This is a genomic window from Nostoc sp. DedQUE12b (assembly GCF_034530835.1).
Classification (GTDB): domain Bacteria; phylum Cyanobacteriota; class Cyanobacteriia; order Cyanobacteriales; family Nostocaceae; genus Nostoc.
Map to the genome: position 1 here is coordinate 1 of NZ_JAVRCI010000015.1, position 112,758 is coordinate 112,758.

Below are 112,758 nucleotides of genomic sequence, written 5' to 3' on the forward strand. Positions count from 1 at the left end.
CATCCAGAAAGCTTAAACGTTCGTCCAGAAAGCTTAAACGTTCGTCCAGAAAGCTTAAACGTTCATCCAGAAAGCTTAAACGTTCGTCCAGAAAGCTTAAACGTTCGTCCAGAAAGCTTAAACGTTCATCCAGAAAGCTTAAACGTTCGTCCAGAAAGCTTAAACGTTCGTCCAGAAAGCTCAAACGTTCGTCCAGAAAGCTTAAACGTTCATCGACAAAGCTCAGAGGTTTATCCTAGAGCATAATTTACTAAATGCAAAAAAAAGTCCTATACCCGATTGGGCATAGACACAGTCAACAACAAATATCTCTGTGTCTAATCCCCGATGCCCCATGCCCAGTCCCTTGTATTTGCGATCGCAAACTAACTTAACCTAAATATATGCCTTTAGCAGAGGTAAATTCAAAGGCTATGTTCGATATTTAATTAAATAGTAAGTATCAAGAACAACGGAACTCAGTTTTAACCCTACTTGCAATGTACTAGATAAAGTATCAAAAGTTTTCTGTCTTCACTTGTATAAGCTCCTTTGCCTCATTTCAACCCTTAGAAATGAGGCAATTTTCTATGTTGCTATACACCCATGCGTAATTTTGTCATCGGGGATATAGGCAAAGTGTTAGTGCTGCAATGTATTTTCCTTAACCTAGTATATTGACTTATGCTTCATCTTTCTTTTGCTAGCGATCGCTTTTAAGAAAAAGCTTTAATCTAGTAATCAATTCGATTAGTTAAAAATACTGAGGTCGATTAAGTAGCAAGTTTGATTCAATTAATCAAACAAACGGTTTTGTTATTGTTCCCGTTTGTTTATTAAGTTATGCTACTTACAGACTGGAACCAGATTTTAGACAACATTTTGCCTGATGAGAGTAATGAGGCGCTGATTAGTGAGATATTTGTAAGACCTCTAATAAACGCACTTGGATTTAATGATAAAGAACGTTTTCCACAATTTCCTACAGGACATGGGACAGTAGATTTTGCCGTTCGCAAAAATACTGATGGTGATATTTTTTTATTCTCTAAGAGCAATCCCTATTTACTTGTTGAAGTCAAAGCACGAGCAACAGTAACAGGAGCTAAATTTAATTTATTAGAAGGCACTCCTCAATACATAAACACTAGAGAGCAAATAAAACAATATCTACTTGATTCTAAGTGCAACACATCTCAATGGGGTCTTATTACTGATTCAGTTTATATCCAGTTATTCCGGCGACATGGAAAAATTATATTTCCTGCAACTCCAAATAGTTTAATTAAAAAAGAGAATATTAATACTATCGTTTCCGATGTCAAACATTTAATTGACAATCCGCCCAAAGCCTTAACTGTTTGTGTTTACAACAACAAAGGAGGTGTGGGGAAAACTACAACAACTGTTAATTTAGCAGCGACTCTTGTACAGCAAGGAAAGCAAGTTTTAGTAATTGACTTTGATCCACAGCAAGGAGATTTAACTAAATCTCTTGGCCTAGAAGTAAAAAAAATTAGTTTATATGATTGCCTATCCGATAGAAACTTAAACGTTCACGATACAGTTCAACCATTTAAAGTCAAATTTAAATCTGGTCAAGTGTTCCAATTCGATGTTATTTCCGCAGATCCCAAACTGCTAGATTTTACAGAGCAAGACTTAGCAACAAGAATTGAAAAAGGGGCTGCTAGGTTAAAAGATACTCTAAAACCTTTGGTGTATGAATATGATTATATATTCATAGATTGTCCGACAAACTGGATGTTCTTTAGTCAAAGTAGTCTATACGCTTGTGATGTCGTTTTGATCCCTACCAAGCACAATAATTTAGCATCCCTAAATAATGCAGCTAAAGTAATTAAAGAGTTAGTACCAAAAATTAAGGCAGCTAGACAAGATGGTGGTCCAATCGCCTTACCTATATTTTTCAATGGTGAAAATATCACTCCTCCTCAGCTTAGAATAGCAAATCAGGAAATTGAAGCTATTATTACCAGAGAAAGTAAAGCATCTAATTTCAATTTACGTCCTTATTTTTATCCTAATAACCATACAAAAATATTCAGTCTGCCAAGTTATGCAATTGTAGCAGGTGCAGCCTTTGCTCGAATTCCAGCAGCTTTTACGCATTGTATTGCTACAAATTATTATCTCGATCTAGCTAAGGAGTATTTTATTTTATGAGCGATTTTGATAATATTGGCAAATTAATGCATCTAAAGTTAATTGCGATTAAAGTTGGAGAAAATTTTTCCGAATCGGAATTTATCATCAAAGCAGCAGCAGAGTCTATCTTGCAAGCTGATGGGCGAAATTGGATTCCTGTTATTGTTAAAGAAATTGGTGACTATCAATATCAAGTTGTTAGTAATCATTTTGTATATGCAGTTGCTCAACAAGCTAAGTTAGAGCGAGTCTGGTGTATAGTCATCTCATCAGAACCTCAAAGTATTGAGCAGGCAAAAATTTTAGCTAGAGAAGTTTTACCTAAAGTAAATTTGAATACAGCATCACGAGATACTATTCTAGTTGCACTTAAATATTTAATCTCAGAACCAAGTAGTGCCTTAAAGGGTGTAGATCCTATTGTTGCCACAAACCGAATTGCAGAGTCTAATCGCAAAACTTGGTCTAATTTCAACCCTATTCTTACCTTGAAATGTGGAATTACTAAAGGCAAAAAATTGGATGCTCTTGCAAAAGTATTCTTTCTTCTACCATTACCAGATCCATCGACGTTACCAACACCAGAAATTGTGGGCATCAAATTTGCATCAAGAGATGAAGTGTTTACTCGTTTGATTTATTTGTCAAAATCTAAAATAGATGGTTTTGAAGATATTGATATAGAAAAATCATCTGATATTATATTCAGTGCTAGTAAAGGCAAATGGAAAAGCTTAAATCCTATCTCTAAACTTGAATGTGGCATTGATTCTACAAAAATAAAGACTCTTAAAAAAGTGTTTAGTCTCTAATCTTATCCACTAATTATAGGAATCACAGACACTACTTTCTCAACTTCATCTACCGTAATTTGCGCCAGCCCAAACTGTTCAATAACTGCTGCATTTGTCGTCAAATGCCTACTCACCTCAGCCACTCGATACTGACTTTCTTGTGAAGCTAAAGCAGCTGGCAATAATAACTGATCTGCTAAATGTTCATCCACTGGTGCGCCTGTGTAATGAAACTCAAGCAGTTGCTGACAAGCAATCTCTGCAACTGTTTCCGCCGACAACCGCAAACGCCCAAATCCACCAAAGCCAGTTAAGCTGTTTTTATACTCAGCGGTTAAGAAAATACCTGCCCCAGGTGCCACACCTCTTTCTCTTAAGGTCTGTATAGTAACCTTTAAATGGGCTTCCCGTAATAAATTCTCCGCACGATTCGCCATCCGTTGCGGAATATGGGAAGGCAATTCCGTCACCACTGCTAGTCCCCGCACCTGTTGTAAATCGCCCCGTTCCAATAAGTCGATCCCACCGAGTTTACCACCGCCATCCACCTGTAACTCTACCTCCCCCCCACCTTGGGGATACCACCCCCAAGCGCCTAACTTGACTTGGGCTTCTACACCCATGCGTTGCAGTATGGGTAGATAAACTTGCTCAATGTACGTCGCTGTCGGGCTAAAGTTCACATGAGTTCCACCCTTTAGTGTCACCAGAGAATTGCCAGATGCTAGTGCCAAAGGTAAAAGAATTGTCTGTAAAACTAGAGCGATCGCACCCGCAGAACCCCCTTGTTGTGCTTTACTAACATCAAAGGTATAAATTCCCGCTTGCACAGCACTACCTGGGATAAATTCCAGCAGCATTGAACCTAAAGCATCACCCCGTAGTTGGGCATTACAAATTCTCGCCGCCGCCCGAACTGCTGTTAAGTGTTGTGCTGCTAATCCTGGCTTTTTGCGTCCAGCGCGAATGCCTGTAATTCGTATGGGTTCGCCGGTAATGGCGGCTAGGCTTAAGGAAGTGCGAAGAACTTGTCCGCCTCCCTCTCCGTAGGAACCGTCAATTTCAATCATGGGCGATTATTGGAATGTTGGATTTTGGGTTATCCCCACGGCTGTTAAAATCAAACCACAAATTATAAACGCCCAGCAACTAGCTTTTTAGAGGTAGGTTACACAAATATACAGAGAAATTTCTGATACGTGTTTCTGTAGTTTGCTAATTTTGAGTTTGAAATTGAAGAACCTTGCTTCTAGAGAATTAATTAGAGCATCTAATTTTGTCGTCATATATATCCTTTTTTAACGCAGAGGAACGCAAAGAATTCACTCCTCTGCGAACCTTTGCGCTTCCCTCAGCCCCCTCTGCGTTTTAAAATCTTAACTCTCATCTTTCACAGAACTTTCATGCCACTTACTCAAAAAGTCAGATAGCGCACTCAAGCAGACAAAAATCAATATTTGGTTTCCTGTGTCTGTGCGTCAATAATTACACTCCAGTCATCGTTTTTCACAGCAGCTTCAAGTTGACGTTGACGTTCGGCTTCACTCGCATCTATTGTTTCTGACTCTTTAGAAAGGGTTGTATCAGCCATTGCTTTCCGCAGTTTTAGTTTTTTCTCCTCGTAGGCTTGAAGTTGGGCTTCTGACATTATCGCCTTAGTCGCTTCACCTACCGTACTAGCCCACATTCCGCTTTCAGTTGCATTACCAGGTGGCGTACTTTCGAGTTCTGCTATCCACGCATCTCGCAAATCTTCCATTTCTTGACGCTTGGGAAACTTGAATGCTTGCACGCGTACAAAAGCACACTTTTGCTCGCCATTTTGGCGAAGATGGCTGTTTAAGGAAAGCAACACATTCCGAGAATAGCCAATGTACTGCGTGCGGCGTTCTGCATCTAATACTGCGTAAACTCCGGCAATTTTAGCGTTCTGAGCAGCTACACTCCAAGCCTCAAAGCCAATGATTTCAGTACCATTGTTTGCCAGTTCAGGAGTTATACTCACCTCAATAGCGGCGTGTTCGTTGTCAGAACTATACAAAAAATCATGCAGTCCACGGTGGTTTATGGGGACATTTTGATGTTCAATTGGCGGATTGTGCTGAGTTTCCATTGCAATTGATCTCCAAGTTATTAATTAGCGATGTCTACGACGAACTTCTCTACGAGAGGCTACGCCAATGCTTACACAAGCAAATAATGCCCTTAAAATATTGAAGCTTAAATCTACTCACATCTCCAAATTCTTGTTTTAACAAAGCAAAAACAACTATTAAACTTCTTATGAATCAATTGATACCTAAAAATTGGATGTTCATCAAACAGCGGCTTACCCCTTATTTATTTTTATTACCCGCCTTAGTTCTTTTAGGCTTAACTGTCTTTTGGCCTGCGCTGCAAGCTTTTTACCTCAGCTTTACCAGCTATGAAGACATTGCCCAGCCGCCACTATGGATAGGTTTCGCCAACTTTCTCAAGCTTTGGAAGGATGCAGTTTTTTGGAAAACCTTGGAGAACACTTTTTTATATCTTGTAGGTGTAGTACCAATTTTAGTAATCGCTCCCTTAGTACTGGCAATTTTGGTAAATCAGAAATTGCGGGGAATGAATTGGTTTAGAGCAGCGTACTACACTCCAGTGGTAATTTCAATGGTGGTTGCGGGAATAGCTTGGAAATGGCTGTATGCAGAAAACGGATTACTGAATCAGTTATTTAAAGCTTTAGGTCTTTTTCCAGAAGGTATTCCTTGGCTAACTAGCCCAGCAAAAATTTTTGGCATTGTACCAATTTCTCTTGCCAGCGTCATGGCTGTCACCGTGTGGAAAGGATTAGGCTACTACATGGTGATTTATTTAGCGGGGTTGCAATCAATTCCTGCTGATGTTTACGAAGCCGCAGCTATTGATGGCTCTGATGGTATCAGCAAACATTGGGATATTACCATACCTTTAATGAAGCCATATTTAGCCCTAGTGGCAGTAATTTCGGCTATTTCTGCGACCAAAGTCTTTGAAGAAGTCTACATTATGACTCAAGGAGGCCCACTCAGTAGCTCAAAAACGATTGTTTATTATTTATATGAGCAAGCCTTCAATAACTTGGAAATTAGCTATGCTTGCACGATCGGTCTAGTGCTATTTTTAATAATTTTAGGATTGTCAATTTTGCGATTAGCTATTAATCAGCAAGGTGACGATATCACAATTTAATAAATTTAGAACAAATTATCTTCCCTCAGCCTCGATAATCTAAAAATATTTAAATATCGAGAGTGCATGAAAACAGACACGATTTTTTACACCTTATTCCAAACTCTTCCAGGTGTATTATTTGAACTTTTGGAACAATCGCAAGCTTTAGCATTACACTATCAATTTACCTCAGTAGAAATCAAAGAACTAGCACGTCGTATCGATGGCTTATTCTTACCCAAACCTGAATTTCCAGAAGATACAATCTATTTTGTTGAGGTACAGTTTCAGCGCGATGATGATATTTACTGGCCAATAATCACAGAAGCTTTCCTCTATATCAATCAGTATAAACCTCAACGTCGCTGGCAAGCAGTATTACTTTTTGCTCAACGTAGTCTCGACCCAGGTATACCATTCATTTATCAAACATCATTAGCTCCACAGCAAATCCGTATAATTTATTTAGACGAATTAGATAATGTACCATCATCTTCGATTGGGCTAGGCATAATTAAGTTAGTAGTTGCAGCAGAAGATCAAGCCGTACAGCAAGCGAAAAACTTGATAAAACAAGTACAACAAACGGATGAAGCTAACCGTAACAATCTTTTAGAATTAGTAGAGAGAATGCTTATTTACAAATTTGTAAACAAAAGTCAACAGGAGTTAGAAGCAATGTTTGGATTAACCGATTGGAGACAAACTAAATTTTACCAAGAAGTAAAGGAAGAAACAAAGCAGGAAGTAAAAGAAGAGGTTCGCAAAGAAACAAAGCTCGATACTATACCCCGTCTACTTAAGTTGGGTTTAACTATAGAGCAAATTGCTGAAGCATTAGAGTTAGATGTTAAACAGGTACGACAAGCTATTGAAAAGCAAGGAGAAGAGGGAACAGGAAGTAATTTGTAATTGAAAAGATTTCTTTAAAACCGCTTTTGATATTCCACTACAGCACGACTGTCATCGGTTAAGTTAGTGGAGGCACGTACACGAAATTCATTATTTATCCGGTAATTAATACCCCATTGAAAGGGATCGTTTGTTGTCAAAATTTTAATACTGGAAACGGATATTTTGGAAGAAATGTCAACCCCAGCCTCTGCTGCTAATTCTAAAGTGGAATTGCTTCTTCCAGCTTCGGGATTCTCAGAAATAACGGTAGGAAATATCCGCAGTTCGCTTAAGCCAAAGGTACTCCCAATTTGGTTAAAAGCTGATTGAAAATTGTTAAACACAGCCGAACCTGCGATGTTAATCAGACCTAAAGTACTGTCTGCACGTCCTTGGGTATCTACAAACCCACCTCCTAAAAGAGCAACAATTTCGGTTTGACTACGTGACGGACTACTTGTTAATTCTAGATTTTCATTCAGTTTGCTAGCTAAACCGTTGATAGTGGCTTCGACTCGAACACTCTCTAACGCTGATAAACCTGTAGAATTTACCCGGCTGAAGTCATTACTTTGAGTTACATCTAGTACTTTGGCAAATAGCCGAATATCTAAGTTGGGGTCGCGGGGTTGAGAAGGACTAAAAGTTGCAGTGTGTTTATAGCCACGAGCAAGGTTAAATTGGGTAGTAAATAAATTTACTCCTCCTTTTTCTAACTGAATAGTACCATCGGGTATAGGCTGATTGATTAAGCCGTTAACTATGAGATTACCAGTGGCGCGGAAGTTGAGAATAGGGTCACGGGTAATTTGGACGTTTTTACCTAGTTCCAAATCTAAATTATTAAATCTGGCGTTAGTATTTCCTACCCCATTCCCAATTTCAGATTTGCTCTGCTTATTATCTTTTGTGGGCGATACGCCAATACTACCATTTTCAGATGTCGTGGCGGCGGTAGATTCTGCCAGCAATACTTTACCATCAAATAAATTTACTCTACCGCCAATTATGGGATTAAGGGCAGAACCAGTAATCTGCAAATTGCCACTAGCGCCTCCTTGGTAAAGTCCCTTGAGATTCAACGCTAGCTGATCGAGATTAACAGTCAGGGGATTTTTGATAGTTACGTTCTCATTGTTGAAGATGGGAATTTCACCAGCAGCTTGTACCGTCCCACGGCTAAATCTACCTTGAAGATTTTCTACTAAGATACTGTCAAAATTAAACAGCACTCTACCTGTGACACCTCTCAGCTTACGTGGCAAAGCCTGGGCTGAAAAAGTAGCATTATTAACAGTAGCAATTCCATTTACTTCGGGTTTTTTCAGTGTTCCTCGTACCTTGAGGTCTACTTCTCCTTCACCTTTCTCAAATACCACTTGATTAGTCAATGCGTTTAACAGCCCCAATCCCTCGTTTTCCAATTTCATATCCAAACTGATTTGATCGCTGTCTGGTGCGACGGAAGCAAAAGGTAATTTATAAGGGATGCTGCCAGTAATATCAACAGGTTTTGGCCCAGCAACTGCTACAGTACTACCAAAGTTTAAACGTCCATTGGCATAGCTGAAACTTGCTGTTGCTGACTCTATTTTGCTCTGATTTAGTACTCCTTCTGCGATTTGCAATTCCCCTCTAGCTTGAGGATTAGCAATGCTGCCTGCTAAAGCTGCCGTACCGTTAAGATTACCTGTGATTCCAACTGGTAATTTGACAACATTATTCAATAGTTGTACTGGAAAATTATTCACCCGCAACTGACCAGATTGTTCATCACCACCAACGTTACCCGTAAATGCAATCAGTCTGTTTTGAGATTCGATTCGTAATGGTCGCAAACTTAAAACACCGTTCTCAAAGTTGCCTTCAGCAATCACTTTTTCTGCAGTATAAAAACGATTTCGTTCTTCCTTTTTACCCCACGCAAAGTCTTGTCCATTCAAATTAAAATCCACTGATAATCCATTGGCTGTAGCTGTATTTACAGCCACTTCCCCATTGAAAGTCCCCTTTAAGTCTGCCAAATCTGGTATTGGAGTTGAATTGAGTCGCTGTTCTTCCTGTTCTGCCACCAAAGCTTCAATTTCAGAAAACCGTTGGATTTGAGTTAATAAGGGTTCATCTGGCGTTCCTTGGGGTTTGGTAGTCAGATCCGCTGCTGTGCCGTAGATTTCTGCTGAACCACCTGGCAAATTTTGTAAATCAAATACTCGTGCTACAGCCAGAACATCTTGGATCTCACCCTGCTTGACGTTCAGTTTGCCTTGTAATTGAGGCCCTTTAGGGCTTTGAGCCACAGTACCGACAACGGCGTAGCTACTTTTTCCTTTGACAAATTCGCTACTAGTGAGTGTGGCTTTACCGTTACCGTAGCGGAATTGAGCAGCTAAACGATCGCCTTTAACCCGGCCAATTTGGGGATTTGCGATCGCTAAATTCCCCGTTGTTGCCAATGTCTGCTGATTAAACAGCAAATCTCCAGTTAACAATCCAGCTATCTTACCAGCACCCAAGCGAGTAATCGGTGGCGGCGTCAAATTCAATATTTGTAAGGGGAAATTTGCCAGTTTCAGTGCCCAATCATTTCCTTGAACGTTACCTGTAGCTGATGCTTGCTGCCATTTGACTAAGAAAGATTTCGGGCGATTATTGGCATCTAAATTGAAAGATAGGCGATCGCTATTACCTGCCAAGTTTAAACTCAAACCGCGTCCCTGTACTGAATCGATGTTTCCAGTTAACAATGGCTCAAAAGCAATATCTTGCACAATCAAGTCTCGTAAGTTGATTTGCCCTACGACATTTGGCAAGGGCAGTTTCCCAGTAATTTGACCATTAAAATCTACTCTCCCCGCCACAGCAACCTGATTGGGAAGATTGATTGGTAACTGTTTCAAGTTGTAATTCTGGGCTTGGACGTTGAGATTTAGGGCAGTAATTTCCGGTATCCCTACCTGTTTTGCATTGGCTAATATGTTACCAGTCACACTTAAACCGGGAGCAGTTGCTCGCTCAATAGTCAGCCTTTCACCACTCCAAGCGATCGCAGCTGTCAAGGGTTGCTCTAAACCAGGGATACCTTGAGATAATTGCACCTGTCCAGCTGCACGCACATCAGCTAATTTGGACGATCCGAGCGTACCGGCTAATTGCAATTGACCGCCAAACTGACCTCGTAATTGCTGATTTAACCGATTTAATTCCACATCGGCAGCATCGACGACAGCTTGATAGCGACCATTAGCTACTTGGATATTAGAGGCTGTAATATTTCCACCTGCAACATCCAGCCGTCCCTGACCGTTAGCTTGGATCGTTTGCGGTTGGAAAGAATCAACAGAACCCGCCACGTTTGCTTGACCAGTTAACGTCCCTCGAAACTGTGGTGGTACTGCTGCTAACTGTTGTAACGGTACATTAGTTGCCTCAACTTGCGCCTGGTATACACCATTACCCACTTGGATATTAGAGGCTGTAATGGTTCCACCTGCAACATTTACCCGCGCTTGACCGTTGGCTTGGATAGTTTGCGGTTGGAAAGAATCAACAGAACCCGCTACGTTTACTTGACCAGTTAACGTCCCTCGAAACTGCGGTGGTACTGCTGCCAACTGCTGCACCGGTACATTATTTGCTTGAACTTGTGCCTGATATACACCATTAGCAAGTTGGATATTAGAGGCTGCGATCGTCCCACGCCCAACATTTATCCGCGCTTGACCACTGGCTTGAATAGTTTGTGGTTTAAAAGAATCAACAGAACCCGCTACATCGAACTTACCAGTTAACGCCCCTTGAAATTGCTTTGGTACTTTTGCCAACTTCTGCACAGGCACATTCTTAGCCTGAACTTGTGCCTGATAGACACCATTCGCCACTTGGATATTAGAGGCTGTAACCGTACCCTTGCCAATAGCAAGGCGACCCTCACCACTGCCACGGAAGGTTTTCAGGCTGAAATCATCTCTGCTACCTGCGATTTGAAACGTTCCCGCCAAAGGATTATCTAAAGCTGAGGGAGACTGTTTCAATATTTGTCCCAACCACACACCATTAGCTACAAGTTGAGCCGAGAAACTTTGGTCTTGCAGTTGGATATTAGAAATTGCAACTGTGCCGCCACCAATTTGAACTCCTGCACCATCACTGCGAATTGTGGCAATTTCAAATGGTGCTGTGCTGCCTGAGAGGATGAGACGACCATTGAATTGTGCCCCAGCCAAGGAGACATTTTGCAGTTGACTCTTGTCTACAAAGGGTTCTAATTTTACCCCAGAGGCAACAGCCAGAGCTTGCCAACGCTCATTGGCATAACTACCAGTTGCCCGAACTGTACCACCACTTATATTCAGAGCGACATTACGGAAAGAGACGGTGCGATTTGGAGCGATCGCAACTTCACCAGTTCCGGGGTAAGTTCCATTAGGAGCTTGAAACTGTACCACGGTTTGGACATTGGTAGGAGCGCCAGTTAGTTGAGCGGTACCTGAGACATTGCCGATTTGAAAGGTAGGTGTTGTTTCGTAGACATTTGCGATCGCATCTCCTGGAACATTCTTGGCAGCGAAATTTAAATCCAGTCGCGGACTCTTACCAAGTTGAATTGTACCAGCGCCAGTAATCTCACCACCAACTTTAGCTTTACCTTGAATATCTTTTAGGGTAATTAAAGAAGAACTAGTAACAAGCTCAAACTTACTACTGATGCTATTAAAATCAACTTTGTCAATCCGGGCAGTTTGAATCGTCGTAACCGAGCCGGAGAGAATTGGCTCTTTGGTTGCTCCAGTAATTTGTAAAGAAGCTTGTACTTGTCCAGCGATCGCTACAGGTAATTTTACCTTGAGAGTCTCTTGGGCATTCGCCAAACTTACCGCATTTACACGCGCTGCCAACTTCAAGCCTGCTTTCGTGTCGACGATTCCCGTAGCCACTAAAGGAATTTTGCCGTAGTTGCTAGTCACATTATTTAACTGCAACTCTGTTCCTTGGAAGTGGAGGTTTCCTTGACTATTGCTCAACAGTTGCGGGACTTTGGGTATTTGCAGCGTTACCCCTTGCACAGTAGCGTTGCCAAACAATAGAGTTGGCTGTCCTGGTGTCAACCGAACTAACAAATCGCCATTGGCTCGACCCGCCTGTAAGTTCACTGGTAACTTAATCAACCGAGTAATATTCTCAGCCAAAAAATCTTGTGCTTGCACCTGGAAAGTCCCTGCTAGCACCTTAGAACGTGTCTCTCCCTGAATGGAAATATTGCCACCACTGTCTGCTTGACCCCCGACTTCAAACCGTATCAACTGATTATTTGCTAAAAGTTGAGCAGAACCATTGAGTTGAGAAAATAGCACCGGCAATTGCTGAGTGTTGTTAGCGGTAGCAGGGCGTTTATCCAGTACTGAATTAGAATTTGGGTATTCTCCCTTGCCCCCCTGCCCCCCTGCTCCCCGGTCACTGAGTGTAGCCGAAGTGCTGCCCCCCTGCTCCTCTACCCCCTCATCTCCCTCTACTCTCTCATCCGGCATCAAGGCCAGCTTGGCATTCCGAAACCGCAGGTAGTCCAAATCGGTTTTAATTGCACTGCTTCCACCTGACGACGTGATGGTAGTGGAAACCCAACGCCCTTGGTCATCCTGATCAATGTAAATATCTGGGTTGACTAAGGTTACATCTAGCTTTAGATGGCGATTAAAAATTAGTTGTAACAGATCAAAACCCACCTCTACAGATTCGACTGTGGCCCGATCTGCATCTGTGGGTGTGGCTGGGATAGCTGAAGCCCCAAACTGTACTCCTGTCAACGAAAATTGTGTGACTCTTCCCAGTTTTACCGGACGGTTGAGTGTAGTAGTTAGACTTTGTTGTGCTAACGGCGTTAACTCCGTTTGGACAAAAGTCCACAACCGCCAAATACCAACGATAACTCCTAACAGCAAAAGTCCACTCAAGGCAATGCTACCCCGGCTCAACACCAGCAACCACAAACGTTTGCGGATAAGGGAGGGGGAATGAATATCTTGATTGGTAGATTTAGTCATTTGCTTTCACTGTATTAATTGCCGGATGTCGCTGGCACACACAAGCATTAACTGGCACATTGGTTCAGTATGCCATTTCCAGGATACGCCAACTAAACCCAAGACCCCATTGGTTGAGTTACGGTATTTTATCGATCCAATACTTATGCTTAATAATATTGGCGTTTTCAGGAAAATCTGAATAGAGTGAAAATTATTCCTGTGACTTTCCTTGAGGCACAATCTCGAACTTTAATATGAATAAACCTTAAAAAGGACAGATGATTACACCAATGCGTGTTTTTGTGTTAATTTTTAATGCTCGAACGGAAAATGAGGGGATTCACACAATTCGGGAAGGCGATCGCAATAAAATTCTGATGTTCGAGTCAGAAGACGATGCGACACGCTTTGCCCTGATGTTAGAAGCTCAAGATTTCCCCGCGCCCACACCGGAGCCGATCGATGCTGAAGAAATCAAGGAATTTTGCGAAAGTGCTGGATATGAATGGGAAATCATCCCAGAAAACAGCAATTTAGTTGTAACTCCCCCAGAACTTAACGTCGAAAAAACTGACTGGCAAGAAGATGCCCAGAAGGAGGATACTGTTGAAGACACTTTCCCTCTCAATCAACAGCCGCTAGAAGAACCAGAATTGTCTGATTCTGAATTAGAGAAAATTCGTCGCAAATTGGAAGGGCTGTTGTAAGTAGTCATTAGTCATTAGTCATTAGTCATTAGTCATTGGTCATTAGTCACTGGTCGCTAACTGACAAATGACAAATGACAACGGACAAATGACAACGGACAAATGACAAAGGACAAATGACAAATGACAAATTTGCAAGAACGCGGGCATCTTTTAACTGAGCTGGTCAATCCTAATAGTCTGAACTTAGACCAGCTTAGTTCCCTGGAATTGGTGGAGTTATTTAATGACGAAGACCAAAAGGCTGTTGCAGCAGTTGCAGCGGCTAAAATTCAGTTGGCAGAGGCAATTGAGCGCACCGCAGAGCGTTTGCGCCACGGAGGACGCCTATTTTATATCGGTGCGGGTACAAGTGGCAGGTTAGGGGTGTTAGATGCTGCGGAGTGTCCACCTACTTTTTGTACACCCCCAGAGTTGGTACAGGGGATTATTGCTGGTGGTGCTGGCGCACTAGTACGCAGTTCTGAAGATTTAGAAGACAGTATTGAAGATGGTGAGGCTGCGATCGCTGGGCGGCACGTTACCCAATTAGATGTCGTAGTTGGCATTACCGCTGGTGGGACAACGCCTTATGTCCACGGTGCGCTTCATGCTGCTCGTCAGCGAGGAGCTACAACTATTTTTATCGCCTGTGTTCCTGCTGAACAAGTTAGCTTTGATGCTGATATTGACATTCGTCTATTAACAGGGCCAGAAATAATTGCCGGTTCAACTCGCCTGAAAGCTGGTACAGCCACTAAATTAGCTTTAAATATCCTTTCTAGCGGCGTGATGGTCAAGCTAGGCAAAGTTTATGGCAATCGCATGGTGGATGTAGCAGTAACAAATCAAAAATTACGCGATCGCGCTTTGCGAATTTTGCAAGACCTCACAGGTTTAAGTCGGGAAACTGCGGGTTTTTTACTAGAACGTAGTGGTAAATGGGTCAAGCTGGCGCTATTGATGCACTGGACTGGTTTGGAAAAAGATGAAGGCGATCGGCTACTTTCAGAACACCAAAGTAATCTCAGGGCAGCTGTTGTCAGCTATGAAAACCACAAACAACCTTGAATACATTTTCTAAATAAATACTTTCTAATCTGGCTGCTACTTGTTTTAGTAGCACGCCTTTTTTTTAAGAAAAATATTTCTTAGAAAAGCTAACATTAATTAGCATAATTAAGAATAGTAAACTTAAATAAATATTTTTAACATATATTCTCAATGTGAATAACTAAAGTAGAACTCTTTGGAGAATACTAATGTTTTTTAAACAAAAATTCAGAACTTATACGGATATGATTCAGTATGAAAATTCTTAAAATAATATATCAGTACACTATGATGTTGACTATGGCAACCTACTTTAGTTATAAATATTAGCAGAAAAGTAAACTCTGCCAATAAAGACTTTATGCTAGATAAATTATTTACTAGCAATAGTTTTGCCATTTTAACATCTGCGTTGCTTTTAATAATCTTGATTTAGACTGCTATATATCAAATGCATTTGCACTTATTCATATATCTGCCATCGCTATATAGCTAGAACACTGCCATCAAAGTGTTGCCTATCTTTAACAAGTGACCTAATAAATTTATCTGGTTAATTGAGATGGTAGGTAGATTTACGGCGCGTTCTACTAGTATCGGTTTTTAATGGCTAGATTTTTAATAAAAGGAACAAACTATGCCTCATCAAGAACTTATTTCAAATAACCTAGTAAATGAATTCAAAACTTGTACTCAGTTGCAATACAATGGCAAATTAAATATTAAAAGTTCAAAAGGCAGCCAATGGACTTTTTACTATCGACTAGGACGGATAGTTTGGGCAACAGGAGGAACTCATCCCTTCCGACGTTGGCGTAGACATATAGCTCAAAATTGTCCCCAGATTGATGTTGATAAGTTGCAGTTACGTGGGCAAGACCTATCAATTGATTACTGGGACTATAAACTTATAGAAGTATTTTATAAAAAACAGAAAATTCAGAGGGAACAGATTCAATCTATTGCAGAAAATACAATAGCAGAACTATTATTTGACCTAGCTTTGCAAGGAAACTTTGCTTCTCTAAGTTGCAATCGCAACCAAGAAGTTATCTTAGAAACTCCAATGAGTTTCACGAGTGCAGAAATGTCTGTAAAGCACATGCAAGACTCATGGAGAATTTGGTCAGAAGCAGGTTTAGCAAATTTCTCTCCTGACTTAGCACCAATTCTACGGCGACCAGAACAACTTGAGCAGATGGTAAGTCCATCTGTCTACAAAAACTTTGTAAATTTAATCAATGGCAAATTCACTCTGCGAGATTTAGCTATGAAAATGAAGCAGAGTGTATTACCACTGACTCGTTCATTGCTTCCTTATATCCTTAAAGGAATCATCGAATTAGTAGAAGTACCTGACTTGCCTTTAGGAATTACTGAAGTTAACAATAACTCTACCACCACACAAGCCAAGAAGCGGATTGCTCCACTAGTGGCTTGCGTCGATGATAGCCCTCAAGTATGTAAAATGGTAGAGCATATTGTCACTTCCAATGGATTTAGGTTTGTCAAAATTCAAGATGCTGTACAAGCCCTACCAACTCTGATTCAGGATAAACCAGACCTGATTTTTTTGGATTTGATTATGCCAGTCGCCAGTGGTTACGAAATTTGTACTCAGTTACGAAGAATATCTACATTTTCCAACACACCAATAATTATATTAACAGGCAGTGATGGTCTTTTAGATAGAGTTCGTGCCAAAGTAGTTGGTTCTACAGATTTTCTCACTAAACCTGTAGTGGCTGATAAGGTAATGAGTATAATACGTAAGTATTTACCTACACAGAGCATATCCAACGTATCCCACGATAAAAGAAAATCTAATTTAGAGGTTTGTAATTAGGAAGAATTAAAAGCAATTTTTGATTCTGAATTATTCCTCAAAATTTCTAGATTTTTTCACCTCAGTAAAATTAATTTATTGAGGTTAAACAATTTTAGATTTACTCTATTTATCAAATCAAAGGCTTGTCAATTGATTTAGAATTTTAGATTTATTCTTGCCTTAAAATTATCTTGCTCTCAGTCTATGTGAAATTTTCAATATTCAATACAAAATTTAAAATTATATTTTAAAGATATTTTATATCCTATTAATTTATATTTATTACGTACTTTTTCTGAGGTTGATACATAAAGATTGTATCAAAATTAGACAAATACAAATTCTTGTATTTATAGCAGTCCTATTTAATTTATTAAATATTGTTTAGGGCAGAGGGGTTAGGGCTAGTCTCTAGTCCCTTCCATGTCTTTTTAAGGAATCATTTAGGATTTGTCTATTTTGTTTATATTTTGAGAGAAAGTTAACGAGTAATTGCCATGAATACTGTTTTAGTTGTTGAAGATGGCTTAACAGATATGGAAATAATCAGCCGTTACTTGCAACAGGCAGGTTATTCTGTGATTAGCGCCACTAGTAGTGAAGAGGCTCAAGACAAAATAGATAAAAATAAGCCAGACTTAATATTTCTCGACGTAATTTTACCGGGTAAAAGTGGTTTTGAAATTTGCAGAGAACTCAAAAATAATCCGGACACTAGCAAGATACCCGTAGTTTTTTGCTCTACAAAAAATAGTGATGTAGATAAAATTTGGGGTAATATGTTAGGGGCTGATGGTTATCTATCAAAACCGATTGACCGAGACGAACTAGTGGTAATTTTAAAGCGACTAATTAACTAGTAACCTATCATAAATCAACAAATACTAAAAACCACAATTGTTTAAATTAATCTTTCCAAGAATAAACAATAACTGCAAATATTGGCTAAAGATAAATAATCAAGAACAAAGGATCGATAGCTTTGGAAACCCAGGAAAAGTTTTTAAGTTTTAATTTGGGAGTAACTGATACAGCCGTAATTTCTTTACGACACATCGCAGAAGTTTTGCAAGTATCATTACCAGAAATATGCGGCGTTCCTCAAATGCCAAGTAGTGTCTTGGGTATTTATAATTGGCGCGGTGAGATGCTTTGGTTAGTCGATTTAGAGGCAATGTTAGGTTATCCTCCAATTTCACCAGGGTCAAATTTAGTTTCAAAAATGATGGCAATTATTCTAGAAAATAAAGGTAAGTATTTGGGACTATTGGTGCGGCAAATTATAGATATTGAATGGCTGGATGCTAAAGAAATGAAGGCTACAAATACTGAATTGTTTTATCCAAAAATATCACCTTTTTTAGAGGGATACTTTATTAATGATTCGGAGGAGATAATTTTTAATTTGGATGCGACAACTATTATTCAATCTTCAGCATGGGGGATTCATAATTGAATATTTAGTGAGGTGTGATTAGGTATATTGTTTTGAAAACTCCTAATCCTTAATGAGCAAATATCAGATAAATATCGCTTTCCACATATCCAGTTATTACCAATCACAATTTTGAGGTTAATCAAATGACATTTTTGTATAACAATAGCCATGATAACGAACATCTAATCTCTGAATTAGAGAATCAGAATGGTAACGCTCATATAGCAAATATTGCTAGTAATGAAATATCTTTATTAAGTGCGATCGCTCAAGAATTTAAAACTTGGCGGCGACAGATGAAAGATATCGCAACTCACATGCGCCAAGCCCCAAACATTGATACATTACTTAAAATTACTGTAGCACAAATTAGAGAAAAAATTGGCTGCGATCGCGCCTTAATTTATCAGTTTACTTCGCGAGAATCCGGTAATGTTTTAGCAGAATCGAGAACATTAGGTTGGACTCCAACTTTAGGCGAAAATATTCCCGGAATTATTTTTGGTTTATATACCAATCAAGACTATGTAGAAGCTGTAGTTATTGATGATATTAATCAGATTCAATTTACCCCTTATCAAAAGCAACTGCTAGATAAATTTCAAATTAAAGCTAGTTTGAGTTTACCGATTGTAGTAGAAGGTAAAGCCTGGGGTTTACTAGCAGTCAATAATTGCTACTCAACGCGACAGTGGCAAGAAGTAGAAATTAGCCTACTATCTCAACTGACAACAGAACTAATTTACAAATTACAAAGTTTTGAATTCCAAAAAGAACAGCAACAGCGGCTACTAGCAAAAAAATCGGTAGCTAAAGTCATCGACAAAATTCTGCGGGTGTCAAATGTCGATAAGCTTTTTCAAACAACCACTCAAGAAGTACGCCAATTACTAAAATGCGATCGCGTCGGTGTCTATCGCTTCAAACCTGACTGGAGTGGTGAGTTTGTCGCTGAGTCAGTGGGTAACGGTTGGATAAAAATGGTTGGCCCTGATTTTTATATGGTCTGGGAAGATACCCACTTACAAGAAACTCAAGGAGGACGTTATGCCAAAGGTGAAAGCTTTGTAGTTAATGACATTTACCAAATGGGCCATGCTCAATGTCACATTGACATTTTAGAGCAGTATGAAATGAAGGCTTACATCATTGCACCCATATTTGCCGGAGAAAAATTATGGGGTTTGTTGGCAGCTTATCAAAATTCTGGGCCTCGTGATTGGCAACCTTGGGAAGAAACCTTTGTAACTCAAATTGGGTTGCAATTTGGTGTAGCTATCTCACAAGGGGAATATCTCGAACAAGTGCAGACAAAATCTGACCAACTAGCTAAAATAGTTGAACAAGAGAAAGTTTTCACTAAAATAGTCAACCGCATCAGACAATCTTTAGATGTAGAAAGCGTCTTCAAAACAACCACTCAAGAAGTGCGTCAATCACTACAATGCGATCGCGTTGCTGTCTATCGTTTTAACCCTGACTGGGGTGGTGAATTTGTGGCTGAGTCTGTGAGTACTGGTTGGACAAAACTGGTAGGCCCTGATATTAAAACTGTTTTGGACGATACCTACTTACAAGAAACTAAGGGAGGTCGGTACGTCAGAGGTGAAAACTTTATCGTTAATAATATCTATGAAGTAGGGCTGGCTCCCTGTCATATTGAGATTTTAGAGCAGTTTGAAGCCAAAGCTTACATAATTGTTCCGATATTTTTCGGGGATAAATTGTGGGGATTGCTGGCAGCTTATCAAAATTCTAGCTCCCGTGAATGGCAAAGCTGGGAAGTGAACTTTTTGGTTCAAACTAGCTTGCAATTTAGCCTAGCTAAATCACAGATAGACTATTTGGAATTAGTGCGGGTGAAATCTGAAAAACTAGCTCAAATAGCGGAACAAGAGAAAGCTGTCACCAAAATAAGTAACCGCATCCGCCAATCTTTAGATGTAGAAGAAATCTTCAAAACAACTACTCAAGAAGTCAGGCAATTACTGCGATGCGATCGCGTTGCCGTGTATCGTTTCAATCCGAACTGGAGTGGGGAATTTATCGCAGAGTCAGCAGGTCATCTGTGGGTAAAATTGGTAGGCCCCGATATCAAAACCGTCTGGGAAGATACCCACTTACAAGAAACTCAGGGAGGTCGATATGCCCAAGGAGAAAACTTTGTTGTAAATGATATCTATCAGGTAGGTCATTCTCCTTGTCACATTGAAGTTTTAGAGCAATTTGAAGCCAAAGCTTATGTAATTGTTCCTGTATTTGCAGGGGAACAATTGTGGGGATTGCTAGCAGCTTATCAAAATTCGGTCACTCGTGATTGGGAAGAATCGGAAGTTACTTTGTTGGCACGTATTGGCAGCCAGTTAGGACTGGCATTACAACACACCGAATACTTGCAACAAGTACAAGCGCAGTCAGCAAAATTAGCAGAAGCAGCAACACGGGAAAAGGCAGCCAAGGAGTTACTCCAACAACGATCAATTCAACTCCTAACAGCCCTTAGACCCGCTCTCAACGGCGACTTAACAGTACGCGCACCGATTACAGAAGACGAGCTAGGCACGATCGCAGATGCTTACAATAATACTCTGCAAGCACTGCGGCAAATTGTTGTTCAAGTACAAGGTGCTGCTCAACAAGTTGCCCAAACTTCTAGCAATAGCGAGTCTTCATTAGCGGGACTAACCAATCTAGCACAACAACAGTCTGAGGACATTACCACAGCTTTAGGTGACATTCAACAAATGGTGGACTCTACTCAAGCTGTAGTAGCGAATGCTGAGTTAGTACAACTAGCAGTGCAAAAAGCCAATCAAACTGTAGAGTCTGGCGATACTGCCATGAACCTAACTGTAAAAGCAATCCAAGGAATTCGTGAAACCGTTGCTCAAACCAGCAAAAAGATTAAACGCCTCAGCGAATCTTCGCAAAAAATCTCCAAAGTGGTGAATTTGATTGGTAATTTTGCCACACAGACAAACGTACTCGCTTTGAATGCAGCCATTGAAGCTACTCGTGCTGGTGAATATGGCAAAGGCTTTGCAGTTGTGGCTGATGAAGTCCGTTCTTTATCTCGCCAATCAGCAGCAGCAACCATCGAAATTGAAAAATTAGTTCAGGAGATTCAAGCAGAAACCGGAGAAGTTGCAGTAGCGATGGAAACTGGTATTCAGCAGGTAGTAGAAGGTACAAATCTTGTTAGTGACACTCGCCAAAACTTAAATGCGATCGTTTCTGCAACTGCTGAAATTAGTCAGCTAATCGAGCGAATTACCGCAGCGACTCAAAAACAAATGGCGCAGTCTGTAACAGTAACTAAATCAATGCAAGATGTTGCAGAGATTGCCGATAAAACTTTTGCGGAATCTCAAGAGATTGCGACTGTGTTCCAAGATTTATCAGGCATGGCGCAAGAGCTATTAACAACTGCTAGTAAGTTTAAAGTGAAATGAAACATAGTTAGGAGTTAGGAGTTAGAAGTTAAGAGTTAGAAGTTATTAGGTCAAAGCATTAATTATATAAAACACTATTTCATTGGCAAATATAAAATGCTTTGACCTTAATTACTTTTAATTTTTTAGTTAAACAGAGGAGAAGAGTAATTGGCAGAGAGTATTATTCAACAGAAAAGTTTTAAATTTGCTTTAGAAATTATTCACCTATATATTAAATTGCAAGAGCAACGGGAATATGTGCTTTCTAAGCAATTACTACGAAGTGGGACAAGTATTGGCGCGAATGTTGAAGAGGCTAGCGGTGGTCAGAGTAGAAAGGATTTCTTGGCAAAAATGTATATTGCATACAAAGAAGCTAGGGAAACCAAATACTGGCTACGTCTACTACAACAGTCCAAACTAGTAAAGATTGATTTAACTAATGAACTAATCTATGCAGACGAAATCATTCGGATTTTGAGTTCAATAGTCAAGACAACTGAAAAATCACTTGGTCGATCAACTCTTGACTCCTAACTCCTAACTTTTAACTTCCCACACCCCACTCTATAATTATGATTCCAGATAAGGAAATTCGCCAACAAGGTTACATCTACTTTCTAGCTGAAGCCCCAGAATTAGTCACAATTATTGAACAAGAACTATTTAACTTGTCAGAAGATTATAGTATTGCTAAAATTCACAATCTAATGCGAGCTACTCATACACTGAAAGGTGGTGCAGCTAACGTTGGGCTAGAATTAATTAAGACGATCACCCATTTTTTAGAAGATGTATTTAAGGCTTTATACAACCCAAAAGTGGTAGTTGATGCAGAATTACAAACACTTTTATTACAAGCTTATGAGTGTTTGAGTATAGCATTAAATACTGAGCTAATAGGGAGTACTGTTAATGATGAAGAACTGCTTCATCGAGCAACTTCAGTGTTCGCGCAGTTGCAAGAAAAGCTGGGTGATGCATTTGGTGCTGAATCTCATATCCCTACTTCTGAAGAATTGGGATTTGATATTGTACAATCTGTTTTTGAAGTAGGAGTAGAACAACGTCTAAACAGTATTGCTGGCTTTGTTAACAATCCACCAAATAATGACGAATTTATCGAGTTTTTACACTCTCAAGCTGAAGTATTTCTGGGCTTAGCAGAATCTCTAAATTTACCTGGATTGGGAGAAATTTCTCAAACAATTCTCTCAGCGCTGCAAGCAAATCCTACTCAGGTACAGCAAATTGCAGAAATTGCCCTTGCAGATTTACAACAAGCAAAAAAATTAGTATTAGCAGGCGATCGCACATCTGGTGGAGAACCTTCATCAGGTTTACAAAAACTCACAATAATGGCAAATGATGAGTTATCTGAAAAATTACAAAATGATTCATCTGCTAGTAAAGTTTTTATCCATGAAGAAGAATTTTATCAGTTTCTCACTACATCTGATAACAATAAAAACGAATCGGTAAAGCCAACAACTGCCAAGTTTTATTTAAAAGTAATTCGCTACATTTATGGCTGGTTTAATCACCAGATGCAAATACCAGAAGCAGAACTCAGTTTGACTTTACTAGTTCCCAAGTTAGAAAGAAAAAATCTGCTTAATTATATCGAAAACTGGCTAAAAGACTTTCTTGATTTTGTTCAGGATGAAGAAGATAGTCAAAGTCTTTGTATTTATCGACGTGGTATCATCTTAATTATCCTATTTGCAGTTGCAAAGTTTCAATATTCTCTGAAAGCATCTGATAGCCACCTTTCAGGAATTAAATTATTACAAAACCAAATTCACAAATTAGCAAAAGAATATAAAAATTACCCCCCTGTTACTAGCGAAGAGAAAAATTGGCTTGATAGCCCCAATTTACAAAAACTGTTAGTGATTAAAGAGATTGTATCTTCTCAATCAACTGATAACTTGCTAGAAGAAATATGGGGAGCAGAAGCTAGGCAAGACCTTGCTGTTGAAGTTGTGACAACCCAGACTGATGACTCTTCAGGAAAGCTTGATTCATTAAGTGTCAGCAAACAGGTAGTTGTAAATGTTTCGGAAGCAGCTATTGAAGTCATGCCTGAGATAGCTATACAAATCAACAAAGAAATAGAAGACAAATCACAGTATGTTAAAACTAAAAACTTTCGCCAACCTTCATTTATTCGGGTAGATACAGAGAGACTGCAACACCTCAATTATCTAGCAGGAGAATTGCTGATTTACCAAAAACGCCATAGTTTGCAAGATGAACAAGTCAAAGAAATAATTGAGCAGCTAGTACAGCAATTAACTAGACACCAAACAACTTTAAATGAGTTACGCGATCTACCTTTACAAATACAAAATATTGCATCAGAACAAACGCAAAGTTTTGCAGTGGATTTTGACTCTCTAGAAATGGATGTATATACAGAATTTCACATGACATTGCATGAAGCAATAGAAGAGACACTGCAACTACAAGAAACCACAGAGTCACTTGATTTACTTTTGACACAAGCCACTCAAATTAGTGATAAACAAGAGAATTTAACTCTTAATATTATAGATAGCCTAGTCGAAGCACGAATGTCGCCTTTGGGCAATATTCTGAATCGTTTCCCCCACATGGTAAATAAGTTGGGGAATGTGCATGCCAAACTTGTAGAATTGAAACTTACTGGTAGTGAAGTACTAGTAGATAAAGCGATCGCAGAAAAGCTCTACGATCCTTTGTTACACTTAGTGCGTAATGCTTTTGACCACGGTATTGAAGCTCCGCAAGTTCGCCGAGAGCTTGGTAAACCAGAAGAAGGTTTAATCGAAATCTGCGCTTATCATCAGGGTAGCCAAACTATTATCGAAGTTCGAGATGATGGTCAGGGATTGAATTTAGACAGAATTCGCAGAAAAGCTGCTGAACTTTATCCCATACAAACTGAAGAAAAAACTAGAAACTATGCTTCTAGTCTGGCTGAACCTGAACTTTTAGATTTGATATTTTCGCCTGGATTTTCTACTGCAAATAAAGTAAGTGAAATTTCTGGGCGCGGTATGGGTTTAGATATTGTGCGTACTCAGATGCACGCGCTCAACGGCTCAATTTCAGTTCAATCCTTACCCAACCAAGGAACAATATTCATCCTCAAAATCCCTTTTTCTATGACTACAGAAAAGTTAATGCTAGTTCAAGCCAAAGGTGTTGTTTATGGTCTGATGTTGGACAGTATCGAAAAAATATTGATTCCCTCTGAACAACAGATTAAAGAAATTGAAGGGAAAAAAGTCTTACATTTGAATATAGACAATGATGAAACTACTATGGTCAGCCTTCGCCAACTTTCAAAGTTGATTAATTATAATGGTTCATTCATTAATAATGAGACTCCATACAATACTTCAAATACTAATAACCAAAGTGTAGCAAAGAATCCGGTGCTTTTACTACAGCGAAATCAGGGAAAGGTTGCTTTAGAAGTCGACCAAATAATCGGCGAACAAGAATTGGTAATCAGACCTTTAGGAAACGCGATCGCACCGCCAAAATACATTTATGGTTGTAGTAGTTTAGCTAATGGTAATCTCATCTTAGTAATTGATGCTTTGTTGCTGGTAAAATCTAGCGAAATCCAACAAACAACACTTGATATCAGGGCGCTACCAGTAGCTTATTCATCAAATAAAAAAGCCTTGCCGATCTCAGGGCATACTTTTTCATCTACACCATTACTTGCGGCATCGACTTCCACAACAACTATCGAAACCCAACCCAGTTATTCTCAAGAGCCAGATTATAAATCACCAAAAGTTGTTTTAGTAGTAGATGATGCAATTAGTCTCCGCCAAACTCTCTCTCTGACTCTCCAAAAATCTGGCTATCAAGTAATACAAGCTCAAAATGGTGTAGAAGCTCTAGAAAAATTGCAGTTACATCCTGAAATTAAAGTTGTCGTCTCTGATTTAGAGATGCCACGGATGAATGGTTTTGAGTTGTTGAGCAATTTCCGCCAATACACAAATTTAGCAAAAATTCCTGTTGTGATTCTTACTTCTCGCAGCGCTGAAAAACATCGCCAGCTTGCTAAAGAGTTGGGGGCAAAAGCTTACTTAACCAAACCTTTTTTAGAGCATGAGTTTATCTCTAAAATTAAAGAATTAATGAACAATAATACAGATAATTTAGATCATTTAATCATAATTAAAAATAATTAACAATTTGTAATTACGAATTACGAATTACGAATTATCAGGTAGGTTATTTGGATCTACTCCTAAAGAGCGTAAATACTCGGCTAATTGTTCAGCCCGTGATCGCTCTTGTTGTGCCTGTTCTGCATCTGTCAAATAGCGCTTTCCTTGCTCGTCATACCAACATAAAAACTCCTGTTGTATCCCGCCAATTACAGCTTGGTGTCGTCCTATACCTAAACCCACCTCTGGCATCAAATAAGGTTCACCTATTTGTAGTTGGTAGTTTCCATCGAGCAACTTATACACTTCAAAGGGTTGATGTTGGTCGCGTCGCCAAAACTCAGGGTTATAAATTACGTAGTACAATACACCGAGTTTTCTATATATATCTAGCTTTTCGTCGTATTCACCTCCTGGAGCATGGGATACCATTTCTAATATGAATATTGGAACTATCCCATTTTCTTCCCAAACCGCGTAACTTTTGCGTGATTTACCACCCTTTTTCCGTTCTACTTTCAGACTTAAAAAAGCATCTGGGACTACAGGTACTCTGGGATTTACTCCTGTGGTGTGATACACTCCCATATCTACTCCAAAGTACCAATCCATGCGATTTGCCCAAATGGAGTTAAGTAAGAAAAGTAAAATATTGGGCAAAAAATTTTGATCTTCGTTATCCACCGGCGTATCGTCTGAACAGGGAAGTTCATCGGTAGTTGGTAACGCATTTTTGAGATCGGGTGAGAGCATAACCGTTGTCTCGCTGGCGTTTGATGCCTTTATTATAAATGAGCGACCAAAATTTTAACGTTTGGGTGTAGCTTCCCCAAACTTAATTAAAAATGCGATCGCAATACTAACTAGCAAAATTAACGTCATACTCAAGGCTGAACCAAATCCCCAATTTTGCGTTGCTCCAAGAAACTGATTGTAAACTAACCGCGCCGCCGTCATACTAGAAGCACCACCGAGTAATTCTGGATCGACAAAATCCCCCAAGCCTGTGATGAATACAAGCATGGAAGCAGCCGCAATTCCCGGAAAAATTTGCGGTACAGTTACTTGAAAAAAAGTTTCTACTGGATTTGCACCTAAATCAGCTGCGGCTTCTAGCAATCGTTTATCTAGCTTTTCAAGAGAAGCATATAAAATCAAAACCATGTAGGGTAATAAGCTGTAACTCATGCCAATTAATACAGCTTGACTATTATTAAGTAATTCCCAAGTAGGCAAGCCTAAATTACTGAGTAAACTGTTCAATAAACCAGTAGGCCGAAGAATTGTAATCCAAGCGTAAGAACGGAGTAATGAAGAAGTCCATAAAGGTAGAACAAAGGCTAATAGCAGCAAATTTCGCCAACGCTGCGGCGCTATTTGAGCAATCCAATAGGCGACGGGAAAGCCCAAAATTAAACAAATTATCGTAGTGCCAAAGGCAAAAAATAGCGATCGGCCAATTACTTGCACATAAAGGGAGTCAAATATTCGGATGTAGTTTTTGAATCCGTTGGGATTGACCAAATCTCCTGGTCGGATGTCTGCAACTAAACTTAACTCGAAAATTATCAAAGTTGGCAGCACCAACAAAAGTAATAACCAAATCCCAGATGGTGCAAGCAATACTAAGGGTTGCAGCCAATTTCTGACGGGGTGCTGCAATTCTTCTATTTTAGAAATCTCATTTTTTTCCAAATTAATCACTCCTAACTCCTAACTCTTTTAGCTGCTAGTTAATTGAGTCCAATAACGATCGTAAACCTCTTCAAATTCTCCTACAGGTGTAACACGTTCACAATTTTTTAACAGTGACTCTGGCGGAAACAAATTAGTGTTGTTTTGGATTGTTTTTGGTAATTGCTCAAATCCAGCGCTATTCGGCGTAGAAATATTCAAGCGTTGAGTGATTTGGGCTGCTATTTCTGGTTGCAAAATCATGTTAATCCAAGCATAAGCTCCAGCTTGGTTGGGGGCTGTTTTGGGAATTACAATAGTATCTGTCCATAATGAAGAACCACTGCGAGGAATTACATATTTGAGTTTAGGATTCTCTTGGGAGATTTTCACTGCATCTGCTGAATAACACATTGCTAGCAGTAAATCTCCTGCCAGAATTTGATTTTGCCAAGCGTCGGTGTCAAAACGCGCGATCGCAGGTTTTAGCATCTTCAATTTTTCATAAGCTTGTTTGATTTCTTGTTCATTTTTTGAGTTATAAGAATAACCGAGCATTCGTAAGGTTGCACCCATGACTTCTCGAACATCATTGAGCAAGGTCATTCGCTGATTAAGTTGCTCTTGATTTTGCCAAAGGTAATCCCAGTCTTGTGGTGCATCTTTGATTTTTTCGGAATTGTAAAGGAAACCTGTTGTCCCCCAGTTAAAAGGGATACTGTAGCGGTTATTGGAGTCATAACTAGGATTTTGAAACCGGGTAAATAAATTCTCTAGACCGATTAAGCGATCGTGATTTATTTCTGTTAATAAACCTTTATCTACCATCTTCTGCACCATATAATCAGATGGGTTGATAATGCTGTAAGTGCCCCCGCCTCCAGCTTGCAATTTAGCCAGCATGACATCATTGGAATCATAGACATCTGCCAACACTTTTATGCCAGTTTGAGCGCTAAAAGTTTTCAATAATTGGTTGTCAGTATATTGCGTCCAGGTAAAGATATAAAGTTGGTCACGCTGACCATTCGTATTAGAATTAGCACGTACTTCAGCCAGCCTCCAGCCACAACCAGCTAAAGATAAGCTAGAAAGTGCTGCCACCCCTTTTAAAAATTGGCGTCTGTTAGTCATTAAGTTAATAGTCAATCATCTTTTGTGTTGTTGCCGATTGATTTGAGATATGCCTTTAATTGGAGTGCCCATAGCTAGTTTAAAGATTAACTTAAGTGTATCTACCTGTGCAACTGTTAATAAGTTACTGCTGTCAGCTAGTGTTAGTCACGGTTTTTAATCAAGCTTGAGTTATAAAAATTAACAAAGCGAACGAGCGATCGTCAAATTATCAAGGAAACCCAGCGTGGCAGGCTGAACTGCACTTCTGTAGTAGTAAAAATCCCAGGGTTTGTCCTTACCTTATCAGTTAAAACTGTTACAGGAGTTTTAGATTCATAACTGTAAGGAGGAATCATCCAAATGTCTAATTGGCAAAACTTTCGCTTTCAATGGCAGCGAGTTCGATATTGTCTAATTTTTCTGGCCGCCCTCTGGTTGAGCTTAGGGGTTCCGGGTTGCAGTTTCGCTCCACCCAACTCTCAAATCTCTGTAGCACCCTAGCCCACCCAGAGCAAGCAAACTGCACAACGCTTTGATGGTGTAACAATTAACCTTATCACTCAGGATGAAACCGTTCGTACAGGTACTAAGAGACGGATTGCTGGGTTTGAAGCCTTGACTGGAGCGAAGGTCAACTACCATTAGTAGAATGCTTTGCTGGGCAGCTGAATCAGATTTTTATGAACATTCTGGCAAATGCTATTGATGCTTTGGAAGAGTCAAACATTGGACGTAGTTTTGAAGAGATTAAAGCTAATCCCAATTGCATTACAATTGTTACTCAAGTTAGCGATAATAAGCAACAAATAATTATTAATATTAAAAATAATGGCAAGGGGATAAATGAAGAAATAAAACAAAAGATATTTGACCATTTATTTACTACTAAAGCCGTTGGAAAAGGGACGGGGTTAGGGTTGGCGATCGCTCGTCAAATAGTTGAGGATACTCACGGCGGAAAATTGATTGTTAACTCAGTTCTAGGTGAAGGTACAGAGTTTTTTATTGAAATTCCGGCGTAAATTTTTGCTCTTTTTTATAAATAACTTTATATATTTTGGGAACACTAAATCTGGAAGTCTTAAAGATTTAGCAGTATGGTTAGCACTCTTGTCAATATTCCCGGATATAAAGTAAGCGAAGAACTCTACAATGGTTCCAGAACCATAGTTTATCGAGGGTATCGAGAGACTGACTCATTACCCGTAGTGATTAAACTGCTGAAAAATCCTTATCCGAGTTTCAGCGAACTCTTATCGTTTCGCAACCAGTACACCATAGCTAAGAATCTCAACTCACCTCTGATCGTCCAAACCTATAGCCTGGAACCCTACCAAAATGGCTATGCGTTGGTAATGGAAGACTTTGGCGGGATTTCTCTGAAGGAATGGGGAGTGAGAGGAAACCTGGAATCTTTGATGGAGTTTTTACAGATAGCGATCGCACTGTGCAACACCTTAGATATATTGTATCGCGACCGGATTATTCATAAAGATATCAAACCTGCCAATGTTTTAATTAATCCAGAAACCAAACAAGTTAAATTAATTGACTTTAGTATTGCATCCCTACTACCACGGGAAACTCAAACACTGATGAATCCTAATGTTTTGGAAGGGACACTTGGTTATATTTCTCCAGAACAAACAGGAAGAATGAACCGGGGGATTGACTACCGGACTGATTTATATTCTTTAGGTGTCACTTTTTATGAACTACTTACGGGTGAGTTACCGTTCCATTCAAACGATCCGATGGAGTTGGTACATTGTCATCTAGCAAAACTTCCACCATCCCTTTGGGAAATTAAAAGTGGAGAGATTCCGCAAGTGTTGTCAGATATTGTCATGAAATTGATGGCAAAAAATGCTGAAGACCGATATCAGAGTGCATTGGGGTTGAAATTTGATTTAGAAACTTGTTCATCTAAACTCCAAGAAACTGGTGAAATTAAGCATTTCCCAATTGCTCAACGGGATCTGTGCGATCGCTTTATTATCCCTGATAAACTTTATGGACGAGAAACAGAAGTAGAAACTCTACTGCAAGCATTTGAGCGTGTTAGTACAGGTGCTACAGAAATGATGTTGGTAGCTGGTTTTTCGGGTATTGGTAAAACCGTTGTAGTTAACGAAGTTCATAAACCAATCGTCAAAAAGCGCGGTTATTTTATCAAAGGGAAATATGACCAATTTCAACGAAATATTCCCTTTTCTGCTTTTGTCCAAGCTTTCCGCAATTTAATGGGGCAATTATTAACAGAAAGCGATACTCAAATCCAGCAATTTAAAACCAAGATTTTAGCGGCTGTAGGTGATAATGGACAGGTAATTATTGAAGTCATTCCCGAATTAGAAAGAATTATTGGTCAACAACCACCTGCTACAGAATTATCAGGAACTGCCGCCCAAAATCGGTTTAATTTATTATTTCAGAAATTTACCCAAGTTTTTACCAGTGAAAAACATCCATTAGTGATGTTTTTAGATGATTTACAATGGGCAGATTCAGCATCGTTGATGTTAATACGGTTATTAATGGCTGATACAAAACATCTTTTCTTAATTGGTGCTTATCGTGATAACGAAGTCAATTCAGGACATCCATTAATATTGACTTTGAATGATATCCAAAAAACAGCAGCTACAATTAATACGATTACTTTAGTGCCTCTAAGTCAATCGCAAGTGAATCAATTAGTTGCTGATACACTTAAATGTACAAAAGATTTGGCATTACCTGTTTCTCAATTGGTATTTCAGAAAACTCAGGGTAATCCGTTTTTTGCCATACAGTTTTTCAAGGCATTACACCAAGATGGATTAATTGAATTCACCCCCCCAACCCCCTCTTATCAAGGAGGGGCTACGGGTGGGTGGCAATGTGATATCACCCAAATAAATCAGCAAGCGGTTACAGATGATGTTGTTAAGTTCATGGTATTTCAATTACGAAGATTGCCTCAATCAACTCAAAATGTATTACAGTTAGCCGCTTGCATTGGCAATCAATTTGATTTAGCAACTTTGGCGATTGTTTGGGAGTCATCAGAAATTGAAACAGCTGCTAGTTTATGGAAAGCTTTACAAGAAGGGTTAATTTTACCAATTAGTGATGTTTATAAATTTTATCAAGATTCGTCATTGGTCACTTGTACTGAGCGACTTGTGCCGAGCGAAGTCGAGGTAAGTCGAAGTATTGGTCATTTGTCATTAGAAAAGAGCGAACGAATGACAAAGGACAGAGGACAAAGGACAGCTTATTATAGATTTTTACATGACAGAGTACAACAAGCTGCCTATTCTCTAATTCCTGATAACCAGAAACAAGCAACTCATCTCAAAATTGGTCAATTACTTCTACAAAATTCTTCTCAAATAGAACAAGAAGAAAAACTGTTTGATATTGTTGGACATTTGAATTTAGGGCAAGAGTTGATCGCCCAAACAAACGAGCGAGAAGCCTTGGCTCGACTTAACTTGGCAGCAGGAGCTAAAGCCAAAAATTCCACCGCATACACTGCGGCCAGAGTCTATTTACAGACAGGGATTGAGCTACTCACAGTGAATTGCTGGCAAGATCAATATGAATTGGCCCTGAGTCTCTATGTTGCCGCCGCCGAAGCCGCCTACTTAAATGCTGACTTTGATGGCATGGAACAGATAGCAGTACAGGTGTTGCAATCAGCGCAGACGATTTTAGACAAAGTTAAAATTTACGAAATTCAAATTGCTGCCCAGACAGCCCAAAGCAGACTATTAGAAGCGATCGCAGTTGGCACAGATGCTTTAAAACAATTGGAGGTTGAACTACCCATTGAGCCAAACAATGCTGAGATTGGTAAAGCCATACAAGCCCTTGCTAGTCAACTCGCAGGCAAACGAATTGAGGAACTAGCTGACTTACCAGCAATGACCGATCCCCAAGCACAGGCAGCCATGCAACTGTTAGGAATGTTGTTTGCACCTGTTTTCCAAGGAATGCCGGGTTTATTGCCTCTTATTAGCTGCACAATGGTGACTCTATCGCTTCAGTTTGGGAATACGCCCGCCTCCACTGTAGGGTATGCGCTGCACGGAATGGTGCTGTGTGCCTTTTTCGGAGAGGTTCAAGGGGGCTACGGCTTTGGGCAATTGGCATTGAATTTGCTGGATCGGTTCAATGTGCGGGAATTTCAATCCACGATTTCTATGTTGTTTGGTGGCTTTATTCAACATCACCAAGAAGCTCTCTCGGCAACGATACCGTTGCTGAAAGCTGGTTTTACCTCTGGTATGGAAACTGGCGATTTTTTACATGCTGGCTATAACGTATGTTGTTACAGCTATGCGGTCTTTTGGAGTGGCTCTGAACTTAGCAATTTAGAATTAGATATAGCAAGTTACAACGCCGCTTTAACTCAAGCGAAGCAACATTCTGCCCAGACTTATGTAAGTATTATGCGGCAGGCGGCACAGAACTTTAGGGAAACCCAAATTCAGCCCGATTGTTTGAGCGGCAGTATCTACAATGAAACGGTGATGATTGCCAAACATCGCCAGGCTAACGAACTCACGGTGATGGCTGAGTTGTATATCTACAAATTGTTGCTTGCCTATTGTTTTGGTGATTACAAAGCTGCGATCGCTTACATTGACGAAGGGGAAAAGTATTTACTCGCAGTATCAGGATTGATTTTTGTTCCAATTTTCCATTTCTACGCAGCCTTGACATACTTAGCCCTATTTTCCACCCAGCCAGAAATTGAACTTTCTGTAATTCTTGCCCAGGTAGAAATCCATCAAACCACTCTGCACCGTTGTGCGGAAAATGCTCCTACAAATCATCTGCATAAATGGCATTTAGTTGAGGCTGAAAAACAACGAGTGTTGGGCACTAAAGCAGAAGCACTGGAAAATTACGATCGCGCCATAACTCTAGCTAAAGCCAACGGTTACATCCAAGAAGAAGCACTTAGCAATGAACTACTAGCCAAATTTTATTTCGATTGGGGAAAAGAAAGAGTTGCTCAAGCATATATGCAAGAAGCATACTACTGTTACGCTCGTTGGGGTGCAAGAGCCAAAATAGAAGACCTAGAAAAGCGCTATCCCCAACTAATCCAATCAATTCTGCAACAGCAACGAATCAACTTCAATACCTTAGAAACTATTAGCTTTCGTGGCACTTCCTCATCTACTCGCACTTCTACCACTGGCAGCACTAGTATTTCCCAGACATTAGATTTTACCTCTGTCCTCAAAGCCGCTCAAGCTATCTCCAGTTCTCTGGAATTAGATCAACTCATTGCCAGCTTGACCCACATTATCCTAGAAAACTCTGGCGCCAAGAAAGCTGTACTCATTCTTCCCCAAGATGAGGATACTACCGTCCGGGGGGAACCCTTGTTGAAGAAAGTGTCTGATGATAATTGGGAAGTTAGGGCAATTACCTTTATCAATCATGACCAAATACAAACCATTCTTGAGCCACAATCACTCGCTAATTGTCAAGATATTCCTGCAAAAATTATCAATTACGTCAAAAATACTCAACAAACAGTTGTTATAGACAATTGCAAAACAGACATTATTGGGTTGATTGGGGAATATATGCGCCGAACACAACCCCAAAGTGTATTATGTACCCCGATTATTAATCAAGGGCGTTTAGTAGGGATTCTTTACCTAGAAAATCTACTGACTCAAGGGGTATTTACTAGCGATCGCCTTTCTGTTATAAATTTCCTCTGCACTCAAGCCGCAATTTCTTTGGAAAATGCCCAGTTATATAATCATCTCCAAGAGCGAGAAAAGTTCCTCAGTAGTATTTACGAAGGTGTTGGCTGTTTGATCTGTGTGATTGATGTTCGGGATAATGGTAAGTTTGAGTACACAGGATGGAGTAAATCGTGCGAATTAACAGTTGGTATACCTGCTTCCCAAGTTCTGGGTAAAACTCCGCAAGATTTACATGGTGATGAAGGTGCAGTGGTATCTCAAAATTATCTGCGTTGTTTCCAAAGCGGAATACCCATCACCTATGAAGAATGTCTAACATTTAAAGAGCAGAAAACTTGGTGGTTAACCACGCTTAGTCCATTAAAAGATCAAGCGGGCAAAGTTTATCGCATAGTTGCAACAACTATTAATATTAGCGAGCGCAAACAAGCTGAATCAGCAGTTACAGAAAAATCTCAAGCACTCGAAACAGCCTTAGAAGATTTACAGCAAGCTCAATTACAAATTGTTCAAAGTGAGAAAATGTCAGCACTGGGTAATTTAGTTGCTGGCGTAGCCCATGAAATGAATAATCCTTTGGGCTTTATTTCTGCAAGTCTCAAACAAGTTAAACCCACTATTGCTGATGTTGTGCAACACTTAAAACTTTATCAAGAAAGTTTACCTAATCCAGGTGCTGAAATTATTGACCATGCAGAAGAAATTGACTTAGATTATAGTTTAGAAGATTTACCCAAGGCAATAGATTCAATGGTGATGGCGTGCGATCGCCTCCAAAATATCAGCACTAGTTTGAGAACTTTCTCCCGCGCTGATAAAGATTACAAAGTGCCATTTAAAATTCATGAAGGGATTGAAAGTACAATTTTAATTCTCAAACATCGCCTCAAAGCTAATGAGCAACGTCCAGCAATCGAAGTAATAACCGATTATGGAAATTTGCCTCAAGTTGAATGTTTTCCTGGACAATTAAACCAGGTATTTATGAATATCCTAGCTAATGCCATTGATGCTTTGGATGAGTCTAATACTGGGCGGATTTTTGCAGATATCCAAGATAATCCTAACAAGATTAAAATCCAAACCTCCTTGCAAGGTGAGCGGGTTAAAATAACGATTGCTGATAATGCTAATGGCATGAATGAAGCAGTCAAGCAAAAGATATTTGACCATTTGTTTACGACGAAATCTGTAGGAAAAGGAACGGGTTTAGGATTAGCGATCGCCCGTCAAATTGTTGTGGAAAAACACGGGGGTTCAATACAATGTAACTCTTACCCAGGAAAAGGTACAGAGTTTGTAATTGCAATTCCAGCGAGGCAATAAACAGTGCTGAGTAGACCAACTTTAGCTAAGAAGATTCTGTCACCCCAGTTGCTCATGGGCACGTAGAGTTCACGCAATAAAGGCATCTTGGCGGTTTGATAAATTCAGCTTTTGAGCAATTTTTGCATAAGTCCTGAGTCAGGCAGGACTGGCTCAACCCTAGCAAACAGCACTAAATAAAGTAAATCGGAGTTGAACATGTCTACTAACAACAACAATGAAGAGATATCGCTTTTACGTCAGCAAAATACCCAATTGCTGCAACAGCTAGAAGCACTGCAAGACCTTTATTCAACTACGCTGTTAGTCGAACAACATCAAATTTGGGAATTAGTTACTGATGAAGTCCCACAGGATTTACAACCGATAGAATTACAGTTGAAATTGGCAAATAATTCTGCCTTTGTAGAATCAGCAAAGAAAATTCGCAAACAGCATCACCAAGCGGCGGCAACTGCTTTGGCTGAGAGTGAAGCTAAGTATCGCCAACTCGTGGAAAATATCAGCGACCTGATTTTTTCCATGTCAGTACAAGGTCTTTTTACTTATGTCTCACCACAATATAAAAATGTTTTAGGATGGGAACCTTCAGACCTACTTGGTCAAACCTTTGCCCCCCTGCTTCATCCTGATGATTTCCCCCTAGCCCAGAGAAAAATCCAAGAAATGGTGGAAACCAAGGGGCAGCGGATCGCAATAGAATTTCGCCACCTAAAAAAGGATGGAGATTGGTGCTGGATGAGGTCAGTGGCTTCGCCAATTTTCGACTCAGACGGTGAAATTATTGGTCTTCATGGCGCTATTAGCGATATCAGCAGTCGCAAACAAGCCGAAGAATTAATCAAAGCCTCGCAAGCAGAATTACTTGCGTTGTTCAACGCTATGCAGGATGTAATTCTTGTCTTAGATGCCGAAGGAAGATACCTCAAAATCGCTCCTAGTGGTGCGCCCTTACTCTACCAACCTCCTGCGGAACTGCTGGGCAGAAAAATACATGAGGTTTTATCCTCTGCTTGTGCCGACTATTTTCTCAACTCTATTCAACAAGCACTCTTAACTCAAAAAACTGTGAAGGTAGAATATAGCTTGCCTATAGGCGAGCAAGAGGTTTGGTTTGAGGCGAATATTGCCAGCATGGACGAAAACACCGTTGTTTGTGTCGCCAGGGATATTAGTGAACGTAAACAGATGGAAGACCAATTGCGACAACAAACAGAAAATTTAGCACAAACTCTTCAAGAACTCAGACAAACTCAAGCACAAATGATTCAAGCAGAAAAAATGTCTAGTTTGGGTCAACTTGTGGCTGGAGTTGCCCACGAAATCAACAACCCCGTTAATTTTATTCACGGTAATCTCAGCTATCTTGAGGAATATACTCAAGACCTGTTACGAATAATTCACCATCAGCAGCAATCTGGTAATAAGTTGGAATTTCAGGCTTTGTGTGAAGAAATTGACCTAGAGTACATCCAAAAAGATGTACCAAGAATATTGAGTTCGATGAAAGTTGGTACTCAGCGCATCCGTCAGATTGTGCTGTCGCTACGAACCTTCTCACGCATAGATGAAGCCGAGTTTAAAGCAGTGGATATTCACGAAAGCATCGACAGTACCCTAATGGTATTGCAACATCGCTTCCAAGAAACAACAAAACTTCCAGCCATTCAAGTCATCAAAGACTACGGCATATTACCTTTAGTGGAATGCTATGGCGGAGAACTCAATCAGGTGTTTATGAATATATTGGCAAATGCCATTGATGCTTTAGAAGAATGGACAATTGAGAATGCGCAATTAAGAATAGACAATTTAACATCTGGGTTGTTAACTCCCACGATTGTCATTCGTACCTCAGTCATAGATTCCGGTTGGGTAAAAATTACGCTCGCTGATAATGGAATAGGTATGTCAGAACAGATTCAAAAACAAGTTTTTAATCCATTTTTCACCAACAAGCCTGTAGGGAAGGGAACAGGTATGGGAATGTTTATCAGTTATCAAATTATCACAGAAACACATCGTGGCAAACTGGAATGTCATTCATCACCAGCAGTAGGAACAGAGTTTATAATTACAATTCCAATTCAGCATTGACCAACAAGGCAAAAGAAAGAAAATAAAGAATGGTTCTTAACCTTTAAATTTATTTATCGGGATTATCTTTTTACTTTTTAACCATGAATTTGTACTGGTTTATCACTGTTTTCTATGACCATTGACTTTTGACTTTTGACTTAACCAAAGGGGTTGACTATTGATTAATAGCTAAACAATCAGTTTCTGCCCACCAGGCGTAAATAAGTGTGTCGCGGTCTGGTAAAGTGCCCAAAGTATTAGGTTGCAACACATTAATGCTAATGCCATTTGTTAATTCCATAACATAATTAACGTGTGTGCCCAAATACATAACGTTGACAAGCCGTCCTTCAAAGCAGTTAACTGGCAAATTAGGTGGATACAGCGAAAGCTGTATTTTTTCTGGACGCACACTTACTACTACAGCTTGTGATAATTGAGTTGGTGTATCTTCAGCGCGGCTAATAACAATTGATAGTCCCATTTTTGTGGAAATTTTAATATTAGAGGAGTCTACCGCGACGATTTCACCACTGAATAAATTAGTATCACCAATAAAATCAGCAACAAAGGATGTACAGGGACATTCGTAAATTTGGCTGGGAGTGCCAACTTGTTCAATTTTGCCTTGATTCATCACAGCAATGCGATCGCTCAAAGACAATGCTTCTTCTTGGTCGTGTGTCACCATCACAAAGGTTAGCCCTAAGTCTTTGTGTAAATTTGATAACTCAACCTGCATTTCTTTACGTAGTTTTAAATCTAACGCCCCTAAAGGTTCATCCAGTAGTACCACGGTGGGACGGTTGACTAAAGCCCTTGCTAAAGCTACTCGCTGCTGTTGACCACCAGAAAGTTGATTGGGAAAGCGCGATCGCAAACTTTCCATTTTCACTAGTTTTAAAGCTTCTTGGACTCTAGCTTCAATTTTAGATTTGGGTATTTTTTTTAACCGCAGCCCAAAGGCGATGTTATTCCAGACATTCAGGTGGTTAAATAGAGCGTAACTTTGAAATACAGTATTGACGGGTCGGCGGTAAGGGGGCACATTAGTCATGGACTGACCCTGAATTAACACCTTACCAGCGTCAGCAATTTCAAACCCAGCAATTAAGCGCAGTGTCGTTGTTTTACCACAACCGGAGGGGCCTAAAATACTAAAAAATTCTCCTTGTCTGACATCCAAATCAATTCCATTTACTGCTGGTTCTTGGTTAAAAAACTTGAAGACGTTACGCAGTTCAACATCAAGTGGCTGAAAACTTGTTATCCCCCTCTGATTGTGCATGACAGTTTGAGCCATAATCCTCAGTAGAATGCCGTGATATTACGTTATTTTGTCAATTGCTTTAGTCTTTTGGGCAGACTATATTTGACACTTTGGTTTATTGTATCCGCCAAAAACAATTGTTCAAGAATATACTCGCCCGATTCTTTCATGCTCAGTAATGACAATGATATTATGGTACTTTTATATACTACTTTCTGATTAAATATTCTGTAATGAAGTTAAAATACCTTAAAATTGCATATTAGCAATTGCTAAAAGGCTGTCCGGAATTGCGTTTAGTCATGCAGCCGAAAAAGCTTTGGGAAATCACCGAGGTGCGATCGCAGCACTCGATCCGAATAATGGTACAGAATTAATTGTTTAAAAATAATCTTAATCTTGAAATCCTCTTTGGCTTATGAGTTTATTGAATCCATCTCCACTTGGCGGACAAAAAAATACACGTACAGTTGGAAGGAGTTTCCAGCCGATATTTTTAATTATATTTACTCTACTGATGATGACTGGTATCAGTGTTCGTTTGGCATATTTACAAATTACTGAAGGAGCAAGCCACCGAAAACGAGCCGAGTCAAATCGAATTCGGATGATCCCCAAACAACCAGAACGAGGCAATATCTTTGACCGCAATGGCAAACTTTTAGCCAGTACTCGCTATCCTCGCTCTGTGTATTTATGGCCGATGGCACATACCAAGCCAGCATGGCCAGTTGTAGGGGCACGTCTATCTCAAATTCTCGAAGTTACCCAAGAAGAGATGGAAAAGAAATTAGAAGAGGCAGGTGCTAACTCTTCTTCACTGATTCGGGTCGCTCGTGACTTGAACGAGGCGCAAATCACAGCATTGAAGGAGTATCAAGCCGAACTTCAAGACGTGGAAATCTCTACAGAGGCGGTTCGCTATTATCCTCACGGCAAGGAACTAGCTCATGTATTAGGTTATACGCGAGAACTGACCGCCGAACAGTTAAAAGAAAAGAAGCAAGAAGGTTACAGATTGGGTGATGTGATTGGTCAAATGGGAGTTGAAAAAGCTTATGAGAAAAGTCTGCGGGGTGAATGGGGTGGTCAGCAAGTAGAAGTTGATGGTGCAGGTCGCCCGCTCCGGGTTTTGGGTGAGAAACAGGCACAAGCGGGTAACGATTTGCACTTGACCATAGATTTAAATATGCAAAAGACAGCAGAAAAAGCTTTAGGCGATCGCGATGGTGCGATCGTGGCTCTTGACCCCAAGAACGGTGCTGTTTTAGCAATGGTATCTCATCCCACCTTTGACCCAAATATTTTCTCTAAACAAAAACTTACCCAAAAAGATTGGGAATTTGTCCAAGGTGCAGATCATCCCTTGGTAAATCGCGCTCTCAGTGCCTTTCCACCCGCTAGCACCTTCAAAATTGTTACCACCACAGCCGGTCTAGAATCAGGTAAATTTTCTCCTAGCACAGTCCTGCAAACTTATGGTTCCTTAAATTTTGGCGGCACCCGATTTGGTGAATGGAATCACGCCGGATTCGGGCCATTGGGTTTTGTCGGAGCATTACAGTGGAGTAGTGATACCTTCTTCTATCAAATTGGTCGCGGAGTCGGCGGCCCAACTTTAATTGAGTGGACTCGCAAGTATGGATTTGGTAAAAGAACTGGCTTTGAGTTTGGCAACGAAGAGGCAAAAGGTTTAGTACCAGATGAGGCATGGAAGCAGAAAACTTGGAAGATACCTTGGACTGTAGGTGACAGCATTAATATGTCAATTGGTCAAGGTGCTTTACAAACTACACCTTTGCAAGTCGCCATTATGTTTGCCGTGCCTGCTAATGGTGGCTATCGAGTCCAGCCACATTTGCTTAAAGATAATGAAGAAGCAAAAAGCTGGCGAGAATCTTTAAATATGAAGCCGACAACCATAAGTGTTCTCCGTCAGGGACTACGGAAAGTAGTAGCTGAAGGTACGGGTAAAGCTTTGAAGCAGCCAACAGTTCCCACAGTGGCTGGTAAGAGTGGCACTGCTGAAGCGTGGAAAGGGCGTGTTAAGCAAAATCACGCTTGGTTTGGAGCCTATGCACCTGCTGAACAGCCAGAAGTTGTGATTGTGGCATTTGCTGAACATTCTGGTGGCGGTGGTGGTAGCATTGCTGCGCCCATGATCTTACAAATTATGGAAGAATATTTTCAGCACAAGTATCCAGGTAAGTATCAGAAACCAGTGCCTAAGAGTCCAGAAAACAGCAGATGAAGCTAGACGTGGGGCAGGAGGTAGGGGGCATTGTACACTTGTAGTGAGTGTTAACGATTATGATTGACGACTATATTCGAGCCATAATGACTCAAAACCAGATTCCAGGAATTTCTATTGCAGTGATGCAGGAAGGTGAACCTGTTCTAGTTAAGGGCTATGGACTGGCGAATCTTGAACACTCTGTTCCAGCTACTGAACATACAGTTTATGAAATTGCGTCTGTCGGTAAAACTTTCACAGCTACGGCCGTAATGATGCTGGTGGAACAAGGGGTAATTTCGTTAGATAATGCGATCACAGACTATCTCGATGAGCTACCCATAGCTTGGCAAAATGTCACAATCGGGCATATTCTGTCTCATCAGTCTGGAATTCCTAGCTATACCGATGCCCCAAACTACTGGGAAATTACCCATCTTAATTTATCGAAATCTGAAATTTTGGCTTTAGTTACTCACTTACCGCTCAAATTTCAACCGGGTGAGTTTAGCGCCTATGACAACACAGGTTACTATCTACTAGGTTTGCTTTTAGAAAAGGTAACTGGACAATCTTATGGAGATTTGTTGCAAGAGGGCATTTTTGCTCCTTTGGGAATGAATGCAACCTTGATGAATGATCCCAAAGAAATAGTGCCACACCGGGCTGCTGGCTATCGATTGCCAAACAGCAAACTCGTTAACAAACCTTACTACAGTCCTTCTGTTACCTATTCTGCCGGAGGTCAACTTTCCAGTGTAGAAGATATGGTGAAGTGGGAACAGGCGCTTTGTGGTGCAACTCTACTAAAGCAATCAACCCTTGATTTGATGTGGACTCCTCATTTTCCCAATCAGGGCGATGATTGGGAAAAATTAAGATATGTTGCAGGTTTAGGTTGGTGGGTATTTAATTATGGCGATCGCCGAATCGTTGGTCATAATGGTTCGATACTAGGATTCGCAAGTAACATTACCCGCTTTATTGATGACAAAATTACCGTGATTTTACTTTGCAATCTAGATAAAATTTCCCGACCAGATGCGATCGCTAAGAAAATTGCTGAATACTACTTTCCAGCCCTTACAGAACTAGTGCTTCAGCCTCCATTAGCAAAGAGAGAGCAAGAGGGATAAAATCAATTGCTCCTGACTCCTGTTTGCTGTCTTTTATGGTGATATCTTAGCGGGTTTTAAATTTCTAGCTTTGTAAAACATTTCCAAGCTATCGCGATCGCCTACAAAACGCCAGTGCCACGGCTCATAACTCACACCTTGAGCATTATCTTTAGGAAATGACATTTCAAAGCCAAAACGCGCTGCATTAGCTTGCAGCCACCGATAAGCTTTGGTATTGTCAAAGTTTGTTTGGAGATTAGTTGCTGGTACTGCTCCGTCTCCAACATCCACAGCATAACCTGTGTGATGTTCGCTATGACCAGGAGGAGCGCTGAGGGCAGCTCGTTCTGCTGGCGTTTGATTTCGCTGGGCACCGACAGCAAAAAACAACGGCTCCTGGTCTTTGACTGAGCGAAAGGCAGAAATTGGTACTAAAATTACACCTGAACTCCGGGCTGCTGCTACCATCTCCTCAAACTTTTGGGCAGCAGCTTTTCGCATTCTAATGCCCCTATTTGCGGAGATGGTTACTAGTTCTGACTCAAGGGCTTCTGGGTATGGAAAATGCCCTAATACAGTATCGCTGGAATTATTAGATGCTGTTGGAGTTGCAGGAGCAGAAGTAGCTGGTAAAGGTTGAGAATCGGCGGTTTTTTTGGGTGCTGTGACGAAAAACAAAAAACTGCTAATTAAAGCTAGCAAGATAAATCCCGCTACTCCCCCAATCAGCACAATTCGGGGTTGCAACCAAAACTTAGGTGTTGCATCAGGGGTATCGCGTACAGCCACTGGGATATCATCACCAAGGTCATTCGATGAGTTTTGCGGTTTTCCAGAAAACCCTGCCTTATTCAACGGTAAACTCCTGTTTTTGTGGAATGGCCATAACAGATTTTGCACTGGACAAAAGTAAACGTAACAGGTAGCATTTTACATCTGTGGTTCTTGGGCACAATCTTGACAAACCTTTTAGAACTATACGTCAAGCTGGGAGGATTAGTCCTGGTAGGTTTTATCCTGGGACGCAAACTACCTGTAACAGTTCCTACACGTTTGGGACTGTTTCTCTTTTGGGTGGGAGTACCCATAAGCATAGTATCGTTTTTGCGTCAATCTAGTTTATCAGGGCAAATTTGGATTGCACCTGCGATTGCTTACCTAGCCATTTTACTAGGAGCATTTTTAGCTTGGTTAGCCATTAAAGGACAAGCCTACTTTAGAAAGACTATTCCCCAACCACCAACTCAGGCTAGCTTGATATTAGCCGCAATGTTGGGTAATACTGGTTATCTTGGTTTTCCCATTACCTTAGCAATGGTAGGCAAGGAGTACTTTGCTTGGGCGCTATTTTACGATTTGTTAGGTTCATTCCCAGGAACTTACGGATTGGGTGTGTTGCTAGCAGCGCATTTTGGTGTTGGTGTCCAAAATCATTGGCAGACTGCTAGGGCCATCTTAATTAATCCTGCCTTATGGAGTTTCGGATTTGGCTTGCTGGTTCAAGAAGCGACAATTCCCACAGTAGTAGAATTCTGCTTGGAAAAATTTGCTTGGTGTAGTGTAGCTTTATCTCTGGTGTTAGTCGGAATGCGACTAGGGCTGCTTAAATCTTGGGGTAGCCTACCACAAGCAAGAATCAGCTTGGGAATCAAAATGTTGCTAGTTCCCTTGATATTAGGCAGCTTATTACCACTGTTTGGATTAACAGGTTCCACAGCAAAGGTAATTGTCTTACAAATGGCTATGCCTCCAGCTTTCGGCACACTGGTAATTGCTGAGACATTCAATCTTGATCGCGATCTGGCAGTTACTGCCTTAGCTGCTGGGGCTATAGTATTGCTAGTTACTCTCCCTATTTGGCTGTGGCTGTTTTGAATTTATTTATTATATTGGTTCTTTGGGTGATGGTGACTATTATTAGTGGGTATTTTGATGAACTAGAGTTTTGGGATTCTTGTTATTTTGGTAAACCTATAATTAAGAATACTCAATTAATTATTCCATCTCGTGACATTGGGCTTTACGAAGGGCATCCCTTAAACAACACAGGTCAATTCATGATTTTGCAATCAGGTAAACTCATTTTTAGTGGTATCCAGCGATCGCAGCGTATCATTGGTGAGTACTTGGGAGAGCCGAAAAGTGGTAGACGCTTCAAGCCATCATATACAATCGCTGATGGCCCATTTCCCCAAACGGATGAACCAAGAACAAAATTTTTTTTAGAGGGGATTTTGGAAGAACTCCTATCTTACGTTACTTGGGAGATCGAAAGTGTCTCATTTCATCTTGAAATATGAGGGAGTATAGGCAATATGGTTCGGTTAAGAATATTTGTAGGTTGGGTTGAATGAAATGAAACCCAACAAACCTTGCAACTGCTTATGAATCCTCATCCACGACTAAGACTAATTTCGAGGGTTTGGTTAGTCGCTATCAAATATATGTTAGCGATCGTTGGGGCAATATCTTCTGTTATTGGTTCCGGGCAATTGTCAAACTACATGGCTGAACTTGTACGAGGAAAACCTTCTGCTGATGTGGGAGTAGTCATTTACTCATACAGTGATAGAGCCTTAATTTTGTGGTTGCTGACCTCTCCAATATTGTCTTATACTTTTTTATTCATCATTCAGCAAACATTTAGTAAAAATAGTAACCTTCCTTATTGGATTGGCATTATTACAGGTATTTTATGTCTGCCCTACTACCTTATTCCCTTATTGTGGTAAAAGAATTATTATACAGAGCTAGAGTACTGGAAAAACATACATATATTAGATATTAGTTAAACTTCTACTGGATGCTGCCCATAATATGGCAAAGCCTCTGACCAATTAGGAAATTTGCCCTCTTGCCAATCAAGATTAGCTAGTTCCAAAATACTTGTCACCGTTGCTGCTAGCCCAGATTGGGCTTGAATCAATTGATAATTAGTGTTCCAATTACCTAAAGTTTCCTGCCATGCTTCTGGTGTCAATACTCTATCTGACAAACAAACTTTTAGTTTATAATTATCTGGTTCAAACTGATAAATAGCAGCGAAAATTTGACCTCGTTGTGCTGGCATTTCCACAGCAAAAGTTGTTAAATTTTGGCTTTTGCTGGCTTCTGACCAAGCTACCGCAGCCAAAGTTGAAATCGCAAATACAGGAATATCTAACTGTTGCCCTAAAGTACGAGCAGTAACAACACCAATCCGAGTTCCTGTAAAACCGCCAGGCCCTTTCGCAACTGCGATAAAGGACAAATTTTCCCAAGTTTGCGGCTTGATAAATTCAATTAAATATTGATGTACTAAGCTAGATAAATCACGCCCCAAATTCCAAATTTGAGAGCGAGTATCACCTGAAAAATTACTAATTGCTAGTCCTAATTCGGGAGTAGTGGTGTGCAACGCTAAAGCGTATTTTGTTGTGAGGTGTTTTAGTTCTGTGGTCAAAGTTAATTAAAATATTTATTTTTTAGAGATGACTTGATTTATATATTCAACCACATCATAGTCAAGTTTCCATCTCCATAAGAGGTAAGTGATTGAAAAACTTCGCTTTTGATGAAGAAATTTTCATCAACACTAATGCGTTTCCATCCCTGTGAGGGGTAAGTTATGGAAAAACTCACCCTTGTATAACCCTTACTGTGAATGGTTTTAAAGAGTAATTTTAGAAGAGGTCTAATTGATTCGTCAATCAGCTTAAATTATCGACAAAAAGATAACAATAAACCCCCTCAAACGCTTACACAGCATTTCGAGGGGGTCAACGAAAGAAATGAGGGGTATAGCGATCGCTATACCCCCGCGAAAAACTTACGTGTGCAAAGTTTAAATAAATACTTTTGCTTGCACTAGGAAACTTAGAATTGAATTGTCAAGATTCTGTTATTAATGGACTGAGGCATAATATACCTTGACGTTTCAAGTCGGCACTAATTCACCAGGACGCAACTTCGACCACTTACCTGTTTCTCGTTTAAAACTCAAACAACCAACAACATCCCATTCCATTTCAATTACATCATCTTTAGTCCGAATGTTGACATTGATAGAAGGTTCATTGGGATCAAAATCTGGTGTTTCAGTCAAGTGAGGCTGTTGGTGCTGCCCTTCTACGGCATGATAGGTAACACAGCTGTCTACATAGTGGCAATTCACGCAAATACACATAATAGAACCAACTCCAGGGGCCTTTATTGTTAATCTAACTTAAGCCCAACTGTTATTCATGAGTTGCTGGGTTGATTTTTATTACAATGCTTGAATCAATTCCTTCTACCCTCACTCCCGAAAATTGGCCTTTCAGCTTGGAATTCTTGCCACAACCCACTTACATGGTAGGTGGCGCTGTCCGAGATGCGATCCTGGGCAGAACTCGCGAATATCTAGATCTAGATTTTGTTATACCATCTAAGGCGGTGAAGGTAGCGAGAGCGATCGCTCATCATTACAAAGCTGGTTTTGTGTTACTCGATGCAAAACGACAAATTGCGCGTGTGGTTTTTCCCCACGCCACGGCTGACTTTGCCCAACAAGAAGGAGATAGCTTAGAAGTTGATTTGCACAGACGAGACTTTACAGTAAATGCGATCGCTTATAATCCCCACACGCAAGAAATTATCGATCCTCTGCAAGGTTATGTAGACTTACAACAAGGCATTTTGCGAATGGTATCACCTGCGAACCTAGAAGATGATCCTTTGCGGTTAATGCGAGCTTATCGCCAAGCCGCCCAACTAGGTTTTACTATTGAGCCAGCTACCCAAGCCGCCATTCGTTCTTTGGCATCGCATATCACCAAAGTTGCAGCCGAAAGAGTTAGGGTAGAAATTGGCTATCTACTGGCAAATTCTCAGGGTACTCCTTGGATCGCAAGTGCTTGGGAAGATGGTTTACTTGCCCCTTTGTTCAAAAATGCTACCCGTGAAAGCTTGATCAAACTAGCAGCAGTTGACACAGCAGCCGCCTTACTTACAGAAAAGTGGCAACAACTAGGGGCACAACTGCAAGAATATGTCCGCGATAGTATTAAAACTACTTGGCTAGGTATTGCCAAACTTGCTTGTCTTGTCAACCCAGATTCAGTATTAGCAGAAATAGAGCTACAGGAACTAACTTATAGTCGTGCCGAAATCCGAGGTGTAACTACTGCTCTGAAACTGTTACCGCAATTTCAAGTAGTTGATATGTCGTTGCGAGAACAATACTTTTTGTTTCATAACGCAGATATTGTGTTCCCCGCTACGGCAGTGCTAGCTGTAGCAATTAATAATTTGGTAGAGGCAATATCTGGTGACAAGCCACTAGACACAGCAGTGGAAACGAAAGCAATGAGCTACCAAATCTTAGCACCTTTGATCGACCGCTACCTCAACCCGGATGATGCGATCGCTCATCCCACTCCCCTAGTCAGCGGGAAGGAGTTGATTACAACATTAGATATTCCAGCTTCGCCAATTATCGGTCAACTGCTAACTGAAATTGGGGTAGCACAAGCTGAGGGGAAACTTTCAACTCCAACAGAGGCGATCGCTTATGCACGTCAGTTACTTGATAGTTAAATATACTTAATTAATTTATTATAATATAACAAAAGTGATGCTTACGTAATTTTGTCCCTCTTGGCTAAACTGGCTAAAACTAATAAATCTGCAATCTTAAGTACTTTAAGTATCCCCTAGTTACCATAAAATACCGATCTTTATAGCCAATCCTGGCAATTACATACATCAGTTATGCTACTATTTGCTTGATGTTATGACTGCTTTGCTATATTTTTTCCTAAAATTTAGCGCTAATGGACAACCGGATGGATTATATACTAACTTATTCATTTTTATGCCTTAGTTGGTCGTCTGAAGATACTCTCGTACATTGAATTAAACATTTACTATAAACAAAGACTTTCAGGTTTTCCTGATGGGTAGAATTTTTATGCCTAACTTTTCTTGGACAGGACGAACTGCTTATGAATGAACAGCCTTTAATTTTGGTTGTAGAAGAGAGTTTACATGATTTAGAGCTACTTAATTCTCATCTAGGAATATTAAATTTTTCATGTATTTGTACCAAACAAGGGGTGAGGGCTGTGATGTTGGCACAAACTCATCAACCAGATTTAATCCTGCTAGATATGAAGCTATCTAATTTGAGTGCGAACCAAGTCATTGACGATCTTAAGCATGACTCAAAAACTGCTACCATTCCAATCATTGCAGTCACACCTCTAAGAACTGTACAAGACGATCAGTCCACGATACTTACAGCATTTGATGATTGTATTACTAAACCCTATGATTTTAATCAATTAGAAGTGGTAATCAGTCGCCACATCATTCAGCTAAATTCTTAACATTTATCTTAGGAATAGATTTGGGGTTACAAAATTCAGGTAATTCTTTGAGAATTACAACAATCCCAGTACGACCTGTTGCTAAATTGGTGTTTGTTATCAGGTAGAGAACAGGTTGACCAATAATTTCCTCAATCAAATTTTTTAAATCTGGTTTAATTATTTTCTCTAAATATAATCGTACTTGTTCAGCTAAAGTATCACAACCTCCTTTCAGTAAAGTTTGTTCAGCTTGGGTAACAGAGTTTTCTATAGAAATTACGATTTCAGTATCAAAAAAATGACAAATAATTTGGCTAGGAGATTTCCCTAGCCTATCATTATATAAATTTATAATTTGCTGTGATATTTCTGTTTCTAATTGTCCAATAGTCGGTTGTCCCATTAGTACCTACTATGTAAGATTTATCGTTTTAATCTGGAAATGTAAGTATCCAACATTATAGTAGATGATTATGGATTAGCTGAGAAAAATCATCGTTGTTTTCTCTGAAGTTTGTGTGTGCATGTAATGTATTGATTATGCATTTATTTAAGACATTTTTTACGGGCAAAGCAACTGTGATTATGCAATGTCAAAGTGCTTGATAATTCCTGGTAAATACCAAACTAATTCAACTCCGGCTTTGATAACCAAAGTACCACCTGGTTTCATAACCTTGCCATCTACCTGCAAACAACCTTTGTTTAGTGCATCTTGCAGTTCTGACATATTGATGTGAGCTTGAGTAATGGCGCCAAAGGGATCTGTCAGCTACCTCTAGTCAGTTTTGATTTTTATGACTCTAAATATCTAGCGTGGTATTAGTCGTATTGTTGAACACAATCAATCACACAGTAATTTCATAATTAGCGATTAATCACGGCTAATTTAAAGATGACTTTAAAAATGATTTAATCGAGATATTTTGTGAGAAAGTTAATACAAAGGTATATTCACTGATCTCAAATTCATGGATTCTTTATTTATCAATTCCTTACTTGAAGAGTTGAAAAACCCGGATGCAACAGTGCGCGACAAGGCAACCAGAAAAATCTGGCGGATCTGGTTTCAGCAAAAGGGAATCTATGGGCTGGAAATAATTGACCGCAGTCAAAAGTTACTAGATGCAGGTGAAATTGCTGAAGCGGAAACAGCGCTGACAGCATTAATTAAAGACCAGCCAGATTTTGCCGAAGCTTGGAATCGTCGAGCTTTCCTCTATTACAGTATTGGCGATTATCAAAAATCTTTGGCTGATTGTCAGATGGTTGTACAGATAAATCCAATACATTTTGGGGCGCTTCATGGTATGGGCTTATGTTATGCAGCACTAGGAGAGTATAGTCAAGCTATCAGAGCTTTTCAACGTGCTTTAGAAATTCAGCCCTATTCCCTAGTGAATCAAAAGTTGATTCTAGAATGTACATTTAGATTTAGCTACAACGGCAGATAGGAGAAAGCATCATACTGTTTTATGAATCCGTTATCATCCTCATCAACAACAATTCATCACCTTAGTCGCCATAGTTTTATTCAATACACTTCTATCTGAATTAATAGCAGTGTCATTGATGCTTGTACTAACAGCAACCAACCGTCAAATAGCAATTCTCGGTTGAATAAAGTTAACTTTAGTACAAACTAGATAGCACAAGCGGAGTATGGTGGATTTTACTAAGCGATGTCTACGATGGTCACTGAGCCAAGTCGAAGTGCGGGCTGCGCCTACGCCACTGGTATTTACAAAGACTACAGTTTAGATGTAACTATCAAAACGAGTGGTCTATAGGTTCTCAGTAGTACTCAATTTGTTGATGGGGGTACGGTACATTTCTTTATGAGTATGGCATGGATGCCGTGAATGCCATAGCCACAGTTACAGCAATTTTCAAGAAAGACCCCTGGTGTCTTATTGCACATCCCAACTCAGCAATTAACATTTTTGCCGATCTTATCTTTTTTACTCTGTTAAGCTAAAGGTTTTTCTAACTATAGCAATCCTAAATTAGTTGTCAAAATCGAGAGACTAAGAGTATATAGAGGTTTTGTATTATGTTGTTTACAATCCTCAACGTCGGAGAAAACCAATTTTAGAAGGTTATCGCTTTGTAAATGGTGAATATGTATTGCAACCAAGAAATTTCGTTTGGTTATCAGAGATAGGTTTAGCAATTGGTTAGGAACAGGAAACCTATCAGGAAATTACGCGGGATTGGTTGTATTGGTATGACAAACAAGGAATCACTGCTGAATAACGCACTCAAAGACTGGTACAAGAATTGCGAAAGTTGGGGATCAATCCAGATTCTTTGAGTTGATTTCGTGGGGTGCGATCGCTTTGATTAAACGGCTAATAATAGGTTATTTGAGAGTAGTAATTATAGATGGTTCAGGTGATTGTAGGCGAGATTATAAAAGCCTTCAAATATTCCTGCTCTGTCATTGTTTAGGATTACGTTTGACGTGGTAACAAGCAATGACAGTGATAACATTTTCTTCTACAACATAAATAACACCATAGGAAAACCTACGTATCAATAATCGCCGCGCTTGTTGATACACCACGGGATAAGTTGAGGGGTTACGTTCGATTAATGCTAAACAGCTATCAACTGCGCGTACAAACTCCGAACCTACTCCAGATTCACGTTGCTCATACCATTCAAAAGCATCTTGAATATCCACTTCTGCTTCTGGACTAATTATTAACTGATAGCTCATTCAGGTAAACCTAGTCTTTGCTTCACTGATTGCCAGGTTGAACCTCGGTTTGGGTTTTGGCTATGCATCTCCAAGCGTCTATCTAATTCTTGTTTTTGCTCATCGCTGACAGGAACTTCATCGGGTGTAGTAAGAATGCTGTCCCATAAGTCCTCGGCAAGCTGTATACGTTCAGATACACTTAGTTCGGAAATATCCACTTTTAATATGGGGTGCATGGTTGTTGTGAATGTAGTTGCTCAATATAATCTTATTTTAGATTAGAAATTACTTATTTTAGTCCCAATAAAGTAAAGCATCAAGTTTACCTGATTCGGTAAATATTCTAGCAACTAGTAAACAGTGCAGTAAGTCCATACACATCTACCTTAGATTAGTCAAATTAGTCAAATATATTTATTTTGTGAGGATAGCTGTTACCCTATTGGCATTATCATAATAATCTTATAAAGTGTAAAATACAACTTTATCCAATTCATTTTTGAGCGGAGAGTATGTTTATGTTGGATAATATTATATCTGGTATAAGATTTTTTATCCCTAATAGAATAGATGATGAAAGTAAAAGTATTACAATATTCAAACTAGCTCTTGGAACTGCTGTTGGGTTCTGGCTAATTGCTATTGCTTTCGCAACTTTAACTAGTTTTTCTCAATTGGTTGTTGAAAAATTTGGTAGTTTTGAGATTAGTAATGCAACTATATATATTTTTATAGGAGTCTTTTTTATATGGCTGACACTCACAAAAATTGGGACTAAAAAAGATGACCAGCAAACTTAGTACCATTAATTTAAGTGTAATTGTGGTAATCGCCAAGACAAATCATTAGCCAACTAACTTATCCTCTCCCGCGCCCAAGCGCGAAATGATTTAAGTAAAGCAATTTCCCCCATACTTTTACTCTGCTCGATAAATCTGCTAATCTCACTCACCGATACTATAGGAAAGGCAATACTAAACTTACACTCGACATATTGCCCTTCTATCAACTGATAAAACTTTAAATTTTGTCCATCATATCTCCAAAGTTCAGTTACACCCAACGCTGAATAAATTCCCAATTTGTTAACTGAACTGCTAGTAATGTCAATCTCAATTGCTAAGTCAGGCGGCGGATCATTTTCTAAATCTAAAGTTTGCTTACCCCTAATAGCTAGTTCATTATGGATATAGTAGCAAGTATCGGGTTCTATTCCCCGCTTTGATATTTTCCGCTTCAATGTTGTTGAACCAGCACTTCTCACTTCAATCCCTAATTCTTCAGCTAAAGCAATAATAAAATTACCAAAATTACTTTTGGGGTTTTCGTGTTCAAAAAGTGGAGTCATGATTTCTAAAACACCGCAGTCATAAGCAAACCGAGAACCTCTATCTTCACCTGTATCTCTCAGCAAGGCTTCAAAGGTTTCCCAGCTAATGTTATGTAGCACTGTTCTTTGTTCAGCAGACGTTGAGTTGACAAGCATATTAAAATAATTCGTAATTCGTAATTCGTAATTAATATTTTAAGCTATCTTTCCACGCACCCAAACGCTGAAGGATTGCACCAAATCAATTTCATCTATAGTTTTACTTTGCTGGATAAATCTATTCATATCACTAACAGAAATTAAAGGGAAAGCGATACTCGACTTAATTTCAATATATTCGCTTGCTACTAGTTGATAAAATTTTAAAACTTCACCGTCATATCTCCATAATTCTGCTACACCTAAAGCCGCATAAATATTAAGCTTATTAACAGAACTACTAGTAATATCAATTTCAACTGCTAAATCCGGGGCTGGATCTGTTGTTAAATCTAATTCTTGTTTACCTCTAATTAGTGGCTCATTTTGAATATAATAGCAAGTATCGGGTTCTATTCCCTTTGTTATTGGTTTACGTTTTAATGTTGTAGAACCAGCACTTCTAATTTTAATTTTTAACTCCACTGCTAAAGCGAATATCAATCGGTCAAACTGAATTTTAGGATTTTCGTGTTCAAAAAGTGGAGTCATGATCTCTAAAACACCGCAATCATAAGCAAATCTTGAGCCTCTGTCCTCACCTGTATCTTTCAGCAAGGCTTCAAAGGTTTCCCAGCTAATGTTCTGTAGCACTATTCTTTGTTCAGCAGGCGTTGACTTGACAAGCATATTACAATACTTCTTCTGTCAGGATGTTAGATAAAATCCCGATAATTTTACCTATGTTATTAATATAATACTCGCTCCAGTCAATTTCAATCACTTGCCCAATGAGCTTCAAAAACTTTAGTTACTCCCAATACGGTTCGGATAAGCATTTTTCACTTTCCTTATAATCTGGGGAAAGGGTAAGGGGTAATACCATTTCACTAAAAGTGTGATACATATAATGGCAGGTGCATTACTCATGAAAAACAGTGTGTAGAGTACTCAAACTAGAGATAAAAGAAACAATTGCTGAACTTCAAGAGCTATTGAGACAGCAAAAAACTGGATATGGGAAAGAAAGAATACAGGCATTGTATTTACTCAAGACGCGACAAGTAGAAACAGTGCAGCACTTAGCAGTAGTACTAGGCAGAGGACGAATGACTGTGCAGAGGTGGTTAAAACGCTATAGAGAAGGCGGATTAAGCACCTTGCTCGAACTGGGTAAAAGTCCAGGAAGACCAAAAACTATTCCCCCGGAGGTGCGATCGCTAATCAAAAAAGAACTGTCTGCGCCTGAAGGGTTTAAAAGCTATCAGGAAGTCCAGACATGGCTTTTAGCGTCTGAAGGAATCAAAGCATCTTATAAAGTTGTGCATGAAGTTGTGCGTTACAAACTCAAAGCAAAATTAAAAGCACCGCGTCCACGTAGCATCAAACAACACAAGGGCATAGAAGAAGACTTTAAAAAAAACTTCCTTCCTGGCTAGAGTTAATAAAAAAGTACTTAATATCACCGTTAGAAAAACATCGTAAAGTACGTTATTGGTGTGGAGATGAAAGTAGGTTTGGTCTTCAAACGATAACGGGAAAATTGATAACGCTGACCGCAGTAAAACCAGTTGGTTTGACGCAGTGGAAGCGAGATAATTTTTACATCTATGGAGTTGTAGAACCATTAACTGGAGATAACTTTGCCCTAGAATCACACTTGGATACAGTATGTTTTGAAATGTTTTTAGAAAAGTTTGCAGCTTTGTATCCAGAAGAAATACATATCATCCAAGTTGATAATGGAGCGTTTCACTTCAGCAATTATTTACGAGTTCCGTCCAATATAATTCTCTTGTTCCAACCTCCCTATACACCAGAAGTAAATCCAATTGAAAGACTATGGAAAGAAATCAAGAAGGCTTTGAAATGGGAATGTTTTCAAACCTTAGATGAATTGCGAGAAGCTGTGTGGAAACAGCTAGATAAATTGACAGCTTATCAAGTTAAATCTATTACAGGGTGGGATTTTATTTTATCGGCTTTATTTGTATCAGGCTTTTCGTGAAATGGTATAAAGGGGAAAGGATGTATTCAAAACCTTTCCCCTTTACCCTTTAACCGAACCGTATTGTAGTTACTCCTGTAAAGAATCCAAATAATTAAATTGTGCCAGCTATTAGCAAGATGTGTTGCTGATATTTGGCACAATTACTATCTAAATATTTTGTAACTTTAAGCAAGTAAACCTGCAAAAAATTCCAGGGTTTCTTTCAGTGCTTTGATGAAAATATCAATTTCTTCGCGGGTGTTGTAGAAAGATAGACTTGCTCGTGCGGTTGCAGCAAGACCTAAGTAACGGTGTAATGGTTGTGTGCAGTGGTGTCCAGAACGGATGGCAACGCCTTCTTGATCTAATAATGTAGATAAGTCGTTAGCGTGGACTTCCCCAGCTGTGAATGACGCAAGAGCGGCTCTACCTTCACCTTCTGCATTTGGTTTGGGGCCGTAAATTCTAATTTGGGGAATTTGCTCTAATTGTTGGAACAAATAAGCCGTTAATTCTGCTTCGTAGGCGTGGATTTTATCCATGCCGATACTGCTAAGATAATCTATCGCAGCACCAAGTGCGATCGCTTCTCCAATTGCAGGTGTACCAGCTTCAAATTTATGCGGTAATTCTGCATAGGTTGAATGGTCTAAATATACCTCTGCAATCATCTCACCACCGCCAAAAAAGGGTGGCATTGATTCTAATAATTCCAGCTTACCATACAAAAATCCTATCCCAGTTGGAGCGCACATTTTATGACCAGATGCTACCAACCAATCACAATCTATCTTCTGCACATCTACAGGATAGTGGGGAACACTCTGGCAAGCATCAACTAAAAATTTAGCACCGTATTTGTGCGCGATCGCACCAATTTCTTCTACTGGGTTAATACAACCCAAAGTATTAGAAATATGCACCACCGATACCAGCTTAGTTTTCTCAGAAATCAGTTTTTTAAACTGTTCCAAATCAAAAGTTTCTTCTGGTGTTAATTCTACAAATTTAAGTACTGCACCCGTTTTTTGTGCCACCAATTGCCAAGGCACAATATTACTGTGATGTTCCATAACCGAGAGAATAATTTCATCTCCTGGCTGCAAATTGTTCATTCCCCAGCTATAAGCGACTAGGTTAATCGCCTCACTTGCATTACGGGTATAGACAATTTCCTGACGCGATGCAGCATTAATGAATTTGGCAACTTTATCTCTAGCACCTTCATAAGCATCAGTAGCTTTAGCACTTAGAGAATGGGCACCTCGATGCACGTTAGCATTATATTGCTCGTAATAGTCCCGCAGGGTATTTAATACGAATAAAGGCTTTTGCGAAGTCGCAGCATTATCGAGATAAACCAGGGGTTTCTCATTGACTTCCTGATGCAATATCGGGAAGTCAGCGCGAACTTTATCAGCAAGGGTTTTGGTAGGAGTGAAAGTCATTGGTAGATTAGTTATTACTCATTAGTCAGGGACTTGAGATTATTCACTGTGTTTAAAAGGATTTCTCGCAGAGAGGGAACTGGTATTTTATTGATAACTTCAGCAGCGAAGGCATTAATTAACAACTTCCGAGCATCGTTTTCATCAATTCCCCGGCTTTGCAGATAAAATATTTCATCATCTTCCAATTGGCTAACGGTAGCACCGTGAGCGCATTTGACATTATCCGCCGTAATTTCCAATTGGGGTTTGGTATCAACTCTGGCTTTCGATGATAGCAGCAAATTGCGATTCAACTGGGATGCATTTGTTAACTGCGCTGGTTTGGGTACAAAAACTTTACCATTGAATACTGCATGAGCGCGATCGCCTACAATACATTTATGCAATTGCTCACTTGTACCGTGAGGATAATTTAGTGCGATCGCACTGTGAGTATCAGACAATTGCTTACCATAAATTATCGTCAAACCATTGAGAGTAGTTTGTGTCTGCTCACCAGTTTGCAAAATCTCCAAATTATGCCGTGACAACTTTGCACCTAAAGTTATGGCATGACAAGTATATCGGCTATCACGAGCCTGTGCGATCGCAGTTTTCCCAATATGAAAAGCCTCTGCACCTTCTTGCTCAACCCTAGTGTGACTCACTTGGGCATTGTCCCCAACCCAAATTTCCGTAACTGCATTGGTAAGGTAAACTCCTTCCTCTGCGCCTCTACGGTTCGCATACTCTTCAACTAAACTCACCTGCGAACCACTTTCCGCCACCACCAAACAACGCGGCTGTGAAATCGTCGCAGTCTCCCCCACAACCGAAATAAACACCAAATGAATTGGCGTTTCAACTACCACATTCTTCTTCACCCACACCACAGCTGCATCAGTTATTCCAGCCGTATTGAGAGCAGTAAAAACTTCCTGCGCTCCCTCAGCTTGAGCTAAATACTGCCGTACACCTTCCTGCTCAACCGCAGACAAACCAGCCAAATTACTCACCACAATTCCAGATGGTAAATCTGAAACTGCGGATAACTCCGGCGCAAAAACGCCATTAACAAATACCAAACGACTATTAGCCGCCTCTGGCAAAATATCAAACTGCAAAGACGCAAAATTTCCCGCCTCTACATTATTAAATTGCACCTTTCGCAAAGACGACAAATCAGTAAATCGCCATTCTTCCTCGCGGGTAGTCGGGAGAATCGAGTGACGTACCCAATTTGCAGCACTTTGGCGTAATTCCTGCAACCAACCTTCTGTTTTAGTTGCTGTTACTTGATTTAACAACCCAGTCAGATAATCATCTCTATCTAACATCGATGTCAAACTGACTGCATTTGAATTAGGTATTGGACTAGGAGATATTTGAATATTCATTACACACCCACCTCAGCAGCTGCAAATTCTTCCAGCACCCAGTCATAACCGCGAGACTCTAATTCCAGCGCTAGTTCTTTACCACCACTGGTAATAATTCGCCCCTGTGCCATTACATGCACAAAATCAGGCACAATATAATCGAGTAATCGCTGATAGTGAGTAATCAAAATTGTCGAATTTTCTGGACTTGCCAGTTGATTTACCCCATTCGCCACTATTCGGAGCGCGTCAATATCCAAACCCGAATCAGTTTCATCCAAAATTCCTAACTTTGGTTCTAGCAGCGCCATTTGCAGAATTTCATTCCGCTTTTTCTCACCACCAGAAAACCCTTCATTCAAACTCCGACTGAGAAAACTGGAATTCATCTTCACCACATCCAGCTTTTCCTCAATCAAATCGTCAAAATCAAAAGCGTCTATTTCTTCTAAACCTTGCGCCTTGCGACGAGAATTGTACGCCACCCGCAAGAAATCCAAATTGCTCACACCCGGAATTTCTAACGGATACTGAAACGCCAAAAACACACCACTTCTAGCGCGTTCTTCCGGCTCCAACTCCAACAGATTTTGCCCCTGGAAAATCACTTCACCGCCAGTCACCTCATACGCCGGATGTCCAGCCAACACCTTAGAAAAAGTACTCTTACCAGAACCATTCGGCCCCATAATCGCATGAATTTCACCCGATCGCACCTCCAGATTCACACCCTTTAAAATCGGTGTCCCATCAACATTAGCCGTCAGATTCCGTACTGACAGCACAACTTCACTATTTTCAATAATCATCTTCTCTCCCTTCTCTGCGCCTCTGCGGTTCGTCATTCTTCCAAAAGATAAACACAGAACGCCGATGTCTCTGTGTTTATCCTTGCTTCCATTTATCCAACACTGCCTTCCAACTTCAAACTCAACAACTTATCAGCTTCCACAGCAAACTCCATCGGTAGCTGATTGAAAACATCCTTACAGAAGCCGCTAACCATCATCGAAATGGCATCTTCTGAAGAAATACCCCGTTGAGCAAAGTAAAATAACTGATCTTCCCCAATCTTAGAAGTAGAAGCTTCATGCTCTACCTTCGCAGTATTATTTTGCACCTGGATATAAGGGAAAGTATTTGCATGAGCATTATCCCCAATCAGCATTGAGTCGCACTGGGAATAATTTCTCGCCCCTTTAGCCGTCGGATTAACTTTCACTAAACCCCGATAGCTATTACTAGAATTACCTGCGGAGATTCCTTTAGAAATAATTGTACTGCGGGTATTTTTACCTACGTGAATCATCTTTGTACCCGTATCAGCTTGCTGCATATTATTTGTCAGCGCCACCGAGTAGAACTCACCCACAGAGTTATCACCCACCAAAACACAGCTAGGATATTTCCAAGTAATTGCCGAACCTGTTTCTACTTGAGTCCAGGAAATCTTGGAATTAACGCCCTGACACAAACCGCGTTTGGTGACAAAGTTGTAAATACCACCTTTACCGTTGGCATCTCCAGCGTACCAATTTTGCACGGTGGAATATTTAATTTCCGCGTTGTCCAGGGCGACAAGTTCCACAACTGCGGCGTGTAGCTGGTTGCTGTCATACATCGGTGCGGTGCAACCTTCGAGGTAAGAAACATAACTACCTTCTTCGGCGACAATCAAAGTCCGCTCAAATTGTCCCGTGTCACCAGAGTTGATGCGGAAGTAGGTAGACAGTTCCATCGGGCATTTTACGCCTTTAGGAATATAGACAAAAGAACCATCGCTAAATACGGCGGCGTTCAAGGCGGCAAAATAATTGTCAGCTATAGGAACAACGCTACCCAGGTACTTTTGGATCAGTTCTGGGTGTTCTTGCAACGCTTCAGAAATTGAGCAGAAAATAACGCCATCTTCCGCTAGCTTTTCTTTAAATGTAGTGGCGACAGAAACGCTATCGAAAATTGCATCAACGGCGACGTTTGCCAGTCGTTTCTGTTCAGATAGAGAAATGCCTAACTTCTCGAAGGTTTCTAAAAGGGTTGGATCGACTTCATCCAAGCTGTTTAGTTTTTCTTTCTTGCGTTTTGGCGCTGAGTAATAAATGATATCCTGATAATTTATTGGCGGATACTTGACATTAGGCCAAGTTGGTTCCGTCATTTTTTGCCACTGGCGATAAGCTCTGAGGCGAAAATCTAGCATGAACTGCGGCTCGTTCTTCTTAGAGGAGATCAAGCGGATAACGTCCTCGTCTAGTCCACGCGGAATAGTGTCGGCCTCAATGTCCGTGACAAAGCCGTACTTGTAGGGTTGGTTGACTAAGGTTTTGACAGTGGCACTCATCAGTAATAATCTCTCGTGTTCGGAACTTGAATCTCTCTATAAGGATGGGAGACGAGGTTTCTTTAGCCGATTCCCATCTACCGTTACGGAATGGTTACACGGCTGCTAGAATAGTGGTGGAGAGTAAAACAACAGCTATGTTGTTTAATCTATCTTTATTTTACGCTAAATTAACAACAACAATGTTGTCAAAGTCAAACAATTTTGGATTTTAGATTTGCAATTTGGGATTGAAAGAGACCACAAGGGTGCTTGGCTCAAGGATTTTAGATTGACGATCGCGTAGCGGGCTATATACCAGAAAACTTTTTTAATCCAAAATCCAAGTTGCGCTGTAAGCGCACCAAAGGTGCGACTCAAAATCCAAAATCGGCACGGTCAAATTTTCAAAGAAATTAATTTTTGGGGCGTTCGCTGAACGTCTCGCACCACATGAAGATGGCGACTACCCACCAGTCCTCAACCAAGCAAGATATCCTTGAGTATCTGCACAAACACGAAAAAGCAACGGCTTTGGAGCTAGCTGAAGTTTTAGACGTTACCCCCCAAGCTATTCGTCGCCATCTCAAAGATTTGGAGACGGAGGAGCTAGTTTTGTATTCGACATCAGTGCAGACGGCGGGGATGGGACGTCCGCAGCATCTTTATGAATTGAGTCGTCAAGGACGCGATCGCTTGCATCGAACAATGAGCGATCGCTTTGGTGATGCAAGCGGAAATTTTGCGGTTTCGTTGCTAGACACCTTAGCCGAAACGGTAGGAGACGACCAATTTAAATCGATTTTAGAGAAACAGTGGCAGCGTAAAGCCAAAGAATACCGCGCTCGCGTCGGTAACGGTTCACTGCGAGAACGTGTAGCCAACTTAGTAGAGTTGAGAAAAGCGGAAGGCTTCATGGCGGAGTATCACCCTGTTGATGTGAATGACTGCTTTGAGAGCGATCGCTTTATCTTAATGGAGCACAACTGCGCCATTTCTAATGTTGCCGAGTCTTTCCCCAGCATCTGTGGTCACGAATTAGAAATGTTTGCAGCCGTCTTACCAGATTGTAACGTAGAGCGCACCCACTGGATTATCGATGGCGAACATCGTTGTGGCTATTTAGTACAAATTCGTCAGTAAAACTCTCATAAATAAACTCGGTTTACATCTAGCCGTGGTAATGGATAATAGCTGAATAGCAACCAGCCATTATCAATAATCAACTAAGTTTGAGATAGCATTTATGGATGTATCACCACAGCAACCATCAACACAATTTTTAACCCTAGAAGAGTCAGCAAAAGTAGATGCAGCGTTGTTGTCTTCTGCAGAAAAGTTTTTAACAAGATTGACAATTTCATCACTTAAGCTTTTGAAGCATATTGCCCAAGAGTACAGCGTTGCTATTGAAGATTTGACAGCACAGCAAGTAATTGCCTGGTTTGAAAAAGATGGCAAAATTAGACGTGAACAGGGCATTGAAGGTTCATATCTGAAATGGTGATCTGCGGTAGTAAAATTTTCGTTGCATTTACTTGTAAAAAGTAACCATACAAAAGATTGCGCTTCTAAAAAACAGAAATATTTTTAGAAGCGCAATTTTAAGAGATAAGATATGCTGGGATACTCTTTATTTCAGCCCAATATTTTTGCTAAAGACGCGAAAATTTACATCTCTACAGGTTTAATATCAATACCAAAAACCTTTAACTGAACTATATTCGAGTGATATAGCCGTAATCACATAGGTTAGGACAGTGTTGATTGCTCAAAGGCTTGAAACGACTGGGTTTTTACTCAGCACGGGCTAAAACGCGCCGCTACCGCTAACAGCCCTCAGCACTTTGCTATAACCTTTTAAATACTCAATGCTGCTAACAATAAACAAAAAACACCTCGCAAAAGGTGCTTTTATTGAAAAATAAATAACAAACATTTTATTTTTCAAACAATTATTTAAGCATTGTAATTATTAGCGCGAGGACTACGAGCGCCAGTTACAGCTCCTATCATTGAGGCTATTAAACCCAGCAAAGAACCAAACACAAACCACCACAATCCCGAACGTAAATTAGCTGCTGCATCACGAGTTTGTTGGGCAGTGATGTTTGCTTGGGGTACATTAACGCCACCTTGCTGTTGTACCTGGTTGATGACTTCCCCAGCGTTAGAAGCAGCAACACCAAAAGCACCAGATACTCCACTTGCTAAAAGCCATGAGCTAACTGCCAAAGTCGTTGCCCAAAGAATTGCGCCGTTAAGAAGAGCCGTATTGCGGTTCATCGGCCCACAAGCACGGGCTGTAACCCAACCACCAGTAAATAGGGAAATTAGTAAAGCGATAGTTGACCAAAGCCCCGCATTACCCGCAGCGTTAGGGGCTATTGTTCTGGGTGCACCTGAGCCTTCAACTGCGCCTGCCGCAAATGCACCAATTATAGAGCTCAAAATTAATTGAGTGGCTAAAGCAACCAACAAACCAGAAATAATCGGTCCCCAGCGAACAAGATCATGATATTCACTTACTCGGCCTGCTACCACAGGGTCGGTAGGAATAACGTCATTACCTGTACGATTTACGTATGACATAGCTTATGTTCTCCAGTGCTGTTTCAGCAAAGTTCCTGTTTAGGTATATTCATGTTTATGTTTAAAATTAAATAACTAAATCATTTGTTTTTATATCTACCAATAGAAATATTTAATAGGTCTATCTTTAGTGGTAAAAACAGACTTTCTTCCACAACTATTAATACAATTTAGTACTTATTCATTTCTGAAGAATTATTTAAAAATCATCTAGACAAAAATTTTAAATTAAAAGATGAGTATTAATTCTGATAATAAAGTAGCTTTAATTGTCTATGAGATTAGACTGAAAGTAAAACTTTGTAAGAAATTTCAAAAGTAAAGATCGTCAAAAATTAACGCATCCTGACAGCTGTGCCTGTGGCAGTAATCAGCAAAAGCACTCCTGACTGGTCGAGATTGATTGTGCCAGTATCAATTTCAATCCCAATTACAGCATTTGCTCCTAAGCGTTGCGCTCGTTGTTCTAATTCTTCTAATGCCTTGCGTTGACCCTGCTCAAATAGGCGCTCATAGCTACCAGTGCGTCCACCAATAATATCTCGAATACCAGCCAAAAAATCCCGCAAGAAATTGCTGCCGTAGACTACTTCTGCGGTAACAATACCTAAATATGATTCAATCACGGCTCCTTGAATTACATCAGTGGTAGTTATAATCATAAATTAACCTCCTATATAGGATATATCTTAATATTTATTATCAAAGTATTTATCAAAATACTTGATTAATAGTAACTATTATTACAGAATACAGGTTTGAGAAACTTCATCTCACATAATTTTAGATTACGCTTTCGGCTTTAGTATAGTTCTAAACAGTAATCAGTACTTAAAGGAGCATTTTACAGCTTATATTTATCTTACCTTGTAATGACTAAAAAAAGATGTAAACGCCTAGATAATAACTTTTATAAAGGTAGTATCAAGGGACTAAAAATGTGAAAAAATTGGCTACTGAGTCAGCATATTCTTAAATGAAATAAAAAACAGGAATGAATATCACAGCCTGTTAAGCTTGGCACATCAGCATCTACGATTCAGCCAGATGCCTGTTGGGCTGTTGGGCTTTTCCAGGTAACACGTATAACTACTGATTAAAAAAGGTGTCATTTTGCGAGAGTACTAGTTTAAATATAAGGTACTTTCACCTGCTGCCGATCACTTACACTTCATCTTTCAGTAAAAACTCTGTTATGTAGTGCTAATTGTAAAGGAAAGGAACATGAACTATTAATATCTTAATCAATACGAAGAAATACAGTTTTCAAAAGTCCATATTTTTGTTTTAATGTACAAGAAAAAAGTTCTTTAAAATTTCAGGAAATTTACTGTGTACAAGCCAACATCATTCGTGTTTAGCGTGGTGTTACTAGGATGTTTTACTTTCACTATACCTTCAGTAGCTCAGGCTCAGGTATTAGTGGCGCAAGCTAAAAACCCAGAGTTAAAGCAATTACTGGAGGAAGGACGGAGGTTGGTGAATGCCGGGGATTATGGTGGTGCGATCGCTGTTTATCAGCAAGCAGCTAGTATAGACCCCAAGAATGCTAAAATCCATTCAGGTATTGGGTATTTATACGCTCAACAGGGAAATTACCAGGCAGCATTAGCAGCTTATCGTCGTGCGATCGGTATCAGCCCAAACAATAGTGATTTTTACTACGCTGTGGGTTACATCAAAGCCAATTTGGGCGACACACGTGGGGCAAAGGAAGGTTATCGTCGTGCCATACAGCTGAACCGTAACAACGTCAACGCCTATTTAGGATTGGCTGTGACCCAATCGCGTATGGGAGACTATAATGCCGCTACCTGGGCATACCAACAAGCAATCGATTTGGATAAAAACAACGCCCAGACTTATGAGTTGATGGGTTCGATGTATAAACAGCGACGACAAGCCAAACAAGCAAACAGCTTGCTTCAGAAAGCCCGTGACTTGTATAAACGGCGCAATGACTCAGATGGCGTAGAAAGGGTAGAAGCCATGCTGCGGCAGTTAGGAGGATGAGGTTAATCTAACTGGCGTCCCGTTAATTCCACAAAAATATCTTCCAGATTAGAGGGACGCACCATCATTCCAGTTTTATCTGGCTGTTCATTCAAGTAGATATTTGCTGCTTCCAAGGATGGGAAAAACAGATATTCCCAATTACGAGCGCCATCACTTCCCACATTAGATACACCTAATTGTTTCATCACCAAACCTTCACCGTGAGCAGAACGCAGCTGTTGTAAAGTTCCCAAAGAAATCAGCTTACCGCTATCCATAATACCGATGCGTCCTGGCTTAGTAGAACCAAAGGCATCGCACAAAAATTCGACCTCATCCATATAATGGGTCGTCAGTAGCATCGTCATCCCTTGTTTATTTAAATCCCGAATAATTTCCCAGAGGCGTCGCCTGGTCTGGGGGTCTAGTCCTACGGTTGGTTCATCTAAAAACAAAATTTGCGGTTGATGCAATAAGGCTCTGGCAATTTGCAACCGTCGTTTCATACCCCCAGACAGGGTTTTTACCAAATCATCACGTTTTTCTGCTAGCTCAACATACTCTAGCCATTGATTAATCAATTTTTGTCGCTGCGGGTTGCTAATGTGATGTAGCCTCCCGTGCAGTTCCATATTTTCCCAGACGGTTAAATCGTTATCCACACTGACTTGTTGCAAGACAACGCCAATACTCTGTTTTGCCAACGTTACTTGGCGCATCACATCATATCCACCTACTTCTATGCGTCCTTGGGATGGTTTCGTAAGTGTAGTCAGCATCCGAATTGTGGTTGATTTCCCTGCACCGTTCGGGCCAAGTAGAGCAAATATCTCTCCCGCTTCAATTTGGAATGACAGGTCATTGACTACAGGTACATTGTTGTAAAACTTGTAGACGTTTTCTAGAAAGACAGCAGCAGTCATGTCGCTTCGCTCCGAATTAAAAATTAAAAATTAAAAATTAAAAATTAACCAGATCATAAATAAATTTAGTTGCTCTGTATCCTTTTTTGCTTGGTCATGGATAAATTTGCTCACACCAGTTCATAATCAAGACTACCATTCTGATTACATCAAACTAAATATATTTTATTAACCCTTAGATAACTCAATCTTTACTTGTTGACATAACAAGGTGTGGTAAACACTTATCCTGTAATACTTTAGTTTAAGGTTGCTGTTATTTAGTATGGAATCTCATCACCCATTGAAGCTAAATCGGCGTCAGTTTTTGCTACGTTCAGCTATCACAGCCGGTGGAATTATTTCCACAAATTTTGTTGCTAAATCACCAGTTTTTGGCGAAGCACCTGCAATTATCACCTCTGATAAAATGCGTCCTGGCATACCTTATGGTGTAGCTAGCGGAGACATATCTAACGATAGCATCGTGATTTGGAGTCGGAGCGATCGCTCTGCCAAAATGATTGTAGAATATTCTACTAGCGAATCTTTTCGCAATGTGCAGCGAGTTGTCGGGCCCAATGCTTTAAAAAATAGCGACTTTACAGCACGACTTTATCTGAGGAACCTGCCACCAGACCAAAAATTATTTTATCGGGTGATTTTCCAAGATTTAGATTATCAACGCACCTACAGCGATCCTTTTTATGGTAGTTTCCGAACTCCCCCCAAATCTAAACGAGATATATTCTTTGTTTGGGGTGGCGACACCGCCGGTCAAGGATGGGGTATTAATCCTGATTTTGGTGGAATGAAAATTTACGAAACTATGCGCCAACTTCATCCCAATTTTTTCATCCATTCTGGCGATAATATTTATGCTGATGGCCCCATTCAATCAGAAGTGACTCTAGATGACGGCACAATTTGGAAAAACATCACCACACCAGAAAAATCCAAAGTAGCAGAAACCCTAACAGAATTTCGTGGCAACTATATATACAATTTGCTTGATAAAAACATCAAGCGTTTCAATGCTGAAGTTCCTATATTGGCGCAGTGGGACGACCACGAAACCACAAATAACTGGTATCCTGGTGAATTTCTAAGCGATGACCGTTATACAGTTAAGGATGTTAACTTGCTAGCTCAAAGGGCAAGACAAGCCTTTTTAGAATATCTGCCTATTGGATATGAAAACAATAATCCAGAGAAAACGAAAATTTATCGCTCTTTCAACTATGGCCCATTATTAGACATTTTCATGTTGGATGAGCGCACCTATCGGGGGCCAAATTCCCCGAATAATCAGCCAGTACCAAGTAAAGAAACAGACTTTTTGAGCAAAAAACAATTGCAATGGTTGAAAAGACAATTGCTATCATCAAAAGCAACATGGAAAGTGATTGCTAGTGATATGCCTTTGGGATTAATAGTTAAAGACGGTAGTACTGATTTTGAAGCTTGGGCCAATGGAGATGGGCCAGCTTTAGGAAGAGAATTAGAACTTGCCGATTTGCTACGATTTATCAAAAACAAAAATATCCAGAATGTTGTTTGGTTAACTGCTGATGTACATTATGCAGCAGCTCACTATTACGACCCCGCTAAAGCTCAGTTTACCGACTTTAAGCCTTTTTGGGAGTTTGTTGCTGGGCCGCTTAACTCTGGCACATTTGGGCCAAACGAATTAGAAAATACTTTTGGCCCACAATTGATATTTCAAAGCCTCCCTCCAGGTACAAAAGCAAATCGACCGCCAAGTGAAGGTTTGCAATTCTTTGGAGGAGTTAAAATTGATGGAAATACAAAAGTGATGACAGTAACATTGCGTAATTTGGCTGGGAAGACTGTTTACAGTGTAGATTTACCGCCAGAAAAATAAATCGCCAAAATCACAGTGAGATGTCGCCAGTTAGATAGAGTAATTAAGCAATTTTTTACTTTGTCTGCTGGCTTTGCTGTTTTTTGGGTGGGATGTTGAAGGATAAAAAATTGTGCGATGCCTACGGCGGGCTTTGCCAACGCTACTGTTAGGAGCTAAATTTAAGTAGGTAGAGTTTTGGAGTTGATCATGCTTAAGCAACTCATCTTAGAAAATTGGAAAAGTTTCCGTTATGCCGAGCTTCCACTTGACCCATTGACTGTTCTGATTGGTACAAATGCAAGTGGTAAATCTAATGTGATTGAAGTTTTTGAATTTTTACAAAGAATTGCTAGAGGTGAAAATATTGAAGCAGCTTTAGTAGGAGATAAAACGCTTCCATCTATTCGAGGTGGTGTAGATTGGGCAGCGCTTAAACCAGAAACCGAGTTTATATTAAAATTTATAGTTCAGGGTGAAGATGAAAATACGGATTATTTGTATGCAATAAAAATACAAACACAACCTGTCGTAATAACTGTCCAAGAATTTATACAAATAATAGATGTACAATCGGGAAATTCAAATATATTGAGTGACTTTTCAATCCAAAATAAAGATAGTTTTATTCCGGTTAGAAGTGCGTTGAACTCAATGCCAGGAAGGGGTAGAGCAACAGGAAAAGGGATAGATGAAATTCGTAAAAGATATCACTTGATAAGTGATAATGAGGTTTCTGATAAAATTCGACAAATCAATTATTTAGTTACTAGCTCATTAGAAAAAGTTTTTGTTTTAAACCCTATACCTTCTACGATGAGATCATATTCGCTAATATCTGACACTCTAGAAAGCGATGCTTCAAATATTGCAGGTGTCCTAGCAGGATTATTACCAGATGAGCGAAAAGATAAAGTAGAATCAACTCTATCTCACTACCTCAAATATTTACCAGAAGGAGATATTCAGAAAATATGGGCAGAAAAAGTGGGTAGATTTGGCACTGATGCCATGCTCTACTGTCAAGAAGAATGGAAACCTGGTCATATTACAGAGATTGATGCTAGAAGTATGTCAGATGGAACTTTACGCTTTATAGCAATACTAACAGCACTACTTACTCGGCCAGAAGGTAGTCAAATAGTAATTGAAGAAATAGATAACGGGCTTCATCCCTCGCGTGCAGAATTACTTGTAAAAATACTGCGAGAGATTGGCAGCAAAAGAAAAATTGATATTTTACTTACTACCCATAACCCAGCTTTACTTGATGCTTTAGGCCCAGAGATAGTTCCTTTTGTAGTTGTCGCACACCGCGATAATGAAACTGGAGAAAGCAAGCTTACACTTTTAGAAGATATTGATAATTTTTCTAAGTTATTTGCATCATATTCTTTGGGTGATATGACAACTAAGGGTGCAATTGAAAGAAGCCTTTCTCATACTGAATAGTTACTAATATAAGAAAGGTGCTACTAATCGATACATCGCTTTTATGCGTTTGGTTACAAGTTCCAGGTAGAGAAACTGCTGGTAATAATGAATGGGATTTTGAACGTGTAAATCAAAAAATTCAGACAGAAATCGCCAAATCAACAACGCTGGTACTTCCTTTAGCTGCTGTTATAGAAACAGGTAATCACATTGCACAGGCTAAAACAGCAAATTCAGAAAGTAAACGTATAGCAGCTCATAAATTTGCTGAAATCATAACTTATGCGGCTGATGAAACCACACCTTGGGCTAAGTTCCGTGAGCAAATTGTCCTTTGGGAGGAGGAAGAATTGAAAAACTTAGCCGCTAAATTCCCCAATCAAGCTGTAGAAAAGACTTCTATGGGTGATGCTAGTATTGTCATCTTGGGTTGGCACTATCACCAAAAGGGTTTCTATGTAGAATTTTTGACTGATGATGACAAGCTAAAATCTCAAGAACCACCGCCACCGCAGCCACCTACGCGTCGTAGCAGTCGAACAAAAAGGTAAAATATCCTTGAGTTTTGGAAATTTGATTATGTCTCAGACTTCTGCTCACGGTTGCAGGCTACTATTTAGAGAACTAAAGCATTATCTTGTATAATCAACGACTAATGACTCCCCATCAAGGGGAGTCATTTGACATCGCTGAGCTAGCTAAAATGAAATTGGTACATTTTTAAATGCGGCTGTATCTGGCACAAAAATGTCCAAATTATTGATACCATCGGGAACTCTTAGCCAGATATAAGCATCTGCGGAGGCTTGCGGACGTACTTGGAACAAAGAAACGCTTCCTGTTGAACGGTTAAGAGCAACTCCTTTGTAGGTTACGCTAGTGTCAGGATTGCGGGCTGTTGTACTAGCCACTGAGATAATATCGCTACCAACAACTCCGTCTGTGGCAAGGCGACGAATACGCATTTGCAGATTTACCACATCACGGTTTCCAGTTTCTGGATCTTTAATTCGTTTTGCTGAAAGTAACTCAACTTCTGCCTTTTTGCCAAAAGCAGGCTGCACAAATTGACCAGGGCTAATTGCTGATGTTGTAGCACTAGCTGGGGATGGTGAGACTGTTGCTTGTGGAGAAGTTGTAGCTGTCAGACTTGGCACTTGAGCGGGAATAATGTTACTGGCTGTATTGGTAGCATTTAGTGTCTGCCGCAACGTGAAAACTTCATAAGCTACATAGCCGCTACATCCCAAAGCCAAAGTAGAGAGTAATACAGCTACACCAGATAAAAATGTACTCACACCGTTGCCTCGATTTCGTATTTCTGTATATGCAGGTTGATTTAGGTTTCTATTTTGTAGTCCCATAAATATGTTTGTGCGTAGGCGCAGCCCGTCGTAGACATCGCCTATGCCTATGTATGAAACATGTGAATATCTTCCCTATACTAATTAAGTAACTTTACTGAGCCAATTCTTCTCTCTCCGGAAGGAAATTGTTTGTAAGGTAAAAATATCTGTCTTTGGGATAAGGAAAATTGGTGAGACTTAAGACTTTAAATCAACCACTGGGTGTTTTATTAATATTTTTGACTAGCCAGATAGGATTTAGTTCTATTGCGAAAGCACAAACCCCAGTTGCACCAACAACTACCACAAAATCAATTTGCTCTAGCCAACTGGGAACAGCTATAGATGCTGTAATCAATCGTCCCTTATTTAGTCGGGTGCGCTGGGGAATTTTGGTACAACCCCTGTCAACGGGGCCAACTCTTTACAGCCGAGATGCTCAAAAATATTTTACTCCTGCGTCTAACCTCAAATTGCTGACAACAGCAGCCGCGTTGCAGGAATTGGGTGCTAATTTTCGGATTCGCACCTCTATTTATCAGAATAGCAATGGTGTTTTACGTGTTGTCGGTAGGGGAGATCCTAGCTTCAGCGATACAGAACTACAAAAATTAGCACAGCAGTTAAAAAAGAAAGGTATTACCCAAATTCAGCAGTTGATTGCTGATGATAGTTATATTCAAGGTGATATTGTTAACCCCACCTGGCAATGGGAAGATGTGCAGTCAGATTATGGCACACCAGTTAGTAGCTTTATTCTGAATCAAAATATTTTTAGCTTAAAACTTGTACCGCAGGCTGTAGGTAAATATTTACAATTAGTGTGGATTGATCCTGGTGAAGCGAAACAGTGGCGGATAATTAATCAGTCAGTAACCGTTCCCCAAAATCAACCGAGCTACGTCAATGTTACCCGCGAATTGTCAGGAACAGTATTACGAATTCAAGGACAACTGGCAACGAATTCTGAACCCTCTTTAATAGATTTGCCTATAGTTGACCCTAACTATTACTTCTTACGACGTTTTCGTACTGCTTTAGCAACAGAAAAAATTAACTTGGGACAAACATTAGTAGTAAATGGTGGTGCGAATCAACAAGAAATCGCATTTGTAGAGTCACCACCTCTAGCTGAATTATTAGCAGAAACTAATTTAAATAGTAATAATCTTTATGCTGAAGCAGTGCTGAGAGCATTAGCTGTGAAAAAAACCAGACTAAAAAATCAGACTAGTGCTGATGTCGGTTTAGAAGTTGTCAAAGCAAGTTTAACTAAATTGGGGGTTGATCCAGCTAATTACATTTTAGTGGATGGTTCAGGTTTATCACGTCGTAACTTAGCAACACCAGAAGCTTTTGTACAAACTTTGCGGGCAATTGCAAAAACCCCAACAGCATATACATATCGGGCATCTTTACCTGTGGCGGGTAAAAGTGGAACTCTGAAGGGCCGCTTTCAAGAAACAGCTGCTGAGGGGATTGTGCAAGCAAAAACAGGTACGTTAACAGGTGTAGTTTCTCTATCTGGATATATGAATGCGCCGAAGTATGAGCCGCTAGTTTTTAGTATTATCGTGAATCAGTCGGATCAGTCTGCAACAGTTATACGGCAGGCAATTGATGAGGTTGTTGTATTGTTGACACAGTTGCAGCATTGTTAATATTATACTTTTGACTCATAACTTTTTTCATGCCAGCCAAAATTTTACCACCGCCGCTAAAACCTGGAGACTTACTACGAGTAATTGCGCCTAGTGGTGCTTTGCGAGAATTTGAGGAATTTAAACAGAGTCTAGAAATTTGGCGATCGCGTGGTTATCAATTAAAAGTCAGTCCCCAGATAGATGACAAATGGGGTTATCTAGCAGGAACAGACGAAAATCGCCGTCAACAGCTAGCAGCAGCATGGCAAGATCCTGATTGTCGGGGTATTCTCTGTGCCAGAGGTGGTTTTGGCAGCACCCGCATCTTAGAAAATTGGAATTGGCCAAACTCAGGGCCTCCCAAGTGGCTTATAGGCTTTTCTGATATCACAGCTTTATTATGGAGCCTTTATACAGCAGGAATTTCTGGCGTTCACGGTCCTGTAATGACAACTTTGGCAGATGAGTCAGATTGGTCAATTAAGCGATTATTTGATTGGGTAGAAGGTAGTTTTTTTACCCCTCTTAAAGGTTGCGGTTGGGGTGGTGGTGTGGTTAATGGTACTTTATTGCCGGGTAATCTGACGGTGGCTACTCACCTTTTGGGTACACCAATCTTGCCACATCTGGATGGTGTGATTCTGGCCTTCGAGGATGTTACGGAAGCACCTTATCGGATTGATAGGATGCTGACGCAGTGGCGTTTGAGCGGTGCTTTGTCTCAAGTCTGCGGTATTGCTTTGGGGGGTTTTACTCGTTGTGAAGCGCCACCAACTATATCTAGTTTTAGTGTAGAAGAAGTGTTGCGCGATCGCTTGGGCGATTTAGGGATTCCCATTGTCTCCGATTTGCCTTTTGGCCATGATAATCCCAATGCAGCCTTACCAGTGGGAGTAGAGGTAACTTTAGATGGAGATGCGGGAATATTAGCGATGCCTACGGCGGCAAGCTACGCACCATAGTTTCCCGCAAATATTTTTATCACAAAAAGTTTGGATGGTACATAAAATCAAATAATATCCAAGTTAAAGCACATTACTACTATTCATTTTTTCAGGATTTTTTGAAACCATTGTTCTACGCGATCACCCATAGCTTTTAAAGAGTATAGAGTTTCTGCTTGCTGGCGACATGCTTGGCGGTCAATTTCATCTAAATGCTTAATCGCTTCTACTAAACCTTGAACACGATCAGGTTCCACTATAAAGCCAGTTTTGCCTTCCTGGACAATTTCTGTTAAACCACCCCGACGGTAAGCAATTAAAGGCACTCCACAAGCAAGTGCCTCTATTGCTACATTTCCAAATGCTTCTATCCAACGAGGAGTTACTAAAAGTCCTCGACATTGACCTAACTCCTTTTGTAGCTCAACCGTTGGTAAAAATCCTACATATTCAATGGGAGCATTAGAGTATTCTTGACAAATTTTCTCCCAGTAAGATATATCCTGTTTAAACCCAAATATTTTCAGCGTAATACCAGTGATTTCTGCTGCTGCTACTGCATCTTCTAGCCCTTTCTCAGGAGCTATTCTACCTACCCACGCCAAGGTTTGAGTTGGTTTTGGGCAAAATTGATAAATAGATAAATCCAAACCGTTTAGCAGACAAATACACCGCTCTGCAAATGTGAAAGTAGCTGCCTGTGTTTGACTATGAACACCGATAGTATTCGGAAAATTGATTGCTACTTGTTCAATAATCTGATCCATAACATCTGTCAAAGAACCCATACTGATCAGATGTGCGATCGGAATATTAAAAAATGGTGTTAAATACAGTGGCAACCAATCATAAGCAAAATTCATAATCAAATCATAATCTGCTTGCACTTGACGAGCATAATCCCACATATTCGCTAAAACAGAATTTTTATGCAGCACAATTGGATCGCTACGGCTCTGATTTTGCGCTGGTATCTGTATTAGTTCTCCAGGAATTTCTCTAATAGGTAATGAATTGCTAATAGACCCTTGCGGTGCAACAATCTCTAATTTATGTCCTCGTCGTAGCATCTCTGTAGCAATATTAGATAGCGTTAACTCTACTCCACCTCCCAATCCTGAACCTAGCGCACCCATTGGGGTAGACATAAATAATAATTTATGGTACATTTGCGGTCATTAATGTATTTTCATAAACATCATTTTTTCACCTAAACAACGTACTTATTGGGTTTTGATATGGCTTCACCCAAAAGACACGAAGTCGAATTTAACTCTGCTTCTTATAGCAACGAGTTGTAATCAAGTAAGGGTGAAAAACCTCTAAAAAGTGACTTTGAAGTGTATGGAAAAATGTTTCTACTACTTTAGGATCATCTAAATGAAAAGGGTATTCTTGATTAAAACCTTTAAAGAAATACCAATTCACTATCATCTTACCATCAGAGTTCAAAGCTTGATAAAATTGTAATAACTGCTGGCTAGGATCTAACAAATGTTCTAAAACATCAAAGCACAAAATTGTATCAAATTTAGCTTTTACGGGCATTTCAAGAGCAAAAACTATTTTTTTGTCCAGTCCCATTTTCTCAGAGCGATACTGAACAAAATCACGATTGATCGGATTAATATCATAATAGATTACTTGCTCAACTTGTGGGCAAAGAGCAGCGCCAAGGGCATGAGTTCCTATTCCACCACCAAAATCTAACACTCGACCTTGGGCAGAATCTGCAATCAACCGCAACATATCTCCAATATACTCATGACTTGACAGATGCCAAGCTCCCAATTCAAATAAGTAAAGTTCTCCTACTTTATCACGATAGAAATCACTTGCTTCTTGCCAATTAAAATCTTTGTGTCCTAAGTTTTTTATTTCTTCTTGTTCTGCTGCTAATTTTGTCTCTATAGTTTCCGGATCTAGATGTAAAAAGTCTTGTAGATGAGCCTTAAAGTGAAATGAATTTTCTAAATAGCTACTTAAGAAAGAAGGCATAGGAAAGTTTCCCATAAAATTTGTGTCACATTCAAATCAACGCATTCTATTATAAAATAAATGTATACCAATTTAACTTATTATCGCTTGTAAAGATTAGTACAAAATGCAGTATGTGGCAGGCCTAAATGATTCTTAAATTTCTTTCCTTGTTATTTTGATATTTTGGCGAACTGAGAATATTTACAACTCAAATAAGATTGCTATATATATTTGAGCAAGCAATATATTCTAAAACGCAGAAGTTTTTCCGATAATTTGTCTTAATTAATGGAGGTTGTATTCCTGTATCTATCCGATCGGATTATATTTCACTCTGATGCAAGAGGATAAATATTTTTTAGAGATATTGGACATCAATTAGATATATTGAATAACCTTTATAACAGAGTTGTTGTTAATGGGATTATTTAGATAAATGGCTATGCTCATTGGGATGGTTGTCAAAAAGCCTTACATGATTATGAACGTTTGAGAGTAAAGCAATTTAACCTTCATAGAATTGGCCACACGGCGCTATGGTTTAAGAAGGGTAAAGTGATAGATGCACAAAAAATTTATAAATTGGCATGAAAGTTATCATTCTCCAATCCCAAATTCACAATTTTGTTCGACAGTTAACCAATTCTGCTTGGCGGGTTTCACTGATGGCAATTATTCTGAGTATATGTTTCATATTCTTATATAGTTGTCAGAGCACAGTCCAGAGGAATGACGGAGTGATTAATCTGAGTCTATGGCAATCAATCAATCCCCCTGTTAACCGGGATGTGTTTAATAAACTAGTAGATAAATTTAATCAGACTCATACTGATGTGAAGGTGAAATCTATCTTTATAGGTCAACCGCAATTGCCAAAAATATTAACAGCAGTTGTGGGCAATGCGCCTCCAGATATTTTGTCATTCGATCCTCAATTAACAGGCCAATTTATGGAACTAGGGGCAATCCGTCCTTTAGAAGAATGGCTGGAAAAATTTCCATTAAAGTCAGAAATTAGCCCCAACCTATGGGAAGAATTAAAATTAGACGATCATCTTTGGTCAATCCCCCTCTACACAAGCAATTTAGGCATTTTTTACCGACCCAAACTTTTCCAAGCTGCGGGAATTACGCAAATTCCTAAGACTTGGCAAGAGTTGAGGGAAGCTGCCAAAAAATTGACTATAGACCGCAATGGCGACAATCGACCTGAACAATACGGAATATTACTGCCTTTAGGAAAGGAAGAATGGACTGTCTTTACTTGGTTCCCCTTTTTATTGAGTGCTGGGGGAGAGGTTGTAACAAATAATCGTCCAAATTTGACGAATACAGGAGCGATCGCAGCCTTACAATTTTGGCAAGACCTATTAAAAGATGGTTCTGCAACCCTTTCTTCATCAGAGCGAGGTTATGAAGAAGACGCTTTTATTGCAGGTCGCGTTGCAATGCAGATCACAGGCCCTTGGACTTATATCATGAAGTCCAATGTTGACTTTAACGTATTTCCCATACCTGCAAATGTGAAACCTGCTACGGTGACAGCTACTGGAAATATGTATTTGATGAAGACCACACCAGAAAGAGAGCAAGCCGCACTCAAATTTTTAGAGTATGTTTTGAGTGAAGAATTCCAAACAGAATGGAGTATCGGTACTGGTTTTTTACCAGTTAATATTAAAGCAGCACAAAGTGTAGCTTATCAGCAATTCATCAACAAAAAACCTTTGTTAAAAGTGTTTATGGAACAAATTCCTCTGGCTGGTGCTCGACCGATTATTGCCGGATATAGCCGTCTTTCTGACAGTCTTGGTCGAGCTATCGAGGCTACATTGCTGGGTGAATCTCCCAACAAAGCTCTCAAAATAGCACAAGAGCGTTTAGACACTATTTGGGATAGTAAATAAATGAATTCAAAATACTTACTGAATTTATAACTTTGACCGGGTTGGAGAATGCGCGGACGAGTCATAAATATTAAGGTTATGGAATATATTGATAAAAGTTAGGAAGAAACTCCAGTTTTGGGATGTAAATTTCTTTTCAATGTACACAACCCAATTGCTGGTATGGCTCCTAAAATCGCCGCTGTCAGTCCTTGTCCACTCCAATATAGTATGGGAGTACGGTAGGTTTCTGGAATCAAATTTTGCATAATAAAAAGCAACCAAACCAAAATAGTGATCCAGAAGAAAGAGATTGAGGGTACAAAATTCCACCACCAAATACCTGCTGTATATCGCCTCAACACCAACCATTGGCAAATCCCTAGCCAAATTCCAGAAATTATATATGCGATCGCAGACAAAAATCCAAAAATCAAAGTATCTTCAGAAGATGATGAGGCAATGGTTGAAATGTAGTTAATCCAGGCTGTAGAAACACCATTGGCAATCAACCAACCTACACTAGTAGCAAATAGCCACTGCCAACTCGGTAAATATCGGTAAAGCACAAGAGCTTGGTCAGCAGCGAAAATCACGGCAAATACAACGTTACTAAGGCTTCTAACCAAAATGCTCCATGTTTGTGGTTGATTAGCAATGTTAGGTGAGAGATTTTGGAGAATAATTTTCTCTAAAGCGATACTGGCAACGCCACCCACAACCCATCCGATGAGGGTCATTACGGTAAACTGAATAAAGAACCTCTGCCGCTGCGATCGCGGAATCAAATACTTTCCTGGATTAGGCTCATTATTAGCAGATGCAAGATGATCGGGACTGTTAGAGTCAGTTTGCATAGGGAATTAAGAGAGTAGATAGTGGAGACAACATAAAAGAGTGACGAAATTCTTTTATATTCCACTTTCTTTGTTAATTCTTGTTTTATCCCATTTCCGACCCGATTTCCCTTTGGTGTAAAGGGACTAGGGCTTTTGCTGACAACTTGCTAATAAAGCGTAATCCCAGAATGATAAGCTAAACAGTGGCATAAAAAAGTGACTCTTTTAGGATGAAGTAATAAATGGGTGTTTCTTCAACGACTCCTCATCTCTTACGTGCTGCTCGTGGTGAAGTAGTAGATCGTCCCCCTGTATGGATGATGCGACAAGCGGGACGATATATGAAAGCATATCGAGACTTAAGAGAAAAGTATCCTTCGTTTCGCGATCGCTCGGAAATTCCAGATGTAGCAATTGAAGTTTCTTTGCAACCGTGGAAAGCTTTCCAACCAGACGGAGTAATTTTATTTTCTGATATTGTCACCCCATTACCTGGTTTGGGCATTGACATGGATATCGCCGAAGGTAAAGGGCCAATCATTCACTCGCCCCTCCGCACTCAAGGACAAATTGATAATTTGCATCCTTTAGAACCAGAAGCAGCTCTACCATTTATCAAAACAATTTTGCAAGCGCTGCGTTCGGAAGTAGGCGATAAATCAACGGTGTTGGGCTTTGTGGGAGCGCCGTGGACATTAGCAGCTTATGCAGTTGAAGGAAAAGGTTCTAAAACCTACTCCATCATCAAAAATATGGCATTTTCAGACCCGGTGATACTGCATCAATTATTAGCTAAATTAGCTGATGCGATCGCCATCTATGCCCGCTATCAAATTGACTGTGGCGCTCAAGTTGTGCAAATGTTCGATTCTTGGGCGGGTCAATTGAGTCCTCAAGATTATGACACCTTTGCTCTCCCCTATCAGCAGAGAGTTTTCCAGCAAGTCAAACAAACCCATCCCGATACACCTTTAATTTTGCTAGTTAGCGGTAGTGCGGGTGTGTTGGAAAGAATGGGACAATCTGGCGCTGATATTGTCACTGTAGACTGGGCAGTAGATATGGCAGACGCAAGAGCCAGATTGGGTAAACAAATGAAAGTTCAAGGAAATCTTGACCCAGGCGTGCTATTCGGCTCTAAACAGTTTATCCGCGATCGCATTCTCGATACCGTTCGCAAAGCTGGCAACTGGGGTCATATTCTCAATCTCGGTCATGGTGTCTTACCAGAAACTCCCGAAGAAAATGTCGCTTTCTTCTTTGAAACAGCAAAGGAATTGAATCTTGCAGGAGTTAAGGGTTAGGAGTTATGGGTTATAAGTTAAGAGTTAGGAGTTATGAGTAGAGACGCGATTAATCGCGTCTGTACAGGAGTTATCAGTTGCGAGATGCCGAGTTATTTTTAACTCATCATTTTTAACTTTTAACTTGATTCATAGCTTCTGATTCGGAACTTTTAACTTTATTCTTAACTCTTTAGTTTTAACTCCTAACTTTTAATAAATTATTTATGAGCCAGAAGCGGATTTTAGTGACTGGTGCAAGTGGTTGTGTAGGTCATTATTTAACAGAAGCCTTAATTAAAGAAACAGATCACGAACTGTATCTACTAGTTAGGAACCCAAGTAAACTGCAAGTTGATACCAAGGCACGTTTGGGTATCAACATTTTGCAAGGTGATATGCAAAATATTCGCCAATTTGCCGATTTGCTATCCACAATTGATACAGCGGTACTCACAGCCACAGCTTGGGGTGGCGATCAGACATTTGATATTAATGTTGTCAAAACTATAGAGTTGCTCGAACTGCTAGATCCAGAACGTTGCCAACAGGTGATTTATTTTTCGACAGCTAGCGTTTTGGATCGCTACAATCAACCATTAAAAGAAGCCGGGGAAATTGGGACAGATTACATCCGTTCTAAATATGAGTGCTTAGAGAAAAAAGAAAAATTAGCGATCGCACCCAAAATTACCACAGTTTTTCCGACTTTAGTATTGGGCGGTGATGCGAATAAACCCTATTCTGCTGTCACATCTGGTATTACAGAAGTTACCAAATATATTAATTTAATTCGTTTTTTAAAAGCAGATGGTAGTTTTCACTTTATCCACGGACGAGATATTGCCACTGTTGTGCGATATTTGATCGATCATCCTGCCAAAAATGAGGAACCACGTCGACTGATTTTAGGTCAAGCACCGTTAACTGCTAATCAAGCAGTAAAACAAGTTTGTGCATATTTGGGCAAAAAGATTTACTTTCGCATTCCCATATCTATAGCATTGGCTAATTTGATTATTATTCTGTTCCGCATTCGCATGGCCGCTTGGGATCGGTTTTGCATGAACTATCGGCATTTCACATACGAAAAATTCATCAATCCCGATAGTTTCGGCTTGCCAAATTATTGTGCAACCATGAGTGATGTTTTGAAAATTAGTGGTGTTGAGAAGGCTAAAAATTGATTATAATCTGTGGTTTTTGACAACGTTTGGAAAATATTAGCAGAAAATTATCCTCATCTCGTAGAGAGCGTCTGAGGTCATTGGGTATGGGTGAAGAATGGAAAATTACCTCTTTTCTCTCTGCTCTCCAGTCCGTTGATTTGGGTTAAAAATATCAATGGTAAAATAAAACAACTTTAATAAAAAGTCAATAACTCTTTATTTTCGTTAGAGTGGGATAACAATCAAAGTGTGAGGATTGATACTACATGCGAATCTTGTTAGTGTATCCAATATTTCCCAAAACCTTTTGGTCTTATGAAAAAATCCTAGAGTTAGTCGATCGCAAGGTTTTATTACCACCTCTGGGTTTAGTAACAGTAGCCGCGATTTTGCCCCAAGAATGGGAGTTCAAGCTGGTAGATCGCAACATCCGCCAAGCAACAGAAGCAGAATGGGCATGGGCAGATGTGGTAATCTTCTCTGCGATGATTGTCCAGAAACAAGATTTACTTGAACAAATTCAGGAAGCAAAAAAACGTGGCAAGTTAGTCGCAGTTGGCGGCCCCTACCCAACCTCTGTACCTCATGAAGTTGAAAATGTTGGCGCAGATTTTCTCATTCTGGATGAAGGGGAAATCACGCTACCCATGTTTATTGAGGCAATAAAAAGAGGAGACACATCTGGCACTTTCCGCGCCACAGAAAAGCCTGATGTCACAAGCACACCAATACCGCGTTTTGATTTATTGGAATTGAACGCTTATGACATGATGTCGGTGCAGTTTTCGCGTGGCTGTCCCTTCCAATGCGAATTTTGCGACATTATTGTTCTCTACGGGCGCAAACCGCGCACCAAAACCCCAGCCCAACTTTTAGCAGAGTTAGATTACCTCTATGAATTGGGTTGGCGACGGGGTGTGTTCATGGTGGATGACAACTTTATTGGCAACAAGCGAAATGTGAAGTTGTTGCTGAAAGAGTTAAAAGTCTGGATGGCAGAACATAAGTATCCCTTCCGATTCGACACGGAAGCTTCAGTTGACTTAGCACAAGACCAAGAAATGTTGGAGTTGATGGTTGAGTGCGGTTTCTCGGCGGTGTTTTTAGGAATCGAAACGCCGGATGAGGATAGTTTGCAAATGACTAAGAAGTTTCAAAATACTCGCAGTTCTCTAACTGAGGCAGTACAAACCATCACCAAAGCCGGATTGCGCCCAATGGCTGGGTTTATTATCGGCTTTGATGGTGAAAAAGCCGGTGCAGGCGATCGCATTGTCCGCTTTGCTGAACAAGCAGCAATTCCCTCAACTACCTTTGCCATGTTACAAGCGTTACCTAATACTGCGCTTTGGCATCGCCTGAAAAAGGAAGGAAGATTACGGGAAAATCAAGACGGAAACATCAACCAAACAACATTGATGAACTTCCTACCCACCCGTCCTTTAGAAGAACTTGCGCGAGAATATATTGAAGCATTCTGTAGTTTATACGATCCAATACAGTACTTAGATCGCACCTATCGCTGTTTCTTGATGATGGGTTTGCCGAGTTGGAAAGCACCAGCAAAAATGCCAGAGTGGGTAGTTATAAAAGCGTTGCTGATTGTGATTTGGCGACAAGGAATCAAACGCGAAACCCGCTGGAAATTCTGGCATCATTTGTTTAGCATTCTCAAGCGTAACCCTGGAGTTATCGAGCATTACATCGCTGCTTGCGCCCACAACGAGCATTTTCTAGAGTATCGCCAAATTGTCCGCGATCAAATTGAAAGTCAGCTAGCTGAGTATTTAGCACAAGGTGCAGAAAAGCCTTATGTTTTAGTAAAAGAAAAAGCTGAGGAAAAAGCTGAAGCGGTAGTTAGTTAAGGTTGGTAATGGGTAATAGTAAATAAATTACTTATTACCCGTTCTCAATTAAAATTATCCAAATGCAATATTTGAGTTTAACTTACTTTACAACCATGCGCTTAAAATAGTACTCTCCTAACTTGATTACCAGCGGGAGAAGCGGTGTCACTACAGAAAGCAAGTATTGACGGAAGGTTGTAACATCAAAAGGCCACACAGGAAAATCATTAGTCAATGTGTAGATAGAACGCAATTCTTGAAGTTTTACAGCTTCTTTCTTCAAAGCCTCTCCATCGCTACTCAAGCTTGTATGAATGCGTTTATAATCTATTTGAAACTGCCTGGCAATCTCGCTTAATAATTCTTCTTTAGCTTTTCTCATACCTCTGCGGGCGGCAAGAAGAGGGCCAAAAAAGCACACTAAGGATATGGGGATATAGAGTAAGATTGTGAAATTAAAGTACCAATACTCCTGCGCGATTCCTTGACTAATAAATTGATACTTACTCAATGTGATCATCGTACCAAATATAGCCGCTAGGTAAGCTGTATTTAGTGAATATTGGCTTAACGGACTCAAACCGCCACAGCGATCGGGGTGGAGTGGATTAATTTTAAGTTGCTTATTATTCTTACCCAAAAGTTCATGCAGTAACCAAACATTAGTTGTTAGGTTCAACACTACTATACTCCCTGCGTAAAATATTGCAACAGCGTTAATTGCACCCGTCAGGGCAGGAATTCCTCCATCAGATCCTGTCCAGTTGTAAACATCTTGCTGTACGGAGAAATACCAGATTCCAAAAGCGATCGCTGTTACTAATCCAACAAATTGACGCCACGGCTTTTGGTAAGGCAATAATACCAACTTAATTTCTGCTTCGGTAGTGTCAACAATATCCGATTGTTCAAGGTATTCAATTAGCTGATAGATTGCCTTAAATGACCACAAGTAATAGCCAAAAATAACTGGATTGAGCAGGCAGATCCACACCCAGGCGAACCAATCCTGTAGCAATCCTAAGTGTTTTTCATGTAATATCAACGTCTTACTTACCGTAGCAGCAATTAAATAAAAACCAGATGTAATGACGATTGAGAGCATTCCTAAACTGACAGGTGTCAATTTGCATTTGTCAATTAACCAACGGGCTACAGGATCGGCGCGATAAAAGTCTTGCTTTTGCATACTGTTTCTGAAAACTAATATGCTATCCTCTTTTTTTTGATTTTGTTGAAAATTATACTTATGTTGATTTATGTCTACTTGTATTTACTTATATTAGCTATTTTGCCTTTCCCATCCCAGTGATTTGAAAAATTAACTCTGCCGCTTTACTCATTAACGAAGTGTTAATCTCAAGTTGATAATTCCCCTGTTTTAAAACCTCTATCACAACTTGACTTAAATCTGCGTTACCTTTCCTCGCACCCAAACCATTAATTGCACATTCAATTTGCCTTACACCACAACTTAAAGCAATGAGTGAATTATCTACTGCCATACCCAAATCATCATGGCAGTGTACTGAAACAACAACTTCGTTAATATTGGGTACTCGATTAAAAATCATTTGCAAAAGTTGCGAAAACTCTTCTGGCGATGCTAAACCTAAGCTATCAGGAATACTAACAGTAGTAGCACCACTCTTGATTGCAGTTTCAATAGATTTACACAAAAAATCTGGCTCACTTCTGGGAGCATCAAAAGCGCTCCATTCTACATCATCACAGTAATTGCGTGCTAGAGAAACACTCTCTTTGATTGTTGCTAATACTTCTTGTTTGGTTAATTTAGACTGATTTTTCAGATTTACCGGAGTATAAGTGTGAATTCTACCTCTGATTGCTGGTTTAATTGCTTCAGCAAGAGTGATTATTTCATCTGAATTGGAACTAGCTAGCCCACAAATAATAGAATTTTTAATAATTTTAGAAATATTAAAGACTTCATCAAAATCTTTTTGAGAACTTCCTGGATAACCGACTTCAATAATATCTACTCCCATTTCTTCGAGCAATTGGGAGATAGCGATTTTTTGTTGCAAATTCATCTTTACACCAGGCGTCAATTCTCCATCACGCATGGTGGTATCAAAAATAATTACTTTATTATAATTTTTTGACATATTGGCTAGAGAAAGCGATCGCTTTTTTCAAATGCAATTCTGCTAGACATCATAACTAGTACCTCATTCAATGTACCCGATATCGTAACCGACAGGAATTGGAGCAAGGTTAAAATAATTCGTAATTGATAATACTAGCTTCTGGCAAGTATTACGAATGACAAAGTAGTTAACCTCAGTTCGGGTTAAAACGATTTTACTGCTAGTTATACGAAGGAATAAGAGTTTCAGCCAACGATAAAATCATGCTTTGAGCTTGTCCCGAACTCACATTACTTACAAACCCAGAGTCAAACATCAGTAGCGGCTGCGAAAGAACTTAAACGATAGACGAAGGAACTTTGCCTGCTGCAAGAGATTGGTTATGCCGGGTTCGTTAAAAACTCGATCAGCAACCGATTAATCTCAGCAGGTTGTTCCTGCTGAATCCAATGTCCGGCGTTTGGCAGCAATACCTTTTTTCTCAAGTTCGGCACTGTTTTTTCTAAATTGTTGACGAGTTCTCGATTTCTGGTCACAACTGCATCGAACTCTCCCCCAATAAACAAAGCAGGTTGTTGGAGCTTTGCGCCACTCAAAAAGCGCGTGAGTTCCCAATCTCTGTCCAGGTTTCGATATCGAGCCAACCCGCCTCGAAATCCGGTTCGCTCAAACTCTTGGGTGAAAAAATCAAGGTCTTGCTCGCTCAACCAACTCGGAAGCTGCTCTGGTTCTGTTAAAGTGTCTAGAAATTTTTCTGATTTGTCGAACACAAACCGCCATCTTTCTTCAGGAGGTGCATCCCCGGCGGCAGAATAGAGCATCATCCGAAGAGACTTACGAACGTTAGCTTCTAGTTCTGCCTCTGCTTTACCAGGTTCTTGGAAATACAACATATAAAACTGTTGCTCACCCGACATCCGTTTTAGCATTTCTGTTGGCGGTCTACTTTCCCAGGCTCTAGCGCGATAAGGGACACTTAGTAAAGCGATCGCTTTAAACAAATCTGGACGTAACAACGCACAATGCCAAGCTAAAGTTGCACCTTGATCGTGCCCGACGATGATGGCTTGTTCTTGATCGAGAGCATGAATCAGCCCAACGATATCGCCAGTTAGCTCCAATATATTATATGCCTCAACTGACTCTGGTTGGTCTGTCTGCCCGTAACCACGTATATCGGGCGCAACAACATGGAATCCACCTTCTGCAAGGGCTACAAGCTGATGTCGCCAAGAGTACCAGCATTCTGGAAAGCCATGACATAGGATTACAAGGTTTCCTTGACCTTGTTCAGCAATATGCATTTTGATGCCGTTAGTCTCAATCAAGCGATGATTTATTGCTTGCATCATTCCTCTTGTTTGATGACGGGTGCAGTGGTTGGAGTTTTTTATAGCGTAGCTTATGTAGTTAATTCGCTGCTGTCTGAGCTTCTTGGTAAATTATTTCTTGAAACTGGATCATATCTTTTTGTGGATCGGCGTGGCTAACTTTCACCACTATCTGTTCGCCCAACTTCACAGAACGTTTGAAAGCCATTGGCAACTGCAAGCCCAAATCTTCTAACAAAATTAGAGCTAAGTTGCTGTCTTCTCGCAACCACATCAACACTGTTACATCCCAAGTTTCCTCTGGATGACGGCGTAAATACTCTAGAGCATAATATCTATTAGTTTGTCGTTCCACCATCGTCACCTCTTGGGTGATGCTGGTGACAGTCATCATCACTTCTTTAAGTTGATCTGCGGAAAATGGCAGAACTTCACCCCGTAAATGGGCTTTAATTTGAAAGTGGGTGAGTAAGTCACTGTAGCGGCGGATGGGAGAAGTTGCTTGAGTGTAGGTATCCAAGCCCAAACCAGCATGACGCAAAGGCGTAATGCTCATTTCACTCTTGGGCATACAACGACGCATGGCACAAGCGCGAACAAATCCGGCTGGAAGTAGAAGCAATTCCTCATCTGGAGGTAATTCTGGTTGCGGTTGACCGCGAAATGGCAAAGGTATGTTATGAGTTTTACCATAACGAGCCGCAACTTCACCGGCAACAATCATCATTTCTGCTACTAGTTGCCGCGATGGGGAATCGTCCAAGATATCAATGTGGATCTCCTCACCTTTGACTTTGATCGTCGCTTCGGGCATAGTGATGCTAATTGCCCCTTGAGCGTAACGCCAAGCTTTGCGCCGCTGTGCCCAAGTGGCGATCGCAGCAATTTCCGGTTCTGCTTGCACCCGTAATTGCAGCATTTCATCTACATCTTCGTAGGTGAGGCGATAAGTCGGCTTAATCAAGCTGGTATGAATGCTGTAATCTTCTACTCCCCCACTTGTCCCTAAAATAATCCCGAAACTGAGGGCGCAACAAACCTTTCCCTGGATGAGACTCATTGGCCCAGTTGCCAACACTTCTGGAAACATGGGAATCATTCCCGTCGGCAAATAGACTGTACTACCGCGCTTTCTGGCTTCCAAATCTAATTCATCTTCCGGTACTAACCATCTAGTGGGATCGGCGATATGCACCCACAACCGTTCCCGTCCATCAGGCAGTACTTCCCAACTTAGACCATCGTCGATCTCTGTGGTAGTTTCATCATCAATGGTGTAAACCTTCAAGTGAGTCAGATCAAGGCGGTTTGTATCTGAGTCAATCGGCGGGAAATCCAAACGCTGTTGCGCCACTTCTAATACCTTATGAGGAAATTGAATCGGAATTGAAGAACGACGCAGGAACAAGTTTTCATAAGGACTCCAGCAACCCAAATCCACCAATAGTTGAAAGGCTCCTTGGGGTGTTGTGGGCCGTCCCAGCATGGTCATAGTTTCTAATACTGGAGCGCTGGGCGGATAAGCGCGAGCCAAGGAGTCATAATTAACTCCCGTCCGCACCGTATCAGCTATTAGCGCTGCGTATTTTTCTAGTCCTTCTAAGCGCTGGCGATCATAGCGCTGCCACTCTACTGCTTCACCTTTGAGCGCCTGCTCTACACGAGTTAAAAATTCCTGCTGTCCTTTAGCTTTTAGTGCCTCTACTTCCAGTTGGTGCTTGCGTTCTGCCACTTGAGCAGCAGTTCTCGGCTCGTAAGCGTCTCCTTTTTGCTTGAAATAAAGTTTGTCGTCTGATAACAAGCAATGGGCGGCGTAACAAGGAGGCGCAGCTGATTCTGAAAATAGCAGATTCGCCATTTGGTCTGGGGTAACTATTTCCCCATCTTCAACCAGTAATTCCCAAGCCACTTCTAAGCTAGATGGGTCTAAATAAGGCTTGATCTGCTCCAAAAAGCTGGCAATCTCAGAAGCCTTGTAAGTCTGTCCAGTAACTGTATAGGTTATTTGTCTAGGCGCGAGGCTGTGGGATTGACCACGTTCGTCTACCACAAACCAGCGGGTTTTACCGTCTGGACGTTCTACGATGCCCAGACGGCGATCGCCTTGAACCCTAAATTCAACTAGCGTCCCCTTCTCCACAACTCTCGCACTCTAATTTGGTGAACAGTTTAAATAGTTTTAAGTTAGGAGGTAGGAGTTAGGAGTTTTGATTCTTAACTCATCACTCATAACTCATCACTCTTTTTAGCCTTCTGCATTGATAAATGGCAACAAAGCCACAATCCGCGAACGTTTAATTGCTAATGTCAACTCTCGCTGTTGCTGAGACGTAAGCCCGGTAATCCGACGTGGCAGTATCTTTCCCCGCTCGGTGACAAACTTACGCAATAAATCAACATCTTTATAATCGATTGGTTCTCCTGGCTTGATCGGAGAAAGGCGACGACGGAAATAACTCATCTCTACTTAATTTCCTTGTGAACAGTATGTTTGTTGCAGTGGGTGCAGAACTTTTTCAGTTCTAGCCTGTTAGTAGTGTTGCGGCGATTCTTAGTACTGGTATAACGGTTAACACCAGCAGAACGCTTATCTGAATTTGTCCGGCACTCAGTACACTCTAGTGTGATAATAATGCGGGCACCTTTACTCTTAGCCATAATCTTACAAACAGTGAAGCCTGAAGAGAATTAACACAAATGACTATCTTCTCACATTCCGCCGTATATTTTCAACTAATCTTTTAATTTTTATATCGAGCGAGTAGCCACGACGCGACGAAACGATGAAAGTTCCACAATAGCGATCGTGTAAAGCCTGCCGCATCTGGGTATCAGAGAAAGCAGTCCCACAATCAATTGCTAGAGGAATTACTAGCAGTATAGCAGTGGGATTGGCTCTAATATTGCTCAGGGCAATTGACACAAATAAAGCACCCAAGCCAATAATCGCCTCTCGCTTCACTAGTGAGAGCAAATCTGGAATTCTACCCACTACTTCTCCATCTTCGACTTCCAGCACCTTTAAATCGAACGCCCAACGCCCTAAACTTTGCCCTTGATTGTTGTATACCACCAGCACCCGCAAAATCAGCCAAAATATGACAAAAACTAGGATTTGCACAAATTGAATCCCGATATCGCCGCCTCCCAGTAGGGAACTGACTAACCAGACACCAAGGAAATCAAGTCCCAATGCCATACCTCGCCGCCCAATCTCAGCTTTGGGATAGTGTTTTTGGGGAAGTCGTTCGATAGTCATATAAAATAGGTATTTTTATTTAGGGGTTGGGAAATAACGATCGCTCCTGTTTTAATATTAAGATGATGACTTGGCTAGTTGCTGCGCTGTAAAGGAACAAAAACCAGCCAACAAAATTTGTACAACTACCAACTGCACGACTCAAAAATAGGATTAAGTAGTTAAGGAAATTTTGATACCCTGTGTTTATTTAGTTGGCATCTCAGAGAGTAGCCGCTACATATCATGGATGCAACATACAGTAGGGTTGTACATCTATATTGTATTGTTGTAGAAACTTCATTTTAATTAATTTGGAAGTTGTATCTATGACACATCTGTTTCCTAAAACAGCTATTAGTTTGGTGACGACTACTACTTTAGCGTTAGCGATCGCCATAACCACCAACAACCTGGCTCATGCTGCTGAGTTTAACTTTAATTGGAAAGGAGACACAGGTTATTCAGCGAAAGGTTCATTTAACTACGATACAACAACTGCTCCCAGCGTCATTTCTGAAGCTGGTTTGGGAGCTACGAAAAACTTGCAATCTCTCTCAATTTCCTTCTTTGATCCCTTGAGTAATCTGATAAATAGTTTCACTCCAGTGCTTAATAGGGTATCTAACTACGGCTTTTTAAGATTCAACTTTGATAGCACTACCGAGCAAATCTTTGGCCCCTTTGATGTTGGCAAAGATGACGAGTTTCCTGGCGACACATGGCTTAATAATAATCTCGCACTTATAGACCAAGGTTTTAGTGATGAGGTTCTAGCGAAAGAATTTGGTTTTAACAATAGAGATGCGGCAGGCACAAAGCAAATCCTAGATTTAAGTAACAATTCGGTTCAGGTATCCAAAGTCCCCGAAGGAAGCATAATTATCGGTTTATTAGCAGTGTGTAGTTTGGGATTTACCGCTTATAGAAATCTAGACAAAGCTACGCAAGAATAAAAGTTGGAGGCGATCGCTATGTTATCAGTCAGCGATGCACAAGCAATTATTTTAAATTTGGTGCAGCCGTTGGATCGTCAACGGGATACAGAAGTTGTAGATTTATTGACAGCAGATAGTCGCATTTTGGCAACACCTGTCACCAGTCCGCTAGATTTTCCCCATTGGGATAATTCGGCAATGGACGGCTACGCAGTTCGCTACGAAGACGTACAACACTCTAGCACCGAACAACCAACCATCTTAAAAATTGTTGAAGAGATTCCGGCTGGGTATCAGCACAAGTCTACGATTCAACCAGGGCAAGCCGCACGAATTTTTACAGGTGCGGTAATCCCAGTAGGTGCGGATACTGTAGTCATGCAAGAGAAAACACGCCGCGAGGAAAACCGCGTATTTATACTGGATGCGCCAAAACCGCAAGAATTTGTCAGACACCAAGCATCTTTTTATCAAGCTGGAACACAACTACTACCAGCAGGAATTAAGTTAAATGCCTCAGAAATTGCCGTATTGGCAGCAGCACAGTGTCCGCAATTAAGTGTTTACCGCCGTCCGCGTGTGGCAATTTTTTCCACTGGTGATGAGTTGATGACAGTCGATCGACCGTTGCAACCAGGGCAAATTGTGGATTCTAATCAGTATGCGCTGGCAGCTTTAGTGAGACAAAGTGGCGCAGAACCGTTAATTTTAGGCATTGTGAAAGACGATCCAGTTGCTTTGGAGAAAGTTATTGCCCACGCCATTGCGATCGCTGATATAGTTCTTTCATCAGGTGGCGTCTCAGTGGGAGATTATGACTATGTTGACAAAATTCTAGAGTCACTAAAAGCAAAAATCCACATTCGGGCTGTGCAAATTAGTCCAGGAAAACCCCTGACTGTCGCCACTTTCCCCAGTACAGACGCGATTAATCGCGTCTCTCCACACTCAGCACTATACTTTGGTTTACCAGGAAACCCTGCTGCTGTGTTGGTGACATTTTGGCGATTTGTGCTACCAGCAATCAAGAAACTTTCGGGAATAACTGAAGGTTGGGAACCAGTATTTTTGAAAGTGCGATCGCATGATGAATTGCGATCGAACGGTAAACGTGAAACTTACCTTTGGGGTAAATTGCATTTAATTGATGGTGTTTACGAATTTCACAAAGCTGGTGGTAGTCACAGTTCTGGTAATTTAATTAATTTAGCTCAAACAAATGCCTTAGCCGTTCTACCTGTGGGTAAAACCTTAATTTCGCCACAAGAAGAAGTGCAAGTTTTGTATCTTAGTAATGGTTAATTAGGAGTAGGGAATGGAGAGACAAGGAGACAAAAAGGAATTATTGAACAAGTCTCTTCCTTGTCTACCTTGTGTCTTCTCCATGCTTAAAGCCCAATCTTAAAATATCTGCTCAAAACCCTCAATCAAGCGGTTAACTTCCTCAAGGGTGTTGTAATGCACCATACTCACCCGGACTATTCCACCTTGGGATGCTAACCCCAGGTATTCAATGAGCCGTTTAGCATAAAAGTCCCCATAGCGAATCCCAATATAATGTTGGTCAACTTTTGCCGGAATGGTTGAGCTATTTATTCCATCGACAACAAAAGATATAGTTGGTACACGGAATTTACGGTCAGCCTTTGCTTGACCAATCACTCGTACATTCGGCTTACTGTTGAGGTAATTTAGGAGGCGATCGCTAATTTTTTCTTCATGTATGCTAATTAAATCAAACGCTTGCACCATTTGGTTTCTCAAATCAGGTGCTGTTTCATTTCTGTAGTGCAGTTGTGCTAATTCACTTAAATAATCACATAAACCTAACATTCCATAACTTAATTCAAAATTGACATTCCCTAACTGAAATTTATAAGGTATGTCTGTCTGGTCAATAAAATAATGGTTAAGACCAGGCAATCTTAATAAATGTTCTTCTTTACCATAAAGTAAGGCATGGTGAGGGCCATAGACTTTATAAAAACTCAAAGTATAAAAATCAACATCTAAATCTTGGACATCAACTAATCTGTGAGGTGCATAAGCTACACCATCTACACAAATCATGGCATTGCGATCGTGTACAAATGCAGCAATTTCTTTGATCGGGTTAATGGTTCCGAGAACATTAGAAGCATGAGTCAAGGCTACCAGTTTTGTGCGCTGACTCATCAATGGTTCTAAATCTGCTAAATGAAGTTCTAAAGTATCTGGACGAACTTGCCACACTTTAACCTTCATTCCTTGTTTTTCAAGAGCGACCCAAGCACCAATATTAGCCTCATGGTCACAATTAGTAACAATAATCTCATCACCAGGTGTAAAGGTTTGACCCAAACACATTGAGAGAACTTTCAACATCATTGTAGTAGATGGCCCCATGACCACTTCTTTATAAGAATTAGCATTAATGAAAGTAGCCATTCCCCTAGTTGCTAAAGCCAATCGTTCTCCTGCAAGTTGAGAAATCCCATAAGAAGCTCCCAACTGGACATCAGAACTTAGGAGAAATTCGCTAATTCTATCTACTACTTTTTTCAAGGTTTGTGACCCACCAGCATTATCAAAAAAAGTCCATTCACCAGCTAGAGCCGGAAAATATTGACGAACTTTATCAAGATTCAGGAGCATAGTATAAGTTTTATAGAGAATGTTCTTTACCCTAGCCTACCTTCTGACAGGTCACCCAGAGAACATCTATATTCTCTTTTGATGTTTGTAGATCGTTCTGCTAGCCTTATTGCTTTAGAGATTTCGTGAAAAAGAATGTAGAAAGATATAGCAGTGCTATGTCTCGTCTCTACAAGGGTTCTAGATAATGTATATTATTTAATTTCTGCAAATATCTTCTGCAAGAACTTATCTAAACAGGTATACTTAAACCCATAAAGAGTAGTATTTTACTATTTGGAACTATACAATTTACACCCCCCCAAGTCTCACCCCACTTGCTTTCATAGCGGGAAAGCTAAGAGTAAACAAATCAATTCAGGGGAGCAACGTAGTGGCAACCCTTATAAAGAGTAAAGTAGTCGAGTATTTCTGTATCTCACTTTGGCGTAGCCTCTGTCTCCGACACGCTGTTCGCGTTCGTAGAGAAGTTGAAATCTGCTGTATTTAACTTCCAGCAACTATTAATGTCTTGATTCTTCACAATTCTCGCCAATTTTATTTGATAAGTTTAAGGGAGAGTCAAAGCAACTATTGTTTTGAGTCCTAATTCCTTAATTGAAAATAAAGGAACGACTTATGAACACTACGGTTAAATATGACATCAAGGTTATCAAGCAAGAAGCACTTCAACTTGTTAAAAAGAGACTTGTTAACCGTCAACAGCCAATTTATACACTCTGTAAATATATTCCTCATCGGGACTGGGTTAATTTTGAGCTTGAGTTAGAAAAAAATGAATTTCTACTCAGAGATAGAATTATCGATTTACTGAATCACGAATCTTGGGAAGATGATTGAGGCTGCATAAAGCTAAACCACTATTAGCTGCATCCAAATAAAATCAAAATTACAACTTCATTTTTCAACATTAAAAACTCTTGAATGAATCGGGAGTTATAAGCAAGAGATTATTAAAATAAGCAATAAATCTTTATGGATGACTTAGGTGCTTGAAAAGACAAGAGAACCATCGCTGGCGTAGCAATAATTCTCTGTTAAGCAAGTTGCCACAATCAAAACAAGCTGTGTAAGGAGAAGTAAACAAGGCTCAAACTCTTTTTCTTCCCTCTTTATCCCAACAATAATTATTAACACCGAACTCGTTAAAAGCCAATACAGTTTAGTTAAGAAAAATTGTAGGTTGGGTAAAGCAAAGCGCAACTCAACAAAGTCCAGGAAATGTTGGGTTTTGTTCCTCAAACGCCACTTGCTTCTCCCTTGGCGCTAGCCTCTCCCAAAAGGAGAAGGGGAGACGCTATGCGTAGCTTGCTTCCCCGTAGGGGTACAATTCGGGAAAACGCAAGGGCGCAGTGGTTCCCCAACCTACACAGGTTAGATTCTTGGCGCTAACCCAAAAGTTTTCTGTCTTCTTTTTTTAACTGTGTCAGTTAATACTTGATGCTTGCGCTACTACCTCACATTCTTGACCAATTAATACTGACATCAAGAAAAATAATTATACTAAAAGATTTCAGCAAATTGCATTAGGTGGGTAACTCTTCTAGCCCAATCCATTCAGTAATCGATTGCCATTGGCTTGCGTAAACAATAGTACTCCTACGTTTTTCTTTTTGAAGCTTGCTAGGTAGTTTTCCCAGGACAGCATCAGCGAATGAACTGGATTCGTTCCACTTATAAATAGCCATTTCCTGCCAGCAGTGGCGACAAAACCAGTAAGTCTCTGCACCGCGTATATGTTCTAAAAGTACACTTGAGCAGCAAGGACAGTAATTCATATTTTTCTCAAATCCTGTTCATAAAAGTGTTATCGCAAATCAGGGCAGCTACTTGAGAAACCCGTAGATATTTAAAAGAAACTGTCTATATTTTGACTATAGTCTTTAAATATGAGGAAGTTGTGAAGATAGTTAAAATACTTAATTATTTAGCAAAACTTATACATATTTCTTAGGTAATGCTTTTAGGCTGATTTAGCGATTTTTTCACACAATCCTCAAATTATCTTCAGATAAATTCCATCCCTTGTACATTAGTCCTGCTTATGACAGGATTTGGGGCCGTTCGAGCAGCCAGATTCTTGGCTAGACGTAATTCATCCAGAATATCGCGCCTCCCGCCATTCAATCAGTCGAGCAATTGCTTAGTGGTAGTCAATCTAGTTCAACAGAATATCGGATTTTGCAACCTAAGGCTGTTTTATGTCTCTGGTGAGAAAAAAATGCTCTGATTTGCTGAGACTATTGAAATTCCTTGAAGGCTGTGAATAATACAGACACTGCTATGTTGGCAATATTGGGAAGTAATCAAATATATCTGTGAAAAAACCAAGATATGGCAAACATTATAGTTAACATAATTGAGCAACAAAATCATGTTGAACGTGAATAAAAAAACTACTAAAAAAGCCTCAAACCCTAGCTAGGGAGGGTATATAGCAATCCTATTTGAGTTGTGAAAATTATCAAACCGCCAAGCCGCCTTCGCGTTGGCGTTCGTGTTAGCGTCTCTGAAAGAGAAGCCTCTCATAGAGAAGCGTCTCGAAGAGAAGAGCGCCAAGAAAACAAACAGAGAATTTCACAAATGATTTAGGATTGCTATAGAGAACGTTAATATCGCGTCATGTTATGAAATAAATAATAATTTAAATTAAGTAAAGATGATTTTAATTCAGCATCTAAGTTGAATTGATGAATAATTTTAAGATATATTTAAAAAATAAGTAATTTAGGCGATCTCTCTTTTTACTTTTCTCTATATTTATCGGTTAATTTGTTTAGGAAAATATTGAATTTTAACTCATCTATCAATATTAAAACTCACTCTCGGATTGCAGATAAGGAGAGTGGAAGCAAACCTAGTCTTACTATTCTATGGGCACAATAGAATAAATGATATCCATATCTGGTTACACTCATTGCTATGGAACGCGAAGCCTTAACAATCTGTTTTCCACCTGACTTGCTTGCAAAAGCCAGGAAACTCAAGGAAGGTAGTGAATCATTTAATGATTTAATAGTTAGGGCTTTAGAACGGGAAATGCGACACCGCCAGGGATGGGCTGCCGATCGCACAAAGGCTGAAAACCTCTTTGTTGGTGGCGGCGAGATAGGTACATTATTGAGATCGCACAATTGGTCGCAAACGCCTCTAGGGGCTGTCAAAACCTGGCCGGACAGCCTAAAAACAGCTGTGCAGATCCTATTAACAGAACTAGATCGAGTCCAGCAGCTAGAATCCGATCTGCTACCGGAGCGCACATCAACAGATGCCTTGCGTCAAGCTGCCCAAGCCGATGCGTTTCGAGTCAAGCTCACCAATGCACTACGCCCTCTGACTGACGCTAATGAGATTCAGGCGATCGCTGCCCGCATTCTAGGCGAGTCTCTAGGCGCAAGCCGCGTCATTTACATCGAAGTGTTACGCGGCGGTAAGGAGGTCATCGTTCATAAAAACTACACGAACGGTGTTGCCGAACTAAGCGGACTGTACCATTTGGAAGACTTTGGACGCAACCTGACAGATGACCATCGAGCGGGGCAAACGGCGATCATTCCTGATGTGGCAAACTACCCCAAATACACAGCCAGCGAGAAGGCAAGGTATAGATCGATTGATATTGCCGCGCATATTGATGTGCCACTGATCAAGAACGGTCAATTTATCGCGTTGCTGGCGGTGCATCAGGCAAACCCTCGCCAGTGGACGGAAGATGACGTGAGACTAGTCGAGGAAACAGTAGCGCAAACGTGGGCAGCCGTTGAACGTGCCCGTGCTGAAGCCATTTCGCGTGAGAGCCGCACCGAACTCGAACGGCAACTGCGGAAGTTTGACGCGATCGCGGCTGCAATTCCCGATTTTATTTACACCTTTGATTTGGCGGGACGGTTCACGTATGTCAGCCCAGCGTTGCTCAATCTTTGGCAAAAAACTTCGGATGAAGCTTTGGGAAAGAACTTTTTTGAGCTGGATTATCCAACCGATTTAGCGACCCGACTTCAGCAACAGATTCAACAGGTAATCGCCACACGCCAGCTGCTCAAGGATGAAACGCCCTACACTAGTGCAATCGGCACACGCACCTATGAATATATTTTCGTGCCACTTTTGGGCATAAATGGCGCAGTAGAAGCAGTGGCAGGCGTGACGCGAGACATCACCGAGCGCAGACGGGCTGAACTTGCCTTGCGCCAAAGCGAGGAGCAGAGCCGGAATATTCTGGAGAGCATCGCTGAAGCCTTCTTTTCCCTGGATGAGAACTGGCGGTTCACCTACGTCAATCGCTCCGCCGAGATACTGCTTGATCGCGCTCCGGATGATTTGATTGGCAAGAATATATGGGAAGAATATCCAGGACTGATTGGCAATGAGTTGGCGCAGGTTTACTGGAGCGCCATGCGGGATCGTGCGGCTGCGTCATTAACCGCGTTTTACCCGGATCACGATCGCTGGTACGAAGTTCGCACCTACCCCGCCCCAAACGGTATCACTGTTTATTTCAATAATGTTACCGAGCAGATTCAAACTGCCGCAAACCTGCGTCAATCTGAAGAACGCTACCGGATGCTGTTTGAGTCAATCGACCAAAGCTTTTGCCTCTGCCAAATGCTGTTTGACGAGAACGGTGAACCGATTGATTATCGCGTTCTAGAAGTCAATCCGATGTTTGAAAGAATGACGGAACTTCAAGATGCGACGATACGGGAACTGATTCCAGATATACAAGCGCATTGGTTTGATATCTATGGCAAAGTCGTGCAGACTGGTGAATCCGTGCGGTTTGAGAATCAATCCCTGGCGATGAATCAGTGGTTTGATGTCAACGCTTTTCGAGTCGGCGAACCGCAAAATCATCAGTTTGCCCTTTTGTTCACCGATACAAGCGATCGCAAACGGGCAGAAGAAATTTTGCGGCAAGCCGCCGAATTTGATGCTTTCCGTGTTTCTCTCGCCGACGCGCTTCGTTTGCTTGCTGACCCAATAGAGATTCAGGTTACGGCCAGCCGTGTGCTGGGTGAATATCTCGGCGCGAACCGGGTGGCTTACTTTGAGGTTCACGGTGCTGATTACGTCTTTGAACGTGACTATGTAAACGGAGCCGCAGCACTCGCTGGCAACTACCCGATTGATTCGTTCGGACTCAAGCTGCTCGCTGCGTACTGCACTGGTTGCGCCGTGTCCGTGTCTGATGTAGAAGCCGATCCCAACCTGTCTCCAGATCAGCGAGCAGCCTATGCTGCGATCCAAATTGGGGCATACATCGGTATACCACTCCTCAAGAGGGGTGAGTTCGTAGCTGGGCTGGCAGTTCACACATCCGGGCCGCGAGCTTGGACACCGGACGAGGTGTCCTTGGCGGAAGAAGTAGCCGAGCGCACTTGGGCGGCAGTCGAACGTGCCCGCGCCGAAGCCGCCTTGCGCGAATCGGAGGAGAAATACCGCACGCTGTTCGATTCGATTGACGAAGGTTTTTGTCTGGTCGAAGTTTTATTCGACGATGCCAGAAAGGCAGTTGACTACCGCTATCTTGAAACTAATCCGGCTTTCGAGAACATCACCACACTCAAAAACGCAATTGGCAAAACCGTCCGCGAGTTGGTGCCGGATATTGAGCCACACTGGGCAGAAACTCTCGGAAGAGTTGACAAAACAAGACAGCCCGAACGGTGGATCAACAGTTCCGAAGCGATGGGGTTCTGGTTCGATTTGTACGCTTTCCCGGTGGACGAGCCAGAAGAGCATAAAGTCGCCATGATTTTCAGCAACATCACCCAGCGCAAACAAGCCGAACGACAAGTAGAGTTTCTGACCGAGTTAAGCCGAAGACTCGGCACGGTGACGGATGCGGCTGAAATCAACCGCATCGTCACGCGCGAAGTCGGAACGTTTTTGAACGGGCATCGCTGCTATTATCTCGATGTCACGCCGGACGGCAGACAGGTAACGGTTTTACCCGATTGGCGGCTCGACGGATCAGACCTTGCCGGAACTTACGACCTTACCCTTTTCGGGGTGAAGGAATGGTGGGAGACGGCGGCACATCAACCGTTCGGGATTGACGACGTGAACACACATCCGTGGACAAAGGATTTCGCCGACAATTACACGCTCATCAATCTGCAATCCTATATCATCGCACCGTTTGTCCGTGAAGGGCGTTGGGTGGCTTCGGTCGGAGTCAGTTCCGACAAGCCGCGCCATTGGACGGCGAATGAGATGTTGTTGCTGGAAAACGTTGCGGCGCGTGTCGCTCCGCTGATCGAACGCGCCCGCACCGAAGCAGCCTTGCGCGACAGTGAAAACCGCTTCCGCATGGCGATCGAAGCTGCTCAATTAGGCACCTGGGACTGGAATCTCATCACCAATCAATTGATTTGGGATCAGGGTTGCAAAGCCATGTTTGGCTTACCACCAGAAGCCGAGAGCAGCATTGAGGTCTTTTTTGCCGGACTGCACCCTGACGATCGCGAACGACTAGAACAGGTGGTGCAATGGACTTTGAATCCAAAAAGCAGCGGCAAGTATGACGTAGAATATCGCACGATTGGGATTCAGGATGGGGTTGAACGGTGGATTGCGGCCAGAGGACAGACTTACTTTGATGCTGCCGACAATCCACAACGCTTTGTCGGCACTGTACTCAACATCACCGAGCAAAAACGCATTCAGGCAGAACGAGAACAACTCCTCGCCCGCGAACAAGCCGCAAGAGAGGCAGCCGATCGCGCCAACCGAATCAAAGATGAGTTTTTGGCGGTGCTGTCCCATGAATTGCGATCGCCTCTCAACCCAATTTTAGGCTGGACACGCTTACTACAAAACGGCAAACTGAGCGAAGCCCGTAGAGCCGAAGCCTTGAAAATTATCGAGCGCAATGCCAATCTACAGACGCGACTAATCGAAGACTTGCTCGACATCTCCCGCATCATGCAGGGCAAACTCAGCTTAACAGCGGCTCAGGTCAGTTTGACCTTTATCATTTCTGCTGCCGTTGAAACAGTGCGTTTGGCAGCAGAAGCAAAAAATATTGCGATCGCTCTCGATCTTGACTTTGAGATCGCTCCGATTTTTGGGGATGCAGCGCGTTTGCAGCAAGTGGTGTGGAATTTGCTTACCAATGGGGTTAAGTTTACACCCAACGGCGGACAAGTGACGATTGAACTGCGACAATTCGACGGACTAGCTCAGATTCGGGTAATCGATACTGGCAAGGGCATCAATCCACAGTTTTTGCCTCATGTATTTGAGTATTTTCGGCAAGAAGACGGCTCAACGACACGCAAATTTGGCGGGTTGGGATTGGGGCTAGCGATCGTGCGACAAATTGTCGAAATGCACGGGGGCACGGTGACAGCAGAAAGTCCGGGTGAAAATCAAGGCGCAACTTTCATCATCCAATTGCCCCTCATGCAGCAGGCAAGAGCGATGCCTGCGGCAAGAGCAAAGCTCAACGCATCCCAGCCAATCCCCACCCAGGCAAAAACAGAAGTGCTTTTAGACGGCGTTCAAATTTTGCTGGTGGATGATGAGCCAGATACCCGCGAGTTTCAAGCATTTATGCTAGAACAAAGCGGTGCAAATGTAACAGCCGTCGCTTCTGGCTTAGAAGCTTTACAAGCTCTAGAGCAGTTAACTTTTGACGTGCTGGTGAGTGACATAGGTATGGCACAGATGGACGGCTATATGCTAATGCAGGAGATTCGATCTCGCCCACCAAATCAAGGAGGAACCATTCGGGCGATCGCACTAACCGCTTATGCCGCAGAAATTGACCAACAAAGAGCATTTCAGGTAGGATTTCAAACTCACATTACAAAACCTGTAGAGCCAGAGAAGTTAGTCAAGGCGATAGTTAGTTTAGTCTCGTAGGGTAGGCAATGCCCACCCGACAAAGTTACTAAAATTTCACATCCAAAGCACGTACCAAAAAAGCCCATTTATCTGCGGCTTCTTCGATAATTTTAGCCGTAGGTTTACCCGCACCATGTCCTGCTTTAGTCTCAATTCTAATTAGGGTTGGCGCATCACCTGCGTGAGCCTCTTGCAAAGCGGCGGCAAATTTGAAACTATGAGCAGGGACAACGCGATCATCATGATCGGCTGTGGTAATTAAGGTTGCTGGGTAAGCTGTATCTGGCTTGATGTTATGTAATGGCGAATAAGCATACAGCGTTGGAAACTCTTCTGGATTATCTGCTGAACCATATTCGGGAGTCCAAGCCCAACCGATGGTAAATTTGTGGAACCGCAACATATCCATAACGCCGACTGCTGGTAAAGCTGCACCAAACAAATCGGGACGTTGCGTCATACAAGCACCCACTAATAAACCACCGTTACTACCACCTGCGATCGCTAGCTTTTCAGTATTAGTATACTTGTTAGCAATCAACCACTCAGCAGCGCTAATAAAGTCATCAAAGACGTTCTGCTTTTTATCCTTTATTCCTGCTTGATGCCATTCTTCGCCGTATTCTCCACCGCCGCGGATATTAGGCATAGCATAGACACCACCCATCTCCATCCACACCAACAGACTCACAGAAAACCCAGGTGTCATTGAGGCATTAAAACCACCATAAGCATAGAGATAAGTAGGGTTATTTCCATCTAATTTAATGTCCTTTTTGTGTGTAATAAACATTGGTACTCTAGTACCATCTTTGCTGTGATAAAAGACTTGTTTTGTCTCGTACTCATCAGGATTAAAATCTACCTGTGGCTGACGGAAAACCTCACTTTTTCCTGTCACCATGTCGTAGCGATAAATAGTGCCTGGTATAGTAAAGCTGGTAAAACTATAAAAAGTTTCAGTATCATAACGCTTACCACCAAAGCCTCCGGCTGAACCGAGTCCGGGTAGTTCTACCTCTCGAATAAACGCACCTTTGAGGTCAAAAACTTTGATTTGACTGTGAGCATCTTTGAGGTAATCAGCAACGAATTGATTATTAAGTATACCGACACTTTCCAAAGTTTCTGCTGATTGGGGAATAATTTCTCGCCAATTTTCTGGTGCAGGGTTTTTCGTATCAATCGCAATAACTCGTCCCCTCGGTGCATTTAAATCTGTGCGAAAATAAAAGACGCTATCATCATTGTCGATAAAGCTGTAATCTGCCTCAAATTGGTTAATTAGTTCTACGACTTCCGCATTAGGGTTAGTTAAATTTTTAGAAAAAACCAAATTTTTAGAGTCAGTCCCTAGCCAGATTGAAATTATTAGATAGCGTCCATCTTCAGTAACGCCACCACTAAAACCCCATTCCTTTTGGTCAGGACGATGATAAATTAAAACGTCTTCTGATTGAGGTTTACCTAGTTGATGATAGTAAAGCTTTTGATAATAATTAACATCTTCTAATCGAGTTTTTTCATTTGGTTCATCGTAGCGACTGTAGAAAAAACCTTGATTATCGTGTGTCCAAGATGCGCCAGAAAATTTAATCCACTTCAAGTGGTCTTGGAGGTCTTCCCCAGTTTCAACATTGCGTACTTTCCACTCTTGCCAATCAGAACCGGAGGAGGATAGACCATAAGCTAAAAGTTTACCATCCTCGCTAATCGACAATCCCGAAAGAGCAACAGTGCCATCTTCTGAGAGTTTATTAGGATCGAGTAAAACTTGGGGTTGGTCATCGAGGGTTTTCAAGGTGTAAAGGACACTTTGATTTTGCAGTCCATCATTTTTAAAATAAAAGTAACGTTCGCCTTCTTTAAAAGGAATACCGTATTTTTCATAATCCCAAAGTATGGTGAGGCGCTGTTTAATTTTTTCCCTAGCAGGAATTTCACTCAGGTAGCCAAAAGTAACTTGATTTTGTGCCTCAATCCAAGTTCTTGTTTCTTCGGAATCAGGATCTTCTAACCAACGGTAAGGATCTGCGACTAAAGTACCGTGGTAATTATCAGCTTGATTACTCTTATCGCTGGTTGGATAAGTGAGAGATTTTTGAGAAGAAGGCATAGTCTTAGGTCAAAGTGCTTTTTTACATACTACAAAGATAGACCCAAGACTTGGGGCAATACTACTCGGTTTTTGGATTTTGAACTCAGAATTGGGTTTGGGGAAAAGGTTAAAGGGGAAAGGTTAAAGGTTTTTTCTTTGCCCTTTTCCCCAAAACCCGACAAGTATTGAGACTTGGGGTATACACTCTAATTGTTCTCAAAAAGAAAGCCCCGGCTTCTGACGGGGCAAAACGTGCTATTTTTGCTTATAGAACAATTGTACTACTAAAAAATAGTATCAGCTTTAATCGAGGGAAAAGTGTACACTTTTCCCTAAAATCGAAGTCTTTTGGTTGTATTTAGTTAACGAGTTTCTCTCCTTTGAGCATCCGCGCTGCGGCTTCAAGTAGAGCTTCTTCGAGATAGGGCTTGGTAAAGTAGCCACTAGCACCGAGTTGAGCGGCAATTTGTCTGTGCTTGTCTGCACCGCGCGAGGTGAGCATTGCGATCGGTAAGTGGTTAAGGTTAGAGTCTTTCTGGATGCGAGAGAGTAATTCCAGACCGTCGCAACGGGGCATTTCGATATCACAAAATACGATATCGCAAGGCAGACCAGACCGGAGTTTATCCCAAGCTTCCTGACCGTCACGTGCCTGTTCTACGCGATAACCTGCTTTGTTAAATGTCAGGGATAGCAATTCTCGGACTGTAATTGAGTCATCGACAATCAGCACTGTTGGGTCAATCTTCGCAGGAGAGGTATCTGGAGGAGTCAGTTTTTGTTGCCAAGAATTACCACCAGCTTGTGTAGAAATCCGTCCTTGGAAGATGTCGATTATTTCCAGTACATCAGCAATGGGCATAATCCGACCATCACCCAGAACTGTAGCACCAGCTACACCAATGGGTTTAGGTGCTGGGCCTTCAAATTGCTTAATTACAATTTCTTGTTCGCTTAACACCAGGTCAATCTGTAGAGCAATCAAGGTATTTGCCGATCGCACCACAACCACAGAAACCATATCATCATCTCTAGTACCGCCATAAACATTACCGCGACTGATTTGGCGATTGAAGGTTAAAAGTTCCTTCAGAGGTCGGAATGGTAGCACCGTATCGCGCCAGGAAATAAATGATTGCCCATTGGCATCATGCTGAATATTTTTGACTGGAATATCTAGGGTATCTTCTACACCATCCATTGGGAAGGCGATCCTGGAGCGATCGGAGACGCAGCAGAGAGCTTTACAAATACTTAGAGTCAGTGGTAAACGAATGGTGAAGGTGGTTCCTTTGCCGATCGCAGAATCGGTGTTAACTGTTCCCCGAATTTCGCTAATTTCGGAGCGCACCACGTCCATACCCACGCCACGACCAGAAATTTCATCGGCTTGGTCTTTAATCGTAAAACCAGACTGGAACAGTAGATCGTAGACTTCCAGACGAGACATCGCTTTTGCCTGCGCTTCTGTAATCATGCCAATCTTCACAGCCTTAGCCTTAACCCTTGCCGAATCGATACCTGCGCCATCATCGCCTACAGATATGATCGTTTGGTTCCCTTGGTGGAAGGCACGGATAGTAATGATTCCTGCAGGTGGTTTACCAGCAGTTTGCCTTTCTTCTGGCGTTTCAATGCCGTGAGCGATCGCATTATTCAGCATATGAGTCAACGGATCGGTCAGATGATCCAAAATCATCTTGTCAATTAAGGTATCGCCACCTTCGATCACCAACTCTACTTGTTTGCCACACTTAATGGCGTTGTCGCGCACTCCTCGCCGCCAGCGATCAATAGTTTGAGCAAAAGGCACCATTCGCGCTCTCGTTAATCCCTCTTGTAGCTGGGTGGTTACTTGGCGGAACTGCCTAGCGACTCGTTCGGTTTCTTCGGTAACAAAATCAATGTCGCTAGCCGACTCACGCACTCGTACAATGCGCTCAATCATCTGCTGTGAGAGTGTGTGAAAGGGAGTAAAACGATCCATTTCTAGTTCGCTAAAACCCCTGTCAGCATTGGAATCAGGGTCTTGTAAGCCGTCGGGGTCTTTCTTTTTGCGTCCAGCTAACAGAGATGCTTCCAGTAGCGATCGCTCGTACAACTCCTGCATCCTTGCACCCACATCTGAGAGTTGTTGTACCTGAATCAGCAAGTTATCTAATGACTGTCGTAGTCGTTCATGATCCTGCTCTAAGGTATTACGGTTTACTACCAACTCTCCAACTAAATTACTCATATCGTCCAGTTGCTTAACTGGAACCTTCATCGTTTCTTCAAATCTCGCAGCCCGACGAGTAGAGGGACGGGTAGCTTGGCTGGTGTTCGATTTTACTACAGTAGAATGGGATATTGTTTGATTCGCTTCTGCCAGCAATTTCTCTAAGTCACCAAATTCATCTTTTATAACTGGTGATGGAATAGCATTTTGAGCTGAGACTGGTTGAGTTTTGAAAGGCTGGCGTTGGGGTAGCCCGTCGTAGACATCACTGTTGTTATCTGTACTTAGCAAGTCTTCCAAGGCAGCAAAATCTACTTCTGGTATATTCTTAGCTTTAGGGATGGGTGCTACGTCATCTCCTAATAATGCTGCCAAATCTGCAAATTCATCTTCTTGAGCAACTATTTCAGTGGTTTCTGTAAACAATAAATTATTTTCAACAACTGTATTTTCTGTTGAATCAAAGGTAGTTCCTAAATTATTATTTTTCTCTGTCTCTAAAACTTTTGAGCTTGTCTGGGTTAAATCTGAAGTTTCCCCAAAACTGATAGTTTCTGATAGTTCATCCACAGTATTATCTGTGGTGTCCATCTGAATATAGGTTAATTCATTTGTCACAACATCCTCAGAATCGAACAAATCACCTAGCTGTGCTTGTAATGATACTGAATCTGAATTGTCCCCAAAACTGACGGTTTCTGATAGTTCATCCACAGTATTCTGTGTGGTGTCCATCTGAATATCGGTCAATTCATTTGTAGCAACATCTTCAAACAGCAGTTGTGGATTTTCATCGAAAGAGCCAAACAAATCATCTGGCTGTGCTTCGGGTAATGCTGAATCTGAAGTTTCCCCAAAACTGATAGTTTCTGATAGTTCATCCACAGTATTCTGTGTGGTGTCCATCTGAATATCGGTCAATTCATTTGTAGCAACATCTTCAAACAGCAGTTGTGGATTTTCATCGAAAGAGCCAAACAAATCATCTGGCTGTGCTTCGGGTAATGCTGAATCTGAAGTTTCCCCAAAACTGATAGTTTCTGATAGTTCATCCACAGTATTCTGTGTGGTGTCCATCTGAATATCGGTCAATTCATTTATAGCGACATACTCAGAGTCGAACAAATCACCTAGCTGTGCTTAGGCTAATGCTGAATCTGAATCGTCCATCTGAATATCGGTCAATTCATTTGTAGCAACATCTTCAAACAGCAGTTGTGGATTTTCATCGAAAGAGCCAAACAAATCATCTGGCTGTGCTTCGGGTAATGCTGAATCTGAAGTTTCCCCAAAACTGATAGTTTCTGATAGTTCATCCACAGTATTCCCTGTGGTGTCCATCTGAATATCGGTCAATTCATTTATAGCGACATCCTCAGAGTCGAACAAATCACCTAGCTGTGTTTTGGGTAATGCTGAATCTGAAGTTTCCCCAGAACTGACGGTTTCTGATAGTTCATCCACAGTATTCTCTGTGGTTTCCATCTGAATATAGGTCAATTCATTTGTCGCAATATCCTCAGAGTCAAACAGATTGCCTAGCTGTGTTTCGGGTAATGCTGAATCTGAATTTTCCTCAAAACTAATAGTTTCTGATAGTTCATCCACAGTATTCTCTGTGGTTTCCATTTGAATATAGGTCAATTCATTTGTAGCGACATCTTCAAACAGCAGTTGTGGGTTCTCCTCAAAAAATCCTAATGAATTAACTTCTAGATCGACAGCAGATATCTCTGGGCTTCCATTAGTAAATTCTGGAACAAAATCTAAAGATTCTGGTTGTTGTGGCCTGAGAATTTCTTCTCCCGGATGCTGCGCGAACAAAGGTGTTTCAGGCGTGGAGGTATCGTTGATTAAAGGAGAAATAGTTAAGTTACTTGATGTTAATTCATCAAATAAATTTTCTCCAGAGTCTGATGATAATATTAAATCTAGCTGTTCTTGATGCTGTAAATTAATATCAAAATCTTTTTCTATATCAAAACTGGCTATAGGAGAAGATATGGATTGCTGATTATCAGCAAAAATATCATCAGCCGCAGCGGTAAACAAACTTTCATCTAACGCCCTTTCCACATTCTGCTCAATTAAGGAATCGAATTCTTCCTTTTCTTCTGTGGTTTCCTGATTCCAGAAGTTGCTCAAATCATTTTCTGATTCAGAAAACTCAGGTTCTGTTACTGGAGGTGTATCAAATAAATCACTGATTTCTGGTTCACTTGTCGATATTTGTGGCTGTTCTTCCATTTCAGCAAACAGGTTGTCTAAAGACAAGTCTGTTGGCTGGGGTAATTCTATGTAATCACTAGGGGTAATTTCTTCTACCCAATTTGCATTTTTAGTTTCTAAGAATAAGTTATCAAAATTGTTTTGTTGGTTGGTAGATAGTTCTACACTGGCGAACGGCTCAGTTTCTGGTTGAGTAACTTCGCCTATTGGCAATAGTTCATCATCTAACTCCAGTGTTAAAAAATCTTCGATTACACTATTTTGGACAATCTCGGCAGTAGTCTGGTTTGTATCATTACGAATATCAATAAATTCTTGTAAATTTTCGGAAGAAGATGAGTCTAAATCTATATCAAATTCGTTAATATCGCTCAACTCTAAAGGCGTAGCAGATGTTTGTTGATTTTGCGGTTCTGAATTATCTTTTTCTAGGAAATGGTCGCCAAATAACAGGGATAAATCTTCTGTTGTAGCTGTGGTTGTTGAGTGCAGCGCGTTGCTTATCTCTTCATTAAAGGAGAGTAAGTCAGATAAATCGTTATGAGTGTCTTCAGCCTCAGTGCTGCTCAAATCAATTCCAAAGTCATCGGTAGTAACAATTTCTAAGGTTTCTTCTTGATGCCAGCTTTCATCTAGTTCGGGAGTCTCACCGTCAAATAAATCGGCAAGGGTATTTAACTCAGCTATTCCTACCTCTGGGCCATTGGGATCGAGATTGTTACTGATTGGGTGTACTTCGTCATGTGTGGTGAAAGTAAGACTAGTGTTTCTACTTTCGTTTAGTGGTATTCCTTGTAACTGAAGGGAGGGGCGTTCGTCCGAGACGTTGGCGTAGCTATTGCTACTATCTTTGTCTAGACTCACTTCTTCAGTTGTCTGGGCTAACGCCTTGGTGTCACCAGATAGAATTGACTCTGATTCTGGCAAAACCGGAGATTGTTCATCAAATAAATCAGGGGTAATTTCTAATAACTCAATTTCTGCAAAGCTTAAAAGTGCTTCTAGTTGCTGACTAATTACAATTTCGGCTTCTCTACCTTGCAGAACTAATTCTTGAGCTTGTTTGATTTCGGTAATGACAATTTTAGCTAAAGTCAGATAAGTATTTTCCGGATTGCCGATCGCACTGGCTGCTGCTTGACACAAACCACACCAGTTGGGCAAATTCCAAGTTTCACCAAGTTTGACTAACTGGTGACAGCATTGCTGGAGGTTTTGCCGAGTTGAAGGTGTTGTAGTTTGCTTAAATAATTGCAACATTTCCCGTAGTGTTTGCAGCACTTGGGCTTGAAACTCGCTCCAGTTATTATTTTCTTTAGCGGTGGGCGATAGCGCAGCGTTAGCAAGTCCGCGAGAGTCTAGGGCCTCTTGGGGTGCTACCGAGTCTGGAGATTCCTGATGGGTGTATTCTGCCAGATCGGGAATATCTCGCCGCATGAAAATTTCTGTAAGTGTGGAGACATTCTCTATAGAGGTTGTAGGTTCTGTTGCCTTAGAACTGCTGGCTACTCCACTCTTTGCTTGTTCTACAAGTAGTTCCAGATGCTGATACAGCCATTGAAAGACTGGCTCAGTTTCTGACATCAAAGTATTAGCTGCATCTTCAGAAAGACCATAAGGCCCACTCAAATGCTCTAAAAGCGATTTTAGGGTATCAGAGACACCAAGAAATAAAGACTCTAACTTTTGGTCAATCTGAACCGGATTATCTTTGAGAATTTTGAAACAATCTTCCAGACGGTGGGAGGTATGCTGGATGCTAGTCAATCCAAGCATCGCCGCTCCTCCTTTGATGGAGTGAGCCGCCCGGAAGACCTCACTGATCATTTCCGGGTCGTTCAGGGTACCCTCTAAATTCAGCAAGCCCTGCTCAATGGTATTCAGGTGATCCCTGGCTTCTTCGATAAAGTAACCCAAAATCCGCTGTTGTTGTTCCGGCAGCATAGTTTTTTAGTCAAGAGTCATTAGTCATTAGTTATTAGTCATTAGTCATTGGTCATTGGTCATTGGTCATTAGTCATTGGTCATTAGCAAATAAAAAGGACAAAGGACAAAGGACAAAGGACAAATGACAATTTATCTGGTTTCCATAGTTTCCACTCGGAAACGTTCAACGGAGGCGATCAAGTCACGGGATACACCTACTAAGTGTTGTAGGGCACCTGAAACTCGCTGTGCTTCTTGGGAAGTTTCTTGGGCGGTCAGTTCTACTGATTGCATTACATGAGCAACAGCGCGAGAGGTTTCCGTTTGTTCCACAGTGTCGCTAGTAATAGATCGCACAAGAATATCGATGCGATTCGCCACTTGAATAATGTTTTCGAGCGATCGCTTGGCATCTTCTGCCAATTTTGTACCCTTAATTACTTGTTGTGTGCCTTCTTCCATCGCGGTCATTACAGAGCCTGTTTCACTTTGGATTTGCATCACAATTTGTTCAATTTCCTTCAGGGATTTAGCAGATTTATCTGCTAACTGGCGCACTTCATCTGCAACGATCGCAAACCCGCGCCCCGCTTCTCCGGCTCTTGCCGCCTCAATACTAGCATTGAGTGCTAACAAGTTTGTTCTGGAAGCAATTTGAGAAATCAACGCCACAATTTTAGAAATTTCTTGGGAAGATTCCGCCAACCGCTTCACTTTGCGAGTGGTTTCAGCAACGGTTTCTCGAATTTCTAAAATCCCTGCTACGGTATTTTCTACTGCTTCTCCACCTTTGAGAGCGATCGTACTAGCATCACGAGCAACGGTTTCGGCTTCCCGCGCCGCCTCTGCTACCCGCTGAATCGAGTCTGTCATCACTTGTACAGAATTCAACGTTACTGCCAACTCTTCTGCTTGCCGCAAAGCATCACTAGATAAGGCTCTTGCAAAGGTTTCGGAGTTGGTTGCACCTTTTGTTACATCCTTCGCCGCCACTTTTACCTGTTGGACAATATCCCGCAGGTTTTGAATTGTTAAGTTAAAGGCGTCAGCTACGGCTCCCAGTACGTCAGCTGTCACTTCCGCTTGGACTGTTAAATCGCCTCTAGCAGCTCCTTCCACATCATCCAACAAACGAATTACCTGGCGTTGCAGGTTTTCTTTGGCTTCTTCTTGTTCATCGGCTTTGCGTTGGGCTTCACTTGTGGTTGTGAAAATTACCCGTGCCATTTCATTAAAGCCAGTGGCTAAATGCCCCAATTCATCTTCGGAAAACACTGTCGCTTGAGCATTCAGATTTCCTTGACGTACAGCCTCAAACTGAGCTTGGAGGTCATCAGTTGTGCGCCGAATTTGTTTAAGCGCCAGATTCCCCATGAAGCCTGCGGTAGCAAAACCTGCAATCCCAGCGGCTAGTGACATTGCCCAACCTGTGTTTCGTACTGATTCTCGTTGTTGGGGTGGCGAAAATGTGGTAGCGACAAAACTAACTGTGGCTACAACCAGCGCCGAGACTATGCCCACACTTCCAGCAATTAGCCATTGTTTCCGTTCGATGGAGGCATTTTCTAATGGTGCTAACCATCCCTGCTCGATGCTGACGTTGGGTTCTAGTTTGGAGATATCTGTTTGGCTAAAGACTGGAACGGCTTCATGGGAACCAGTCATTGAGAAAAGTTCTTCTTCGCGATCAACTGAATTACTTGCAAAAGCCTCTGCTACTTGAGGGCGTCCAGTGTCACTAGTTTCTGATGGAGCAGAATGCATTGTGACATTACCGAAGTTAGAATCTCCTTCGATCAGGTCAAACCCTGGAATATTGCCTAAATCGTCAAATTCCTCAAAGTCATCTAAAAACTCGATATTGCTCTTAGAATTTTCTCCATTCAGTATATTGCTTGAGTCTTCATAAGAGTTTAAACCCTCTGAGCCAAAGGCAGACTCAAATGCTTCCATATCAAAATTTTCATCATCGAAGCTATTTTTACCGATGAACTCACCTGATTTAAACTGTTGTTCCTGCCGAGGTAAATTACTATTAAAAGCTGATTCTTTATCGACTGATTTTGTCTGAAAATATGATTCTGCCTCCACTTCTTTTGGTGTTAACCAACTATGAGATTCGGTTTCAAAAAATTTATTTTGACTGCCGTTTTGCAAGTTATTTGTTGTTGGCAAATCATTTCTAGGTTCTTCTGAAACAATCAATAAAGTTTCGTCTCCAAAACTAGATTTTTTATATTCTAAATTTTCCATAGTCTGCTCTGGAGACTTTGGCTCACTCAACAAATCAGGGAAATTATTCTCGTTTTTACCAGTTTGTGATTTAGAAGATGAAGAGTTATTATTGTCAATAGTTGAATTTCCGTCAGGAGAATTTATCCCATTATCTGAGAATTGACTATTTGCTAATGATTCTTCGGAAATATCTTCTGAGATACTTTCCTGCCAAAAAGCAGGCAACTCTAATTCTGTATTCTCCTCCCAGTTTTTATTTGAATCTTGTTCCTGTGATTCTTCATTCATGGCAAAAGGGTCATCACCAAAAGCTATAGAAGAATCTGATATTTTTTCTGTTCCAATACTATCTTCTGTGGGCAGATCGAATGGACTTTTTGAAGATGTATCTTCAACGCCATTCATACTTTCTTGCTGCTCTTCAAAAAAGTTTAAATCAAGGTTGTCGCTGTCAAACTCCTGATTAGGGCTTAAATCTGCTAATTCTGATTCGCTATATGCCAGTGGATCGGATATCTCTGAATAGTTTATTTCCTCTTGACTTTCTGATGGATCGATCTGCCCACTAAATGACTCTAAATATTGATTGATATTGTCAATTCCATTCTTGGCAAAACCAATAATTTCTAGATCGTTAGTCAAGCCTAAGACCTGTTGATATTCTTCTTTTGCTACATCATAGTGCTGTAAAACATAGTAGATGTGACCCCTCAACAAATGAGTATTGGGGTCATCTGGTAAATTTTGCACCACTTGGTCAACTAAAGTGGCCGCAACCTCATAATTTCTTTGAACATAGGCGGTCATCGCCTGTTGATATGTTGGCTCGTAATTATCAATACTTGCTGCCATTTCCTCCTCCAATTTCATCCTGCCCACCTAGCACTTCGTACAATTGCCATTTGATCGAGCAGTCGTAGACACTGATTATTTTTAGCACCTAATGACCACTCTCCACGTAAAAAGGGAGCCATTGTATCTGGAACACTAGTTGGTGGCATCAGATTCTGGACATCCAACCAGTCCATACCACCGATTTCCTCTACTGCTAAACCCACTATTGTGTCTTGCTCTTCAATGGCAATCACCGAAATTTCAGCTCTATCCGTGTTTAATGCGCCTGCTTCCCCCAGAAATTGACCCAAATCGGCCACCCAAATAACTCGACCTCGTAAATTTAGAGTACCCAAAAGTAAAGGAGAAGCATTAGGAATCGGGGTGATTCTATCAGGACTTAGTTCAATTACCTCTCGGATGCCAGTTGCTTGTAGTGCAAACTCCTGATGCGAGGGAATGTAAAACCTCAAATGTAACTCACCTTCAGGACTTTCTACTTGTAATTCTGGTCGAAAGTGGTCTTGACCGCCGCCACTTAAAAAGTCCGGTTTGCTGACCATGTTGTTTTTATCCTTATCCTCGCAGCAGTTGTTTGACTGTTCCTACCAACTCGGTTGGTTGAAACGGTTTGGCTATGTAAGCATCTGCACCCTGCTTCATGCCCCAATAGCGATCGAATTCTTCGCCTTTGGAAGAACACATAACCACTGGGACATTTTGGGTTTTTGGATCGGATTTTAACCGCCGACAAACTTCGTAGCCGTTCATTCGGGGCATGACAATATCTAATACCACTAAATCTGGAGGTGCTATTTGAATTGCCTCTAAAGCTTCTAACCCATCACTAGCATGGGTAACTGTTAGTCCAGTTGCTTTCAGGAGGTCTGTAATCATCTCCCTTTGCGCTATACTGTCTTCCACAATCAGAACTGTACTCATAAGTGTCTATTTACCTCCTGATTTAGACGTTCCTAATTGGAACATTCCCTGATTCCTCCGCAAGTATTAACTGTATAAATTAATTTTAGGTTCTCACTATTTTCCTGGATATTGACGTTTCACTCAGTTAACTGACTCTGTGATAACATCTTTTAACTCATCTTTTAGTAGATCAACAAATCTTCGATCTGTTTATATGCCCCATAGACGACGGAGACGAAGAAGATGAGGGAGAAATAATCAATGCCCTATGCCCAATTTTCATTGGTTGTTGATATATTTCTCTACGAGCATGAGTAACTCTGTCTCTGTAAACGGTTTTGTTAAATAATCTGTTGCCCCGACCATCCTAGCTTTGACTCTATCCATAAACCCATCTTTCCCAGTCAGCATGATAATCGGCGTGAGCCGAAATGCTGTTGAATGTCGCAGCATCGCGCAAACCTCGTATCCTTCCAATTCCGACATAGCAATGTCGCATAAAATTAAATCCGGTTTGAGTTGAAAAACCAGACTCAGTGCCTCTAAAGGATTGGTAAGAGCGATCGCTTCATAACCTTGTGGTTGTAAGATGGAATTTATAGTCTCACCGATGGCGATCGCATCGTCAATACATACTATCCGCCCC

85 protein-coding genes and 2 pseudogenes are annotated in these 112,758 nt (G+C 40.9%); 44 read left to right on the forward strand and 43 right to left on the reverse strand.

The window, feature by feature from the left end:
- The 3 genes from RMY16_RS10255 to RMY16_RS10265 all read left to right on the forward strand — a co-directional run.
- The coding region (locus tag RMY16_RS10255) for a hypothetical protein (RefSeq protein ID WP_322736262.1) at positions 1-246 on the forward strand (246 nt) is incomplete at its 5' end.
- A gap of 576 nt (positions 247-822) precedes the next feature.
- A complete protein-coding gene (locus tag RMY16_RS10260; protein WP_322736263.1) occupies positions 823-2,166 on the forward strand; it encodes an AAA family ATPase in 1,344 nt (447 codons plus the stop codon).
- A complete protein-coding gene (locus RMY16_RS10265; RefSeq protein WP_322736264.1) occupies positions 2,163-2,960 on the forward strand; it encodes a Rho termination factor in 798 nt (265 codons plus the stop codon). Before RMY16_RS10260 ends, RMY16_RS10265 begins: the two co-directional genes overlap by 4 nt.
- 2 nt (positions 2,961-2,962) lie before the next feature.
- Here the strand turns inward: RMY16_RS10265 and rtcA are convergent, their stop codons facing one another.
- Positions 2,963-4,012: an RNA 3'-terminal phosphate cyclase gene (gene rtcA, locus RMY16_RS10270; protein ID WP_322736265.1), complete on the reverse strand. Its 1,050-nt coding sequence runs from the start codon at positions 4,010-4,012 to the stop codon at positions 2,963-2,965.
- A gap of 380 nt (positions 4,013-4,392) precedes the next feature.
- The gene (locus tag RMY16_RS10275) at positions 4,393-5,055 is read right to left on the reverse strand and encodes a GIY-YIG nuclease family protein (RefSeq protein ID WP_322736266.1); all 663 of its coding nucleotides are present in this window, start codon (positions 5,053-5,055) and stop codon (positions 4,393-4,395) included.
- A 170-nt stretch (positions 5,056-5,225) separates the two neighbouring features.
- Between RMY16_RS10275 and RMY16_RS10280 the strand changes: the two genes are divergently transcribed.
- Together RMY16_RS10280 and RMY16_RS10285 are read left to right on the forward strand one after the other, a co-directional pair.
- Positions 5,226-6,152, forward strand: a complete 927-nt coding sequence (locus RMY16_RS10280) for a sugar ABC transporter permease (protein ID WP_322664519.1) — start codon at positions 5,226-5,228, stop codon at positions 6,150-6,152.
- A gap of 66 nt (positions 6,153-6,218) precedes the next feature.
- The gene (locus RMY16_RS10285; protein WP_322736267.1) at positions 6,219-7,046 is read left to right on the forward strand and encodes an Rpn family recombination-promoting nuclease/putative transposase; all 828 of its coding nucleotides are present in this window, start codon (positions 6,219-6,221) and stop codon (positions 7,044-7,046) included.
- A 14-nt stretch (positions 7,047-7,060) separates the two neighbouring features.
- Here the strand turns inward: RMY16_RS10285 and RMY16_RS10290 are convergent, their stop codons facing one another.
- A complete protein-coding gene (locus RMY16_RS10290; RefSeq protein ID WP_322736268.1) occupies positions 7,061-13,066 on the reverse strand; it encodes a translocation/assembly module TamB domain-containing protein in 6,006 nt (2,001 codons plus the stop codon).
- A gap of 260 nt (positions 13,067-13,326) precedes the next feature.
- Here RMY16_RS10290 and RMY16_RS10295 point away from each other — a divergent pair, with 260 nt between their 5' ends.
- From RMY16_RS10295 to RMY16_RS10330, 8 genes are all read left to right on the forward strand, one after another.
- Positions 13,327-13,755: a DUF3110 domain-containing protein gene (locus tag RMY16_RS10295; protein WP_292737701.1), complete on the forward strand. Its 429-nt coding sequence runs from the start codon at positions 13,327-13,329 to the stop codon at positions 13,753-13,755.
- Positions 13,756-13,878: 123 nt separating this feature from the next.
- The gene (murQ, locus tag RMY16_RS10300; RefSeq protein ID WP_322664523.1) at positions 13,879-14,805 is read left to right on the forward strand and encodes an N-acetylmuramic acid 6-phosphate etherase; all 927 of its coding nucleotides are present in this window, start codon (positions 13,879-13,881) and stop codon (positions 14,803-14,805) included.
- Positions 14,806-15,424: 619 nt separating this feature from the next.
- Complete coding sequence (locus tag RMY16_RS10305; RefSeq protein WP_322736269.1) at positions 15,425-16,633, forward strand: response regulator; 1,209 nt, start codon at positions 15,425-15,427, stop codon at positions 16,631-16,633.
- A gap of 479 nt (positions 16,634-17,112) precedes the next feature.
- Complete coding sequence (locus RMY16_RS10310; protein WP_322736270.1) at positions 17,113-17,475, forward strand: response regulator transcription factor; 363 nt, start codon at positions 17,113-17,115, stop codon at positions 17,473-17,475.
- A 122-nt stretch (positions 17,476-17,597) separates the two neighbouring features.
- Complete coding sequence (locus tag RMY16_RS10315) at positions 17,598-18,071, forward strand: chemotaxis protein CheW (RefSeq protein ID WP_322736271.1); 474 nt, start codon at positions 17,598-17,600, stop codon at positions 18,069-18,071.
- 125 nt (positions 18,072-18,196) lie between these two features.
- On the forward strand, positions 18,197-21,505 hold the full coding sequence (locus tag RMY16_RS10320) for a GAF domain-containing protein (protein ID WP_322736272.1): 3,309 nt from the start codon (positions 18,197-18,199) through the stop codon (positions 21,503-21,505).
- Between the two features lie 150 nt (positions 21,506-21,655).
- Positions 21,656-22,024: a four helix bundle protein gene (locus RMY16_RS10325; RefSeq protein WP_322736273.1), complete on the forward strand. Its 369-nt coding sequence runs from the start codon at positions 21,656-21,658 to the stop codon at positions 22,022-22,024.
- A 38-nt stretch (positions 22,025-22,062) separates the two neighbouring features.
- Positions 22,063-25,686, forward strand: coding sequence for a hybrid sensor histidine kinase/response regulator (locus tag RMY16_RS10330; RefSeq protein ID WP_322736274.1), 3,624 nt, complete (start codon positions 22,063-22,065; stop codon positions 25,684-25,686).
- Positions 25,687-25,710: 24 nt separating this feature from the next.
- Here RMY16_RS10330 and RMY16_RS10335 read toward each other — a convergent pair whose 3' ends face one another.
- The 3 genes from RMY16_RS10335 to RMY16_RS10345 are packed head-to-tail and all read right to left on the reverse strand — an operon-like array spanning position 25,711 to position 28,473.
- Positions 25,711-26,418: a Uma2 family endonuclease gene (locus tag RMY16_RS10335; protein ID WP_322736275.1), complete on the reverse strand. Its 708-nt coding sequence runs from the start codon at positions 26,416-26,418 to the stop codon at positions 25,711-25,713.
- A 54-nt stretch (positions 26,419-26,472) separates the two neighbouring features.
- On the reverse strand, positions 26,473-27,366 hold the full coding sequence (locus RMY16_RS10340) for an ABC transporter permease (protein WP_322736327.1): 894 nt from the start codon (positions 27,364-27,366) through the stop codon (positions 26,473-26,475).
- A 21-nt stretch (positions 27,367-27,387) separates the two neighbouring features.
- A complete protein-coding gene (locus tag RMY16_RS10345; RefSeq protein ID WP_322664537.1) occupies positions 27,388-28,473 on the reverse strand; it encodes a spermidine/putrescine ABC transporter substrate-binding protein in 1,086 nt (361 codons plus the stop codon).
- 342 nt (positions 28,474-28,815) lie between these two features.
- Between RMY16_RS10345 and RMY16_RS10350 the strand changes: the two genes are divergently transcribed.
- From RMY16_RS10350 to RMY16_RS10365, 4 genes and pseudogenes are all read left to right on the forward strand, one after another.
- Complete coding sequence (locus tag RMY16_RS10350) at positions 28,816-28,956, forward strand: hypothetical protein (RefSeq protein WP_322736276.1); 141 nt, start codon at positions 28,816-28,818, stop codon at positions 28,954-28,956.
- Between the two features lie 128 nt (positions 28,957-29,084).
- Positions 29,085-29,477, forward strand: a pseudogene (locus tag RMY16_RS10355) (sensor histidine kinase); the annotation flags it as partial.
- 75 nt (positions 29,478-29,552) lie between these two features.
- The gene (locus tag RMY16_RS10360; protein WP_322736277.1) at positions 29,553-35,501 is read left to right on the forward strand and encodes an AAA family ATPase; all 5,949 of its coding nucleotides are present in this window, start codon (positions 29,553-29,555) and stop codon (positions 35,499-35,501) included.
- 198 nt (positions 35,502-35,699) lie between these two features.
- Positions 35,700-37,598, forward strand: coding sequence for a PAS domain S-box protein (locus RMY16_RS10365; RefSeq protein WP_322736278.1), 1,899 nt, complete (start codon positions 35,700-35,702; stop codon positions 37,596-37,598).
- A 157-nt stretch (positions 37,599-37,755) separates the two neighbouring features.
- Here RMY16_RS10365 and RMY16_RS10370 read toward each other — a convergent pair whose 3' ends face one another.
- On the reverse strand, positions 37,756-38,883 hold the full coding sequence (locus RMY16_RS10370; protein WP_322736279.1) for an ABC transporter ATP-binding protein: 1,128 nt from the start codon (positions 38,881-38,883) through the stop codon (positions 37,756-37,758).
- A 385-nt stretch (positions 38,884-39,268) separates the two neighbouring features.
- On the opposite strand from RMY16_RS10370, the gene mrdA reads away from it, so the two are divergent.
- A complete protein-coding gene (mrdA, locus tag RMY16_RS10375; RefSeq protein WP_322736280.1) occupies positions 39,269-41,101 on the forward strand; it encodes a penicillin-binding protein 2 in 1,833 nt (610 codons plus the stop codon).
- A gap of 59 nt (positions 41,102-41,160) precedes the next feature.
- A complete protein-coding gene (locus tag RMY16_RS10380; RefSeq protein ID WP_322736281.1) occupies positions 41,161-42,219 on the forward strand; it encodes a serine hydrolase domain-containing protein in 1,059 nt (352 codons plus the stop codon).
- A gap of 33 nt (positions 42,220-42,252) precedes the next feature.
- Here RMY16_RS10380 and RMY16_RS10385 read toward each other — a convergent pair whose 3' ends face one another.
- Positions 42,253-43,056: a M15 family metallopeptidase gene (locus tag RMY16_RS10385; protein ID WP_322736282.1), complete on the reverse strand. Its 804-nt coding sequence runs from the start codon at positions 43,054-43,056 to the stop codon at positions 42,253-42,255.
- A gap of 102 nt (positions 43,057-43,158) precedes the next feature.
- Here RMY16_RS10385 and RMY16_RS10390 point away from each other — a divergent pair, with 102 nt between their 5' ends.
- The 3 genes from RMY16_RS10390 to RMY16_RS10400 all read left to right on the forward strand — a co-directional run bounded on the left by RMY16_RS10390 (position 43,159) and on the right by RMY16_RS10400 (position 44,933).
- Positions 43,159-44,076 carry an AEC family transporter gene (locus tag RMY16_RS10390; protein WP_322736328.1) on the forward strand — a complete coding sequence of 306 codons (918 nt, stop codon included), beginning with the start codon at positions 43,159-43,161 and terminating at the stop codon, positions 44,074-44,076.
- A 29-nt stretch (positions 44,077-44,105) separates the two neighbouring features.
- Positions 44,106-44,501: a hypothetical protein gene (locus RMY16_RS10395; RefSeq protein ID WP_322736283.1), complete on the forward strand. Its 396-nt coding sequence runs from the start codon at positions 44,106-44,108 to the stop codon at positions 44,499-44,501.
- Positions 44,502-44,585: 84 nt separating this feature from the next.
- Positions 44,586-44,933, forward strand: a complete 348-nt coding sequence (locus RMY16_RS10400; RefSeq protein ID WP_322736284.1) for a hypothetical protein — start codon at positions 44,586-44,588, stop codon at positions 44,931-44,933.
- A 56-nt stretch (positions 44,934-44,989) separates the two neighbouring features.
- Here the strand turns inward: RMY16_RS10400 and tsaB are convergent, their stop codons facing one another.
- Both tsaB and RMY16_RS10410 read right to left on the reverse strand, forming a co-directional pair.
- A complete protein-coding gene (gene tsaB, locus RMY16_RS10405) occupies positions 44,990-45,643 on the reverse strand; it encodes a tRNA (adenosine(37)-N6)-threonylcarbamoyltransferase complex dimerization subunit type 1 TsaB (RefSeq protein WP_322736285.1) in 654 nt (217 codons plus the stop codon).
- A 474-nt stretch (positions 45,644-46,117) separates the two neighbouring features.
- On the reverse strand, positions 46,118-46,366 hold the full coding sequence (locus RMY16_RS10410; RefSeq protein WP_251960287.1) for a Ycf34 family protein: 249 nt from the start codon (positions 46,364-46,366) through the stop codon (positions 46,118-46,120).
- A gap of 86 nt (positions 46,367-46,452) precedes the next feature.
- Between RMY16_RS10410 and RMY16_RS10415 the strand changes: the two genes are divergently transcribed.
- Positions 46,453-47,757, forward strand: a complete 1,305-nt coding sequence (locus tag RMY16_RS10415; protein WP_322736286.1) for a CCA tRNA nucleotidyltransferase — start codon at positions 46,453-46,455, stop codon at positions 47,755-47,757.
- Positions 47,758-48,164: 407 nt separating this feature from the next.
- The gene (locus tag RMY16_RS10420; RefSeq protein ID WP_322664562.1) at positions 48,165-48,548 is read left to right on the forward strand and encodes a response regulator; all 384 of its coding nucleotides are present in this window, start codon (positions 48,165-48,167) and stop codon (positions 48,546-48,548) included.
- Here the strand turns inward: RMY16_RS10420 and RMY16_RS10425 are convergent.
- On the reverse strand, positions 48,529-48,933 hold the full coding sequence (locus tag RMY16_RS10425; RefSeq protein WP_322736287.1) for a DUF2294 domain-containing protein: 405 nt from the start codon (positions 48,931-48,933) through the stop codon (positions 48,529-48,531). The two genes, RMY16_RS10420 and RMY16_RS10425, sit on opposite strands and share 20 nt — an antisense overlap.
- A gap of 180 nt (positions 48,934-49,113) precedes the next feature.
- Positions 49,114-49,302, reverse strand: coding sequence for a hypothetical protein (locus tag RMY16_RS10430; protein ID WP_416211659.1), 189 nt, complete (start codon positions 49,300-49,302; stop codon positions 49,114-49,116).
- A 199-nt stretch (positions 49,303-49,501) separates the two neighbouring features.
- On the opposite strand from RMY16_RS10430, the gene RMY16_RS10435 reads away from it, so the two are divergent.
- The gene (locus RMY16_RS10435; RefSeq protein WP_322664566.1) at positions 49,502-49,984 is read left to right on the forward strand and encodes a tetratricopeptide repeat protein; all 483 of its coding nucleotides are present in this window, start codon (positions 49,502-49,504) and stop codon (positions 49,982-49,984) included.
- A 986-nt stretch (positions 49,985-50,970) separates the two neighbouring features.
- On the opposite strand, the gene RMY16_RS10440 is transcribed toward RMY16_RS10435, so the two are convergent.
- Positions 50,971-51,252: a type II toxin-antitoxin system RelE/ParE family toxin gene (locus tag RMY16_RS10440; RefSeq protein ID WP_322736288.1), complete on the reverse strand. Its 282-nt coding sequence runs from the start codon at positions 51,250-51,252 to the stop codon at positions 50,971-50,973.
- The gene (locus RMY16_RS10445; RefSeq protein WP_322736289.1) at positions 51,249-51,470 is read right to left on the reverse strand and encodes an addiction module protein; all 222 of its coding nucleotides are present in this window, start codon (positions 51,468-51,470) and stop codon (positions 51,249-51,251) included. Before RMY16_RS10445 ends, RMY16_RS10440 begins: the two co-directional genes overlap by 4 nt.
- 282 nt (positions 51,471-51,752) lie before the next feature.
- Here RMY16_RS10445 and RMY16_RS10450 point away from each other — a divergent pair, with 282 nt between their 5' ends.
- Positions 51,753-52,034: a hypothetical protein gene (locus tag RMY16_RS10450; protein ID WP_322736290.1), complete on the forward strand. Its 282-nt coding sequence runs from the start codon at positions 51,753-51,755 to the stop codon at positions 52,032-52,034.
- Between the two features lie 53 nt (positions 52,035-52,087).
- Here RMY16_RS10450 and RMY16_RS10455 read toward each other — a convergent pair whose 3' ends face one another.
- Together RMY16_RS10455 and RMY16_RS10460 are read right to left on the reverse strand one after the other, a co-directional pair.
- Complete coding sequence (locus RMY16_RS10455; RefSeq protein ID WP_322736291.1) at positions 52,088-52,720, reverse strand: Uma2 family endonuclease; 633 nt, start codon at positions 52,718-52,720, stop codon at positions 52,088-52,090.
- A gap of 39 nt (positions 52,721-52,759) precedes the next feature.
- Entirely contained in the window at positions 52,760-53,392 is a 633-nt protein-coding gene (locus RMY16_RS10460; protein WP_322736292.1) for a Uma2 family endonuclease, read from the reverse strand.
- A gap of 248 nt (positions 53,393-53,640) precedes the next feature.
- Here RMY16_RS10460 and RMY16_RS10465 point away from each other — a divergent pair, with 248 nt between their 5' ends.
- Entirely contained in the window at positions 53,641-54,141 is a 501-nt protein-coding gene (locus RMY16_RS10465) for a helix-turn-helix domain-containing protein (protein WP_096603590.1), read from the forward strand.
- 20 nt (positions 54,142-54,161) lie between these two features.
- Entirely contained in the window at positions 54,162-54,710 is a 549-nt protein-coding gene (locus RMY16_RS10470) for an IS630 family transposase (RefSeq protein ID WP_322736329.1), read from the forward strand.
- A gap of 167 nt (positions 54,711-54,877) precedes the next feature.
- On the opposite strand, the gene RMY16_RS10475 is transcribed toward RMY16_RS10470, so the two are convergent.
- The 4 genes from RMY16_RS10475 to sufB form a co-directional block, all read right to left on the reverse strand.
- Positions 54,878-56,140, reverse strand: a complete 1,263-nt coding sequence (locus tag RMY16_RS10475) for a cysteine desulfurase (RefSeq protein ID WP_322736293.1) — start codon at positions 56,138-56,140, stop codon at positions 54,878-54,880.
- Positions 56,141-56,154: 14 nt separating this feature from the next.
- Positions 56,155-57,519, reverse strand: a complete 1,365-nt coding sequence (sufD, locus tag RMY16_RS10480) for a Fe-S cluster assembly protein SufD (protein ID WP_322736294.1) — start codon at positions 57,517-57,519, stop codon at positions 56,155-56,157.
- Positions 57,519-58,310, reverse strand: coding sequence for a Fe-S cluster assembly ATPase SufC (sufC, locus tag RMY16_RS10485; RefSeq protein WP_322662932.1), 792 nt, complete (start codon positions 58,308-58,310; stop codon positions 57,519-57,521). Before sufC ends, sufD begins: the two co-directional genes overlap by 1 nt.
- 92 nt (positions 58,311-58,402) lie before the next feature.
- Entirely contained in the window at positions 58,403-59,842 is a 1,440-nt protein-coding gene (sufB, locus tag RMY16_RS10490; RefSeq protein WP_322736295.1) for a Fe-S cluster assembly protein SufB, read from the reverse strand.
- A 438-nt stretch (positions 59,843-60,280) separates the two neighbouring features.
- On the opposite strand from sufB, the gene sufR reads away from it, so the two are divergent.
- Together sufR and RMY16_RS10500 are read left to right on the forward strand one after the other, a co-directional pair.
- Entirely contained in the window at positions 60,281-60,964 is a 684-nt protein-coding gene (gene sufR, locus RMY16_RS10495) for an iron-sulfur cluster biosynthesis transcriptional regulator SufR (RefSeq protein ID WP_322736296.1), read from the forward strand.
- A gap of 103 nt (positions 60,965-61,067) precedes the next feature.
- Entirely contained in the window at positions 61,068-61,328 is a 261-nt protein-coding gene (locus tag RMY16_RS10500; RefSeq protein ID WP_322736297.1) for a hypothetical protein, read from the forward strand.
- Between the two features lie 452 nt (positions 61,329-61,780).
- On the opposite strand, the gene RMY16_RS10505 is transcribed toward RMY16_RS10500, so the two are convergent.
- Together RMY16_RS10505 and RMY16_RS10510 are read right to left on the reverse strand one after the other, a co-directional pair.
- Positions 61,781-62,413, reverse strand: coding sequence for a hypothetical protein (locus tag RMY16_RS10505; RefSeq protein WP_322736298.1), 633 nt, complete (start codon positions 62,411-62,413; stop codon positions 61,781-61,783).
- Positions 62,414-62,748: 335 nt separating this feature from the next.
- Positions 62,749-63,075, reverse strand: coding sequence for a YbjQ family protein (locus tag RMY16_RS10510; RefSeq protein ID WP_100900674.1), 327 nt, complete (start codon positions 63,073-63,075; stop codon positions 62,749-62,751).
- A gap of 670 nt (positions 63,076-63,745) precedes the next feature.
- Between RMY16_RS10510 and RMY16_RS10515 the strand changes: the two genes are divergently transcribed.
- A complete protein-coding gene (locus RMY16_RS10515) occupies positions 63,746-64,426 on the forward strand; it encodes a tetratricopeptide repeat protein (RefSeq protein ID WP_322662923.1) in 681 nt (226 codons plus the stop codon).
- 2 nt (positions 64,427-64,428) lie between these two features.
- Here RMY16_RS10515 and RMY16_RS10520 read toward each other — a convergent pair whose 3' ends face one another.
- Positions 64,429-65,331, reverse strand: a complete 903-nt coding sequence (locus RMY16_RS10520) for an ABC transporter ATP-binding protein (RefSeq protein ID WP_322736299.1) — start codon at positions 65,329-65,331, stop codon at positions 64,429-64,431.
- Positions 65,332-65,596: 265 nt separating this feature from the next.
- On the opposite strand from RMY16_RS10520, the gene RMY16_RS10525 reads away from it, so the two are divergent.
- The 3 genes from RMY16_RS10525 to RMY16_RS10535 all read left to right on the forward strand — a co-directional run bounded on the left by RMY16_RS10525 (position 65,597) and on the right by RMY16_RS10535 (position 69,159).
- Complete coding sequence (locus RMY16_RS10525) at positions 65,597-67,195, forward strand: alkaline phosphatase (protein WP_322736300.1); 1,599 nt, start codon at positions 65,597-65,599, stop codon at positions 67,193-67,195.
- A gap of 189 nt (positions 67,196-67,384) precedes the next feature.
- Positions 67,385-68,626 carry an ATP-binding protein gene (locus RMY16_RS10530; protein ID WP_322736301.1) on the forward strand — a complete coding sequence of 414 codons (1,242 nt, stop codon included), beginning with the start codon at positions 67,385-67,387 and terminating at the stop codon, positions 68,624-68,626.
- A 17-nt stretch (positions 68,627-68,643) separates the two neighbouring features.
- Positions 68,644-69,159 (forward strand): hypothetical protein, encoded by a 516-nt coding sequence (locus RMY16_RS10535; RefSeq protein WP_322736302.1) that lies wholly within the window; start codon positions 68,644-68,646, stop codon positions 69,157-69,159.
- Positions 69,160-69,306: 147 nt separating this feature from the next.
- On the opposite strand, the gene RMY16_RS10540 is transcribed toward RMY16_RS10535, so the two are convergent.
- The gene (locus tag RMY16_RS10540) at positions 69,307-69,906 is read right to left on the reverse strand and encodes a hypothetical protein (protein WP_322736330.1); all 600 of its coding nucleotides are present in this window, start codon (positions 69,904-69,906) and stop codon (positions 69,307-69,309) included.
- A 239-nt stretch (positions 69,907-70,145) separates the two neighbouring features.
- On the opposite strand from RMY16_RS10540, the gene dacB reads away from it, so the two are divergent.
- Together dacB and RMY16_RS10550 are read left to right on the forward strand one after the other, a co-directional pair.
- Positions 70,146-71,615, forward strand: coding sequence for a D-alanyl-D-alanine carboxypeptidase/D-alanyl-D-alanine-endopeptidase (gene dacB, locus RMY16_RS10545; protein ID WP_322736303.1), 1,470 nt, complete (start codon positions 70,146-70,148; stop codon positions 71,613-71,615).
- A 29-nt stretch (positions 71,616-71,644) separates the two neighbouring features.
- Positions 71,645-72,559 carry an LD-carboxypeptidase gene (locus RMY16_RS10550; RefSeq protein WP_322736304.1) on the forward strand — a complete coding sequence of 305 codons (915 nt, stop codon included), beginning with the start codon at positions 71,645-71,647 and terminating at the stop codon, positions 72,557-72,559.
- An 83-nt stretch (positions 72,560-72,642) separates the two neighbouring features.
- On the opposite strand, the gene RMY16_RS10555 is transcribed toward RMY16_RS10550, so the two are convergent.
- Together RMY16_RS10555 and RMY16_RS10560 are read right to left on the reverse strand one after the other, a co-directional pair.
- Complete coding sequence (locus RMY16_RS10555) at positions 72,643-73,689, reverse strand: glycosyltransferase family 4 protein (RefSeq protein ID WP_416211658.1); 1,047 nt, start codon at positions 73,687-73,689, stop codon at positions 72,643-72,645.
- Between the two features lie 121 nt (positions 73,690-73,810).
- Positions 73,811-74,554, reverse strand: coding sequence for a class I SAM-dependent methyltransferase (locus RMY16_RS10560; protein ID WP_322736306.1), 744 nt, complete (start codon positions 74,552-74,554; stop codon positions 73,811-73,813).
- A gap of 554 nt (positions 74,555-75,108) precedes the next feature.
- Between RMY16_RS10560 and RMY16_RS10565 the strand changes: the two genes are divergently transcribed.
- Positions 75,109-76,428, forward strand: coding sequence for an ABC transporter substrate-binding protein (locus tag RMY16_RS10565; protein ID WP_322736307.1), 1,320 nt, complete (start codon positions 75,109-75,111; stop codon positions 76,426-76,428).
- Positions 76,429-76,526: 98 nt separating this feature from the next.
- Here RMY16_RS10565 and RMY16_RS10570 read toward each other — a convergent pair whose 3' ends face one another.
- Positions 76,527-77,264 (reverse strand): hypothetical protein, encoded by a 738-nt coding sequence (locus RMY16_RS10570; protein WP_322736308.1) that lies wholly within the window; start codon positions 77,262-77,264, stop codon positions 76,527-76,529.
- A gap of 224 nt (positions 77,265-77,488) precedes the next feature.
- On the opposite strand from RMY16_RS10570, the gene hemE reads away from it, so the two are divergent.
- From hemE to RMY16_RS10585, 3 genes are all read left to right on the forward strand, one after another.
- On the forward strand, positions 77,489-78,550 hold the full coding sequence (gene hemE, locus RMY16_RS10575) for a uroporphyrinogen decarboxylase (RefSeq protein WP_322736309.1): 1,062 nt from the start codon (positions 77,489-77,491) through the stop codon (positions 78,548-78,550).
- Positions 78,551-78,756: 206 nt separating this feature from the next.
- The gene (locus RMY16_RS10580; RefSeq protein ID WP_322736310.1) at positions 78,757-79,716 is read left to right on the forward strand and encodes an NAD(P)-dependent oxidoreductase; all 960 of its coding nucleotides are present in this window, start codon (positions 78,757-78,759) and stop codon (positions 79,714-79,716) included.
- A 248-nt stretch (positions 79,717-79,964) separates the two neighbouring features.
- Positions 79,965-81,563, forward strand: coding sequence for a B12-binding domain-containing radical SAM protein (locus tag RMY16_RS10585; RefSeq protein WP_322736311.1), 1,599 nt, complete (start codon positions 79,965-79,967; stop codon positions 81,561-81,563).
- Positions 81,564-81,645: 82 nt separating this feature from the next.
- Here RMY16_RS10585 and RMY16_RS10590 read toward each other — a convergent pair whose 3' ends face one another.
- From RMY16_RS10590 to RMY16_RS10620, 7 genes are all read right to left on the reverse strand, one after another.
- The gene (locus RMY16_RS10590; RefSeq protein WP_322736312.1) at positions 81,646-82,734 is read right to left on the reverse strand and encodes a hypothetical protein; all 1,089 of its coding nucleotides are present in this window, start codon (positions 82,732-82,734) and stop codon (positions 81,646-81,648) included.
- 97 nt (positions 82,735-82,831) lie between these two features.
- Complete coding sequence (locus tag RMY16_RS10595; RefSeq protein ID WP_322736313.1) at positions 82,832-83,674, reverse strand: 2-isopropylmalate synthase; 843 nt, start codon at positions 83,672-83,674, stop codon at positions 82,832-82,834.
- Positions 83,675-84,036: 362 nt separating this feature from the next.
- Positions 84,037-85,008 carry an alpha/beta hydrolase gene (locus RMY16_RS10600; protein ID WP_322736314.1) on the reverse strand — a complete coding sequence of 324 codons (972 nt, stop codon included), beginning with the start codon at positions 85,006-85,008 and terminating at the stop codon, positions 84,037-84,039.
- Between the two features lie 58 nt (positions 85,009-85,066).
- Positions 85,067-87,127, reverse strand: a complete 2,061-nt coding sequence (locus tag RMY16_RS10605; protein WP_322736315.1) for a ribonuclease R family protein — start codon at positions 87,125-87,127, stop codon at positions 85,067-85,069.
- A gap of 105 nt (positions 87,128-87,232) precedes the next feature.
- The gene (gene rpsR / locus RMY16_RS10610) at positions 87,233-87,448 is read right to left on the reverse strand and encodes a 30S ribosomal protein S18 (RefSeq protein ID WP_012411240.1); all 216 of its coding nucleotides are present in this window, start codon (positions 87,446-87,448) and stop codon (positions 87,233-87,235) included.
- Between the two features lie 2 nt (positions 87,449-87,450).
- A complete protein-coding gene (gene rpmG / locus RMY16_RS10615; RefSeq protein WP_094351774.1) occupies positions 87,451-87,645 on the reverse strand; it encodes a 50S ribosomal protein L33 in 195 nt (64 codons plus the stop codon).
- Between the two features lie 43 nt (positions 87,646-87,688).
- Positions 87,689-88,246, reverse strand: coding sequence for an RDD family protein (locus RMY16_RS10620; RefSeq protein ID WP_322736316.1), 558 nt, complete (start codon positions 88,244-88,246; stop codon positions 87,689-87,691).
- A 308-nt stretch (positions 88,247-88,554) separates the two neighbouring features.
- Between RMY16_RS10620 and RMY16_RS10625 the strand changes: the two genes are divergently transcribed.
- Entirely contained in the window at positions 88,555-89,181 is a 627-nt protein-coding gene (locus RMY16_RS10625) for a PEP-CTERM sorting domain-containing protein (RefSeq protein ID WP_322736317.1), read from the forward strand.
- Positions 89,182-89,199: 18 nt separating this feature from the next.
- Complete coding sequence (glp, locus tag RMY16_RS10630) at positions 89,200-90,465, forward strand: gephyrin-like molybdotransferase Glp (RefSeq protein ID WP_322736318.1); 1,266 nt, start codon at positions 89,200-89,202, stop codon at positions 90,463-90,465.
- 99 nt (positions 90,466-90,564) lie between these two features.
- On the opposite strand, the gene RMY16_RS10635 is transcribed toward glp, so the two are convergent.
- Complete coding sequence (locus RMY16_RS10635; protein ID WP_322736319.1) at positions 90,565-91,797, reverse strand: cysteine desulfurase-like protein; 1,233 nt, start codon at positions 91,795-91,797, stop codon at positions 90,565-90,567.
- Between the two features lie 618 nt (positions 91,798-92,415).
- Between RMY16_RS10635 and RMY16_RS10640 the strand changes: the two genes are divergently transcribed.
- The gene (locus RMY16_RS10640; protein WP_292782333.1) at positions 92,416-92,637 is read left to right on the forward strand and encodes a DUF4327 family protein; all 222 of its coding nucleotides are present in this window, start codon (positions 92,416-92,418) and stop codon (positions 92,635-92,637) included.
- A gap of 686 nt (positions 92,638-93,323) precedes the next feature.
- On the opposite strand, the gene RMY16_RS10645 is transcribed toward RMY16_RS10640, so the two are convergent.
- The gene (locus RMY16_RS10645; RefSeq protein WP_322736320.1) at positions 93,324-93,575 is read right to left on the reverse strand and encodes a hypothetical protein; all 252 of its coding nucleotides are present in this window, start codon (positions 93,573-93,575) and stop codon (positions 93,324-93,326) included.
- 1,144 nt (positions 93,576-94,719) lie between these two features.
- Here RMY16_RS10645 and RMY16_RS10650 point away from each other — a divergent pair.
- Positions 94,720-99,666, forward strand: coding sequence for a PAS domain S-box protein (locus RMY16_RS10650; RefSeq protein WP_322736321.1), 4,947 nt, complete (start codon positions 94,720-94,722; stop codon positions 99,664-99,666).
- 28 nt (positions 99,667-99,694) lie between these two features.
- On the opposite strand, the gene RMY16_RS10655 is transcribed toward RMY16_RS10650, so the two are convergent.
- From RMY16_RS10655 to RMY16_RS10685, 7 genes and pseudogenes are all read right to left on the reverse strand, one after another.
- The gene (locus tag RMY16_RS10655; RefSeq protein WP_322736322.1) at positions 99,695-101,764 is read right to left on the reverse strand and encodes a prolyl oligopeptidase family serine peptidase; all 2,070 of its coding nucleotides are present in this window, start codon (positions 101,762-101,764) and stop codon (positions 99,695-99,697) included.
- A gap of 340 nt (positions 101,765-102,104) precedes the next feature.
- Entirely contained in the window at positions 102,105-105,041 is a 2,937-nt protein-coding gene (locus RMY16_RS10660) for a hybrid sensor histidine kinase/response regulator (RefSeq protein ID WP_322736323.1), read from the reverse strand.
- Between the two features lie 2,181 nt (positions 105,042-107,222).
- Positions 107,223-108,137: pseudogene (locus RMY16_RS33000) on the reverse strand (Hpt domain-containing protein); the annotation flags it as partial.
- Between the two features lie 132 nt (positions 108,138-108,269).
- Positions 108,270-111,206, reverse strand: coding sequence for a methyl-accepting chemotaxis protein (locus RMY16_RS10670; protein WP_322736325.1), 2,937 nt, complete (start codon positions 111,204-111,206; stop codon positions 108,270-108,272).
- A gap of 14 nt (positions 111,207-111,220) precedes the next feature.
- Entirely contained in the window at positions 111,221-111,751 is a 531-nt protein-coding gene (locus tag RMY16_RS10675; protein ID WP_322662863.1) for a chemotaxis protein CheW, read from the reverse strand.
- Between the two features lie 13 nt (positions 111,752-111,764).
- Positions 111,765-112,130 (reverse strand): response regulator transcription factor, encoded by a 366-nt coding sequence (locus RMY16_RS10680; RefSeq protein WP_069073698.1) that lies wholly within the window; start codon positions 112,128-112,130, stop codon positions 111,765-111,767.
- Between the two features lie 261 nt (positions 112,131-112,391).
- A partial coding sequence (locus tag RMY16_RS10685; RefSeq protein WP_322736326.1) for a response regulator occupies positions 112,392-112,758 on the reverse strand: 367 nt, incomplete at its 5' end.

Bases quoted from the DNA above. Each gene is read 5' to 3' on its own strand.
- RMY16_RS10670 (WP_322736325.1), bottom strand. From the start codon at position 111,206: ATGGCAGCAAGTATTGATAATTACGAGCCAACATATCAACAGGCGATG.
- RMY16_RS10265 (WP_322736264.1), top strand. From the start codon at position 2,163: ATGAGCGATTTTGATAATATTGGCAAATTAATGCATCTAAAGTTAATT.
- RMY16_RS10275 (WP_322736266.1), bottom strand. From the start codon at position 5,055: ATGGAAACTCAGCACAATCCGCCAATTGAACATCAAAATGTCCCCATA.
- RMY16_RS10420 (WP_322664562.1), top strand. From the start codon at position 48,165: ATGAATGAACAGCCTTTAATTTTGGTTGTAGAAGAGAGTTTACATGAT.
- RMY16_RS10675 (WP_322662863.1), bottom strand. From the start codon at position 111,751: ATGGTCAGCAAACCGGACTTTTTAAGTGGCGGCGGTCAAGACCACTTT.
- mrdA (WP_322736280.1), top strand. From the start codon at position 39,269: ATGAGTTTATTGAATCCATCTCCACTTGGCGGACAAAAAAATACACGT.
- RMY16_RS10565 (WP_322736307.1), top strand. From the start codon at position 75,109: ATGAAAGTTATCATTCTCCAATCCCAAATTCACAATTTTGTTCGACAG.
- rpsR (WP_012411240.1), bottom strand. From the start codon at position 87,448: ATGAGTTATTTCCGTCGTCGCCTTTCTCCGATCAAGCCAGGAGAACCA.
- RMY16_RS10435 (WP_322664566.1), top strand. From the start codon at position 49,502: ATGGATTCTTTATTTATCAATTCCTTACTTGAAGAGTTGAAAAACCCG.
- RMY16_RS10410 (WP_251960287.1), bottom strand. From the start codon at position 46,366: ATGTGTATTTGCGTGAATTGCCACTATGTAGACAGCTGTGTTACCTAT.
- RMY16_RS10280 (WP_322664519.1), top strand. From the start codon at position 5,226: ATGAATCAATTGATACCTAAAAATTGGATGTTCATCAAACAGCGGCTT.
- RMY16_RS10350 (WP_322736276.1), top strand. From the start codon at position 28,816: ATGTCTAATTGGCAAAACTTTCGCTTTCAATGGCAGCGAGTTCGATAT.
- RMY16_RS10450 (WP_322736290.1), top strand. From the start codon at position 51,753: ATGTTGGATAATATTATATCTGGTATAAGATTTTTTATCCCTAATAGA.
- sufC (WP_322662932.1), bottom strand. From the start codon at position 58,310: ATGATTATTGAAAATAGTGAAGTTGTGCTGTCAGTACGGAATCTGACG.
- sufD (WP_322736294.1), bottom strand. From the start codon at position 57,519: ATGAATATTCAAATATCTCCTAGTCCAATACCTAATTCAAATGCAGTC.
- RMY16_RS10320 (WP_322736272.1), top strand. From the start codon at position 18,197: ATGACATTTTTGTATAACAATAGCCATGATAACGAACATCTAATCTCT.
- RMY16_RS10510 (WP_100900674.1), bottom strand. From the start codon at position 63,075: ATGATTATAACTACCACTGATGTAATTCAAGGAGCCGTGATTGAATCA.
- RMY16_RS10620 (WP_322736316.1), bottom strand. From the start codon at position 88,246: ATGACTATCGAACGACTTCCCCAAAAACACTATCCCAAAGCTGAGATT.
- RMY16_RS10455 (WP_322736291.1), bottom strand. From the start codon at position 52,720: ATGCTTGTCAACTCAACGTCTGCTGAACAAAGAACAGTGCTACATAAC.
- RMY16_RS10440 (WP_322736288.1), bottom strand. From the start codon at position 51,252: ATGAGCTATCAGTTAATAATTAGTCCAGAAGCAGAAGTGGATATTCAA.
- RMY16_RS10525 (WP_322736300.1), top strand. From the start codon at position 65,597: ATGGAATCTCATCACCCATTGAAGCTAAATCGGCGTCAGTTTTTGCTA.
- RMY16_RS10330 (WP_322736274.1), top strand. From the start codon at position 22,063: ATGATTCCAGATAAGGAAATTCGCCAACAAGGTTACATCTACTTTCTA.
- RMY16_RS10305 (WP_322736269.1), top strand. From the start codon at position 15,425: ATGCCTCATCAAGAACTTATTTCAAATAACCTAGTAAATGAATTCAAA.
- RMY16_RS10285 (WP_322736267.1), top strand. From the start codon at position 6,219: ATGAAAACAGACACGATTTTTTACACCTTATTCCAAACTCTTCCAGGT.
- RMY16_RS10650 (WP_322736321.1), top strand. From the start codon at position 94,720: ATGGAACGCGAAGCCTTAACAATCTGTTTTCCACCTGACTTGCTTGCA.
- RMY16_RS10655 (WP_322736322.1), bottom strand. From the start codon at position 101,764: ATGCCTTCTTCTCAAAAATCTCTCACTTATCCAACCAGCGATAAGAGT.
- RMY16_RS10475 (WP_322736293.1), bottom strand. From the start codon at position 56,140: ATGACTTTCACTCCTACCAAAACCCTTGCTGATAAAGTTCGCGCTGAC.
- RMY16_RS10415 (WP_322736286.1), top strand. From the start codon at position 46,453: ATGCTTGAATCAATTCCTTCTACCCTCACTCCCGAAAATTGGCCTTTC.
- RMY16_RS10370 (WP_322736279.1), bottom strand. From the start codon at position 38,883: ATGGCTCAAACTGTCATGCACAATCAGAGGGGGATAACAAGTTTTCAG.
- RMY16_RS10400 (WP_322736284.1), top strand. From the start codon at position 44,586: ATGAATCCTCATCCACGACTAAGACTAATTTCGAGGGTTTGGTTAGTC.
- RMY16_RS10360 (WP_322736277.1), top strand. From the start codon at position 29,553: ATGGTTAGCACTCTTGTCAATATTCCCGGATATAAAGTAAGCGAAGAA.
- RMY16_RS10290 (WP_322736268.1), bottom strand. From the start codon at position 13,066: ATGACTAAATCTACCAATCAAGATATTCATTCCCCCTCCCTTATCCGC.
- rtcA (WP_322736265.1), bottom strand. From the start codon at position 4,012: ATGATTGAAATTGACGGTTCCTACGGAGAGGGAGGCGGACAAGTTCTT.
- hemE (WP_322736309.1), top strand. From the start codon at position 77,489: ATGGGTGTTTCTTCAACGACTCCTCATCTCTTACGTGCTGCTCGTGGT.
- RMY16_RS10555 (WP_416211658.1), bottom strand. From the start codon at position 73,689: ATGTCTACCCCAATGGGTGCGCTAGGTTCAGGATTGGGAGGTGGAGTA.
- RMY16_RS10530 (WP_322736301.1), top strand. From the start codon at position 67,385: ATGCTTAAGCAACTCATCTTAGAAAATTGGAAAAGTTTCCGTTATGCC.
- RMY16_RS10310 (WP_322736270.1), top strand. From the start codon at position 17,113: ATGAATACTGTTTTAGTTGTTGAAGATGGCTTAACAGATATGGAAATA.
- RMY16_RS10680 (WP_069073698.1), bottom strand. From the start codon at position 112,130: ATGAGTACAGTTCTGATTGTGGAAGACAGTATAGCGCAAAGGGAGATG.
- RMY16_RS10580 (WP_322736310.1), top strand. From the start codon at position 78,757: ATGAGCCAGAAGCGGATTTTAGTGACTGGTGCAAGTGGTTGTGTAGGT.
- RMY16_RS10560 (WP_322736306.1), bottom strand. From the start codon at position 74,554: ATGGGAAACTTTCCTATGCCTTCTTTCTTAAGTAGCTATTTAGAAAAT.
- RMY16_RS10395 (WP_322736283.1), top strand. From the start codon at position 44,106: ATGGTGACTATTATTAGTGGGTATTTTGATGAACTAGAGTTTTGGGAT.
- RMY16_RS10445 (WP_322736289.1), bottom strand. From the start codon at position 51,470: ATGCACCCCATATTAAAAGTGGATATTTCCGAACTAAGTGTATCTGAA.
- RMY16_RS10365 (WP_322736278.1), top strand. From the start codon at position 35,700: ATGTCTACTAACAACAACAATGAAGAGATATCGCTTTTACGTCAGCAA.
- RMY16_RS10500 (WP_322736297.1), top strand. From the start codon at position 61,068: ATGGATGTATCACCACAGCAACCATCAACACAATTTTTAACCCTAGAA.
- RMY16_RS10345 (WP_322664537.1), bottom strand. From the start codon at position 28,473: ATGACTAACAGACGCCAATTTTTAAAAGGGGTGGCAGCACTTTCTAGC.
- RMY16_RS10600 (WP_322736314.1), bottom strand. From the start codon at position 85,008: ATGATGCAAGCAATAAATCATCGCTTGATTGAGACTAACGGCATCAAA.
- glp (WP_322736318.1), top strand. From the start codon at position 89,200: ATGTTATCAGTCAGCGATGCACAAGCAATTATTTTAAATTTGGTGCAG.
- RMY16_RS10625 (WP_322736317.1), top strand. From the start codon at position 88,555: ATGACACATCTGTTTCCTAAAACAGCTATTAGTTTGGTGACGACTACT.
- RMY16_RS10585 (WP_322736311.1), top strand. From the start codon at position 79,965: ATGCGAATCTTGTTAGTGTATCCAATATTTCCCAAAACCTTTTGGTCT.
- RMY16_RS10520 (WP_322736299.1), bottom strand. From the start codon at position 65,331: ATGACTGCTGCTGTCTTTCTAGAAAACGTCTACAAGTTTTACAACAAT.
- RMY16_RS10460 (WP_322736292.1), bottom strand. From the start codon at position 53,392: ATGCTTGTCAAGTCAACGCCTGCTGAACAAAGAATAGTGCTACAGAAC.
- sufB (WP_322736295.1), bottom strand. From the start codon at position 59,842: ATGAGTGCCACTGTCAAAACCTTAGTCAACCAACCCTACAAGTACGGC.
- RMY16_RS10380 (WP_322736281.1), top strand. From the start codon at position 41,161: ATGATTGACGACTATATTCGAGCCATAATGACTCAAAACCAGATTCCA.
- RMY16_RS10550 (WP_322736304.1), top strand. From the start codon at position 71,645: ATGCCAGCCAAAATTTTACCACCGCCGCTAAAACCTGGAGACTTACTA.
- sufR (WP_322736296.1), top strand. From the start codon at position 60,281: ATGGCGACTACCCACCAGTCCTCAACCAAGCAAGATATCCTTGAGTAT.
- RMY16_RS10505 (WP_322736298.1), bottom strand. From the start codon at position 62,413: ATGTCATACGTAAATCGTACAGGTAATGACGTTATTCCTACCGACCCT.
- RMY16_RS10645 (WP_322736320.1), bottom strand. From the start codon at position 93,575: ATGAATTACTGTCCTTGCTGCTCAAGTGTACTTTTAGAACATATACGC.
- RMY16_RS10640 (WP_292782333.1), top strand. From the start codon at position 92,416: ATGAACACTACGGTTAAATATGACATCAAGGTTATCAAGCAAGAAGCA.
- RMY16_RS10635 (WP_322736319.1), bottom strand. From the start codon at position 91,797: ATGCTCCTGAATCTTGATAAAGTTCGTCAATATTTTCCGGCTCTAGCT.
- RMY16_RS10260 (WP_322736263.1), top strand. From the start codon at position 823: ATGCTACTTACAGACTGGAACCAGATTTTAGACAACATTTTGCCTGAT.
- RMY16_RS10295 (WP_292737701.1), top strand. From the start codon at position 13,327: ATGATTACACCAATGCGTGTTTTTGTGTTAATTTTTAATGCTCGAACG.
- RMY16_RS10425 (WP_322736287.1), bottom strand. From the start codon at position 48,933: ATGGGACAACCGACTATTGGACAATTAGAAACAGAAATATCACAGCAA.
- RMY16_RS10595 (WP_322736313.1), bottom strand. From the start codon at position 83,674: ATGTCAAAAAATTATAATAAAGTAATTATTTTTGATACCACCATGCGT.
- murQ (WP_322664523.1), top strand. From the start codon at position 13,879: ATGACAAATTTGCAAGAACGCGGGCATCTTTTAACTGAGCTGGTCAAT.
- rpmG (WP_094351774.1), bottom strand. From the start codon at position 87,645: ATGGCTAAGAGTAAAGGTGCCCGCATTATTATCACACTAGAGTGTACT.
- RMY16_RS10335 (WP_322736275.1), bottom strand. From the start codon at position 26,418: ATGCTCTCACCCGATCTCAAAAATGCGTTACCAACTACCGATGAACTT.
- RMY16_RS10660 (WP_322736323.1), bottom strand. From the start codon at position 105,041: ATGGACACCACACAGAATACTGTGGATGAACTATCAGAAACTATCAGT.
- RMY16_RS10570 (WP_322736308.1), bottom strand. From the start codon at position 77,264: ATGCAAACTGACTCTAACAGTCCCGATCATCTTGCATCTGCTAATAAT.
- RMY16_RS10590 (WP_322736312.1), bottom strand. From the start codon at position 82,734: ATGCAAAAGCAAGACTTTTATCGCGCCGATCCTGTAGCCCGTTGGTTA.